We start from the raw sequence: 111,763 nt of genomic DNA, 5'->3' as shown, positions 1-111,763 counted from the left end.
CGGAATGGCTAATTGTCCCGCCGGCATTCAAGACGTCCGCACCCGGTAAATTTCGGCAGCAGACAATACTGATGTCTGCCGCCGCCCCTGACTTGATTGGCCATTCTGCGAGTCGTCGCTTTTGAAATCGCCTTCAGTGCGATGCCCGTCTCGGCGAGCAACTTGAGCTTCTCAAGCTCCTCACGTGTCCAGGGTTCCGATTTTGGAAACCATCATTACCCCTCGGAATGACCCACCGAATTTGGCACGGCCTGATCAAAAGCTTCGAGCGCCACCGGTAGAGCTTGGATCACGATATTACCGACGGCGGGCATCCCTGCGAGAATCGCGCTGATCACCTCTTCTCTGCTCGCGCCGAACGCTTTCGCTTCGGCGACGTGGAAAGCAAGTCCGCTCTCCAAACGAACGGCTGCGAGAATGCCGATATAGACCAAGGCGGCCGTCTTCCGATCGAGCTGCGATGCCGCGCCGAGTTTTTGCACAGCCTCGAGCCACACGCTCTGATGCACCGGCGCTTCCTGGAGGAAGGTCTTGAAAGCGTTGCTGATCAGCATTGTATCGGTCACTCGCACTTGTCGTTCCGGGCCACTCCCGAAATACGCCATCTATAACTGCTGGTGCGGGATTCGCCCAAGAATTGCCGCAACCATCAGCGGCAATTAGCAATCCCCGCGCGGCTGTCGGCCGATATCGGCGGGGGCATGACGCGCGACGTCCTTCTCGCTGAGATTCCACAGGTATTGCGATCGAATCTATATGCCATTGCGGCACTCGCCGGCGCGTCCATCGTCGTCATCGGTGATCAAATTGGTTTTTCCCATGGCGCCTCGGCCCTGGCCGGAGCGGCTTTATGTCTCGGGCTTCGCTCCATGGCGATGAGACATGGTTGGCGGTTGCCGATTGCCACCTCTCCGCGCGAGGGCGCGCGACAATAGATGCTTCTGGAGATGAGAGAGGGTCGTGAACTTGCTGATGCCGAGAACTTAGCGTTTTAAAAAATAATATCGCCTTATAGAAGAATATTTTTGGATGACCTTTGCAATAGAAAGCGCCGCAGATCGACATCACGAGAGCATCGTCTCGTCAAATATCATTTGACGGGACGGATATGACTTACTCACGTCCGATATCGTCTCCCTTGACTTCCCCACGGCGACATTCCACGTAGGTGATATGCGGATCGACGTCCTCACTCTTCACTTCGAGCGGGAGTGCCCCATCACAGGGTACTGACCCCGACCCGGCTGCGTCGCGGCCCGGTCCGGGCAGAGGCTGGCATTCCCGCGTACCGCGGGTTGCGCAGGTCACACAGAGCGGCAACCCATTCAGACATTCCTCTCATGACTGCCTGCAACTCGCTGGTGGCAAACATGATTTGCGCATTGAAACGACCAGTCACCGTGCTTCCGGCCAGCGATTATGTGCGGCTGCAAGAGCTGGCGCATTTGCTCGGCGAGCAAATTCATCCGCTCGCGTCCGCGCTTTTGCGCAAGCTGGACCGCGCCGCGTGGCGTGAGGCGGACGATATGCCGGAGCAAACGGTCCTGCTGGATGGTTTCGTCACCTATCGTGTCGGGAGCACGGGGCAGCCCGAACGCCGACGCTTGATCAATCCCGCAGACGGAATGTGGCCGCCCGCTGAGTTATCGGTGATCACGCCTCTGGGCATCACAGTGCTTGGGCTTTCGGTGGGCGATCGGGCCCCGATGATCGGGGCCGACGTTCGCGCACCGCCATGGGTCGACGTCTTGGCGGTCGACCCTGTGACGACGTCGGGGATCGTCCGAGGGCTGGCCCCCTCGAATGCGCGCACGATCCACTCGTCGTTGGCGGATCAGCCTCGATGGCCTAAGAACGGACGACGCCTCCCAGGCAAAGGAGAATGATGGAACTTTCCCCGCTACTGCTGATCCTCATTCTGCCTTTCGTAGCCAGCCTGGCGGTGGTCCTGTCCCCGGGGGCCTCCCGCGAACCGGTGACCTGGATCACCGGTCTCACCTTGCTGGCCTGCCTCATCATGACCTTGTCGCTCTACCCATCCGTGAGCGGCGGAGATGCCCTCCGGCATCAGATCGACTGGATCCCGTCTCTCGGACTGAACTTCACGCTGAGGATGGATGGCTTCGCCTGGATCTTCGCGGCTCTCGTCAGCGGTATCGGCCTCCTGGTCGTCATGTACGCCCGGTATTACATGTCCGCCGACGATCCGGTCCGGCGCTTCTATCTGTTCTTTCTGGCATTCACGGGCTCGATGCTGGGCGTGGTCCTTTCGGGCAACCTGGTGCTTCTGGTCGTGTTCTGGGAACTGACCAGCATCTTTTCCTTCCTGCTGATCGGCTACTGGCAGCAGAGCCAGGCAGCGCGCGACGGCGCCCGCATGGCCATGACGGTCACGGGCATGGGGGGCCTCGCTCTGCTGGGTGGCGTGCTGATCGTCGGTCATATCGTCGGCAGCTACGACCTCGACGACGTCCTCCGATCGGGCGACCTCATCCGTTCGCACACTCTATATGTCCCGGCGCTCCTGCTGATCCTCCTCGGCACGCTGACGAAAAGCGCGCAGTTTCCCTTTCATTTCTGGCTGCCCAACGCCATGGCGGCGCCGACGCCCGTATCGGCGTTCCTGCATTCGGCCACCATGGTCAAGGCCGGGGTCTTCCTCATGGCGCGGCTGTGGCCGGTGCTCTCCGGTACGCCGGAATGGTTCATGATCCTGGGCATCGCGGGAATGACGTCGTTCGTGCTCGGCGCTTACCTCGCCATGTTCCAGAACGACCTGAAGGGACTTCTCGCCTACTCCACGATCAGCCATCTGGGCCTGATCACGCTGCTGCTCAGCCTCGGCAGCCCGCTCGCCGCCGGCGCGGCCATCTTCCACATGCTCAACCACGCGACGTTCAAGGCATCGCTGTTCATGGCGGCCGGCATCATCGACCACGAGACCGGCACGCGCGATATGAGGCGGATCTCCGGACTGTTCCGGTACATGCCGATCACCGGCACGCTGGCCATGGTGGCCTGCGCCGCCATGGCTGGCGTACCGCTGCTGAACGGCTTCCTGTCGAAGGAGATGTTCTTCGCCGAAGCCGTGGAGACCCACGCCGATTCCTGGCTGGACACCGCCGCCCCCTACGCCGCCGTGCTCGGCAGCGCCCTGGCTGTGACCTATTCCCTACGGCTGATCCATTCGATCTTCCTGGGAGCGCCGCCCGAGAGCTTTCCCCGCGAACCCCACGAGCCGCCGTTCTGGATGCGGTTCCCGGTCATGTTCCTGGTCGTCGCCTGCCTCGTCGTCGGGATCTTCCCGGCCTACACCATCGGCCCGTTCCTGCATGTCGCGGTGTCGTCCGTGCTCGGCGGCGCCGCGCCGGAATACAGCCTGGCTCTGTGGCACGGCTTCAATCTTCCCCTGGCGATGAGCATCGTCGCGCTGGTTGCTGGCGTGCTTTTGTATCGCGTCGCCGGCGCTTACCTCGAACGTTGCGAGCGTCCCCCGCTTTTTGGTCGGATTCAGGGACAGCGCATCTTCGAGCGGGTCATGGTCGCGATTTCGTGGCGATGGGCGCATCTGTTCGAGGGCGCATTCGGCACCAATCGTCTTCAGCCCCAGATGCGCCTGCTGGTGGCGGTGGCTGTCGCCGCAGGGACCGTCCCGCTGCTCGCTTCGGGCCTCTCCTTCGGTCCTTCCGGCAATGGGACGACGGATTTCGCCTTCACCGGCCTTTGGTCCGTCGGCATGATCTGCGCCGTCGCAGCCGCCTATCAGGCCAAGTTCCATCGGCTGGCGGCCCTTGCCCTGCTCGGCGGGACAGGGCTCGTGACCTGCCTGACCTTCGTCTGGCTTTCTGCGCCGGACCTTGCGGCCACCCAGCTCGTCGTCGAGATCGTGACCACGGTGCTCATCCTGCTCGGTCTGCGGTGGCTGCCCAAGCGCTCGCAGGACGTGCCCGAACCGAGGGGCTGGCAACCGCGCCTGCGCCGCTTCCGGGACCTTGCCATCGCCGTCGTCGCAGGCCTGGGCATGACGGCGATCTCCTACGCGGTGATGACGCGGACGCCGCCGGACTCGATCGCGAAATTCTTCGTCGAGAAGGCCTATAGCGAAGGCGGCGGCCTGAATGTCGTCAACGTCATTCTCGTCGATTTCCGCGGCTTCGACACGCTTGGCGAGATCACGGTCCTCGCCGTCGTGGCACTGACCGTCTTCGCGCTGCTCCGGCGTTTCCGCCCCGCACCGGACAGCATCGAGAGGCCCGAGCAGCAGCGCATCCAGCGCTCCAATGACGAGGCTGAGCCGGACACGGAGGTCGGAGCGACCAAGGCGGAATATCTCTACGTGCCGTCCGTCATCATGCAGTGGATGTTCCCGGTCGTGATCGTACTGGCCGCCTATCTCTTCCTGCGCGGTCATGACGCTCCGGGAGGAGGCTTCGCCGCAGGCGTCGCGATGGCGGCGGGCTTCATCCTGCAATACATGGCGGCGGGGACGATTTGGGTCGAGGACAGGCTGCGCATCCTTCCCGTTGCCTGGATCGGCGGCGGTCTCCTGCTTGCGGCGTCCACCGGAGCTGCCTCGATGCTCATGGGCGATTCCTTCCTCACCTCGTATTTCCGGTATCTGGAGCTGCCGATCGTCGGGAAGGTCCCTCTGGCGAGCGCGACCCTGTTCGATCTCGGCGTGTTCGGCGTCGTGGTCGGAGCGACGGTCTTGATGCTGATCGCGATCGCCCACCAATCCATCCGCCGCCTGCGCGCGGCCCGTCTCGAAGAGGAGCGCCAGCGATGGAACTGACGCTTGCGATCGCCATAGGCGTGCTCACCGGATCGGGAGTCTGGCTGGTCCTGCGTCCGCGCACGTATCAGCTCGTCATCGGCCTTTCGCTCCTCTCTTATGCGGTGAACCTTTTCATCTTCAGCATGGGCCGTTTGCGGGTCGCTGCAGCGCCCGTGCTGGGACCCGGCGGTGCAGGCAATCCGGCGGATCTGGCCGACCCGGTTCCGCAGGCGCTCGTGCTCACCGCGATCGTGATCAGCTTTGCGACGACCGCCCTCCTCCTCGTGGTGCTGCTCGTCGCCCGTGGGCTGACCCGCAACGATCACGTCGACGGGCGAGAGCCGAACTGATGGACTGGACGAGACACCTTCTCATCGTCCCGATCCTGCTCCCGTTGATCACGGGGGCGGCTCTCCTGCTGATCGACGAGCTGCGCCACACGCTGAAGGCGTGTCTCAGCATTGCGTCGGGCGTGCTGCTCCTGGTGACCGCGATCGTTCTGATGCGACTGGCGGACGGGGTTGCCGACGGAGGCGGCGCCCTCTCCTCATCCTATGCCCTCGCCAACTGGCCAGCGCCGTTCGCCATCGTGCTCGTGCTCGATCGGCTGTCGGCGCTGATGCTCGCCCTCGTATCCACGCTGGCGGTCGCCGCGCTTGTCTTCTCGACGGCGCGCTGGCACCGGGCCGGCCCGCATTTCCACACGCTCTTCCAGTTCATGCTCATGGGGCTCGCAGGCGCGTTCCTCACGGGCGACCTCTTCAATCTTTTCGTCTTCTTCGAGGTCACGCTGGCGGCGTCCTACGGCCTGCTGCTGCACGGATCGGGCGCGTTCCGGGTGCGAGCCGGCCTCCATTATATCGCGATCAACCTGGCCGCATCGCTTCTCTTCCTCATCGGCGTCAGCCTGATCTATGGGACCGCCGGAACGCTGAACATGGCAGACCTCGCCGTCCGCCTTGCGGGACTGTCCGCAGATGACCGCGCGCTCCTTCACACAGGCGCCGCGATCCTTGGCATCGCGTTCCTGGTCAAGGCCGGCATGTGGCCGCTCTGCTTCTGGCTGCCTTCCGCCTATATGGCGGCGGCCGCCCCCGTTGCCGCGATCTTCGTCGTGCTCACCAAGGTCGGCACCTATGTGCTTCTGCGCCTCTCCCTGCTGCTTTTTGCCCCCGAGGCCGGGGGCACGGCGGGCTTCGGCGGAACGGTGCTGCTCTGGGGCGGGATGGCGACGATCCTCTTCGCGACATCCGGCGTGCTTTCGTCCCAGGCGCTGGGCCGGCTCGCGGGCTTCAGCGTTCTGATCTCCTCGGGGACCCTGCTCGCGGCCGTCGGCATCGGCAACACTGCGGTCGTGTCGGGCGCCTTGTTCTACCTCGTCAGTTCGAGCCTCAGCGTCGCTGCCTTTTTCCTGCTCATCGAGCTGGTCGAGCGGACACGCGAACCGGCGGCAGACGTGCTGTCGGTCACCATGGAGGCGTATGGCGACGAGACGGACGAGAGCGAGGAGCACGAGGATCAGGAGGTCGGCGTGACCGTACCGGGGGCGCTCGCCATCCTCAGCGTCTCGTTTGGATGCGTCGCGCTCCTGCTCGCGGGCTTGCCGCCGCTATCGGGGTTCATCGCCAAGTTCGCGATGCTGACGGGCATGTTGAATCCGGACGGACTCGGCTCTCTCGCCGAGATCCCGGGGCGCATTTGGCTGCTGGTTGCGCTGGTCATCCTGTCGGGCCTTGCGACCCTTGTGGCCATGATGCGCAGCGGTGTCCGGATCTTCTGGGCGCCGCTTGAGGAACTCGTTCCGCGCGTGGTCATGGTCGAGGTCGCGCCAATCGTCGCATTGCTGGCGCTCTGCACGATCCTGGCCGTGTGGGGCGGTCCGATGCTCAGTTACACGGAGGCTGCGGCCCGTTCCCTTCACGCCCCGTCGACCTATATCCAGAGCGTGCTGGGAACGGGTCATCCGCCGGGCGGTGCGCGATGAACCGCCTTCTCCCCTATCCGCTGCTGACCGCGGCGCTGCTGCTGATGTGGCTCCTGCTGACCTCTTTCTCGACCGGGCAATTCCTCGTCGGGGCGGCCGTCGCGATCGGGGCCTCCCTTGCGATGGCGGCGCTCCATCCATCCAAGCCCCGGCTGAGGCGATGGCAGCTTCTTCCGAAGCTTCTGGGCGCCGTCACGCTGGATATCCTGCAGTCGAACATCGCCGTCGCCGGCATCATCATCCGCGGAGATCGTCGCGACCGTGTCGCGGGCTTCGTCGCCATACCGCTCGACCTGCGCGACAAGACGGCGCTGGCCGTGCTGGCATGCATCGTTACCAGCACGCCGGGGACGGCCTGGGTCGAATATGCCCCCGAATCCGGCGTGCTCCTGCTCCATGTCCTCGACCTCGCCGACGAGGCCGAGTGGATCGCCGTGATCAAGAACCGCTATGAGGCGCTGCTTATGGACATTTTCGAATGACGGCCGCGATCCTCCTATGGTCGGTGACGGCCGCCCAGGCCATGCTCGTCGCCGCCATGGGGTGCTACGCCTACAGGGTCATCCGGGGGCCGCGAGCGCAGGACCGGGTCCTCTGCCTGGACGCCATGTACGTTACCGCCATGCTCCTGGTGCTGACGATCGGCATCCGCTCGGGAAGCGCGATCTATTTCGAGGCGGCCCTGATCATCGCGGTACTGGGTTTCGTATCGAGCATCGCGCTCGCCAAATTTCTCATGCGCGGCGAGGTGATCGAATGACCCACGCCGAGAACCTCCCCGCCTGGGCGGCCCTGCTGACGGCCTTTTTGGTCCTTCTCGGTTCCGGGCTGACACTGCTGGGAGCCATCGGAACATTGCGCTTTCGCAGGTTCTTCGAGCGGGTTCATGCACCCACGCTGGGCACGAGCTGGGGAACCGGTGCGATCGGGCTCGCGTCCATTCTCTGCTTCTCGGTGCTGGGTTCCCGGCCCGTGGTGCATGAACTCCTGATCGGCGTCTTCATGATCGTCACGACGCCGGTCACCCTCATGCTGCTCGCCCGCGCGGCCCTCTATCGCGACCGCACGGAGGGAAACGGAGAGGCGCCTCCGCGCTCGCTCCTGCGCCGCACGCACGGTGGATAGGCGCTGCGTCGCAACCTGGAGCCGGCGGCCAGCGCAGCCCTCGATGCAGCGAAACACTTATCGGCGAGAGCCCGGCGCGACGCGAAAGATCGCTGCGGTGGCGTCGTCGCTCACCAGCAAAGCGCCGTCCGGAGCGACTTCTGCATGGTCGCCCCATGCCATACATGCCAGTTCAGCGGGTGTTGCCTCAGCGCTCCTGCAGCTTCGGATTGAGCGCGTCGCTCAGGCCCTCACCGACGAGATTGATGCAGAGCACCGTCAGCAGGATGGCCATGCCGGGGATCGCCGACATCCACCACGCCGTCCGCAGCATGGTGCGGCCGATGCCGATCATATAGCCCCAGGAGACGACGTTCGGGTCCGAGAGCCCAAGGAAGGACAGGCCGGATTCCGTCAGGATGGCCGTCGCCACCAGCAGGGACGAGACGACGATGACCGGTGGCAGGGCGTTGGGCAGGATATGCCGCGCCGCGATGCGGAAATCGGACATCCCCATGGAGCGGCAGGCCTGGACGTATTCCCGGTCGCGATGGGCCATGAATTCGGCCCGTGCCAGCCGCGCGACCGGCGGCCAGGACACGATCGCGATCGCGCTCATCACGCTGATCAGCGAGGGGCGGAAGATCGCGATGATCACCACCGCCAGGACGAAGGAGGGAATCGTCAGGAAGAAATCGGTGAGCCGCATCAGCAGGATGTCGCTCCCCCGGCCGCAATAGCCGGCGGCCGCCCCGACGACGACACCGAGGATCGTCGCGCACAGGCTCGCCGCCACCCCGATCAGCAGCGAGACCCGGCCGCCATGCAGCAGGCCGGCGAGGATATCCCGGCCGGTGACGTCGGTGCCGAGCGGAAAGCGCGCGGAGGGCGTCTGCGCCGGTCGCCCGATCATGTCGAAGGGATCGACCGTGTAGACCATCGGGCCGAATATCGCCGCGAGCACGATCGCCAGCAGCAGGACGAGGCCCACGACCGCGCCCCGGTTGCGACGGAAACGCCGCCAGAAATGCAAGCTCCGCTTCATCGCGCCAGGATCCTCGGGTCGATAAGGCCATAAACGAGGTCGACGAGCAGGTTGCAGAGCACGACCAGGATCGACGAGATGAACAGGATGCCGAGCAGCAGGTTCAGGTCGCGCTGCAGCAGGCCGTCGAACAGCAGGCGCCCGAGGCCCGGCCAGCCGAACACGGTCTCGACCAGGATCGAACCGCCGAGCATATGGCCGATCTGGACACCGCCCAGCGTCACAACCGGCATCAGCGCGTTGCGGGCTGCATGCGTCAGGCTGATGCGTCCCTCCGACAGGCCCTTGGCGCGGGCCGTCGTGATGAAATCGGATGAATAGACCTCGAGCATCGAGGCCCGCATCAGCCGGGCATAGACCGCGGCATAGAAGAGCCCGAGCGTCAGCGCCGGCAGCACGAGGTGGCGGGCGATGTCGAGGGCGCGGGCCAGCGGCCCCATCTGCGCGCCGATCGTCATCATGCCGCCCGAAGGCAGCACGCCCAGCGTCACCGAAAACAGCACGATCAGCATCAGGCCGAGCCAGAACTGCGGCATCGCATAGCACAGCAGCGCCAGCACCGAGACGATCGTGTCGACCCATTTGCGGTGCCGCATCGCCGCGACGACGCCACAGAGCACGCCGACCACGATGGCAATCCCGATCGCCGTCAGCATCAGCAGGAGCGTCGCCGGCATGCGGTCTGCGATCAGGTCCAGCACCGGCCGCTGCTGGACGTTGGAGACACCGAGATCGAAGGTCAGCAGCTTGCCGAGATAGATGAAGAACTGCTGGTAGAGCGGCCGGTCGATGCCGAACGAGCGCCGGAGTTCGTCGACGAACTCCTTCGATGCACCGCCGGACTGCGCGCCGATGATCTCGGCCGCGTCGCCGGGCGCGAGGTGGAGCAGCGCGAAGTTCAGCACCGCGATGCCCAGCACGCTCGGAACCACCTGGAGCAGGCGAACGGACACGAAACCGAGTGACAGGGAGGACATCAGGCCGTTTCCCGGAACGAGGAGGTGATGACGGGGCGCGAGCGCATCGGCGTTCCCATCAGTCCTTGGAGACCCCGTCCCAGGATGAATACATCGAGATGCCGTTGGTGATCAGGCCCTTCACCTTGCGGTTCCAGACATGGGTGTAGGACATCTCCATCAGGAAGATCACCGGCAGCTCGTCGTGCAGGATCTGCTGCAGCTCGTCGAACTGCTTCTTGCGGGCAGCCGGATCAATCTCGCGGGCGGCGAGCCCGAAGAGCTGGTCGACCCGCGCATTCCGGTAGCCCATCGAGTTGGTGAAGGTGGCGCCCTTCCTGATGAAGTCGGAATGGAACGTGCGCTCCACGCCGATCGAGGGATCGGAATAGTTATGCGAGAAGGTGCTGGTGAGATTGAAGCTCCAGTCGGTGTAGACGGCCTTCAGCCAGCCGCCGAGATCGGCGCTCTGGGTCTCGACCGCGATGCCGACCTTGCCGAGCTCCTGGCGGACATATTCGCCGAGCCGGGCCCAGTTCTCGCCATAGGGCAGGAAATGCTGGGTGATCTTGAAGCGGACCCCGTCGGCACCGCGCAGATAGCCGGCCTCGTCGAGAAGCTGGTTGGCCTTGCGCGGGTTGTACTCATAGGGCTTCAGCGCCTTGTTGAAGGCGGAGTTCGTGCTGACGACGGGACCGCGCGCCGGCTTGCCCTGGCCGTACCAGATCACATCGACGATGCGCTCGCGATCAAGCGCGAGGCTGAGCGCTTGCCTGACCTTGAGATCGGCGAGCGGCTTATCGCGCATGTTGACCTCGAGCCAGAGATTGGGACCGAGCGCCTCGGCTCCGGCCTGCGAGGCCTCCAGCGCCGGGATCTTCTCGAGCCGCTGCACCTCCGCCTCGGGCAGGCTGCTCATCGGGGCGAGATCGACCTCGCCGGTCTCGATGGCGATGGCGCGCGCCGCGCCGTCCGGCATGATCCGCTGCACGACCTGGTCGAGACAGGGGAAGCCCTTGCGCCAGTAGCCTGGATTGCGCTCCAGCGTGATGTGGCTGCCCTTGCGCCATTCCTTAAAGCGGAACGGGCCGGTCCCGACCGGGTTCTGCATGATCGGCGCAGCGCGGACCGCAGCCACCGCCTTCACGTCGACGCCGTCGAAGGCGTGCCTTGGCATGATCGGCGCCTCGCCGGGCTGGAAGACGTTCATGAAGAACGGCACCGGCGCCTTGAGCTTGAACACCACGGTCAGGTCATCGGGCGTCTCGACCGCCTCGACGTCGCCGAAATAGACTTTTCCGCGGGAATGATAGGGGCGGATGATGTCCTCGACGCTGAACTTCACATCCTGCGCCGTGAAGGGCTTGCCGTCATGCCAGGTCACGCCCGGCCGCAGCTTGAACGTATAGGTCTTCTTGTCGTCGGAGATCGTCCAGGATTCGGCGAGGCCCGGCTTCGGCGTCAGGGCCGGGCCCTCATAGGTCAGCAGGCTCTCATAGATCTTGGTGGAGATCAGCGCGACCGGAACGGCCGAGGTGGCGATCGTCGACAGCGAGGTCGGCTCGAGCGAATAGACATAGGTCAGCGTCCCGCCGGTCTTGGGACAGCTCTGTGCCAGCGCAGCGGCGCCGCAAAGAGCGAGCGCCAGCGGCGTTGCTGCGAGGATAGCCGGAAGCCTGCTCATACCCATGTCTGGACAATCCCCTTTATGATTGGGCGAACCCTTGCTGGGCCGCCTCCTACAGTTCCGTGCCGCACCACTCCGCGATGAACGCGATCAGGTGTTCGATCGCCGCGAGAAAATCGTCGATCGGAATATGCTCGTCGGGCTTGTGCGCCTGGGCGATGGAGCCCGGCCCGAAGATGATGCTCGGGATTCCGCCCTGGTTCACGAGATGGCGCATGTCGCAACAGAAATGGCCGGGATAGGCCGTGCCGTCTCCCCCCCGGCGCGCCAGCACCTCCCCCATCACACGCGCAACGGGAAGGTCGGCGGGCTGATCCGTGCTGTCGTCATGGTGCAGGAATTCGAGCCTGGCAGGATGGCGGCGCAGCCCCTGGTCAGCGGCGTTGGCGCCTGCGATCGCGTCACGGAAACCATCCATGATATCGGTCACGGCACCGAGCGAGGGCGCGAAATAGGCACCGCCCTTGATCACCACCTCCCCGGCCGTGACCGTCTCGTAATGGCCGCCCGCGATCTTGCCCATGGTCAGTGAAAAGGGCGGCTTGGCGCCGGCCGGCGTGCCCTGGTTGTAGCGGCGCTCGAGCCCGAGCAGCGCCTCGATCACCGGCGGCAGCATGTCGACCGCACCCAGCCCCTCCAGCGTGCCGCCGTTCCAGCGCGCGCCCGGCGAGCGCTGGACCCCGCTCAGCGTGACCTGCCAGTAGAGACCGCCGGGATGGCTGTAGGCGATGGTGTTGCTGGTCGGTTCCAGCACCACGGCCGCATCGGCCGCAGCCCCACGCGTGACGAGGTCGAGCGTGCCGTTGCCGGCATGCTCCTCGTTGACGACGCAGTGGAGCGTGACGTCGCCGTGCAGGCGCGTTCCGGCCTCGCTGAGATAGCGCATCGCCAGCAGCGCGGCCATCAGGCCGCCCTTCATGTCGGAGGTGCCGCGGCCATACATCAGGCCGTCAGTGATCTCCGCGCCGAAGGGATCGCGCGTCCATTGCGCCAAGGGCTCGACGGTGACCGTATCGATATGGGCGTTGAGAATAAGCGAGCGCCCGCCGCCCGTGCCCCGCCAGGTGCCGACGACATTGGGCCTGCCATCATAGTTCAGCACCGGCTGGAGGCCGCTGTCGCGCAGGGCCTCGAAGGTCGGGAGCCCGGCATAGGGCAGGATCAGATCGTGCTGCCAATGCGTCGGATACTGCGCGACATCGGGGAAGGCCTTGAACATCGCCTCGACATCCGGCTCGGCCTGCGTGACGGCAGCCCCGGCGGAAGACAGGATCTCGACCATGCGCCCCTGCGCCGCCCCCTCCTCTCCCGTGAGGCTGCGGATCCGGACGATCTCGGCCAGGGCTGCGACGCTCTGGGCGCGCCGGCTCCTGGCCAGCGCGAGTGCTGCTGCTGCCTGCGAATGTGTTTCTGCGCTGTCCACGATGTTCGCCTCGGGTTGATCCATGAGCCGAACGTCGCAGCGCTAAAACTATTAGACAAATTAGAAGTTTTATATCGATACATAGAGAAATTAATGGGTACGAGTGCAATCACCGATGATCTACACGCAGATCCGGGCCTTCGATGCGGTGGCGCGCGAAGGCAGCTTTTCGCGGGCCGCCGAGGTGCTCGGGCTGACGCAGCCGGCGCTGACGATCCAAGTCAAGGCCCTGGAGGAGCGGCATGGCATCAAGCTGCTGCATCGCGAAGGACGGCGTGTCCGGCTCACCGAGGCGGGCGAGCGGCTCTATTCGCTGTCGCGCCAGCTCGCGAGCCTGGACGAGCTGATCGAGGAAACGCTGGCGGCGTCGCAGGAACTGCAGGATGGCAGCCTGCGGCTGGCTGTGGACGGACCCCATATCGTGATGGGCCTGTTCGCCCGCTTCATGGCGTTGCATCCGCGGGTCAGGCTCTCGGTCTCGACCGGCAACAGCCGGATGGTGCGGCAGGCGCTGCTCGACCGCCATGTCGATATCGGCATCCTGCCCGCCGTCGCGGACCATCCGCATATCCACGCGATGCCGCTCTGGCATCACCGCGGCGTGGTGATCGTCGCCAACAGCCACCGCTGGGCCGGTCGCCAATCGATCTCGCTGTCCGAGCTGGACGGCGAGGCGATGATCGGTCGCGAAGACGGCTCGATGACGCAGAAGCTCGTGGACGCCGCCTTCGCCCGCGCCAAGGCCAAGCCGCGCTATGTCCTCGAACTGGGCAGCCGCGAGGCCTTGTGCGAGGCGGTGGCGGCCGGCCTCGGCCACGGCATCGTCTGGGAGCTCGAAGCCTATGGCTCCGGACGCTTCACCACCCTGCAGCTCAGCGATGGCGAGGTGGCGAGCACGGATTATGTCGCCTGCCTCAAGAGCGAGCGGATGCGGTCCGTCGTCAAAGCCTTCTTCGACGTCACGGCCAAGCTGCCGGACGACCGCAGCGACATCCGCGCGCTGCGGTCGGGATGAAGCCGCCCGGGTGAAGCGGGGACATTTGCGCGTCAGGCGAAGGCGACGTTCTCGCGCTGCGCGCGGAGCCGTGGATCACGCGAGCGCACCTCGACCGGCCGCCCGTCGAGAACCTCGAAGCAGCGGGCGAGCGTATCCTCCGAGAGGCGCCGCATCGCCTCGACCGTGAAGAAGGTCAGGTGCGGGAAGAGAATGACGTCGTCGCGGCCAAAGAGCGGGCTGAGCACATGCCCGGCCTTGGCCAGCGGTTCCGTCGAATAGACGTCGAGCCCGACGCCGCCGAGACGTTCGGCCAGCACGGCCTCGACGAGCGCCGCCTCGTCGATCAGCGCTCCCCTGGAGACGTTGACCAGCACGGAGGAGGGTTTCAGGCAGGCGAGCTCGGCGCGGCCGATCAAGCCGCGCGTCGCCGCGTTCAGCACGCAATGGAGCGAGACGAAGTCGCATTGGCGCAACATCGCATGCAGATCGTCGACCTTCTCGATGCCGGCCTCAGCGAGCTTTGCCCGGTCGACATGGGGATCGTAGCCGAGAACACGGGCCCGAAAGCCCTGCCCCGCCATCCGGGCCATGCTGCGGCCGATCTTGCCGGCACCGACGAGCCCCAGCGTGGCGCCGGAGATATCGCGGCCGATCCAGCGCTGTTCCGGCCAGATCCAGCCCTCAGTCGCCATGGCGCGGCCGATTTCGGGCAGGCGCTTGGCCAGCGCGATCATCAGGGCGAAGGCGCCCTCCGCGACGGTCTCCTCGGCATATTCAGGAACATTGACGACCGGGATGCCACGCGCGCTTGCGGCGGGGATATCGATCGCATCGATGCCGACGCCGTATTTGACGATGCCCTTGAGCCTGGGCGCAGCCGCGATGACGCGAGCCGTGATCGGCGTGTAGCACATCAGGATCAGCTCGGCGTCGGCGACGGCCTCGATCAGCGCGGCCTCCGGGATGCCATCGGGCAAGGTGACGAGCTCGACGCCGCGGGCTCGCAGGCCGGCGTCGATCTCGGGGCATTCCAGTTCACGGTCCGTGCGGACGGCTTTCATAGCGGACCCTTTCGGTCGGGAAGTCAGAGGCGCCTCAGCCGGCCGCGATCGCGGTCTCGACGATGTCGAGCGCGCGGTCCAGGTCGGCTTGCGGGATCACCAGCGGCGGCGAGAGCGTCAGCACGTTGCCCTGGCTGATCTTGAAGCTCAGCCCGGCTTCGAGGCAGCGATAATAGACCCGTTCGGCGAGCGCGTTGTCGGGCGCCATGTCCGCCTTGTCGGCCACGATCTCGACCCCGAACATCAGCCCGCGCCCGCGCACGTCGCCGACATGGGGCGAGCCCTCGCCGAAGGCGCGCAGACGGTCCATCGCCAGACCGCCGAGCTCAGCTGCGCGCTCCGGCAGACCCTCCTCGCGGATGATCGCGATCGTGGTCAGCGCCGCGCGCGTCGTCACCGGGTTCTTCTCATGAGTGTAGTGGCCAATCGCGAAATCGCCGGCGACATCGAGGTCGCGCCGCGCGATCGCCGCGGCGATCGGCAGGATGCCGCCGCCCAGCGCCTTGCCGACGACGAGAATGTCGGGCGTCACCCCGTCATGCTCGCTGGTGAAGAAGCGGCCGGTCTTGCCGAGCCCGGTCGGGATCTCGTCGAAGATCAGGAGCGTGCCGTGGCGGTCGCAAGCCTCGCGCACCAGTTTCCAGAAGCCGGGCGCCGGCGGGTTCGGGGTCGCCCGCATCGGCTCGGCGACGAGGGCCGCGAAATCGCCCTCCCGGCCGAGCACATAGGAGATCATGCTGGCGCAGGCGCGAGCCGAATCCTCCAGGCTGTTATGGCCATAGGCGCAGTGATGGTTCGCCCAGGGCGCGACATGCTCCGCGCCCGGCAGGAGCGGCCCGGCAATGCCGGAGCGGAAGGTCGCCTCGCCGCCGACGCTCGAGGCGCCGAAGCCCGCACCGTGAAACGCATCCCAGAAGGACAAGGTCTTGAAGCGCCCGGTGGCGGCGCGCGCAAGCCTGAGCGCCACCTCGACCGCATCCGAACCGCCCGTCGTGAACAGCACCTTGCCGAGATCGCCCGGGGCAAGGCGGCCCAGCGTCTCGGCCAGCTCGACCGCGGGCTCGCAGGTGAAGCGGCGCGGCGCGAAGCAGAGATCGTCGATCTGCTGCTTGATCGCAGCCTTCAGGCGGGGATGGCCATAGCCGATATGGTGGACGCTGTTGCCATGGAAATCCATGTAGCGGCGCCCGGCCGTGTCCTGGATCCAGATGCCCTCGGCCTTGGCGATCGCCGTGACGCAGGGGCTCGACAGGCTCTGGTGCAGGAAGGCATCGGCGTCGCGCTTCAGCAGGCTCTGCGTCGCCTTGTCATCGAGCCGCGCCGACCAGGCGCCGCGCGCCGCCGAGGTGTTCGACTCGCCTTCGGTATGCACGAGCTTGGCGGAAAGACCTGACATATCTGAAACTCCCGGGCCAAGGCGACGCGCCGGCGTTGCGGCGGGCGTTCCCCTGGCGACTGCTTTCGACTGGCGACTGCTTTCGATGTCGGCATCATCGCCGGCAATAGAGCATCTGAAAAATCGTTATTTTCGATCGACGCATAAATTGAATCGTTGCATTGATGCGTATCGCCTCCCCGGCTCCACCCTGCGCGGATCCCGCCATGCGCTATGTCCAGCTCCGTGCCTTCCATCAGGTCGCGCTCGCCGGCGGCTTCTCACGCGCCGCGAGCGAGCTGAACCTGACGCAGCCGGCGATCTCCGATCAGGTCCGCAAGCTCGAGGAGGAGTATGACGTGCTGCTGTTCAGCCGGCAGCACAGGCAGATCGCCCTGACCGCGATGGGCGAAAGGCTGCTCGCGATCACGCACCGCCTGTTCGATGCCGAGGACCAGGCGCGCGGGCTGCTCTTAGAGTCGCGCGCCCTGCGGCTCGGGACCCTGCGGCTCGCGGCCGATTCCGTCCATCATGTCCTGCATGTGCTGACAGCGTTCCGCGAGATCTATCCGGGCGTGCGGATCACGGTGAGCGCCGGCAACACCGAGACCATCGTGGCGCAGCTGCGAAGCTACGAGGCCGATATCGGCGTCCTCGGCGATATGGCCCCGCACCGTGATTTCGAGATCATTGCGCTGAATGCGGCGCGGATCATCGCCGTCGTCGCAGCCGATCATCCGCTTGCCTCGCGCCGGTCGCTGGCGCTGGCGGAGCTTGCCGGCATGGCGCTCGTGATCCGGGAAAGCGGCTCGCGGACGCGCCGGCTGCTCGAACAGCGCGCGTCCGAGACCGGCGTCAGGCTGACCTACGCCATCGAGGTCGAAGGGCGCGAGGCTGCGCTCGACATCGTGGCGGCGAGTGGCGGCATCGGTTTCGTCTCGGAGGCCGAGCTGCGCGGCGATCGCGGCCTGGTGCGCATCGCCCTCGACGGGCCGCCGATCCTGATGGAGGAATCCCTGATCTGCTTGAGCGAACGCCGGGACAACAAGGCGATCAAGGCCTTTCTGGACGTCGCGCGGGATCTTTCTTGATCAGGCTGGACTAAACCCGCCCCGTTCCGTCTCGCACCGCGCCAGCGCGCACCAAGAGCTGACAGCAACGCAGCCGGTCCAAATCGTTGCTTTGAACGCAGCATTGGAAACCCGGTGGCGACTCTCTGCGAATCCGGCAAACCTGCCTTAACTACGATCCCGCATCCCATACACAAATGGTCGACGTCACTTGAAAGTATATTTGAAGCGGATGTCGCTTCGTGTCAGTATTCCCAGCAGAAATTGCGACACTCGATATCGCTGCCGCCTTCCGCCCTTGCCTATGCGTTCCTTGCCTATGTCTTCTGGTGGGTTCACGAGGGGCGTACCATGTCGGCTCAAGAACGCGGGCTTGCCCGTCTCATGCTTAAGATTCCTGCGTTCCGCAATCGCTTCGCACGAATGCGGGATCTACGGTTTCGCAGCGTCTGCGAGGAGTACGATCTCGTCTGGGAGGTGATCACCCAGTGGTCCCAGGACGGACGTTGCGCGATGTTCAACTTCGACGATTACCGCCGCCTCGCCGCCTCGATCGAGAGCGACGCCATCGCGATGGCCGAGGCCGTTCCGGACCCCGGCACGACCGCCGAGGCGGCCAGTCCGCAGCTAGCGCCATCGGCATCCTCGGAGTCCGACAAGCCGCCCCGCTGACACATTCCTCCCACGGGAGGCAACGCCCACCACCAGGCCGGCGTCTGCGGTGTCCGCTCGCGGTCCCGTCCCCGGCGAAATCCGGGCCCAGGGCGCGCCTGTTGGGATTGTCGGCATGACGACGCAACCCACGGTCCTGCGCGCCAGTCCCTCCCTCCGAATCGTTCGAACGGCTCGCGTACGGGGCGGCAGGTCCAGCCGCATTCGCCTCACAGGACCAGGACACGTCCGCCGAAACTGGAGCGGAACAGGGCGTCATGGGCCTCCTGATCCGGATCAAAGCAGCAGTCCTGGACCAGACGCAGATCGTAATCCGCATCACAGGCCCAGGCGACGCTGGACAGGACCACGCCGGTGGTGCTGATCCCGGCCATGACAAGCGTGCTGACACCGCGCGTGCGAAGGTCCGCGTCGAGTGACGTGCCGTGGAAGACGCTGGCGCGCGGACAGGTATAGACGAGGTCACCCGGCTCGATCGCGAGGCCCGCGACGGGCAGACCGGTACGAAATCGTCCGCTCGGGAGATAGGGCGTGATCTGGCGGTTGGTTCCCGGCGGGGCATGTTCATAGTCTGCGCCCAGCGAAAAATTCGGGAACAGCACCGGCCGGCCCGTGGCGCGCCAGCGCCGGATCAGTGCGTTGCACCGATCCAGCAAGGGCGATGGCTTCTCTCCGAACAGGATCTCGAACACGTCGACCTGATAATGCATGACGACGAGGGCCGCTCTCTCGATGTATTCGCCCCGAATATCGACCGACATCACAATCACCCCAAGTTGAATTTCAAGCGTTGTTTGACACGCGCTGCGGAAACACAGGCCTCGTCCTAGATTTCACTTTCTGATGAGAGACTGTGGCGCCATGCAGTCATTTGCTCCACCGTCGATGTCGCCCCGCCGCAGACGATGACCAGGATGTTCTGGTAATCGGCGAGTTCCGCGACATTCTGGTAGAGCGTGGCGATGCTCGCCCCGCATGCCGGTTCGACGAGGATGCGATGGTCGTCCAGGAACCGCAGGCACGCCTCCACCGCCTGAAGATCCGAGACCACGGCGCAGTCGATGCGATGCTGTGCAAGAAGAGCAAAGGCATGCTCCGAGACCTGGTGCGCACCGAGCGAGGTGGCGATGCTCTCGATCGCTGGCAGAACGATGCGCTCGCCCCGGGCAACCGACTGGGCAAAGGAGGACGCGCCCGTCGTCTCCACCGCAAGAACGGGACAGTTCAGCGTGTGGCGCTGCAAGCCTTCGATGACGCCACTGAGCAATCCGCCGCCGCCGACGGAGAGAACGACGAGGTCGGGCTGCACTCCATCCTCGACCACCTCATCGATGATCGTCGAGTGCCCCCGCCACACCACCGGGTCGTCGAAGGGGTGGATGAACGCATCGCTCTCACCCAGCATCGCAAGCGCGCGCTCGTTTGCCTCCTGCCAGGACGCACCGTGGATCAGGACATCGGCCTTCATGTCCGAGATCAGGCGACAGGCTCTTGGCGATGTCGTCTCGGGGACGACAACCGTGACGGGGATGTCGAGCTCACGCCCGGCATAGGCGACGGCGATCCCGGCATTGCCGCCAGACGAGCTGACGAAGCGTTTCACGCCGCGCCTGGCATGGTCCTGACACGCAAGGCCAATTCCGCGGAGCTTGAAGGACCCCGAGGGCTGAAGGGATTCAAGCTTCAGCCACACCCTTCGCCCGCTCGCCCGGGAGAGAGCAGACGAGTGGTGTGTCGGTGTTCTGACATGGAGGGACATCATGACTTTCCTCTCCACCACCGTGGAGCCGAGACGATCGATCAGTGATCAGCAACGATTTTGCGGACGCTAAACATGCTCGCCGCCGCCATCGTTCAAAGGCGCCGTGGAATGCCGGACCTTGAGTTGCATGCCGACGGATAAGCGCTCCGATGCCGTTTCCGGCTGCTTGTCGGACATTTTCTTCAGCAGAAGCGTGGCTGCGAGCTGGGCTACTTTCGTGCCGTTGCCGCGCACGGCCGTGATCGATGGCGTCATGACTTCCAGGATACTGGCGTCACCGATCGACACGATCGACATGTCGCGCGGCAGCACGAGGCCGCGTTTCGCGCAGAAATGCAGGATACCGGGGATCTCGTCGATATTGGCGATGATCGCCGTGATCGGCCGCTCGCCACGGCATAGGGCCTCAAGCTTGCGGGCTCCGAATGCGCCCACCTCGAAGATACGACCTGCCGGCGGTTCCAGCCCCCGGTCTGCGAACGCCGCATCGAAACCGGCCCGCTGCTCCCGCCCGACCCAGGTGTCGAGATGACCGGCGACGAGCGCGATCTCGCGGTGCCCCAGCGCCAGCAGATGCTCGGTTGCCCTGCGAGCGCCGACACGATGCTCCGTCAGGACAGTATCGAAACCGCCATCGGGGCTGCGCTCCCAGAGCACCATGGGAATGGTGATGGCGGTAAGCCGCCGCGCCGTCTCCGGATCATTGTCGCGATTGACCGCCAGGAGCATGCCGTCGACGACGCGGTTCTGCAGCAGCGACAGGATCTCGGCCTCGCGGCTGTCGTCGAAATGCGTGCTGGCAACGATCAGCGTGTAGCCGGCGCGACGCAGGGTATTTTCCGCGGCGGCGATCATTTCAGCCGCTATGGGCTGGCGGATATCCGTGACGAGGCAGCCGACGGCGTAGCTTTTTCCGAGCCGCATGGAGCGCGCCACGGAATTGGGGTGATAGCCCAGGTCCTGGACGGCCTTGAAAACCTGCTCGCGCAAATGAGGTGCGACATTCTCGTTGCCATTGAGAACCCGTGAAGCGGTGCCGAGCCCGACACCGGCCCGGCTCGCGACGTCCTTGATCGTGATCGGCCTGGGCTCGTCCGCCGACTGCCTCGTCCCCATCTTAGCCACGCCGACCGTCCCTCTCCTGCCCCTGGCCGACATACACGTGCGGCAAGGAGCGCGCGAGCCGAGGGACCAATTCGATGACCGTGATGCCGATCGCCGTCGCGAGATCATGGATCGAGATCTCTTCGGTGCCCTGCCGCCCAAGGACCACGACCTCATCGCCGGGCGCGACGTCGGAGATCCCCGTCACGTCGATGACCGAATGCTGAAAGGTCCGGCGCCCGAGCACGGGGCAGCGCCGGCCGTGGATCAGAACCTCCCCGAGCGGCGGAACATGGTTCAGCCCATCCCAGAAGCCGATCGGCGCGACCGCGGTCCGCATGCCGCGTTCGATGGCGATCGGCGCGCCATATCCGATCCCCAGCACCGTTCCCGGAGGATGCTCCTGGACCTGGATGATCCGGGATTTCACCGCGGTGAGCAGAGGCGAGAGGCCGCCGCTCTCCATCCAGTGCTCGTCAAGCCCGCCGCCATAGATCAGGCGCCCGGGGTCGACCGCATTGAAGAGCATGTCGGGATAGGCCAGCACCACCCGGCTAGACGCCAGCATGAGGATGAGATCGTCGTGGCCGGCTGCCGCAGCATCGGCTGCCGCCTGCCGGAAGAGCTCTGCCTGGCGCCTGCTGACGCCCGGATCATCCGGAGTGCTGAGATGCGAGTACAGGCCGCGCACCCCGACATGATCGGCAGCACGAAGGCGCTGCAGCACGCCGGGCCATTGCTCGGGGCGCAGACCGTAGCGGCCAAGCCCGCAATCAACCTCGACAAAGACCTCGATCCGCTCGCCAGCCGTCAGCACCGCGTCCATATCGGCCATGCTCTGGACCGTGACCGTGGCGCCGAGCCTGGCGGCGGCCGGCAGATCGCCCGGCGTGGTCGACGCGAACAACAGGACGGGAAGCGTCGTGCCGGTGCTGCGGATCGAAACGACTTCGTCAGGGCTGCCGGCACAAAAGCCGTCGACGCCGGCCCGTTCCGCGGCCTTCGCGACCGCGGCGGCGCCAAAGCCGAAGCCGTCGCCCTTGCAGACGAAGTAGATGCGAACATCCCGTCCGACCAGACTGCGCGTTGCCGCGACATTCCGGCTCAATGCACCGAAATCGAGCTCCGCCCAGCTTGGGCGCAGGAGTCGGGCGAGATCGTACCGGCGGCAATCGGTCCGGTTGTGGCCCGGATCGATTGCCGAGAGTGCGACTTGCGCCGTCATGCCGGCTCTCCCTCATATTCCGGGCTCAGCGCCGCCCGGCCCTGATCCCCGTCCATGAAGAGACGGAGCTGCGCTTCCGCCAGTTTCGGCAAATCGGACGCCAGGCCATCGCGACGAATGTCCGTTGCGACCCGGTCTGCGCGACCGTTCGCTCCAGTGACGACACCATAGACGTCGCGGGCGAACTCCCTGGTGAAGCGGCCGTCGCGGACATCGGCTGCGACATGGTCCGGGTCACGTTCGAGCGGATCGCCATTGCCTGCCCCGCCAGGCGCGACATGGGTGAAGAGATCGCCCTTGCTGAGAGCGAGCGTCCGCATCGGCATCACCGGGAGCAGTTCAGTCGTGCCGTTCCGATCGATGATATTGAGCGATGGCGAGCCCGGACATCCGCCGAAGAGGCCCGGCGGCAGATGCGCGCGCCGGTCCGAGCGGATCGTCAGTTGCGCGTCATCCCCGAGGATACGGTAAGAGCGCGTGATCGCCATGCCGCCACGGCGGCGGCCGGCACCGCCCGAATTGGCGACGAGACCATAGCTCTCGATCCGCAAGGGATAGCGTGCCTCGATCAGTTCGATCGGCATGTTCGAGAGGTTCGCGCCGGGGTTGGCGATCCCGTCGACCCCGTCCTTCGTGGCCCGGCCGCCCCAGCTTCCGAGAATGCCATCGGTGATCAGCCAGGTCTTCCCCTCGTGGATGCCGCTGAGCGACACGGCGGAGGGCCCGCCTTCGCCGGCGGCAGGCATCCGGTCCGGCACGATCTGGGCAAACGCGTTGAACAGCACATCGAGCATGCGATAGGCCATGACGCCGCGGGCTGCGCAGGCCGCCGGCGGACGCGGGTTGACGATAGTGCCGAGCGGAGCCACGACCCGAACCGGCCGCGTATAGCCTTCGCAGTTTGGAACCGCCGCCTGGACGGCGCAGCGCAAGGCGGCATAGGCGACCGAATAGGTGATCGCCACAGGTCCGTTGATGGCGCCCGGAACCTCCCCGCTGGTCCCCGTCCAGTCGATCTCAAGCTCGTCGCCTGCAACCGTGATCGTCACCTTGAAGCGGATCGGCCCGCCGCCCTCGCCGAGGCCGTCGATGAAATCCTCGGCCTCATAGACGCCGTCAGGCATCGCGCGGATCTCGTCGCGGACGAGCCTTTCCGCGTAGGCGTGCAGTTCCGCCAGCATGCCGCGCATGGCCGGCGCGCCGTATTTTTCGAGCACCTTGCCGAAGCCGCGTTCGGCAGCGGCGCAGGCGGCGATCTGGGCCCGAAGATCGCCCAGAACCTGTTCCGGAACGCGGGAATTGACCTCCAGGAAAGCCAGGAGGTTCTCGTCCATCCGGTCTTCGTGCATCACCTTGATAAGCGGGATCCGCAATCCTTCCTGGAAGATCTCGGTGGCATGCAGGGCCATGCTGCCCGGCGCCATGCCGCCGAGATCAGTGTGGTGGACGAGGCTCGCTACGAAGCCTTCGACATGGCCGGCGTGGAACACCGGCTTGACCAGATAGACGTCCGGCAAATGCATGCCGCCGGCACCGTAGGGGTCGTTGGTGATGTAGCCGTCGCCCGGCTGCATCGTCCCGCCGAAGCGTTTCAGGATGTTGACCATCACGCTCGGGAACGAGCCGAGATGCACCGGATTGGTGAGGCCCTGGGCGATGATCAGGCCGTTTCGATCGCAGAGCGCCGTCGAGTAGTCCATCGAGTCCCGGACGATCGGCGAATAGGCGCTGCGCAGGATGACCAGCGCCATCTCGTCGGCGATGGACGCGAGCGCGTTCTTGACGATCTCCAGGGTCACCGGATCGGAGCGCGACAATTCGGGGCCAGAATGGGGGGCACTATGAGGGGCGAGCATGACGTCACCTTTCCGAGGCTGTGAGTACGAGATTGCCCAATTCGTCGAGACCCGCCGTCCAGCCAGGAGGAACCACGCAGGTGGCGTCGTATTCCTCGACGATCAGCGGGCTTTCCCGGTCGCCGGCCGCGAGGTCGAGACGCGTGATGATCGGCGTCTCCAGGTGCCCCCAGTCCGGTCCGAACCAGCAGGTCCGCATCGACGGAGAGCCCGCCACCCCCGTTCGCGCGTCCGGGGCTGACGGCCGATAGGCGTCGGTCCTGTCGCTGCGGGAACGGCCGGTCACGCGGATATTGACGATCTCGAGCGGATCGCTCGTCGATGCATGGCCGTAGGTCTGCTTGTGCTCGCGGTGGAAGGCCGCGCCCATGGCGGCGATGTCGATGGGGTCGCCCGGACGGTCGGTCAGCCCGATCGTCAGCTCATAGGCCTGCCCGGCGTAACGCAGGTCGGCCAGCCGCTCGATTTCGATATCCGCTCTGGTGAAGCCGTCGGCCTCCAGGCCGGCGAACATGCTGGTCTCGAGCTTGCGGTAGGCCGTATCGAGCCTGTCGGAGTCGATCGCATCGAGCGCGCAGAAATAGGTCTGCATCAGGTCGTGCTCGGTCGTCGAGTAGAGCAGACCGAGCGCGCTGAAGACGCCAGGATGGGACGGGACGACGACACGCTTCATGTCGAGGAGGCGCGCGATCTCGGCTGCCACCGCCGGACCGTTGCCGCCGAAGGCGAACAGGGTGAAGTCGCGCGGATCGCGGCCGCGATAGGTCGAGACGGCCTTGACGGCTCGCATCATCGTCGAGGCCGCGATGGCGTAGACGCCATGGGCGGCCGTCTCGAGATCAAGCCCCGTGGGGGCGCAGACCTGCTCGCTGATCGCACGCCGCGAGCGCTCCGCATCGAGGCGCACGGCGCCGCCGGCGATGTATTCCGGATTGATGTAGCCGAGCACGACGAGCGCGTCGGTCAGCGTCGGGCGGGTTCCGCCTGTGCCGTAGCAGGCCGGGCCCGGGACGGCGCCGGCACTGTCGGGACCGACCTGGATCAGGCCGCCGGCATCGACCCGGATGATGCTGCCGCCGCCGGCGCCGATCTCGGAGACGTCGATGAACGGCAGCTTCACCGCGTGCCCGCCGCCCTTGATCAGCTTGCTCGAGATGTTGATCCCGGCCCCGACCTCGTACTCCGTCGTGCGTGCCGGCTGGCCCTGCTCGATGATCGCGGCCTTGGCGGTCGTGCCGCCCATGTCGATCGTGATGATATCGTTTGAGCGTCCCGCCGCTCCGATGCGGGCGGCAGCGATGACGCCGGCCGCGGGACCGGACTCGATGATGCAGGCCGGCTTCTCGCTCGCGGACAAGGCACTCATCACGCCTCCGCTCGACTGCATGACCTGCAGCGGTGCGTGAATGCCGGCATCGCGCAGCCGCGTCGACAGGGCACGCAGATAGGAGCGCACGACGGGCCCGAGATAGGCGTTGACCACCACCGTGCTCGTCCGCTCGTATTCGCGGATCTCCGGCAGGACATCGCTGGAGCAGCTGACGAAGACCTCGGGGCCGAGCATCCCGGCGAGAATCTCGCAGGCCCGCCGCTCGTGCTGCGGATTGGCATAGGCGTGCAGGAAACTGACCGCGACTGCTCGCGTGTCGCTCGCCGCTATGCTGCGCGCCGCCTCGACGACGCTGTCCTCGTCCAGGGGCAGGACGATGTCGCCATGGGCTCCCATGCGCTCGGCAATCTCGTAGCGCCGATGGCGCGGCACCAGCGGTGTCGGCTTTTCATAATTCAGATTGTAGAGCTCGGGCATGCGCAGCCGGCCGAGCTCGAGGACGTCGCGGAATCCGCGCGTCGTCAGCAGCGCGGTCGTGGCGCCCTTGCCCTCCAGGATCGCGTTGGTTGCCACGGTCGTGGCGTGCACGACCTCCTCGATCTCGGTCGGCTTGCCGCCGATGCGAGCCAGCAACGCAAGCACGCCCTCGACGATGCCGCGGCTGTAGTCGTCGGGCGTCGACGGTCGTTTGAACGAATGGACCGTCTGACCGTTCTCCAGGAAGGTGATATCCGTGAAGGTGCCACCGATATCGGCACCCACTCGAAACGAGCGCGCTGTCATAGGTTGGTCTCCGCTAGGTTTTGGACCGAGATGGGCGCTGCGTGACAACGGACGAGCCGATCGCCGAGGTGAACCTCGGGTGGCTCGCTTTGCGCACAGATCGGAATCCGGTTGCTGCAACGGGGTTCGAAGGGGCAGCCGCCATGGCGGGCCGCTTCGGGCAGTGGCGGTTCGGCCGGGCGATTGCGCCCGGCGAGCCCGCGCGGGATGGCGGCGACCAGGCGCTGCGTATAGGGATGCGCTGGCGCCGCCAGAATCTCTGCGGCAGGACCCATTTCGACGATACGGCCGGCATGCATCACCAGCACGCGGTCGCAGAACGCCCCGACGAGCCCGAGATCGTGGCTGATGATCACCAGCGTCAGGTGCTTGTCGCGATGCAGCTGCTGAAGCAGCGCAATGATCTCGTTCTGCACGGAGACGTCGAGAGCCGATGTCGGCTCGTCGGCGATCAGCACCTCCGGCTTCCTGGCCAGGGCGCGGGCGATCCCGATCCGCTGCTTCTGGCCGCCCGATAGCTGATGCGGCAGCCGACCGAGCAGCTCCGGCCCGAGGCTGACCTGCGCCAGCAGGGCATCGAGCGCTCCCGGCGCGAGCGGCCCGCCGAAGGCTTCGCTCAGGCTGCGCGCGACGGTCTTGCGCGGGTTCAAGGCCGTGTGTGCGCCCTGGAAGACGAACTGCACGCGGTTTCGGAAACGCTGCCAGTCCGCGGCCGCAAAGCTCGCAAGATCGCGTCCTTCGAACGAGACCTGACCGCTGCTCGGACGGTCGAGCCCGACGAGAAGCCGCGCGAGCGTCGACTTGCCGCTGCCGCTTTCGCCGACGATGCCGAGCACGTCGCCGGCCTGGACCTCGAAGCTCGCCCCGAGCAGAGCCGACGTCGTCCTCCGGTCGAGCAGGCGCGCCAGCGCCGAACGCGCCAGGGGGTAGCGCCGGCTTGCGCCTGCGGCGGCAAGGAGCGGCGGCGGGACTGTTTCGGCTTGGCTCATCTCAGACGCTCCGCCAGCAGGCGCTGACATGGCCGCCCTCACCCCGCAGGCTCGGCCGCAAGCTGCAGTCCGTGTCAGCCAGAGGGCAGCGCGGCAGGAAATCGCAGGCGCCTTCGCCGGGGTTCCCGGTCAGGCGGCCGGGCTCAGCGGCGCGCAGCGGGCGGCCTGGCCTTGGCACGGAGTCCAGCAGGAGACGCGTGTAGGGGTGACGTGGCGACGTGAAGATCGCCTCCGTGCTGCCGGTTTCGACGATCCGGCCGCGATACATCACCGCGATCTGGTCGCAGAACTCCGCGACGAGATCGAGATTATGCGAGATGAACAGCAGGGTGATCCCGAATGTCGCGCTGATGTCGCGCAGCAGCGCAACCACCTGGGCCTGAACGGTGACGTCGAGCGCCGTCGTCGGCTCGTCTGCGATCAGCAGGCGCGGCCGGCAGGCGATCGCCATCGCGATCAGCACACGCTGGCGCATGCCGCCGCTGAGCTCATGGGGATATTGGCCGCTCCGGCGGTGCGGATCGTCGATACCGACCTTGCCGAGGAGCTGTTCGGCCTCCGACCGGGCCGCCCCGGGGCCCGGATCGTCATGGCTGCGAATGGCGTCGACGAGCTGCCGGCCGATCGTGAAGGCGGGATTGAGGGCGGTCATCGGATCCTGGAAGATCATGGCCACCTTGCGGCCACGCAGGTCGCGACACGCGCTCTCGGGAATAGCCGTGATGTCCTGCCCTTCGAGGCTCATCGCGCCCCCCACGACCCGGCCCGAGCGCCCAAGCAGGTGCATGATCGCCAGCGCGGTGACGCTCTTGCCCGAGCCCGACTCGCCGACGATCGCGAGTTTTTCGCCGGCCCGCACCTGGAGGGTGACGCCGTGAACCACCGTCCGGGCCGCGGCGCCCTGACCAAAAGCGATGGACAGGTCATTCAGGGACAGCACGGGCGCGCTCATAGTGCCGGTCCCCCATCACGCCGCCGGGGATCGAGCACCGTCCGGAGGGCGTCGCCGACGAGGTTGAAGCCGATCACGGTCAGGAAGATCGCCAGGCCCGGCCAGGTCGCGACCCACCATTCGTCGGAGAAGGCGAGCGAGCGCGCATCGGCCAGCATTCCACCCCAGCTCGGGGTCGGTGGCTGCACGCCAAGCCCGATGAAGCTGAGCGAGGCTTCGATGATGATGCCGATGCCGATCAGGACGCTCGCCTGGACGAAGATCGGCGAGAGGATGTTGGGCAGGATATCGCTGGCCATGATGGACCAGGACCCCGCGCCTTGCAGGCGCCGCGCTGCTACGTAATCCGCCCTGGCCTCGGCCAGGGCCAGGCCGTGGGCGACGCGCGCCAGCCCGGGGATGAACAGCAAGCCGACGAGGAGAATGATCTTGGCTTCGTTGGGGAGCACGAGCGGCCCCAGCTGCACCGACTCGGTGCCGAAGATTCCGACGATCGCGATCGCCCAGACGAGCAGCGGGATCGCCGCGAAGATATCCATCAGGCCGAGCAGGACGGTCTCGACGAGCGTGCCGCTGTAGTAGCCGGAGAGGATACCGACCAAGAGCCCGCCGGAGAGGCCGATCGCGACGGTCAGCACGCCGATCATCAGGGATCCGCGCGCACCCCAGACGAGCCGGGCGAGGATGTCGCGGCCGACCTCGTCGGTGCCCAGCAGGAATGACGGCCCCGGAGGCTCCAGCCGATGCTCCATCATCAGATCGAGGGGATCGTGCAGAGGGAGCCAGGGAGCGAGAAGCGCAGCCAGGACGACGAAGCCGACGATGACCAACCCGGCCAGGCCGATGCGCGTCTGAGCGAGGCGGCACATCGTGCCGGTGAGCCCGGACAGCCGGGGCACGGCGCGGATGCCGGCGGCCGATGCCATTGGCGCAGGTGCTGTCGAACGCGCGGCGTCAAGCATGTCTCAGCCTCGGATTGATCAGCCGCTGGACAAGATCAGCAGCGAGATTTGAGAGGATGAACATCACCGTGACGACCAGGACGGTAGCCTGGATCATCGGATAGTCGCGTTGCGTGATGGCGGTCAGCAGGGCCCGCGAAAGACCCGGTATGTTGAAGACCAGCTCGATGATGATCGCCCAGCCGAACATGTAGCCGAACGACATCCCGGCGACGCTGACGAAGGGTGGAAGCGCGTTCTTCACCACGTAGCGCGCGACCAGACTGCGTCTCAAGCCGAGAGCATGCGCGGTGCGGACGTAGTCCTGACCCAGGATCTCGATGACGGAAGCGCGCATCAGGCGGCTAAGCGCACCGATATAGTAGAGCGCGATCGACAAGGCCGGCAGCACCAGGGAGGCGAGATGGGCGTGCCAGCCTTCCGAGAGCGGCGTGATCCCGATCGGCGGCACCCAGCCCAGCCTGACGGCAAAGACACGGATCAGGATCAGGGCGAGCCAGAATCCCGGGACCGACACCGCCATCAGGGATAGTACCCTGATCAGGTGGTCCGGCCAGCGGTCTTCCGTCAGCCCGGCGACCAGGCCGAGCGGAATCGCGCCGGCCAGCGTCAGGAGAAAGGTCGCGACCACCAGTTCGACTGTGACCGGCAGGCTCTCGCGCAGCTCGAGATCGATCGAACGGCCGGTGATGTAGGAGGTGCCGAAGCCCGAGCGGGGAAGCTGCGCAACCCATGCTGCGTATTGGGCGGGCAAAGCGCGGTCGAGACCGCGATCGCGCTCGAACTCATGGATCTGCTCGACGGTGGCGTCCGTGCCGAGCACGATCCGCGCCGGCGAGAGCGGGGTCAGCCGCGTGAGCGCGAAGAGGAGCGCGCTGACCACGACGAGCACGGCAAGACTGCTGAGAATGCGACTGGCAAACCACATGGTTTCTCGCCTCAGCGGAGATCGGCCACGGCCGCGTCGGTCAGGCGCAGCGTGATCCCGGTATTCGGCTCGAAGCCCTGCACATTGCTGCGCCAGAGGTTGAAGCTGTGGACGGCTCCGATCCAGGTCGACGGCGAGTCCGCCGCCAGGATCGCCTGCATATCGGCCAGGATCGGTCCCAGAGACTTTTCGTCGTCGACACGGAAGCTCTCGGTCAGAAGCGTATTGAGCCGCTCGTTGCTGTAGCCGGAGCTGCGCGTCATCACCTGGTTCGGTGTATAGATGCCCTGAATGATGAAGGTGGGATCGGAGGGACCGATGACCGCCATGAGCGCGGAGGTCTGGTTGCCGCCAAAAACCTGCTCGATGAGTTGGCCGGTCTCGAGCGGCTGGAGTTTGACCTTGATTCCGAGCCGGGCCAGCGATGCCTGGATGAAGAGGGCCGCGTCCGCGACGTCCAGCAGATAACCCTGCGACGAATAGAGCAACTCGAATTCGGCCCCGGACGCATAACGGGATTTGGCGAGATGAGCCTTCGCTCTTTCCAGGTTGAAGGCCAGGTCTTCAGCCGCCTTGGCATTGTACCACCAGGCCGAGGCGGGAGCGGGCACTGCCGAGGGCTCGACCAGACCGTTGAAGATCTTCTCGGCGATGGTCTTGCGATCGGTCGCCAGCGAAACCGCCTTGCGGAAATCGGGGTCGTCGAACGGTGGCTTTCGGGTGTTGTGGATCATCAGCATCATGCTGCCGAGCGCCGGACGGCTCGCCCCGGTGATGCCCTGCGCCTTGGCCTGCCGCAGTCGCAGATAGTCGCGGACCGGCGGCGCCCCGATGATGTGGACCGATTTCGACATCAGCGACGCGATGCGGGCCGCCTCCTCGGAGACGATCCGCACGCGCAACCGGTCCCAGCCCGGGAGATCCTTGCGCCAGTAATTCGGGTTGCGGCGGAACTCGACGACATCGTTGGACCGCGCGGAGACGAAGATGCCGGGCCCGGTTCCCAGGCCCTCAGGCCTCTGCTGGAAGATCTCGTTGCCGTATTTCTCGCGGCTCCCGGCCGGAAAGATACCCATGTATTTGGTCATGTAGTCGAGGAAGGGCCGGAACGGCGCCTTCATCTTGAAGCGCACCTTGTGGCGCGCCAGGATCTCGACGGATTCGATATTCGTCCAGACCGAGCGCCGCAGCGCCTTGTTAGCCGGGTCGAGAATATAGTCGTAGCTGTACTTCACGTCCTCGGCCGTGAAGGGCTGTCCGTTCTGAAACGCGACGTCGTCCCGCAGCTCGAAGATGTATTCGGTCCGGTCTTCAGAGATCGCGGGCAGCGACTTTGCAAGCAGTGGCCGCCGCCGCCCCTCCCCGTCGATCTCGATCAGGTTCTCGAAGATGAGCTGATTGACCACCATGGCATCGTGGTTGCCCTGGTTGATCGGATCGAAGGTCGACGGGTTCGAAGGGATAGCCACGACCAGGGATCGCTCATCCGCCGCCTGCGCCGGGAATGGCAGCCCCAGCCCGCCAACGGCTGCCGCCCCGCCCCGGAGGAAAGCACGGCGATCGAGAGAGTCATAAATCATGGCAATTCCCTCGTGGAAACGTTTCCATCTTTGGTGGAAACGTTTCACCAAGAATCCTCCTTGTCAAGTGGCCTGCCTCGCGGGTCCGCACATGTGCTCGAACGGCCCATGCCCGCCACGGGCGGGAGCAGCCAATCCCGATCGCGGCACGACCAGAGCAAAAATCGACGGAGCGACAGCTCCGGAACGGTTCAGGCGAACCGAGCCAGCCCTTTCAAGAGAGCCACCCTTGAGAGTGCGGCTCGGCTGGAGTTTGCGCCTTGACCTTTGCGACAGATCACAACAGATGGGCGTGTGAATGTTTTCATGACGTAACGTTTCGAACATTCGGTAGTTCAGGCGTTGCCGGTTCCGGATGGATAGGCAGATTTGACGTCATGATCCTTGGCCGGGACGAGCCCTCCCCTGCACGATCCCGGCACGGGGCGCAGCCGTCGCGAGTGCCGGCATGACGACGCTCTCCATGATCCTGCGCGTCGGCCCCCTCCTTGCCATCATCCTGATCGACAGCATCGGCTACACGATCGTCGTGCCGGTCCTTGCCGCGGCGCTCATCGGCGATCAGCCCCTGATGATGGCGGCAGCGCCTGCCGGCCTGCGCTATCTCGTCTATGGCGTCGCGCTCGGCCTCTACGAACTCGTCATGCTCTATGCCGCGCCGGTGCTCGGAGAGATCTCAGACCGCATCGGGCGAAAGCGGATCCTGATCCTTTGCATGCTCGGCATGGCCTTGAGCTTTGCGCTGATCGGCGGCGCCATCGCCTATAATCTCGTCGCCTTGCTGCTGATCGGCCGCTTCATCGGAGGGACCACGGCAGGCAGCCAGGCCGTCGCACAGGCCGCTGCCGTGGATGCGAGCAGCAGCCAGACGCGCGCGCTCACGCTCAGCCTCTGCCTGTTCGCGTCGTCGCTCGGCTTCATCGTCGGCCCGCTGATCGGCGGCGCGTTCTCGCATGATGCCGCTGCTGTCCTGAGCGATTTCATCCTTCCGATGGCCCTGACCGCCGGTGGCGCCCTGATCGGCCTCGTCCTGATCGCGACGACATTCCAGGAGGCACGCGAACCTCCCGCGCAGGCCGACCCGACGCCGATCAATCTGCTGATGGGAGTGGCGGGGTTTCGCGCGGCGCTGCGCGATCCTGCCATCCGCCATCTGATGCTGGTGTTCGGCCTGATGCAGACCGCCTGGGGAACCTATTTCCTGTTCCTGCCCAGCCTGGTGCTGAACCGGTTCGGCGAGGATGCGGGCACCATCTCATTGCTCATGGCCACGCTCGGCATCGGCTTTTGCATCGCCTACGGCCTCTGTCTGCCCGTGCTCGAGAAGCGGTTCGACCCGCGCGCCATCGCGACATGGTCCTTATGGAGCACCGCCGGGCTGATCGCGGCCTCGCTCGCCGTCCCCCGCCTCGACCTGCTCTGGATCATCGCCTTTCCCACGGCAATCACCGTATCGGTCGCCTATGGTGCGATCATCACCCTGTTTTCCCGGTCCGTCAGCGATGATCGCCAGGGCTGGGTCCTCGGGATCGCGATCGCGATCAATGCGCTCGTCTGGGGCCTGTCTTCGATTCTCAACGGCGCCCTGAGCGCGATCAGCTATCTCGCGCCGTTCGGGCTGTGCCTCGCCACGCTGGCTGCCAGCGCGTTCCTGATGTCATCGCCAAAGGCATCGCCTGCCGCTACGCGCCAGATTTGACGGGGATTTCCATGTTCCACCGCATTTTCGAGGATACGGCGCGGCGCCTGCCCACGGCACTGGCGATCAAGGCCGGTGAACGGCGGCTGAGCTATGCCGAGCTCGACGCCTGGGCCCACGAGATCGCCACAGCCATCCGTCAGCTCCTGCCCGCCGGCGAGAGCACATCCGAGGCAAGGCTGATCGGCCTGTGCATGCCACGCGGCATCGCGGCTGTCGCGGGCATCCTCGGCATTCTCAAGGCGGGATGCGCCTGGGTGCCGCTTGATCCGTCCTATCCCGAGGACCGCCTGCGCTTCATGCTGGAGGACGCAGCCGCGCCCGTGGTGCTGACGCTGGACGCGACACATGATGCGGCCTTCCTCCGCGAATCCGGCTGCGCGCTCCTGAATCTCGACAGGCCCCTGCCGGCAGCGGGCAGCGTGCCGGCGGCACCGCCCGATGATCCCGAGCGCACGGCCTACGTCGTCTACACCTCTGGTTCGACCGGCCGACCCAAGGGCATTCTCGGCTCGCATGCCGCGATGCTCAGCCGCTTTGAATGGATGTGGCAGGAATTCCCGTTCGAGAGCGGCGAAATCTGCTGCAGCAAGACCGCGCTCAATTTCGTCGACTCGATCTGGGAAATGCTCGGCGGCCTGCTGAAGGGCATTCCCAGCGTCGTCGCCGATGATGCGACAGCGCGCGATCCGTTCCAGCTGCTGCAGCTTCTCGCCGATGAGCGCATCACGCGCCTCATCCTGGTGCCATCCCTGCTGGCGGCCCTGATCGAGGCTGCCCGCGCCACCGGCACTCGCCTGCCCCATCTGCGCTATCTGACATCGTCAGGCGAACTGCTTCCGAGCGACCTTGCCCGCCAGGTCACGGAACTCGGCGAGAGCGTCACGCTGATCAATCTCTACGGCTCCTCGGAGGTGGCGGCCGACGCCACCTGCTGCACCGTCACCCCCGCTGCATTGACGGGCAAGATCGTCTCGATCGGCAAGCCGATCGGGCGGATGCGCGTCCATGTCGTCGACGACCATCTCCAGCCCGTCGGTCCCGGCGTCGCGGGCGAACTCTGCGTCTCAGGCCCAGGGCTTGCGAAAGGCTATCTCGGACGCCCGGACCTGACCGGCCAGGCCTTCATTCCCAATCCATTCGCAGAGCCCGGCGAGCGCGAGCATGCGCGGCTGTTCCGGTCCGGAGACATGGTCTCGACCCGGCCCGATGGCGAACTCGACTATATCGGCCGCAAGGATTTCCAGATCAAGATCAGGGGCTTCCGCATCGAGCCCGGCGAGATCGAGACGACGCTCGCAGCCCATCCGAAGATCCGTGCCTGCGCCGTCAGCGCCGCGGAAACGGCGGGAKGACGGCAACTCGTCGCCTTCTGCGTCTTGCCGGCCGCCGACAGCTTCGACAGCACCCTGTCCAGCGAGTTGCGCCGATTTCTGCTGACGCGCCTGCCCGACTACATGGTGCCTTCGCGCTTCATCCAGATCGGGGCGCTGCCGCGGCTTCCCAACGGCAAGCTCGATCGCAACGCCCTGACGGTGACCGACGAGGTCCCCGCCGTGGCGGAAGCCGACGCAGCCTCGACCGAGATGGAGCGCCGCCTTCTGGCGATCTGGAGGGCGGTGCTCGGGCAGTCCCGCGTCGGCATGGACGACAATTTCTTCGAGATCGGCGGCGATTCCATCCAGGCTTTTCGCGTTGCGGCGCGTGCGAGAGCCGATTCCGTCGTTCTGACGCCGGCCGATATCCACGACTATCCGACGATCCGCGCTCTCGCCGCCCTGCTCGAGGGCAGGACGAGCGTTGCCAGCGCATGGACGACGCCCGGCGCGGTCTCGCCGCTCAGTCCGATGCAGAGCTATTATTTCACCTGGGCCAGGCCGAACCCCGACATGTTCAATGTCGGCTTCATCACCCGTCTTGGCGCCATGCTCGACCCGCCCCTGCTGCAGGGCGCACTGCATGACGTCGTCGCCCATCACGATGCGCTGCGCCTGCGCTTCACGAAGGGCACGGAGGGCCACTATGCGCAGCACTATATCGCGCTTCCGGAGGCCCAGCGCGTCCCGGTGCACGTGCTTGCATTGCCCGCAGCGCCCCTTGAGACGCAGCTCGGCTTCATCGGCAGCGAGATCGAGCGGCTGCACGCGACGCTCGACATTGCAAACGGCCCCGTGATGACGGTCGCCCTGTTCGCCGATCCAGCCGGCAGCAACCACCATCTCTTCCTGACGATGCATGAGCTCGTCACGGACGCCCTGTCCCTGCAGGTCACGCTCGAGGATCTGCGCACCGCCTATGATGCCCTCGAAGCCGGCAAGCCCGTCGTGCTCCCGGCCAAGACCACGCCCTATCACCAATGGGTGGAGCAGGTGATTGCCTATGCGCGAAGCCCGCAGGCCGAGGCGCAGCTCGATTACTGGATCGGCGAGGCGAGCGGCGCCCTGCCCTTCCCGGAGGATGCGCAGGTCGAGGGAGCATTGCAGCGCGACATCGACAGCCATGGCTTCGAGGTTCTCGATGCAGCCGCGATGGCAGGCCTGCGCGAGCGGCTGGGCGGCGCGGCTCAATCGACCATGATCCACGCCATCGTCGCCAGTCTCGCCGTCACGGCCAACCGGTTGTCGGGCCAGCGCAACCTGATCTTTCACAAGGTCGCCCATGGCCGGGAGAGCTGCATCCGCGCTGCCGATCCCTCGCGCACGGTCGGCTGGTTCATCACCCACACGCCGATCACCGCCCGCCTGCCCGATGGCGAGCTCGACAGCGAGCCGGCGCTCGCTGCAGCGCTCGAGGCGGTCGCGGCGCAGTACCGCGCCATCCCCGACAATGGCATCGGACACAGCGCGCTGCGCTACTATTCAAGCGATCCGCGGGCCAAGATCCTGGCGCGCGAGGACAAGGTGCGCACGTTGTTCCAGTATATCGGCAATGTCTGGGAGGATAATTACGACGGCGTGCGCTTCCTCCCACCCGACCCGTCGCTGATGGACGTTCCCGATACGGTCGCGGCAGGCAACCTCGCGGACTACCATCTGCACGTCTATGCCTATGTGATGGATGACTGCTTCCGCATGAAGTTCTTCTATACGCGCCCGAATTACCGGAGCGAGACCATCCTTGCGATGGCGGAGATCTTTACCGGGTCGATAAAAGCCATGCTGGTGCCGGGATGGCGCGCCAACTGACGCTGGCGAGCGACACCGCGGACGGGCACCTCCTGCTCGCCCGGACACAGCTGCCCGAATTGATGGATGCGCTGCCAAAGGGCGCGCAGGGCAGCGTGCACCTGCTCAGACTGGCGCAGATCGCTCGTCGCGATTGGGCCTTGCTGATGGGATTGCTGGACGCGGCGGAAAGGCAGCGCGCGGCACGTTTCCGGTTCGAGGGCGACCGGGATGCCTATATCGCGGCCCATGGCCTGCTGCGGCTCGCCATCGCGTCCCGGCTGGGAGCCAACCCTGCAGAGCTGCGCCTCAGCCACCAGCCAGGTAAGAAACCCGCCCTGATCTCAGAAGATCGGTCCGATGCTGCCGTTCCGGCGATCGATTTCTCGCTGTCGCACACACGCAGCTGCGTTGGCTGCATCGTTGCCGAGGGGATCAGCGTCGGCATCGATATCGAACCGACGCGCGATCCGCCCGCCCAGGGTGAAGGCCCGCTCTCGCCCCAAGAGATCGCGTGGCTGCGCACAAGGCCGCCCCGGTCTGCCGCAGCCGAGTTCACCAAGCTCTGGTGCCGCAAGGAGGCGCTGCTGAAGTCGCTCGGGTCGCGCGAGCCGATGAGCATGAGCAGGTTTTCCGCCATTCCGGGGCAAGCCATCGCGCTTCCAGCGGGAAGCGGTTTTCCCGCCCAGGACATCAGCGTCACATCGCACCTGACAGATGACGGCATCCATATCGCGATCGCAGTGCGATCCGCCGTCCGCTAATCTGAGGCCGATCAGCGATGCCCGGATGCGTGGGGCTTTCCGCAACGGGGAACAGGGCGAGACGATCCGGATGGCGGCCGAATAGGCGTGCGCCCCGGGGCCTCATGCCCTCGGTTGATCCTTCGGAAGGGACAAGAAACGGCCGCGCCTCGGGGCGCATCCCGCAAGCGCAACCGCGGCGCGAGTGGCCTTCAGCCGCTTTTCCGACCAGCGGCGAAGTGTCCGACGCGCCAGCCGAGCTTGTCCTCGATACGCCGTGCCGCCGTCTTCACCGCCTCGACGAAAGTCAATTGCTCCTCGTTGACGCGGAACTCGGGCAAGACGATCGAAACAGTGATTGGGCAGGCGCCGGCCTCGTCCAGCACCGGCGCGGCGATACAGGCGACCGCATAGTCGGACTCGCCCGCCTGGATCGACAGGCCTGCGGCGAGCGCGTCGCGCGATTGGGCGAGCAGGACGGTGGGGTCGGTGACGGCGCGCCCGGTCGGCGATGCCTTGGCGCTCTTGCGGAAAAGGGCTGCCCGCTCCGCCTCGTCCAGGCCGGCGACCAGCAGGCGGCCAGAGGCGGTCCAGTTCAGCGGCACGCGCGTGCCGACGCGCGAGGTGATGACGAAGTGCCCCGGGCCCTCGGCCATCGCCTCGACCACCATCATGCCGCCGTCGCGGCCGCAGATCTGGACGGTCTCGCCGACTTCGCGCGCCAGCACATGCATCTCGTGCGTCGCCACGGTGATGACCTGGAGATCGCGCGCATAGGCGAGGCCATAGTGGTAGAGCCGGGGACCCAGCCAGACGCCGCCTTCGCCGGTGCGCGTCAGCAGGCTCTTGTCGAGCAGGTCCTCGACGATGGCATAGATGGTCGATAGCGGCGCGCCGATCGCACGGGCGACCTCATAGGCGGTCTGGGCTCGCCCCTCCTGCTGGAGATGGTCGAGGATCTGCACGGCGCGGTCGATGCCGCTGACGCGCGAACGCCGCGGCCCGGTGCGCCCTGGCTCGTCTTCGCTCGACTGCGTCGTCGTGGCTTTCGTCATGTCCGGGCTTTCGATACCTGCCGCGCGCTGTTTCCACGGCGGTGCCCCACTGCAGTTTCGGGTGGGCCTTGCAAACCGCGCGACCTTACCGGCACCTTCGTCAACGCCAGGACAGGCCGTGGCTGTGCCGGACCAGCCGGCGCGGGCGCGGCACGTAGCGGCTGGCCGCGATCGCTTCCGCGCCGATCACCGCGTAGCGCGGCTCGAACAGCCGCGTCAGCTGCGAGACGTCGCCGTTCGAATCGGTCGCCTCGAGATCGCCATCGACCAACTCAAAGATCGTGAAATCGGCCCTCTCGCCGATCGTGAGCCGGTCCGTCATCGCCAGCTTGATCACCGAGGCCGGGGCGTGGGTCACCGCCTCGACGATGGCGTCGAAGGGCATGCCGACCGAGAGCAGCTTCGACATCGTCGTCGCGAGGTCCCAGACCGGGAAGTTCATGCAGCGGTTGTGCAGGTCCGTCGAGATCGAGAACGGCATCAGCCCGCGCTTGATCGCGGCCTCGGCCACCTTGAAGGAGAAGGAGGCGCCGCCATGACCGATGTCGAGGCGGACACCCCGCGCGGCGCAGCGCTCGGCGAGGGTGAAGAGGTCCTCGTCCTCCATCAGGCTCGATCCCGCCTTGCCGTTGAAGCAGTGCGTGACGACGTCGCCCGGCCCCAGCGCCTCCAGCACCTCCTCGTAGAGGGCTGGCGGCTCGCCGACATGGACCATCATCGGCAGTTTCAGGATCTTGGCGATCTTCTTGCCGAGCTTGACCGGCGTCACGCCCCAGGAGCCGGTGATGACATGGCTCGCCCGGACCTTGATGCCGACGATATGCTCGCTATTCTCCGCATAGCATTCGAGGATGCGGTCGAGGTCGATGTCCTTGATGTCGCGCAGTTCCGACACGCGGTTGCAGGCGACGAGCCCGATCGAGCCGAGATTGAGGAAGGCCTTGATCCGCTCGCGCGCCGGCTCGATGACGTATTCGCGGAAACCGTGGAAATTCGCCTCGCCGGCCGAGCCCGCATCGACCATGGTCGTAACGCCGCGCGCGGCCCCGCAGTCGCTAGGCCTGAGCGAGATGTCGGTGCCGCCGTGCCAGACATGGACGTGCAGGTCGACCCAGCCCGGCGAGACGAAGGCGCCCTTGCCGTCGACGCGCAGCGCGTCGGGCGGTGCTGGCAACGCCGGGCCAATCGCGGTGATGTTGCCGTCGCCGCCGACGAGGATGTCGATCGCCGCAGCGGGGATCGCCGGGCCAAAGGCGACCGGCCTCACATTCGCGATGAGGAGAGGTTGTTGCGTCACGAACGTCATCTCAGAGATCCTTCCGCAGCCGCGGATCGAGCAGGTCGCGCAGGCCGTCGCCGACCATCTGCAGGGACAGCACGGCGAGCACGATGGCGAGGCCGGGGAAATAGGTCATCCAATCCGCCTGGCCGATATATTGCCGGCCGGAAGCGATCATCGTGCCCCAGGTCGGGACATCGGGGCTGACGCCGAGCCCGAGGAAGGAAAGTCCGGCCTCGGCCAGCATGGCGCTGGCGAAGATGAAGGTGGCCTGCACCGTGATCGGCGAGACGATGTTCGGCAGGACATGCCGCGTCATGATCCGGAAGGTCGTGTTGCCGCAGGCTCGGGCCGCCTCGACATAGGGCAACTCGCGGATCACCAGGGTCGCAGCGCGGACGATGCGCGCCAGCCGTGGCGCATAGACGATCGCGAGCGCCACGATCACCGTCACAAGCGATGGACCGAGCGCCGCGACCAGCGCGATCGCCAGGAGGATGTCGGGGAACGCCATCATCGCGTCGATCAAGCGGGCGGTCGGCGTGTCGAGCCGCTTGAAGAACCCGGCCAGCAGCCCGAGCGTCACGCCGATCAGCGACGACAGGACGACGACGGCGGCGCCGACCGAGAGCGACAGGCGGCCGGCATAGAGCATCCGCGAGAAGAGGTCCCGGCCGAATTCGTCCGTACCGAACCAGTAGGTCGCGGACGGTGGCTTCAGACGGTTGACGATCGAGAGCCGGCCGGGCGCATAGGGCGCGATCAGCGGCGCCAGCGCCGCGAGCAGCACGAAGACGAGGAGGATCGCGAGGCCGATCGCCACTGTGCGGCGTTTCATCAGCTGTCGCAGGAAGGTCCGGCCGCGGCGCGGCGCCAGCGCATCGGGTGTGAGGTCGACCATCAGTAGCGCACCCTTGGATCGACCAGCAGATAGAGCATGTCGATCGCGAAATTGATCAGGACATACAGGCCGGCGATCACGAGCAGCGCGCCCTGGATCACCGGATAGTCGCGTCGCAGCACGGCCGAGACCACGAGGTTGCCGACGCCCGGCAGGCCGAACACCGTCTCGGTCACGACCGCGCCCGAGATCAGCACGGCGGCTGTCAGCCCGAGCACGGTGAGGATCGGGATCAGCGCGTTCTTGAGCGCATGGGTAAGGATGACGGCCTGCTCGCCCAGCCCCTTGGCCCGCGCCGTGCGGATATAGTCGTCACCGAGCACGTCGAGCATCGAGGCGCGGGTGAAGCGCATGATCAGCGCCGAGGAGACGAGCCCGAGCGCAACCGCCGGCAGGATCAGGTGCCGGATCCGTTCGATAAGGCTCGTATCGGGCCCGCCATAGCCGGAAACCGGAAGGATCTGCAGGCGCACGGCGAAGATCTGCATCAGGATCAGCCCGAGCCAGAAGCCGGGGATGCTCGCGCCGAGCATGGCGAGCGTCGTCGCCGCCTGGTCGAGGAAGGAGCCGCGCCGATAGGCGGCGTAGATGCCGACGGGCAGCGCGATGACGCTCGCGATGGCCAGCGACAGCAATGTCAGGAAGAAGGTCGGCTCGGCCCGCTCCAGCAGCGCGGAGGTCACCGGCATGTTCAGGAAGATCGACTGGCCGAGATCGCCGCGCAACAACTGCCCGACATAGAGCACGTATTGCGAGAGGATCGAGCGATCGAGCCCGAGCCTGGTGCGTAGATCTGCGACGTCCTGCGCCGTCGCATCGGGGCCGAGCATCACCGCGGCGGGATCGCCCGGCGTGACGCGCACGATCACGAAGACGATCGTGACGACGAGCAGCATGACCGCGACCATGCCGGAGATGCGTTGAAGGATGTAGCCGACCATGGCCCGACCGCCTCGTTGCTCGTCGACCGGCCGTGATCACACGGCCGGTCGACGAAGGGGGATCACTTTTTCAGGGTGACGTTCCAGAAATAGGGCCAGGGCGCCGGCACGACGCCGTCGAGCTTCGCGGATTTCGCGGAAAGCGCGTTGAAGTCGCCGATCTTGATGAAGGGCACCTCGTCATAGATCGTCTTCTGCACATTCGCCCACAGCACGGCCCGCTTGGCGGGGTCGGCTTCGGAGGTGAAGGCGTCGACGGCGGCCTTGCGGGCAGGCGTGTCCCACCAGCCGGGCGAGCTGGTCGACAGCGAGCCGATCAGCGCCGGTTCCGGCAGGAAGGGGCTGTGGGTGATGTAGATCTCCCACAAGGCCTTGTCGGTCCGCCGCTGGGTCAGGGTCGCCCAGTCGACGACCTGCATGTCGACGGTGAAGCCGGCGAGCTTCAGATACTCGGTCGCGACCTGCGCCATCTTGTAGTGGAACTCGTACTGGCGGCTGGTCAGGATGCGGATCGGCTCGCCCTTGTACCCGGCCGCCTTGGCGGCGGCCCTCGCCTTGTCGGCATCGCCGACATTGTAGTTCCCGGCGACGCCCGCATCGGTGTGCCAGACATAATCCGACGGATAGATGTCGCCGTCGAGCGCGTAGAACTCCGTGCTGCCGAACGCCGCGGCCAGCATGTCCTCCATGTTCAGCGCCATGCGGATCGCCTTGCGGACCGCGACGTTCTTCGCCGCGCCCTCGGCGGTGTTGAAGATGAAGACGGGATAGCCGAAGGGCTTCAGCAGGACGGGCTGCGAGGCCGCCCCCTTCAACCGGTCGATGGATTCCACGGGAATTGAATCGACATAGGAGTATTGGCCGGAAACGGCCGACTCGACGCGGGTATTCGCATCCGGAACCGGCACGAAGCGGACCTCGTCCAGCAGGGCGCGCCGCGCGCCGCCGTAGCCGTCGCCCTGGCCGTCGCGCGGCTTGTAGCCGGCGAAGCGGACGAGCTGGATGTACTGATCGGCCTTGCGCTCCTTCAGCATGTAGGGGCCCGTTCCGATGAACTCCTTCATCGGTTCGCTCTGCTTATTCGCCGGGATGATGATCGCGGCTGAGTTGTTGAAGGCGAGCAGCGAGGTCAACGGTGCATAAGGCTGCTTCAGCGTGATCACGAGCGAGGCCGGGCCGGCGGCCTCGACGCTCTCGATGAAGCCCGCCGCCTGCTTTCCGCGCGAGGCCAGCTTCATCCAGCGCTTCAGCGAGGCGACGGCATCATCGGGGGTCAGCTCGGAGCCGTCATGGAATTTGACGCCCGGCCGCAGCGCGATGGTGTAGCGCTTGCCGTCGTCGCTGATCGCGGGCAGCGCATCCGCGAGTAGCGGCGTCACCTTCCAGCTCTTGTCGAATGTGTAGAGGGTCTCGAAGACATGCTGGGTGATCGTGCCGACCAGATCGGCGGTCGAGACCATCGGGTCCAGGGTCGGCGGCTCGCCGACGGTCGCCACCGTGGCGATGCCCCCGGTCTCTTGTGCGAGGGCGAGCGACGGTCCGGTGAGCAGGCTGCAGGCGAGGAGGCATCCGAGCAGGCGTTTCATGGTCCCTCACATTCTTTTATTATGTAATACTATGTCTTATAACAGAATATCGACCCGCGATGAATGTCAACGCATGGCGTGCGTCGATGCTCAGCCGGGCCATTTCACCGAGGCGGCGGCGTGCCGGTTTCGGCGTTCCGCCAGCGGATCGCGTTGCTGCGCCGCACCGCTTCGCGTTCGGCGACGATGCGGCACCGGCACGGAAGACGGCCGGCTGGTCGGCCTGGGGGGAAGACGAACTGGAGCTCGGGTACGCCATCTCGCCGGAGCATCAGGGCTGCGGCTATGCCGTCGAAGTGGCGTCAGCGCTCTTGTCTGAGGCTCGTCGGCATCGGCTCCCACGGCAGTTGGTGGGGTTCGCACTGGAGAACAACGCGGCATCCAGACATGTTCTGGAGCGGATCGGCATGACCTTCGAAGGCGAGCGTGTCATCGGGGGCCTGCTGCACGCCTTCTATCGCGCAGCCGACTGAGGACAGACCCGAACCGGCGGCCGGGCGCCCGGCCCCCTCCTCCCGGATAGCGAAGCTTGCCCCCCGGACGCCTCCGCTCCTGCATGCCGCGAGAGCGGTGCAGCGCGTTGCTCAGCGCGCCCGCGGGTCGAGGGCGTCGCGCAGGCCATCGCCGAGCAGGTTGAACGACAGCACGGTTGCGAAGATGGCGATGCCGGGCCAGAGCGCCATCCAGGGCGCATTGCTCAGGAAGCGCTGCGCCGAATTCAGCATCGAGCCCCAGGAGGGCGCCGGCGGCTGCAGGCCGAGGCCGAGGAAGGACATGCTCGCTTCCGCAATGATCGCGGCTGCGATCGTCAGTGTCGCCTGGACCATGAGCTGCGGCAGGATGTTCGGCAGGATGTGGCGCACCGCGATGCGCCATTGCGGATTGCCGACCGCGCTTGCCGCTTCGACATAGTCCTCAGCCTTGATCGAGAGCACCTGGCCGCGCGTCAGGCGGATGAAGAGCGGCATGGCGGTGATGCCGATCGCCAGCATCGCATTGGTCAGGCTGGGCCCGAGGAAGGCCGCGAGCGCGATCGCGAGGATGAGGAACGGGCAGGCCAGCATCGCATCGGTGAAGCGGCTGATCAGGCCGTCGACCAGGCCGCCGAGAAAGCCGGCTGCGAGCCCGAGCGGCACGCCGATCGCCATGGCGATGCCGACCGAGGTCAGGCCTGCCAGCAGCGAGGCCCTGGCGCCCCAGATGATGCGCGAAAGCATGTCGCGGCCGGCCTCATCAGTGCCGAACCAGTGCGCGGCGGAGGGTGCCTTGCGCACCGCGGTCCAGCTCTGCGCCGCCGGGTCGTAGGGCGCCAGAAGCGGCGCGAAGACGGCGACGAAGACCATGAGCAGCACGACGGCGAGACCGACCAGCGCGCTCTTGCGCTTCGACAGGCGCCGCCACACGCGGCCGCGGAAGAAGTTCGCGACGGGATTGGCCGAAGGCTTGGGTTCCGAGATCGTCAGCACAGGTCAGCTTCTCAGTCTTGGGTTGACGAGGATGTATCCGATGTCGGCCAGCAGGTTGAGGACGATGTAGAAGAGCGAGGTCACGAGCACGACGCCCTGCACCACGGGATAATCGCGGGTGAAGACGGCATCGACGATCAGCTTGCCGAAGCCCGGGATCGTGAAGATCTGCTCGGTCAGGACCGCGCCGGAAAGCAGCGCGCCGAACTCAAGCGCACCAAGCGTGATGATCGGCGTCAGCGCATTGCGCATCGCATGCTTGAACACGACGACCCACTCACTGAGGCCCTTGGCGCGCGCGGTGCGAACGTAATCGCTTTCGAGCGCCTGGAGCATCGCGCTGCGGGTATGGCGCATGATGACGCCGGCGATCGCGGTGCCGAGCACGCAAGCCGGCATGATCGTCGTCGAGAGGTTCATCTTCAGATCCTCCCAGGGGCTGACGAAGCCCGAGGCCGGCAGCCAGCCGAGATGGACCGAGAAGAACATGATCAGCATGATGCCGAGCCAGAAATTCGGCACCGAGATGCCGGCAAGCGACGCGACATTGGTGGTGTAGTCGATGGCGCTGTTGGGGCGCAGAGCCGAAATGACGCCCGCCGTGATGCCGACCACGAGCGCGATCAGGATGCCCATGACCGCGAGCTGCAGCGTCACCGGCAGCTTGAGCAGGATCAGCTCGAGGACGGGGCGGTTATGGCGCATGGATTCGCCGAGATCGCCGGTCACCACGCCCTTCAGCCAGTAGAGATACTGGACGATCAGGGGCTGATCGAGGTGATACTGGGCGCGGATCGCGGCCAGCGTAGCCTCATCGGGATTTTCGCCGGCGAGCACGAGCGCCGGGTCGCCCGGCAGGAGATGCTGCAGCGAGAAGATGATCATCGACAGAAGGATGACCGTCGGGACGAGTTGCAGAAGGCGGCGTCCAAGAAGCGAAGACATGGGTCAGCCCTCCGTCACGGTCTGGGCCGGCCGCGCAGCCATGGCTTCAAAGGCCGCGAACAGCTTTTCGAGCTTCGGGTTGCGTGGTTCACGCGCAATCTCGGCTGCATCCTGTGCCGGCAGTTCGCGCCAGAAGGCGCAGGCATTGGCATGGCCGCCCGCTTCGACCTCGAGCACCATGCTCACGCTCTTGCAGGCCGGTCGCGCATGCGGGCAGCGTGTATGCAGCCGGCATCCTTCGGGCGGGGACAGCGGGCTCGGCAGATCGCCATGGAGTCTCGCCGCGCGCGAGCGCTGGTGGCTCGGCGGCGCCGCGACCGGAATGGCCGAGAGCAGCGCCCGCGTATAGGGGTGGCGCGGCGCGGCGAAGATCTCGTCGGAGGTGCCCATCTCGACGACCTTGCCGAGATACATCACGGCGACGCGATCGGCGATGTGCTTCACGACACCGAGGTCGTGCGAGATGAAGACGAAGGCAATACCGAGCCGCTTCTGTAGGTTCTTCAACAGGTTGAGGACCTGCGCCTGGATCGAGACGTCGAGGGCCGACACCGCCTCGTCGCAGATGATCGCCTTCGGCTCGGAGGCGAGCGCCCGGGCGATGACCACGCGCTGGCGCTGGCCGCCGGAGAATTCATGCGGATAGCGGTCCGCCTGTTCCGGGCGCAGGCCGACCATGTCGAGAAGCTCCGCGACGCGCCTGGCGCGCTGCCCGGCCGGCACGATGTCGTGCAGCATCAGCGGCTCGGCGATCGTCTGGGCGATCGTCATGCGCGGGTTGAGCGAGGCATAGGGGTCCTGGAAGATCAGCTGCACATGCCGGCGCTGTGCGCGCACGGCCGCGTGGCTGGCGTGGGTGACGTCCTGCCCGTCGATGAAGACCTCGCCGGAGCTGGGCTCGATCAGGCGCATCAGCAGGCGGCCGAGCGTCGACTTGCCGCAACCGGATTCGCCGACGATGGCGAGCGTTTCGCCGGGCATCAGCGACAGGGTCACGTCATCGACCGCGCCGACGGACGCGAGCGGGCGGCCAAACAGCGAGCGCTTGACGACGAAGCTCTTGCCGAGGCCGCGGGCTTCGAGGATCGGCTTGGCCGCGGGGGAGCTGGAGGCGCTCTGGATCATGGGACGAGGTCCTGCATGGGCGCACGCCAGCAGCGGCTGAAATGGCCGGCCGTGACCTCGATGAGGTCCGGCATCTCGGCGCAGCGCGCGACGCGGAAGGGGCAGCGCGCCTGGAAGCGGCAGCCCGAGGGCGGATTGGCCATATCGGGCACGGTGCCGGTGATGGCGACCAGCTGCTCGCGCTTTTCGTCGAGACGCGGTAGCGAGCCGAGCAGGCCGACCGTGTAGGGGTGCTGCGGGAAGGTGAAGAGATCCTCGACCGAGCACTGCTCGACGACCTGGCCGGCATACATGACGATGACGTCGTCGCAGGATTCCGCGACCACGCCGAGATCATGGGTGATGAGGATGATGGCGGTGCCGGTCTTCTGCTGCAGCTCGCGCATCAGCTCGAGCACCTGCGCCTGGATCGTGACGTCGAGCGCAGTCGTCGGCTCGTCGGCGATCAGCAGCTCGGGATCGCAGGCGAGCGCCATGGCGATCATCACGCGCTGACGCATGCCGCCCGAGAGATTGTGCGGATATTGATGGTAGCGGGTCTCGGGCGACGGAATGCGCACCAGCTTCAGCATGGCGATGGCGCGTTCTGTCGCCTCCTTCTTCGAGATCGGGCGGTGGCGCAGGATGACTTCGTTGATCTGCTCGCCGACCGTATAGGACGGGTTGAGCGAGGTCATCGGCTCCTGGAAGATCATCGCCAGCCGGTTGCCGCGCAGGCTGCGCATGCCTGATTTGCTCTCGTCGAGCAGCTCGCGGCCATCGAAATTGACGCGGCCGGAAATGCGCGCGCTGTGCTCGGGCAGAAGCCGCATCACGGCGAGCGAGGTCACGCTCTTGCCGCTGCCGGATTCGCCGACGATCGCCAGCGTGCGCCCCTTCCGGACCGAGAAGCTGACGCCGTCGACCGCAGTCACGGTGCGCGTGTCGCCTTCGAAGGCGACACGCAGGTTGTTGACGTCGAGGACGGACGCGGATGCGTCATCAGCCCGAACGGATCGGAGTGGGGTGCTCATCGCGTCCTTGGTACCGGTTCAGTTCTTGGTTCCTGGGTGCCGGCTCAGTTCTTGCGGCTGACGTCAGCCAGGCGGATGATGCCATCCGGAGCGGGCTTGAGGCCGGTGATCTTGGAGCTGTGCGCGAAGATCCACTGCGAGTGGTAGAGATAGACGATCGGCAGGTCCTTGAGCAGGATCGCGACCGCCTTGGCGTATTCGGCCTGGCGCGCGGCGGGGTCCCCGAGCGAGCGGGCCTTGGCGAGGATCGCGTCGAGCGCCTCGTTGCAATACTTGGCGTCGTTCGTCGCGGCGCCGCAGGAGAGCATCGGGGTGACGTTCAGGTCGGGATCGACGCGGCCGCTCCAGCCGACGAGATGCGACTGGAACTTGCCCTGACGGGCGACGTCGAGCAGCGTCATCAGTTCGGTCGGCTTGATCGAGACCTTGATGCCGATGTCCTGGACCATCGCCTGGATGAGCTGGGCGACCTGCTGGCGCTCGGCATCGGTGGGAACGAGCAGTTCCAGATTGACCGACTTCACACCGGCCTCGGCCATCTTCTTCTTGGCGGCGTCGAGGTCACGGGCCGGAACCGGGAAGCTCTTGTCGTAGAACGGGCTCGACGGCGGGAACGGCTGGTTGCCGATGCTGGCCTGGCCGTCGAAGACGACATTGCTGATGGCCTGACGATCGATCGCGAGGCTGAAGGCTTCGCGGATCGCGGCCTTCTTGCCGGCATCGAGATTGGCGCCATCGCCACCGATGCTGAAGGTGATGCCGTAATAGCCAAGGCCGACGACGGGATCGACGGCGAGCGCCTTGTCGGCCTTGACGGCGTCCACGTCGGTCGCTGCCAGACGCTCGATCAGGTCGAGCTGGCCCGAGCGCAGGTTCAGCAGGCGGACGTTGGAATCCGGCATGCCGCGATAGATCAGGCGATCGAACTTGTACTTCGCCGCATCGTAATATTGCGGGAATTTCTCGAGGACGATGCGGTCCTGGACCACGCGCTCGAGGAATTTGTAGGGACCGGAGCAGACCGGCGCATCGGTGAACTTGTCGCCGAGCTTTGCACCAGCCGCCGGGCTGATGATCATGCCGGCGCGGTCGCTGAGCGCGGCGAGCAGCGGAACCGAAGGCTCCTTGAGGCTGATCTTGACGGTGGTCGGATCGACGGCTTCGACGCTCTTGATCGCGCTGATCTCAGCCTTGCGCCGCGAGATCCCCGAGGTGAGCGCGCGCTCCAGATTGTACTTGATCGCCGCGGCGTCGACCTTGGTCCCGTCGTGGAAGACGGCATCGCTGCGCAGCGTCAGGGTCAGCACGGTGCTGTCTGCGCTCCATTCCCAGCTGGCCGCCAGCATCGGGATGATTTTGCCGTTCTGGTCGATGTCGACGATCTTGTCGCAGAGCGACTGCAGCACGTGGCGGCCGACGAAGCTCCAGTTGGACACGGGGTCGAGCGTATCAGGATCGTCCTGCAGGCCGATCTTGAGAACGGTCTGGGCGGCGGCGGGCGCCACCGTCACGGCCATGGCGCCGAGCGTCAGGCTGGCTGCGAGTGCAAGATAAGTCGGTTTCATCGATAGTCCCCTCTCCTGTTCCGGAATGCTTGTCTCATTGGGGTCAGCGGGTCGGGATCAGCGGGCGACCGCATAACCCTGGACGCCGCGCGGGTTGGCGCCGGCCTTCACCAGCTGCACATCGCCATCCATCTCGCGGGCGACCGCCGAGAGGCGTCCTTCGGACCAGGCGTCGCCGACGGTGATCTTGTGGCCCCGCGCCGCCAGATCGTCGCGGACCGCCTGCGGGAAGCGGTCTTCGAGCGTGACCGCGCCGAAGCTGATCTCGCGCGGCCAGAAGGAGCTCGCTAGATGGTCGGTATGGAAGGACGGGGCGTCGATCGCTTCCTGCAGGTTCATGCCCTTGTGGAGATGGCGCAGCAGCATGATCAGCTGCCATTGATCCTGCTGGTCGCCGCCCGGCGTGCCGAAGGCCATGTAGGGCTGGCCGTCACGATAGACGGTCGACGGCGTCAGCGTCGTGCGCGGCCGCTTCGACGGCGCGAGCGTGGAGTTCAGGCCCTCTTCGAGCCAGAACATCTGCGCGCGGGTCGTCAGGCTGAAGCCGAGACCGGGAATGACCGGGCTCGACTGGAACCAGCCGCCGGACGGCGTCGCCGACACCATATTGCCCCAGCGGTCGACGGCGCTGACCTGCACGGTGTCGCCGCGCTGGGCGCCTTCGCGGGTCAGTGCCGGTTCGCCCTGCCTGTCATTCGGCAATTTGGCTTCGCGGGCGACCGTCGGCTCGCCGCCGCCAAGGCCGGGCTGTGCAATGGTGCCAACCGTGCGCAGCGGCGGCAGATTGGGATTGCGCCCCTCAGGGGTGCCGGGGAGGACGTCCATCGACGCCTTACCCGTGATCAGCGCGCGGCGGATATCGGCATAGCCGGAGGAGAGCAGCGCCTTGATCGGTACATCGGAGCTGTCGCCGTACCAGGAATCGCGGTCGGCCATCGCGAGCTTGGCCGTCTCGACGACGAGATGCACGAAATCGGCGCTTGTCGGATCGAGATCGGCGATATCCGTGCCCTTGAGGATCTGCAGCATCTGCAGCAGGACCGGTCCCTGCGACCACGGCCCACATTTGAAGACCTCGCAGTCGCCATAGGTCACGGAGACCGGCTTTTCGATCTGCGGCTGATAGTCAGCCATGTCCTGGGCGGTGATCAGGCCCTTGTGGCGGCGGCCCGAGACGTCCCAGACCTCTTGCGTGGCGCAGAATTCCTCGATCCGCTCGGCGACCGGGCCGCGATACCAGAAGTCGAGCGCCGCATTGATGCGTGCCTCGCGATTCCCGGCCGATTTCGCGTGGTCGAGGATCTGCTGGTAGAGCGCCGCGATCTGCGGATTGCGGAAGAGCTTGCCGGACTGAGGGGCCACGCCGCCCGGCAGGTAAATCTCCGCGGAGCTCGGCCAATGGGTCTCGAAGAGCTCGCGCATCGAGGCGATCGTCCGGGCGATGCGTGGCACCAGCGGGTGGCCGGTCCTGGCGTAATAGATCGCGGGCGCCAGCACGTCTTCGAGCTCGGCCGTGCCGTAGTCGCGCAGCAGCGTCAGCCAGGCGCCGAATGCGCCGGGAATGCAGGCGGCGAGCAGGCCGGTGCCCGGAATGATATCGAGGCCGAGATCCTTGAAATGCTTGATGGTCGCCTTCGCAGGGGACGGCCCCTGCCCGCAGATGACGATCGGCTGATCGGCTCCGGCCGGGGTCACGATGATCGGCACCTCGCCGGCGGGGCCGTTGAGATGGGGCTCGACGATCTGCAGGACGAAACCGGTGGCGACCGCGGCGTCAAAGGCGGTGTGGCCCCTTTCCAGGATGGACATGCCGACGGTCGAGGCAAGCCAATGCGTCGAGGAAACGGCTCCGAATGTGCCCCTGAGTTCCGGTCGCGTCGTAAAAGTCATGGCAATTCCTCATTTCCAGCCATCCGCGACCGCCTTGAGGAAGGCTGTCGACAAGGCCGGAGATCCACGCGGGGATGTTAGACAAGCCTCAGGATTTTGTGCCGCTGCTCATGCGGGAGCGGCTCGTTTTGTATATTTTTTGTCTACATTGCAATAGGATTGTGTACTCATCGGGATCGGCCGAGATGGTCAACTCAGGGGATGGCGAGCTTGGGAATTGAAGATCGCGCGATGCTGGACGTGCCGGCCGCCACCAAGAAAAGTCGCAGTGATTTCATCGCCGAACAGCTCGAAGAGGCTGTGATCAACGGCGAATTTCCGGCGGGCTCCCGGCTCGATGAAGCCTCCATCGCCCTGCAGTTCGGCGTCTCCCGCACGCCCGTCCGGGAAGCACTGCATATCCTGTGCGGCCGCGGGCTGGCCGAGCGCGAGCCCTATAAGGGCGTGGTCGTGACGCAGATTTCCACGGAGCGCATCGACGAGATGTTCGAGGCGATGGCCGAGCTCGAGGCGACCTGCGGCCGGCTCTCCTCACACCGGATGACGATGCGGGAGCGGGCCGAACTCGAAAGCCTGCACCGCCAGATGAATGCGCTGGCCGACGATGGCGACCTCGATGGCTACACCGAGCTCAACACGCAGTTTCACAGCCTGCTCTTCCAGGGCAGCCATAACAGCGACCTGATCGCGGTTGCCCAGACGCTACGGCTGAAGCTCGCGCCCTTCCGCAAATTCCAGCTCAAGGACAAGGGACGCATCAAGCGCTCCTGCCGCGAGCATCAGCAGATCGTCGACGCGATCCTGGATCAGGACGCCAAGACTGCGGAAAACGCGCTGCGCCGCCATCTCGTCTCGGCGGCCCAGGAAGTCCTGATCAAACGGCAGCGTCAGGAAGACGAGGCCGTCGCCAAGAATGCGCTCTGACGCGCTCTGAAAGGTACGTTCCAAATGACTGATAGCATTGAGAAAGAGGCGATCTGTGCGGTGATCGCCACGATGCAGGCGGCCTGGAACCGCGGCGATTTCGCGGGCTATATGGCTGGCTTCGCCAATCCCGATGTGATCTTCGTCTCGCGCGGCCGCATCCAGAAGGACTGGCAGGGAACGCTCGACCATTACATCGCCGATTATGGCGGCGGGCCGGGTTCGCAGGGCGAGCTCGCCTTTTCGAACATCCGCATCGAGATGCTGGGGCCCGATGCCGCCCAGTTGATCAGCGACTACAAGCTGGTGCGCGCGGCGGGTAACCAGACCGGCGTCAACACCCGCCTGATGCGCAAGCGCGACAATGGATGGGTCATCGCCCTCAACCACGTCTCGCAGATCGAAAGCAACACGCAGGCGGGAAAGGCCCCTGGGAACTAACCCGGATGCGGCCGACCGTCGGAGCCGAGCACGGGTCGCGGCGTGAACAGCGCCGCGCCGCCCAGCCGAGTGTCACGCAGCCAGTACGGTAACAGGCGTTCCGGGGGCGACGCGTGCGTAGAGATGCACGATATCCTGATTGATCATCCGGATGCAGCCCGACGAGACGTTGGTGCCAACACTGTAGGGCTCCAGAGTGCCGTGAATTCGGTAGCCAAGATCCCGACCTTCCCCGAAAAGATACAGGGTACGCGCGCCCAGCGGACTATTGGGGCCACCGCGCACGCCAAGGCCCCTCGGCGTCTTCTCGAGCTGGGCCTTGATGGCTGGCTCACGCTCAATCATTTCGCGGGGCGGAACCCAATCGGGCCAGTCCCGCTTCATGTTGACCCGCGCCAAGCCGGACCAGGCGAAGCCCTCACGTCCAACACCGACGCCGTAGCGGGTCGCAACGCGGGGCGTTTCGACGAAATAGAGATGGTAAGAGGCCGGATCGGCGATGATCGAGCCCGGGGCCTCCTCTCGCGTAAGCTCGACGGTCTGGCGCAGATAGGCCGGATCAACCTTTCGATAATCCACCGTCCGGACCGCAAACCGCTCACCTGGATAATCCGTATAGACTTCGGCGTAGTTCGGCCGCGCCAATGTACGCGTCGGGCTCGCTCTGGCTGGGGAAACAGCCGGCAGGCCGACGCTGCTTCTCGTGCCGCATCCCGCGAGCCCGGCAGCGGCAAAGGTCAAGGCAGACATGGTAAAGCAACGGCGGGTCGGCATGGATGTCTCTCAGGCAAGGCTTTGGAGAAACATGGACTTAGATCGTTAGGGCGACGTTAAGCCGACTCAGGAGGGCGAAGCCGCTGTGGAGCGAGGAGGCGGAAGCTGAAGAACCAAGCCTCCAGCCAGCTTGCCGCCCAAGGCATCGCACGCTATTCCCGGTTGAATACAGCGCCTCGATGCCGATCCGGCATCCCGGCATTGCACGTCCGACGCTTCATCGGCTTGCGGGAGGATAGTCATGAGATCGCGCGTCCCGGCTCTTCTCCTCGCCTTGTTGCTTGCGCCGCTGATGGCGACGTCCGGCCATGCCGAGCGGATCGTCACGGACCAGCTAGGGCGGACGGTGACGCTGCCCGACACTGTCTCGCGGGCCGTCGTGCTCCAGCACCAGACGCTCAATCTCGTCGTCCAGATGAACGCGACCGGCAAGCTCGCCGGCATCCTCGACCAGTGGAAGCAGCAGCTCGGCGCGAACTATGTCCGCCTTGCTCCCGAGCTCGCAAAATTGCCGATGCCGGGCGGCCTGACCAAGCTCAATATCGAGGCCCTGCTGCAGCTGAAGCCCGACGCGGTCTTCGTCACCAACTACGCGCCGGCGGAGATGATCGGCCAGATCGAGAAGGCCGGCATTCCCGTCATCGCGATCTCGCTGCTGAGCGCACCGCCGGGCGAGGCGACCAAGGTCAGCCCCGTCGTCGCCGATGAGCAGGCGGCCTATGAGAGCGGTTTCGCCGAGGGCGTCAGGCTGGTCGGTACCGTGCTCGACCGCAAGGACGAGGCCGAGGCGCTGGTCGCCTATGCCCAGGCCAAGCGCAAGCTGGTCGCACAGCGGCTCGCTTCGGTCGCGCCGGGGCAGCGCGTCAGCGCCTATATGGCCAATCCCGACCTCAACACCTATGGCTCGGGCAAATATACCGGCATCATGATGAACCGTGCCGGCGCGGCCAATGTCGCCGCCGCCTTGCAGGGCTTCAAGCAGGTGACGATGGAGGATGTCCTGAAATGGAATCCCGCCGTCATCTTCGTGCAGGAGCGCTATCCTGAGGTGGTCGAGGAGATCCGGCGCGCCCCGGCCTGGCAGCCGATCGAGGCGGTCAAGGCGGGCCGCATCTACCTGATGCCGGAATATGCCAAGGCCTGGGGCTATCCCATGCCCGAGGCGATGGCGCTGGGCGAGCTCTGGATGGCCAAGAAGCTCTATCCCGACCGCTTCGCCGATATCGACATGCAGGCCGAGGCGGACGCCTATTACAGGCGCTTCTACCGCACCGGCTACGATTCTTTCCATTGACGGCGGGGGCCGACCGCCGCGTGGCGCGCACAAGACGTCGCGCCGCCCCCGGCCTTGTTCTGGCGCTTCTTGCAGGCGCGCTCGTGCTCGTCCTGCTGGTCTCGCTCGGCATCGGCCGCTACGGCATTTCACCGGCCCGTGTCGGGCAGATCCTGCTCGCATTCGACGGCACGGATGCGATCGAGCGCCATGTCGTGCTGACGGTCAGGCTGCCGCGCGTCCTGACCGCGCTTGCGGCCGGGGCGGGGCTGGCCCTGTGCGGGGCGGCGCTGCAAGGGGTGTTCCGCAACCCGCTGGTCGGCCCGCATATCATCGGCGTCTCGACCGGGGCGGCCTTCGGCGGCACGCTCGCGATCCTGCTGAGCGGGCCGCGCGGGCTCCTGCTGCTGCTCGCCTTTCTCTTCGGCATGCTGGCCCTGCTGATGGTCTACGCGCTGAACGCGCTGGTGGCGCGGCGCAACATGCTGGTCCTGGTGCTGGCGGGCGTCGTCGTCAGCGGCTTCTTCGGCGCCCTGGTGAGCCTGGTGCAATATCTCGCCGACGCCGAGGAGAAGCTGCCGCGCATCGTGTTCTGGCTGCTCGGCTCCTTCGCCACCGCCGATTACGACAAGCTCGCGCTGATGCTGGGGCTGCTTGCGCCGGGCGCCGTCCTGCTCCTGCTGCTGCGCTGGCGCATCAACATCCTGTCGCTGGGCGAGGAGGAGGCACGGGCGCTCGGCGTCCGGACCGAGCCGACGCGCTGGCTCGTGCTGACGCTGATCGGGCTGATCGTCTCGGCCCAGGTCGCGGTCAGCGGCGTGATCGGCTGGATCGGCCTCGTCATCCCGCATCTGGCGCGGATGCTGGTCGGCCCCGACCATCGCGCCCTCATGCCGGCGGCGATGCTTGCCGGCGGTCTGTTCATGGTGCTGGTCGACGATGTCGCGCGCAGCTTGAGCCAGAGCGAGATCCCGCTCGGCATCCTGACGGCGCTGATCGGCGCGCCTGTCTTCGCCCTCGTCTTCCTGCGCGCCACCGGCTCGGAGCGCGGCCATGGCTGAACCCCGCATCCGGGCCGAGCAGGCCGGCCATTCCTATGACGGCCGGCGCTGGCAGTTCCGCGCGCTCGACCTGACGGTTTCTGCGGGCGAGATCGTCGCGGTGCTCGGCCCCAACGGGCGCGGAAAATCCACGCTGCTGCGCGCCATCGCCGGGCTGATCGCGCCCAATGCCGGCCGCATCGCGGTCGGGGACGCCGTCGGCTTCGTGCCGCAGGCCTTCATGCCGGCCTTTTCCTACAGCGCGTTCGAGATCGTGCTGATGGGGCGAACGCGGCATGCCCCGCTGCTGCGGGCACCCGGCCGACGCGACCGCGAGATCGCGGCCGCCTGCCTCGCCGAACTCGGCATCGCGGCGCTGGCGGAACGCGCCTTCACGTCGCTCTCCGGCGGTGAGCGGCAGCTCGTCCTGATCGCCCAGGCGCTCGCCGGCGAAACACCGATCCTGCTGCTCGACGAGCCCGCCGCCGCGCTCGACCTGCACCATCAGGACGAGGTCATGGCGCTGATCCGCACCATCTGCGACGACCGGCAGCTCGCAGTGCTGTTCACGACGCATCATCCCGACCACGCCCTCGCCATCGCCGACCGGGTGCTGCTGATKGGCGACGACGAACGGCATCTGATCGGCCCCACGGCCGAGACGATGACGGAGGCCCATCTCGCGGAACTCTACAAGGTGCCGGTGCGCCTTCTGCGCTTTACAGCCGAGGGCCGGGAACTGACTGCCTTCGCCCCGGTTTTCCGCAGTCAGGTCTTGCGCAGCCGGGTCTTGTGCGACCAGGTCTTGCGCGACCAAGTCTTGCACGGCGGCAAGCCGGTTCCGGGAGACCGCCATGCCAAGTGAGGTCGCCGCCGCCGATCCCGTCAGGCTCTATGCCGCGGGCAGCCTGCGCCGCGCTTTCGGGGAGATTCTGCCGCTGTTCGAGCAGGCCCACGCGATCCGTGTGGAGGCGCTCTTCGGCCCGGCCGGACTGCTGCGCCAGCGCATCGAAGCCGGCGCGGCGCCCGATGTCTTCGCGTCCGCCAATCTGGACCATCCCCGCCGATTGTTCGAAGCTGGCCTGTTCGACGAGCCGATCTGCTTTGCCCGCAATCCGTTCTGTGCGGTCGTCCGCCGTAATTTCGGCATCCAATCCGCCGGGCTGATCGACGCCATGCTCAATCCGGCGCTCATGCTCGCGACCTCGACGCCGGGCGCCGACCCATCGGGCGATTATGCCGAGATGGTCTTCGCGCGGATCGACCGGCTGCGGCCGGGCGCCGGCGCGCTGCTTGCCGCCAAGGCTCGCCGGCTGCTCGGCGGCGGCTTTGCGTCAGAGGTTCCGGCGGGGCGCGCGCCGGCCGCATGGCTGATCGAGACGGGACAGGCCGATATCGTCCTCGGCTACCAATCCGGCACATGGGGGCTTGATCCCTCCGGCCCCTGCGCGCCCGTCGATCTGCCCCAGGGCTGCGCGGTGACGGCGTCCTATGGTCTGGCCGTCGCGCGCGGGACCGGGCAGCGCGGGTATGGGCTTGCTGCCTTCCTGACAGGCGGTGAGGCCGGGGCGCTGCTCTATCGCAATGGCTTCATCGCCCCCAACCACGTTTCGCAGAGCCAGACCATCCATACCGGTGCGAAGGCACCGGCTCGCGAGTGAAAGGATGAGCCGGAGCATGTCTCACGGCACCACCCTGCCCTGTCGCCATTGATACGCCGCGGCGCCCGCGACAGGTCGCGGTCAGGGTCGGGCAAGGGCCAGCCTCGCACGAGCGGAAAGCGTTTTTTCACGCGCTGAAAGCCGGCCCCTATCAGACCCAATGGCAGCGGCGGATGCGCCTGCCAAAGCTGTCGCGATGCACACGGCAGAGCTGGCGCCGATGGCGGCGGTGATGTCTGCGATGCTGCGGCGGGCGGTGATGCCGGCGATCCCAATCCGAACCACGCTGTTGGGCCCAATCCAATGGCGTTCCGTCCGGAAGCGTCAGATCAGACAGATCTGCGTTTGGCGCCTCGGGCGCCTGGAGCCGTGGGGCGGCCTGCGCGCCCTGGGGCCGCAAAGCGAGGGCCAGGCCAAGACTCATGCCCAGAAATCCGGTGAGGAATGCCCGGCGTTCCGCCTCCTGATGCGAGCCAGTGGCCTCACACAGTGCCATTGAGCTCGAGGCGGCCTGATCTGCCGCCTCCTCGGGAACGCGTGGGGAACACGTGGCCGCCCGATTTGTTCGGCACTGAGGCTCACGAAGACGATGCGGTCAAACCATAAGAGCCTTGTTCACGTTGATGGCGCAGCGATCTCAACCGTGCTCATGGCGTGTCGGTATGTGTCCAGTTGCAGCGTCATGTCCACGCGGTCCATGCCCGGCGCAAAGCCGTCCGGTACGCGGGTGGTTTCGACGAAGCTATAATGCGCGAAGAACCCGCAACTATACTGGGTGGTCTCGATGATCACCGTCTCGAACACCGGTTCCGCGGCGATCTGCGCCAAGCGTTCGCTCAGCAGGCGCTCGCCCAGCCGTCGACCGTGCAGGTCGCCCCGCACCATGCCCCAGCATAGGAAGGCGACCGAGGGGTCTTCGCCCCCGCCGGCATAGCCGCCGCAGCCCAGCGCCTCGCCGTCCATCGACTCCAGCATGAAATAGGGCCCCGGCATGTCGTCGAGAAAGGTGAGGAAATCGGGCCTCTCGGCCGCTGCGAAGTAGCGGGGCACATTGCTCTCGAACAGCGCCAGCCCGAGTTCACGGTCCTCCATCCGCCACGGGCGCAGGCGCAACCTGGCGCCCGGTGCGTTCGGGTTCAATTGGGCGTGACGGATCCTGGACATGAGCAAACCTCAACCGTGAAGACAGGCCTCGCCGCGCACTGACACCCGTGGACGGCGAAATCGTACAGGGCCAGTCGATAATGGCGCGTGTTTGTCGGCCGCATCGCTCAACTCATCCTGCCCCACAGCTATTGCTGGCCTCCCGAAAACGGGGCCCCGAGAATCGCGCATCCGGCCGGCCGAGGGATTGATGGTGGCGATGATGCCGGTGTCGCCGATCTCGGCAGACAGGAGCGACCGAGGTGGCGTAGCGTGGTCCGCCTCTGCCAGGGTCGAACGCCCCCCAGGCTCGAAACCCCGCCCGCCGCCCCCCTCGTTGACCGGCGCTCGGAATAATGGCCATGGTCGCCGTGAGCTAGGAGCCCCTGCCCATGTCTTCCCTGCCCAAGCCTTGCCTGCCCAAGTCTTCCGTGACCAGGCCTTCCCCGCCATGACCCAGCACGTCCTCCTCGCCGGCAGCACCGGACTGGTCGGCAGCCTTGTCCGGGCCCGGCTCGCCGCACGTCCCGACATCGATCTCGTCAGCCTCGTGCGCCGTGGAGCGTCCGCGTCCGGGCATGAGGTCGATTTCGAGCAGCTCTACGAAACGCCCGAGGCGTTCCTGAAGCCACTTGCGCCCGACGGCATCGACGTCGCGATATCCTGTCTCGGCACGACCATCCGCACGGCGGGGTCGCAGCCGGCCATGTTCCGCGTCGACCATGATTATGTGCTCGCCGTCGCCCGGGCTGCGCGAGCGCTTGGGGCCCGGCAGTTCATCCTGGTGACCGCCGTGGGCGCCGGCGGCCCCGGCTTCTACCTGCAGACCAAGGGCGCCATCGAGCGGGCGGTCACCGATCTCGGCTTTGCGCGGGTCGACCTGATCCGGCCCGGTTTCCTTCTCGGCGGGCGCGCGGAGCGGCGCGTCTGGGAGGCGATCGGCCAGCGCATCTTCGCGGCGCTCACCCCGATCATGCTCGGCCCGCTGTCCCGCTACGGGGCCATCCCTGCGGAAACGGTGGCGGACGCGATCGTCACGCTCATCGGCAATGCCGCGCCCGGCCGGCACCTGCACGAGAACGCCGAGATGCGTCGGCTTTCCCAGGCGACGCGAGTCAGCGGATAGAGGCGGGCCACGCCGCCCCGTGAACGCCATCCGGGTCGCCCCGCGGCAGTGTCAGCATCTGCCGCAATGTCGGAGATGGCTGCCAGGCTGACACGCCATCGTCATGCCTGTGGGATCTCTGCCGATCCACTCCACAGGTCGAAGCCCGCTGACCCCATGCAATTCAGTTTCGTTGAGCCCAGCGATCCATCGGCGCCGCCACTGATCCTGCTCCACGGCTCCGGGGGCAACGAAACGGACATGCTTCCCGTCGCGGCAGCTGCAGCTCCGAGCGCGGCTGCATTCTCGCTGCGCGGGGCGGTCGCATGGGAGGGCGGCCATGCATTCTTCAGGCGCCTGCCCGATCGAAGCATCGACGAAGACAGCATCCGGGCCGAAGCGCCGGCTCTCGGAGCCTTCATGGCAGAGATCGTCGCAAGGCATCCTGGCCGGAGCAAACCGATCCTGGTCGGGTTCTCTAACGGCGCGATCATGACTGCCGCCCTGGTGATGCTCTTTCCCGATCTGGTCAGGGGAGCCGCGCTGCTGCGCCCGCTTTCGCCGTTCGCGACGCCAGGGGAAACACGATTGCCGGCCACGCCGGTGCTCGTCGTCGATGCGACCCATGATGCTCGCAGGCGGGCGGAAGACGGTATCGAGATGGCGGCGCAACTGCGTCGCGCAGGGGCGATTGTCGATCACCAGAGCCTGAATTCCAGCCACGCCCTGACCGGTGATGATCTCGCACTGCTGCGCGGCTGGTTGGCGAAGGTCGTTTGACGTCCGCTAAGGGGCCGAAAGTCCCCGTTGGCCTCCGTGGCCGGAGACGCCGGCCGATCGGCTCCAGACACTGCCCCCTTGAGGTCCTGGCCAAGACCCTGTCCGGTTCGAGCGCAGAAACCGCCGGCACTGGCTGCCCGCTAGCGCCCTCCCCAGCCGACCTGATTACCAAGAACTGGCGCACGCTCGTTCGCGCCGGAGAGAAGATCCGTTCCGACGAGGACGGGCGCCGCTCGGAGATCGACGCGGCAGTGCTGGCCGGCTGCTTGCAAGCGCGAAACGTCTGGAGTGAGTGATTGCTGACGCTGTCGAGAAGCACTAGCCTCTTGCGACGTCGTCCAGCGTTCGTGGAAATGAAGTGCCAGCAGTCACCATCACCGCGGCGATGGCCCACCGGTTGAGCCACTTCGTCGGTTGAATCCCTCGTAGACGCACGCCGATCGCGCGTCGAAGCGCGACGCCGAGCAGAAGGAGCCCTCCCATGCTTGAGCTCTTGTTCTGCTCGCTTCTGACGATCCTGCCCGACTACCTGTTTCGCCGCTACGGTCAGGGCCGTCGGATCGGCAAGGAGATCACGCTCTTCTCGGTCTGGTTCGAACTGCGCTGGGGCATCACGGCTTGCGCGATGCTGACCGTCGGGTTGATCACGGTGGTCTTCTACAATCATCCCTCGACCACGAACGCGACCCTGTTCTTCAGGGCCGTGCCGATCATGCCGGAGAACAGGGGAAAGGTCGCCGAGGTCTTTGTCGGGCTCAGTGGCAGGGTCGAAAAGGGCGCGCCGATCTTCCGTCTCGACAGCAGCGCGCAGGAAGCGGCAGCCGAGACCGCCCGCCGCAGGATTGCCGAGACCGAGGCAGCGCTTGTTGTCGCCCGGTCCGACCTCGCCTCGAGTGAATCCAAGATCCAGGAGGCGAGGAGCGACCTCCAGCAGGCACAGGACGAACTGCGGACCAAGCAGGAATTGATGCGACGGAACGCGAATGTCGTCGCGCAGCGTGAGATCGAGAGGCTGGAGGTCCGCGTCGCCGGGCGAGAAGCCGCTGTGAACTCGGCAGCCGCGGCGCGCGATACCGCGCAGATCCGGATCTCGACGCAGCTTCCGGCAGAGAGGGATAGTGCCCAGGCGGACCTGGCTTTGGCCCAGATCGATATCGACAAGACGGTGATCCGGGCCGGCTTCACCGGCCGTGTCGAACAATTTGCGCTTCGTGCCGGCGATCTCGTCAACCCGAACATGCGCGCGGGCGGCGTCCTGATCCCCGAGGAGGCCGGGCGCTCCTCCCTGCAGGCCGGCTTCTCCCAGATCGAGGCGCAGATCATGAAGGTCGGCATGGTTGCCGAGGCCACCTGCGTCTCAAAGCCCTGGGTCATCATTCCGATGGTGGTGACCGGGCTGCAGGATTTTATCGCAGCTGGGCAGTTTCGCGGCGGCGAGCAGCTGATCGATGTTCAGCAAATTGCCAAGCCCGGCACGATCCTGACATTTCTCGAGCCGCTCTATCCCGATGGGCTCGACGGCGTGACGCCGGGCAGCAGCTGTATCGTCAATGCCTATTCGAGCAACCATGATCGCATCGAGGCGAAGGACACCGGCTCAGTCAAAAGGGTCGCTCTGCATGCGGTCGACGCGGTCGGGCTCGTTCATGCCATGATCCTGAGGATCCAGGCGCTGCTGCTACCGATTCAGACACTGGTTTTCTCCGGACACTGATCCGGCAGCGCAAACCGCCGATCGGCGCCCTTACGGTTTCCGTCGAGCGGACATCAGAAACTCTCCGCGCCCGACAGGTGGAAACGCCGCGGCGCTGCATGGATCCGGTTTCCGCGCGTGAGGGCCGCTGAGTGATACTCGCGCCTGTACCTGTTGGGCGCGCATTGGAGCTCTACCCGAAAGCTGACATTCCTGATCGTGGGGGTGACTGCTGCTCCCGACCCAACAGAGACGTTTGCGGCGAGGCCGGTGACGGACGAAGTTTGGCTAGGCCCGACCCTCAGAATGTCCCTTCCTGGGGCATCGAAGCGCCAATGGATCCGTTCGCTACTGCCCCAAGGTACAGTAGCACGCAGCCCTGCTATCCCGGTAAATCGGCGCGGCCGCCATTTTGAATAAATTCTTAAGGTGCCCGCGGAGGCCCATGGGCACGAGGTGCGGCCACAAGCATCATCCTGGAGGGTCGGACATGAAGATTGGTCGACGCGAATGGCTTGGTCTCTCTGCGAGTATCGCCATGCTGACCGGGGCGAGTCTCCCTGCGATAGCGCAGCAACCTCAGCCCCAGCAGCAACAGCGGCCTAACATACTCGTGATCATGGGCGACGACGTAGGCTGGTTCAATGTCGGGGCCTACCACCGGGGTATCATGTCCGGGAAGACGCCCAACCTCGACAGGCTGGCGGCGCAGGGAATGATGTTCACGGATTACTATGCCGAAGCCAGTTGTACCGCCGGCAGGGCAAGTTTCATCACCGGCGAAATCCCCTTGCGCACGGGTTTGACCACCGTTGGACAAGCGGGTGCGGATGTCGGCATGCCGGCCCAGGCAGCGACGATCGCCAGCGCTCTGAAAACTCAGGGATATGCCACCGGCCAGTTCGGAAAGAACCATCTGGGCGACCTGAACAAGTTCCTGCCGACATTGCACGGCTTCGACGAGTTCTTCGGCTACCTCTACCACCTCGACGCGATGTCCGATCCGTTCTGGTATTCGTTCCCGGACGAGCAGTCCTATCGCGACAAGGTCGGCCCCCGCAACTTGGTGCATACCTTTGCCACAACCGTGGACGACGCGACCGAGATGCCGCGCTGGGGCAAGGTCGGCAAGCAGAGGATCGTGGACGAGGGACCTCTGGCGCCCTACCCCAACATGGCCAACGTGCCAAACATGCACGACATCACGCCGAAGGCTAAATACGACATGACGACCTTCGACGAAATACTGGTCAAGTCGTCATGTGACTTCATGGACAAGGCCAAGGCTGACAAGAAGCCGTACTTTGTCTGGCACAACACGACGCGCATGCATGTCTGGACCTTCCTGTCGCCGAAATATCAGTCGCTGATGAACAGCAATACCAATTACGGCCTTGAAGAGGCGGGCATGGCGCAGCTCGATGACGGCGTCGGCGCCCTTTTGAAATGCGTGGAGGATTCAGGCCAGGCGGACAACACGATCGTCATCTTCACCACCGACAACGGTGCCGAAGTCTTCACTTGGCCCGATGGCGGGATGACCCCGTTCAAGGGGACCAAGGGAACGGTCATGGAAGGCGGCTTCCGGGCGCCCGCGATCATTCGCTGGCCGGGCAAGGTCAAGTCTGGCACGGTCGAAAACGGGATCTTTTCGGCGCTGGACTGGTTCCCGACGCTCCTGGCTGCGGCCGGCAATAGCGACATCACCGGCCAGCTCCTGAAGGGCGTGGCGTTGGGCGAGAGGACCTACAAGAACCATCTCGACGGCTACAACCAGATCGATCTGCTCCAAGGCAACGGTCCGTCCGCACGGCATGAGTTCTTCTATTTCGGCGGTCCGCAACTCGGCGCCGTTCGGATCGACAACTTCAAGTACCAGTTCTTCCAGCAGCCGCAGGGTTGGCCCGGCGCGAAGGTCACCACCGACATGCCGACCATGGTCAATATCCGCCAGGACCCGTTCGAACGAACCCCGTCGATCGGCGGGCAGAGCCTCAATGACCTGGGTGGCGGCTATATGAACGACTTCTACGCCCGGGAGTTCTGGCGGTTCGTCTCCGTTCAGGACGAAGTCGCCAAACTGGCTCGTACTGCGATTGACTACCCACCGATGCAGGACCCGGCCTCGTTCAATCTGGAAGCCGTAAAACGGCAAATCGATCAGGCGATCAAGAACAAGCCCGGGAACTAAAGCATCGGCCCGAAAGTGGATTGCGGTTTTCGGGGCAAAGCCGACGCAAAGACAAAGGGTTAGATCATCGGACCCGATACGATATCCGGTCCGATGATCCAAGGAAACGCGAAGCAAGTGGCGGGCAGCTCCGAGCGAGCCGCCCGTCTTTTTTGCGGTCGCGGCCGGTAGCCACCGGTGCTGGGCGGATCGCCCGCGCAGATCGGGGATGCCGTGGAGATTGCCCTCGAACATCATCTCGGCCTGGAGATTTGCATCGAAGCCATGCGGCAGACGGGCGAAGCCATGATCGCGCTTCAAGCAGACCAGCCTCGGCGGCCTGGAGTGAACCGGCCGAAGGGCCGAGCCTGATGCCGCGTCAAGTGCTTATCGTGAGGTGCCGGAGGTCCAAGGCAGGGCTGGCTCCAACGAAGGGCTTGCGTCATTTTCCATGCAGTAGCCGGTGCGCCCTCGCGGGGCACGTTCACGCTCAACCAGGATCTGATCGATGCTAGTGGATGACTTCCGTTCGGATACGGTCACACGCCCCGATGAGCGGATGCGGGCTGCCATGGCTACGGCCGAGGTTGGCGACGCCGTCTATGACGACTGCCCGACCACCAGTCGCCTGGAAGCGATGGTCGCCGAGCGATTGGGAAAGGAAGCCGCCCTTTTCTTCCCCACCGGCACGCAAGCGAACCTCGCCGGGCTGATGGCCCATTGCGGCCGCGGCGATGAATATCTCGTTGGCCAGATGGCTCACACCTATCGGCTCGAGGGCGGCGGCGCCGCAGTCCTCGGCTCGATCCAGCCGCAGCCCTTGCCCAACGAGGCTGATGGGACGATCGCGCTGGACGCCATTGCGAACGCGATCAAGCCGGACGACTTTCACTTCGCGGTCACGCGGCTGCTGGCGCTGGAAAACACCTTCAACGGCCTGGTCCTGCCCGACGCCTACCTGCAGGCCGCAACGCACCTCGCCCGCTCGCGCGGGCTTGCGACGCATCTGGACGGCGCCCGACTGATGAATGCCGCGGCGGCGAGCGGTCGGGACGCGGCCTGGATCGCAGCGCAGTTCGACACCCTGTCCCTGTGTCTCTCCAAAGGGCTGGGCGCGCCGGTCGGCTCCGTCCTCGTCGGCCCCAGAGACTTCATCGAAAAGTCCCGCCGGATCAGGAAAATGCTGGGCGGCGGCATGCGTCAGACCGGCGTGCTCGCCGCGGCCGCGATCTACGCCCTGGAGCACAATGTCACGCGGCTTACTGACGATCATCGGCGCGCCGCAGCTCTTGCGACCGTGCTGGCGCGTTTTCCCGAGCTTGGCGCGGGACCGTCACGCACGAACATGGTGTTCATGACCCCCAAGGGACTCGACACCAGCGCTTTCGTCGCCTTTCTGCGCGGTCGCGGCATCGCCGTCGGCGGGCGCTACGGAACGCTGCGTTGGGTGACCCATCTCGATGTGGATGACGCGTCCGTCGCGCGGGTTGCCGAGGCCTGCGAGGTCTTCTTCGACAGGCAAAGCGCGCCTGCCGGCTTGAGAGCTCAGGCCTGAGGGTCAGGCGCCGGTCGCAGGATTGCGGGCGGCGTCAAGCTGACCTGCCACGCAGGGTCGCGATCGACGCTGTCGTCAGCGAACGAGACGAGCCGCATTCCAGGACCATTCGCCCAAAAAGAGACCCGCCATGGCGGCGGGTCCAGATTGGGAGGGTGTGCGACCTTACCGTGAGCGCCTGCCGGTCCGTCTGTGACCGAAGTCACAGAGCCGGCGATTGCCGGGTTGCTTGACCTGCTCGATGCTGATGCGGACGGGTTGCACTTCCTTGCCATGCCGGTGAAGCAGATGCTGCGCATCATCCCTTATGACGCGCCGCTGGGTGTTTGGGTTGGGGCTCTGATCTGCTCTTGCGTGTACTTTCGCGAAGCGGCTGCGCTTTACGTTCTGGCCCTGCGAGAACGGACTTCAAGCTGGATTGGAAGCGACGGCCAAGGTCAGAGCCACCGCGGACGAGACCCCGGCGAGATAGTGGGTGCATGCTCGCGATCCAGGCAAGGCCGGTGCGAAAGGGACAGCCGGCCTAGCTCTTGTTGGCCAGCCTGTCCTCGAGGCGGTCGAGCAACTCGCCCTGAGCGGCCAGGATGCGCAACCGCGCCTCGGGAAGGGGAAACCAGGCCGCCCGGTCGATTTCGGGGAAGCGCTGGATCAGGCCACTGCCGCGCGGCCACTCGATCTCGACAAGGCTGCTGCAACGAACATCCCCCGGTGTCAGGTCGCCCCGCAGCGCGAAGGCCTCGACCACCTTCCCCGCCCTTTGCCGAATGCGCCCAAGCGGCACGAGGGCGCCTGTCGGCGGGATTCCGAGTTCCTCCTCGAATTCGCGCTGCGCCGTTTCGGCCGGGCTCTCGCCCTGCCCCAGCTCGCCTTTCGGTATCGACCACGCCCCATTATCCTTGTGCCGCCAGAACGGCCCGCCGGGATGGACGAGAAGGACTTCGACCTCCGCGCCCGTGAGGCGATACATCAGAATGCCGGCGCTTTGGGAGGACATGAGCCGCGACACCAAAGAAGGTCAGTCGGCGGCCACATTCGTGTTCTGTCAAGGACGGGCGACGCACCCCGTCGACATTCCGATCCACAGAAGGCGCCGGCGCAGAGGCCGGGGCGGCGCCAGCCATCCTTGGCCCGGTCAAGGACAGCCCCGGGCCTCACCCCTGCGCTTGTGTCGCCGAAACCGGATCGGACGTGCGCAGCGCCGCCGGACTTGACCAGAATCAATGCGCGAATACCGCAACTGCCGCTTCATCATCGCTGCGCGGCCAACGCGACGCATCAGGAGGTCGAGATGAGCGACAGCGCCTTATCTTCCAAGCCCGCTGCCTCCTTCCAGCCCGCTGCAGCGTTGCGGCCCGCCCCGGGCAACGTCTTCAGGGATATCGCCGTTCATCTCGACGGCATGCCGGAAGACGAGCTGCGCCTGGCCCATGCCGAAGCGCTCGCGACGCGCTGTGACGCGCGACTGACCGGCCTCTACACCAACCTTCTCCCCGACCCGGCACTCTATGCCGGTGAGTTCGGGATCACGGCGATCGGACAATTGACCGAGGCGATGATCGAGGACGGCAACAGCGTCGAGCGGCGCCTCAGGGAGCGCCTGGCTCGTCTCGGGCCGACGCATGAGCTGAGGCGCATCGACGCCTTCCCCGGGATGCTGGCACAGGCCGTGGCGACGGAGGCGCGATGGAACGACCTCTTCGTCGCCACCTGCCCCCGCGAAGACGGGCTGACGCGCTGGAACGCGCTGATCGAAAGCGTGATGTTCGATGGCGGGCGCGGTCTCTACCTGCTGCCCCCTGGAACGATGCCGAGACAGGCGATCCACACGATCCTGATCGGTTGGGTTGACAGCCGGCAGAGCGCCCGCGCCATCGCCGAAGCCATACCTTTGCTCGGCGAGGCGACGCAGGTCCATATCGTCACGGTCAGCGAAGAAGCCCACGGGCGGATGGGCGGGGCGGAGGCGCTTGCCGATGTCACCGCCCATCTCGCCCGACACGGCGTCGGTGCCACGGCAAGCGTCCTGCGCAATGACATATCGCCAGCCGAAAGCCTACTGGCCGAGGCGGGCAGGATTTCGGCCGACCTCATCGTTGCCGGCGCCTATGGCCACTCGCGCTTCAGGGAGTGGATTCTGGGCGGCGTCACACAGGACCTGCTCGCCGCCTCCCCCGTGCCGCTGCTTCTCGCGCATTAGCCCGGAAGTTGCCCGGGACGCCGCCGACCCGACGGGCGGGCCGAACCGGCGATCGGGATGACGGCGAGCGCGGAGCGCTCGCCGTGGGTAAGAGGCTGTTATGGCCGAGCTCGGACATGGCGCAGCGACACGAGAGGCGGACGCGATCATCAGCGCCCGCGGGGTCGTGGTCGCCTTCGACAGCAAGATCGTGCTGAACCATCTCGATCTCGAGATCATGAGCGGCGAGATTCTCGGAGTGATCGGCGCCTCCGGGTCAGGCAAATCGGTCCTGGCCCGCACCATTCTTGGGCTCCTCCCCAAGAAGGAGGGGGTCATCGAGATTTTCGGGAGGGATGTCGATGCCCTTTCGGAGGGCGAACGTCGCATGCTGCAACAACGCTGCGGCGTCATGTTCCAGCAGGGCGCCCTGTTCTCATCATTGACGATCGCAGACAATATCCAGCTGCCGATGCGGGAAACCCTGCATCTCTCGCCAGGTCTTGCCGACGAGATGACCATGCTGAAGCTCGAGATGGTGGGCCTGCCACGCGATGCAGCGAAGAAGCATCCGGCGCAGCTATCAGGCGGCATGACCAAGCGGGCAGCTCTGGCGCGCGCTCTCGCCCTCGACCCCGAGATCCTGTTTCTCGACGAGCCGACTTCGGGCCTCGATCCCATCGCCGCTGATGCCTTCGATCAATTGCTGCTGGCCCTGAAGGCCAGCTTGAACCTGACGGTGATGATGATCACGCACGACCTGAGCAGCCTTCATGCGACCTGCGACAGGATTGCGGCAATCGCACGGGGCAAAGTCATCGCGATCGGAACGCTGCAGGATCTGCTGGCCCACGATGACCCATGGCTCAGGGACTATTTCGCGGGCGAGCGCGGCAGGACCATCTTTGCGGATGAGACGATCGGACCCAATGCATCCTTCGACCGCGATCACCAGGGGCCGATGGCGCTGGGCGCCCGCTGAACGACATAGGCGCCGCCGTGCACGGGTGGCAAGCGTGTTCGCCGCGGAGCACCGCCCCGACCTTGCGCTTCGGCCTTCAAGACGCGAAGTGCCGGAGCGGGATTTTGCCTGCTGACACTGGCCGGCCGCCGTGATGGCCACGGGGCAGCAGCATGGGCAGATCGTCTTCAGGTCTTTCCAATGGTCTTTCTCAAGATCACAAGGTTGGGATCCTCCGGATGGTCGCCCATCTCAAAGCCTTGCTCCCGTTCAATATCAATCGCTTCGCGGTTTTGGCGGCTCTCGAGCGACTCGACGACCTTGACCCCCTTCGCCTCGGCAAATCTGCAGATATGGCCGAGCAGCTCCCACCCGACACCGCGGTGCTTGTCCTCCCTGCGGATCGAGATCGCGACCTCCCCCTTTTGGAGAGCGGCATCGCAAGCCAGCATAGCCGTGGCGATGATCGATTTTCCGTCGTCCGCAAGCGCCACGAAGCTCTCGGTCTGGCGATGATCGATTTGCGTCATCGCAACGAGCCGATCATGGCTCACCTCCCGGATCGTGCTGAGAAAGCGGAAGCGCAAATCCTCAGGCGTCACATGCCTGAAGAACTCCGCCAGTCCCGCCTCATCATCGGGCCGCGCGGGCCGGACATGAAACCTGAAGCCCGTTCGCGTGGTCAGTACCCGGTTCGATTCATCCATCGCCATGCGATTGTCCTCCCAATTGCCACGCCCCCGCCCCCTATTTCTACAGCCTGCTGCTGTTGTTACCCGTTCGCGGGACGGCGTTCCTTGTTCTGGCTCAATTATGCCGAACGCGCCTGCTCGCCAGGAAACAATGGGCCCTGATCCTTGAGCCACCGCTCGCCCCCCCCGCTCCGCTCGGTCGTACCTGTCGTTGTCGGCTATCCCTGGCGACTGCTCTTGCCCTCACGCCGAGGCTTGCACGGACACGCGATTGAGAGCCTCGGCCGTCGACATGATCGTGCGCAACATTCCCGACGGTTTCCAATTGTCACCGATGTCATCGACCGGGTGCTGAAGTGCGGGGGGAACGCCGTCTCTGCCAAGCAGGCGATCTGCGACAAGCTGATCGAGCCCGCATGCTCGCTCCGCGAGTGCGGGATCACCATTCCGGTAGCGAGCGCCTGACGCCGGCCCGCGAAGGAGTGAGAGCGGGTACGCGCTCCCTCCGGCCCGCCCGAGAACCGCGGACAGCTGCATGAGGACGAGAGCCAGGTCCTTCGCGCCCGAGGCGCCTGCCAGCATGCGGTGGCATCGGCGCGTCCTTCCAACCGGGCCGCGGATGACAGGGACCTGCGCAGCATCGCCCGGCGGGACCGCGATCTGGCCCCGGGGGCGGCTTCGCAGCCGCCGGCCGTTGCAGGTCAGATGTCGTATTTCATCACGATCTCACCGTCGATGACATCGCCAGTGATGCGAAATCCAACGCCTTCATAAAGCCTGCGCGCCTGCTTGTTCTCCGGTTTCACACCTAGAATGACGCATGGGCAGTCCGGCAACTCTGCAAGGGTATTGAGGATCTGCGTGAGAGCAGCCCGCCCGTAACCCTTGCCCTGAAAGCGCTCGTCGACCATGAGGCGATAGATCCAGTATTTTCCATCGTCCTCATCCAAAGCGTACATGGCAAAACCAACCGGTTCACCCGCCGCTCGAATAATGAGCGGCACGCAGGCAGGATTGTCTTCTGCCTCTTCGAGTGAATCACTATTGCTGGCTACGAACGACGCCTGGTTGGCGTGCACGCGCAATGAAAGAACACAGTCGTGTTCCTCAACGCAAAGCTTCTCTACGGCGACAGAACGCATTTCGGCAGCGAAATGCTGCCTTTCTTCTTTCAACATGGCATATTCCTGCGATGCACTTAGATTCGCACCCATCTTGAGATGGTGGATATGGGTGGCCAACGATGCGCCAGAGCGCAGATGTGGTGTTGGCGACACGATCCCGGCGATGCTCGCCGCGGCAGGAATTAGCGCTTGAAGCGAATCCCGACACCAGCGAGCGCTGATTTAGCAAACAGTCTAACCATCGCGCGCCTCCCTGATAATCGCTGAACAGGCTGCCGCGTACACGGCTCTTCGATCTCTGACAACTGGATCACTGACAATTGTCGACGACGCTGCCAGGGGACGCTCGCAGAGCACTTTTATTCAGATCCGTCGCGAGCTTCGGGCGTCCTGTCTGCAGGCGGGGAGCCTGGCACGCCTCGGGCCCGGTCACTTGCTCAGCCCTTGGAGGCCTTTGCGACCGTCTGCCGGATCGTCGCGACGTGGTGCCCGGCCGCATCGGTCCCTGCCGCATAGCCTGCCGTCTGCGCTCGCAGTGACGTCCAGGCGCAGGGTCCGGGAGCCCCGGCACGATGGCGATGGATTTCGCCATGGCAGTCCCCTGTCTCGATCCTGTTCACTTGACCTGGACCCTCTCCTGCCGGCTGAAGCCCGCAGCCGGCCAGATCGCCTGCGCCACGGCTTGCGAGCCGATCGCGGTCAGAGCGGCAGCAGTGACGACGCCGGTGTCTTCCCCGGCGGCAATTCTCGTCCAGTCGCTCGCAGCACCCCGCCGCGCGAGCTGGGCCATGACGACCTCCGGCGTGGCATCCGATACGTCGCCGCGCCGCGCCGCGACACGCTCGACCAGCATCTGGGCCGGAGCATCAAGCCAGAGCCCCCGAAACGGCACACCGACATGTCGCGCCGTCTCCTCGATCCGCTCCCGTTCGACCCGACGGTCGAAGACGGCGTCGGCGATCGCGGCATGGCCCTGCACAATCATGCTCCCGGCAAGCTCCGCCATCGCGCGATAGGTCCGGGTGGAGACGTCATCGGCATAGGCGCTGGAGGGCAACCGCGTCTCGGGCGCGACGCCGTACATGTGTTTCCGGATGCGGTCGCTCGCAGCGATGCGGGCGCCCGGAACGGGCCCGAGGCTCGATGCGAGCCTGGCGGCGAGCGTCGATTTCCCCGAGCCCGAATAGCCGCCGATCGCGACGAGGATGGCCGGCCTTGGCTTCAGGAGGTCGCGGCAAAGCTGGAGATAGGCCTGGGCTTCGGACATCCTCGCGGCGGCCGCCTTGCCGCTGTCGATCGCGGTGACATGAGCCCGAACGGCCGCTCTCACCGCCATCAGGAAGGGCAGCAGGCGCAGGCCGGTTTCATCGCCAATCGTGTCGAGATAGCGATTGAACAGGACATTGGCGAGGCTTTCGAGCTTGCGGTGCCAGAGATCCATCAGAACGAAGGCGAGGTCGTAGAGGATATCCGCCGTGGCGAGATCCTCGTCGAACTCCAGACAATCGAAGAGCAGCGGCTTTCCGTCGATCAGGCAGATATTGCGCAGGTGCAGATCGCCATGCCCACGCCGGACCTTGCCATCGCCCGCCCTCTGGTCGAGCAATCCGGCATGGCGCGCCAACGCCTCGCGGCAGGCTGCGGTGACCGCCTCGACCTCGCGGCAAGGCAGGATGTCCGCGCTGGCGAAGGCACGCTCGTTGACCGCGAGCACGCGCTCCATCCGCCTGGCGCCCTCGGCATCCGTCGAGACGGGCGCCGAGCGGTGGAACCGGGCGATGTCGCCGCCGAGATCGGCCGAGATGGCCGCGGTGAGCCCTCCTCTCTCGGCCATGCGGTCGAACAGGAAGCTGTCGTCGAAGCGTTTCATCTCCACGACCGCGTCGACCAGTTCTCCCTGGCCGTTCAAGGCCAGGCTTCCGTCAGGCTCGCGGGTGACGCGATGAACCATGCGATACAGATCCGGCGCCGTCCGGCGGTTCAGCACCAGCTCATGCTCGCACATCGCCAGCCGCAATTGCGGCGTCGACAGATCGATATAGGGCAGTTTGACGGAGCGCTTCAGCTTGAGGGCCCGCGAGCCGATCAGCAGAACGAACGAGATATGGGTGGAAACCATCTCCGCCGCCTCGCAGCCGAAGGCATTCGGCGACGTCAGAAAGGAGATCGTCTCGTGCTGACCGGGGGTCTGCATGGTTGAGGCTCCGAACCCTGGACGCCATCATCCTCCTGTTTCGCAGCACAGCATTGATTTCCATCAAGTTTTCCTGCCCGCCGCGCGCGCAGTCTCGGGCGATCCTTGGAATGGCGCCGAACGGACCTGCGGGCGCCGACCTCGGCCGGCCCCAGCCCTGTCGGCGTTCGACTTGATCCGGATCAAGGACAGCTGATGGTTTTGCGCCATTCTGCGGACCGAAGCTCATATCGCGCAGAACCGCCGCCATGACCGAAGGAAGCGTGTCCCGCTGGAATGCCAGGTTGAGGTCCTTCTGGCGGGCCCTTCGCAGGGATCCTGCAACCCAGGTCGCAGCCGAGCTGGACCGGAAGCCCACCATCGCGTTCTGGCTGCATCTTCGGGGCTTCGTCAGCCTTGTTCGCGAAATCATCTCGCGCTGACGCGAACGCCGCCGGCGACCATTCCGTGATCGATCCTCTCGGAAAGAAGGCGTGACCGGCCAAGGACTTGAGTCCGCTTCTTCGGCTACAGCGCCAGGATCGTCCCTGTCCGGCAGTTCCGCACCCTGTCAACGCGGGCGCCGTCCCAGTGGAAGTCGTAATGGTCGCCCTGCACCGGGATCGGGATCAGGTCGGGCCAGAAGATCGCGATGCACTCTGCGCCGGGGCAGCGCACGCTCAGGTACAAAAACCCGTTCGATCCCGCCGCCCGCATCTGCCGCGCGAGGGCTTGGGAGGCGGAATAGTCGTCCGCGTCGTGCAACTCGCTCCGGGCCCGGACATCATGCAGGTCGAGATCGACCTGGTTGATCAGCACGCGGAACTGTGAGGTCCAGCCGCTCTCCTCCCGGCTCGCCGCCATCGCCCGGCCATGGTGATGCGCGACCTCGCGGATCGCGACTTCATCGCTCTGGCCGGCGGAATAGACGCCCCAGGTGCCGTCGGTGAACCGGCCTGGCCGATCCGTGCTGATATGGACGAAGGGCGCCATCAGGTAGCTCGCCCCATGTCCAGCGACACGTCGCGCCGGCGGAACGAGATCGAGCCGGCCGATCTGCTCCCAGATCCGTGGATTGGTCTTCGACTCGATCGAGGCCAGCGCCTCCCAGTCGCTCGGGTCGGCGATGTCCTCGAACAGGTCGATCGGCGGATAGATCGAGCGGATGATCCGGTAGGCCCTGAGCCAGTGGACGCGGATGACGGGCGCGGCCTCGCTCACCAACCACCACGCTCGGCATCGAGATAGGAGCGCACCCGGGCCAGCGAGAAGATGTCGCCCTGCGCCATGATCTCGACCGGGGCCCGGCCGCCAAAGGCGTCGTTCGGCTTGCCGACCCAGGCATAGCCGCGCTCAGGGTCGGTGAAGAGCGTGCGCAGGCCCTTGTGGATGCCCATCAGCAGGGACAGGCGGGTGGCCAGGTCCCGGTCGATCCGGCCATGGTCCCCTGCCTTCCAACGGGCATAGGTCCGGGCGGAAAGCCCGCCCAGGATCTCGCGCGCGACGGCGTCGGTCAGGCCCCATTTTTCGAAGAGCCTGATCACCGCCCGGGCGGCCGCGGCGGCCTCCTCGACCGTAATCTCCGGCACCGCCGGGGTCGCAACAGTCCGGGGGATCTCTACAAGCATGGCGCACCTCACTTCGGCATGAAATAAGGATACTTATGCCAAATGGCAATATCCGCCCCGCTTCGGCCGCTGATGCTGCCTCAGAGCTGAAGACGACAGGTACCGGTCGGCCGCGCTAGCCCTTCTGCCGGAGCCTGCGCGGCGATTCCCCGAAGCTCGCCTTGAAGTCGCGCGAGAGATGGGCGCTGTCGGCAAAGCCCGCGCCCATGGCGATGTCGGTGAGCGAGCGCTTGCTGTTCAGGATCAGCCAGCGCGCATAGTCCAGCCGCAGCTTGCGCTGGAACGCCGCGGGACTCTGGCCCAGCGACATGCCGAACAGGCGCTCGAGCTGGCGCGGGCTGACGCCGACATAGCGCGCAACCGCGGCGATCGGCGGGGGATTGTCGAGGCGCTGTTCGATGAATTGCGCGGCCTGCTGAACCCGGACGTCGAGATGGGAGCCGATCTGCGCGTAGAAATGCGGCTGCGGCATCTCGGCCGGCCGCATGTCCTGCAGCATCATGTGGCGCATCGCCTGCTGGGCCTTGTCCCGGCCGCAATGGCGCGCGACGAGATAGAGGCCGAGATCGATCGCGGCCGTCGAGCCGGCGCAGGTGATCAGGTCGCCCTCGTCGATGAAAAGCCGTTCCACCCCTGCCGAAACCCTGGGAAAGCGCTGCTTGAAGGCATCCAGCACGTTCCAGTGCACGCAGACCCGGCGCGGACCGACCAGCCCTGCCCTGGCGATCGCAAAGGTGCCGGTGCAGATGCCCAGCAGGCGCGCGCCCGACGCCGCCGCCCGCCTGAGATAGTCGAGCAGGCTCTCGGGCAAGGCGTCGTTGAGATAGTCGTTGCCGCCGCAGACGGCGACATAGTCGAACCCGGCCGGATCGAGCAGGGCCGCATTCGGTGCAACCGAGACACCGCAGCTCGAGCGTCGCGGCTCTCCGTCGAGGCTCATCACGGTCCAGCTCGCATGCAGCTGGCGACTGCGGCCGCCATGGTCCGCCGCCAGCCGCAGCACATCGATCAGGCCGGAGAAAGCGGCGAGCGTGAACTGGTCGAGCAGGACGAAGCCGATCCGCAGCCGCGAAACGGGGATGGGCGCGGATTGCGGCCGCTCGCTGGCCGATGGCGGAAACTGCGCTGTGTTCATGTCGTGATTATTCAAATTTCTGGCCGGCGAATTCTAGTGCCTTTCGTGCGCCGCGCCCACCATGATCGTAGAAGCGCGAAGACGCTCAGGCAGAGGAGAACGACGATGAACAGACCCGCCCGGCTGGCGAGCGCCATGCTCGCGACCACCCTGCTGACCGCGCCGGCGCTGGCCCAGCAACCCGCTTCTATCACGGTCGCCTGGTATGGCGGCAACTGGGGCGACGCCTTCCGCGCCTGCGTCGCCGAACCCTTCACCAAGGCGACCGGCATCGCCGTGAAGCCGGAGATCGGCACCTCGACCGTCACCCTGTCGAAGCTGCAGCAACAGAAGGCGGCTCCCACCATCGACGTCGCCTGGATGGATGGCGGCATCAGCGAGCTGGCGCTCGCCGCGGAGGTAACCGACACCCTCGACGCGGCAGCGATCCCCAATCTCGCCAACACGCTGCCCGAGGCCATCTACAAGAGCGGTTCGACCACCTATGCAGTCGGCACCGGCTATTACTCGCTCGGGCTCACCTACAACACCCAGAAGGTCAAGGCCGCCCCGACATCGTGGAACGACCTCTGGAAGCCGGAATTCGAGGATGCCGTCACCATCCCCTCCCCCGCGAATTCGGCGGGCGTGCCCTTCGTCATGTTCCTCTCGAAGATCTGGGGTGGCACTCCCGGCGACCTCGCCCCGACCTTCAAGAAGATCAAGGAGCTCAAGGCCGCCCTGTTCTTCGATTCCTCGGGCGCCGCGACCAATGCCTACCAGAGCGGCGAAGCGATCATCGGCGCGCATTTCAACGTCGGCGCCTGGGACCTTGCCGACAAGGGCCTGCCGATCGGCTTCGTCGTGCCCAAGGAAGGCGCCTGGGCAACCGATGCCCGGCTCCATCTGGTGAAGGGCACGCCGAAGAAGGACGCGGCTGCGAAATTCATCAACCAGGCGCTGACGCCCGAAGCCTCCGGCTGCCTCGCCGAGAAGCTCTATCTCGGCCCGTCCGTGAAGAACGTCGTCGTCAAGCCCGAGACCGCGCGCAAGCTGCCCTGGGGCGAGACCGGCTCGGTCAAGACCCTGCAGCTCTTCGACTGGACGGAGATCAACGCGCTGCGTTCAGGCGTCGTCGACGCCTGGAACCGCGAGATCGCGCGCAAGTGAACGACCTGCGCGCGAACGACCGGGCACGAGCACCACGAGCCGCAGCATGAGCACCCCCATCCTTGCCATCGACGGCCTGTCCAAGCATTTCGGCGGGCACGCGGCCCTGACGGAGATCGACCTCTCTGTCGAGCAGGGCGAGTTCATCGCGCTGCTCGGCCCGTCGGGTTGCGGCAAGACCACGCTGCTGCGCTGCATCGCCGGCTTCCTGACGCCGGAGGCCGGCACGGTCAGGCTCGCCGGCGAGGATGTGACACGGCTGCCGCCCTATCGCCGCCCGCTCAACACGGTGTTCCAGAACTACGCGCTCTTCCCGCATATGAGCGTCCTGGAAAATGTCGCCTATGGGCCGCGCCGGCAGGGCACGTCGAAGGGCGAGGCAACCCAGCGCAGCACCGAGGCGCTGGAGCTCGTCGGCCTCGCCGGCTTCGGCGAGCGCCTGCCGGCCCAGCTCTCCGGCGGCCAGCAGCAGCGCGTGGCGCTGGCGCGCGCCATCGTCAACCGGCCTCAGCTGCTGCTGCTCGACGAGCCGCTGAGCGCGCTCGACCTGAAGCTGCGCAAGAAGGTCCAGGGCGAGCTCAAGCAGATCCAGCACCGGCTCGGCATCGCCTTCCTGTTCGTGACGCATGACCAGGACGAGGCGATGAGCATGGCCGACCGGATCGTGCTGATGAACCGCGGCCGCATCGAGCAGATCGGCCGCGGCCAGGACATCTATGCCCGGCCGGCGAGCCGCTTCGCCGCCGACTTCATCGGCGATGCCAACCTGCTCCAGGTCGAGCGGCGCGGCGACGGCAGCCTGTCCCTTCTGGACGGCGCGATCATCCGTCCCGCCTGCGACGCTCCGCAAGGCGCGCTAACCGGCGTGCTGCGGCCCGAGGATATCCTCATTGCGCCGGAGCCCGTCGCCGATCGCCTCTCCCTGCCGGCCGTGCTCTCCGAGATCACCCATGTCGGCAGCCATGCCCTCGTCACGGTCTTGGTCGGCGGCACCGTCCTGACGGCCAGGCTCGCGCCGTCGGCGCTGGCGGGCCTCGCGCCGGGCCAGCCGGTCTTCGCCACGATCCGCCCCGGCGATCTCAGCCTCGTGCCGGTGGACGCGTGATGAGCGGGAGGCTGCGCACGGTCGTGCTGCTTTGCGCCCTGCCGGCGGCGTTCTTCGTCGCCTTCTTCCTGGCGCCGATGGCGGTCGTCCTGATCGCGAGCCTGACCACGCCGGATGGTCACCTGACCTTCGCGCATTACCTGCACATCCTCGCCGACAGCTATCACTGGGACGTGCTGTGGGTGACCTTCCGGATCGGCGCGCTGACCACGCTCGTCTCAGTCGTGATCGGCTATCCGCTCGCCTGGTACCTCGTGCGCGTGGTGCGCTGGCGGCCCTGGCGCCGGTTCTGCGTCATCCTGCTCATCGTGCCGCTGTTCACCAGCAACATCGTACGCTCCTTCGGCTGGATGGTGCTGCTCGGCCGCAACGGCCTCGTCAATGACGGCCTGATCGGGCTGGGCCTGATCGAGCGGCCGATGCGCTTCCTCGGCACCGAGCTCGGCATCCTGATCGGCCTCGTCTACATCCTGCTGCCCTTCATCGTGCTGGCGGTCGGCAACGCGCTCGCCAAGGTCGATCCGGCGCTCGAACACGCCTCCGCCGATCTCGGCGCGACGCCGGCCGGCACCTTCTGGAAGATCACCTTCCCGCTCAGCCTGCCCGGGCTGATGGCCGGCGCGGTCATGGTCTTCATGCTGGCGGTCAGCGCTTATGTCACGCCGGCGCTGCTCAGCGGCGGGCGGATCACCGTCTTCTCCATGCTGATCTTCCAGCAATACAGCTCGGTCTTCGACTTCAACTATGGCGGCGCGCTCAGCATCACCATGCTGGTGCTGACGCTGGTGCTCGTCACGCTCGCCGGGCGCCTCAGCGAGCCGAGGAGAGCCTGAAATGGTCACGCACCTCGTCAGGATCATCTCCCTTGCGGCACTCGCCTATCTCGCCCTGCCGCTCGTCGTGCTGGTCGGCGCCTCGCTGACCACGACCAGCTTCCTCGCCTTCCCGCCGCAGGGGCTCACCCTCGCCTGGTACGGCAAGATGCTGGGCGACCCGTCCTACGTCTCGGCCTTCATGACCAGCACGCTGCTCGCGATCGCCGCGACCATCGTCGCGGTCGTGCTGGCGGTGCCCGCCGCGATCGCGATCGCTCGCTATCGCTTTCCCGGCCGCCGCCTGCTGTCGGAAATCCTGATGTCGCCGCTGATCCTGCCGCATGTCGTGCTCGGCGCGGCGCTGCTGCAATATGGCAGCGCGATCGGCCTGGTGCGCAGCTTCACGGCCCTGCTCGTCGGGCATGTCGTGATCATCATGCCCTTCGTCCTGCGCGCCGTGCTGCCGCAGCTCAGCGACGAGCAGCGCAGCCTGGAGGAGGCGTCGGCCGATCTCGGGGCTAGGCCGCTGACGACCTTCTTCCTGGTGACGCTGCCGCAGATCCGCAGCGGGCTCGTCAGCGGCGCGATCTTCGCTTTCATCGCCTCCTTCATCAATGTCGAGCTCAGCATCTTCAACACCACGGCCGAGCTGACCACGATCCCGGTCAAGCTGTTCAACTACGTCCAGTACACGATCGACCCGATGATCGCGGCGGTCTCCGGCCTGACGATCATCGTCGCCGCGATCGTGATCGTGCTGCTCGACCTCACCATCGGCCTCGACGTGCTCTCCGAGCGCCGCTGATCCCGTCCACCCCGTTTAGTCCCAAGGAGCCCGCACATGCGCCAGCAGAATATCTTCGACGTCGTCTACACCCATACCGAGGGCGAGCCCCTCTGCATCATCCATAGCGGGATTCCCTATCCCGCCGGCTCGAACATCCTGGAGAAGCGCCGCTTCCTCGAGGAGAACTACGACTGGCTGCGCTGCGCGCTGATGCGCGAGCCGCGCGGGCACAAGGACATGTTCGGCGTGTTCCTGACGCCGCCGTCGAGCCCGGACTACGATGCCGGCCTGATCTATATCGACGGCACGCAGTACTCCCATATGTGCGGCCACGGCACGATCGCGGTCGGCATGGCGATGGTCGCGCTCGGGCTCGTCCGGCGCGGCGCCAATGGCGTCACGACGATCCGCTTCGAGACCACCGCCGGCCTGGTGACGGCCGAGGTCGCCAATGACGGGCCGGACGTGCTGTGGACCCGATTTGAGAACGTGCCGGCCTATGTCGCGGCGCAGGACGTGCCCTTCGACCTGCCGGGCATCGGCCAGCTCAAGGCCGACATCGTCTGGGGCGGCAATTATTTCGGCATCATCGACCTGCGCGGCACCTCGCTGCGGATCTCGCCGGAGAACGGCTCGGAGCTCTCCCGGCTCGGCATTATCGCCCGCGAGCAGCTGCGCCAGAAGGTTGCCATCCAGCACCCGGCGTCGAGCCACATCAACAATTTCAACTTCGTGACCTTCTGGCACGAGCCGACGATCGAGGGCGCTTTCTACAAGAACGTCCACGTCTTCTCCGCCGGCCAGCTCGACCGCTCGCCGGGCGGCACCGGCACGAGCGCGATGATGGCGATGTATGAGGCGCGCGGCCTGCTCGCGTTGCACCAGCCGATCCGCTCGGAAGGGCTGCTCGGGTCGGGAACCTTCGAAGGCTGCCTGATCGGCGAGGCGAACCTGAACGGCACGCGCGCCGTGTGCCCGACCGTGAAGGGCACCGCCGGGTTGCTCGGCACCGCACGCTGGACGATCAACCGCGACGATCCGGTCGACGCCGGCTTCCTCGTCGCCTGACCGGCATCGCGCCGGGACAGCCAGGCCAGGCCGTCCCGGCGCGACCGGCTTCATGGCTCCGCAAGGCCCCGGCCCGCGCCAGAGCCGCGCGCCCCTCGCCCGGCCCGAATGCGCAAAATGCCGGGCGAATGAGCCGAGGCGCCGCTGACCCGAGCGGTGCCGTGACCTGCACGTTTTTGTCGAAGCCACCGCGACGTAACGCTGCGAGACAGCGTGGACGGTAGCGGGCTTGGTGCATGGCAAGCCCCGTGCAACAAAGGCCAGAGCTTGCCAGCCGGGCCATGTCCCGGCAATCTTAGCTCAGGAAGACGCTCAGCGGGTGTATGCCCGAGTATTCTCTCGTCGGGCAGCAAGACATGGGAAGTCCAAAATCATGATCATGGACGGTGGCAATGCCGATGCCGGCAAGATGGACGAGATCGCTCTGATCGGGCGTCGCACGGGACTTATCAACCGCCGGTCGTTTCTGGTCGGTTCTGCCGCCGGCGTCGGCGCGCTCGGACTCGCCGGCTGCACGACCGACGGCATGAGCCTCGCCGAGGCGGCCAAGATCTACGGGCCGGTGCCCGAAGAGAAATTCCCGATCCCGGCTGTCGATGTCAGCAAGGTCGATCCGAAATATTATCGCCGGACCGTTCGCTACGAGACCAAGGAAGCGCCCGGTACGATTATCGTCGACCCCGGCAATTACTACGTTTACCGCGTCGAGGACGACGGATCGGCCACCCGCTATGGCGCCAATGTCGGCCGCGACGGGTTCCGGTGGAGCGGGGACGCCTATATCGGGCGCAAGGCGGAATGGGCGACCTGGACACCGCCCAAGGAGATGATCAAGCGCCAGCCCGAGGCGGCCAAATACGCCCGCGGCATGCCCGGCGGCCTCGAAAACCCGCTCGGCGCCCGCACGCTCTATCTCTATCAGAACGGCGCCTACACGCTCTACACGATCTACGCCTCCAGCGACCCCGAATCGATCGGGAACGGCATCACAAGCGGCTGTGTCGGCCTGCTCAGCCAGGACATGATGCACCTGTACTCGCGTACGCCGGTCAAGACGAAGGTCGTCGTCCTGCCGGCATAGCAACGGTCAGTCCCCGGTCCAGGCGCCGCCCGGCCCCGAGAACAGCGACGGCGCGCATTGGTGGAACTTACCTTCGCTGAAGGCTTCCACTGCCAGAAGAACTGAGCCCGTCGGCTCGCCGCCGCCTGTGAATGCATACGCCAGGTGCGGGCTCCAATCCGGAAGGAGGCGAGCATCGCACCAGGTTGCAGCCAGAGCGCCAGTTCTCCCACATTCGCGCCATCTGTCGCGGCGATGGCGCCGGACTCGGCCGCAGCAAATGGGTGCCGAGCCCATCGGGCCGCTCGGCGCCACACATGTCCCGTCGCTCGCATGTCTCCAATCCGACAGAGGCCGCCGTTGAAACTCGCCAGAGATCGGCCCTGACGGCGCACCACGTTCACCTTGGAACACCCGCGATCGCTGCCGCCTGCATTCAGCCGATTTCATCCTCCGTTCGCCCCTCGCCGAGCACGGCTCTGCGCCTCCCGGCAAGCCCTCGCGCCGGGGATCAATCGTCTCCGTCGATCATTACGTCGCCATGGTCGGCCTCGCGTCGTCAGCGTGCGAAGCCCAGCCAAGTCGCTGATCGTTCTTTCCACCACCTTCCTCCTCTCGATGGCGCTGGCCGCGATGGGGCTCGAGACCGATATCGCCAAGCTCAGGGCCAAATGCCTGCGCCCTCTCCTGCTCGGCCTTGCGGCCTTTCCTTTCATCGCGTCATTCAGTCTGATGCGGATGAAGCTCACGATGTGAAGGATCGCGATGACGCTCGAACAGCTCAGGATCTTCGTCGCGGTCGCCGAGCGCGAACATGTCACAAAAGCCGCGACCGAGCTGAACCTGACCCAGTCGGCGACGAGCGCCGCGGTCGCGGCCCTGGAAGCGCGCCATGCGGTCAAACTGTTCGATCGCATCGGCCGGCGCATCACGCTGACCGATGCCGGCCGGCTCTTCCTGGCCGAGGCGCGCGCCGTGCTCTCCCGCGCCGCCTCGGCCGAGGCCGTGCTGGCCGATCTCGCCGGGCTGAAGCGCGGCCGGCTCGCCTTCGCCGCGAGCCAGACCGTCGCCAATTACTGGCTGCCGCCGCTGCTGCACGCCTTTAGGGCGCGCCATCCCGGCATCGAAACGCCGCTGACGATCGGCAACACGCAAACTGTCGCTCAGGCCGTCCATGACGGGCTCGCCGATCTCGGCATCGTCGAGGGGGAGATCGACGACCCGCATCTGGCGATCTCGCCGGTGGCCGAAGACGAGATGGTGCTGGTCGTCGCCCGCGGGCATCGCTGGGCCGGCGCAGCCGCGCTCGCAAGCGCGGCCTTCGCCGAGGCGCCCTGGGTCCTGCGCGAGCCGGGCTCGGGCACGCGCCGGCTGTTCGAAGACCTGCTGGCACGCGACGGCCGGAGCCTCGCGGAACTCGACATCGCGCTTGAATTGCCCTCGAACGAAGCCGTCAGGGCGGCGGTGGAGGCCGGTGCCGGGGCGACCGTGGTCTCGCGCCTGGTGGTCGCGGCGGCGCTGCGGGCCGGGTCACTGGTTGCGGTCGCAGCGACCGTGCCGCGACGCCGCTTCTACGCCCTACAGCACAAGGAGCGCTATGTCGGCCGGGCCGCGCAGGCCTTTCTGTCGCTCCTGCGCGAGCAGGCCGGCGCGGCCGAACCTGGCAGCGGGCGCATCTGATCCCAGACCGCTCCCGGCCCGAACCGCTGCCGGCCCGGCGGCTCCATCCGAAGCGTCAGCGCTGGCGTGGCTGATTGTTGTCGACGACCTGCTGGTAGGCGACGAGGTCGAGGAACGCCTCGGCCTCGGCGACCTTGCCGTCCTTCATCCGGAACACCAGGCGAACTGGTTGCGATAGGGATGTCCGCCAGTCGTCGTGGCCGTCGCGTCGAAGCGGACGATCACCCGGTCGCCGACGGCCCAGATGTGCCGGACCTGGGGAACGAGCGGGGTCGCGAGGCGGCTGACCAGCGGCACGGAGGCCCGCTCAATGAAATCCGTCATGCCGCGATAGGTGCCCGCGACGGAACCGGAGCCCGGAATCGTCCAGACGATGTCGGGGGCCAGCAGCTGCTGGAAGACATTGTCCCCGGCGGCCCAGCGCTGGAACGCGTCGCGCACGATGGTCTCGTTGCGTGCGGTGTCGGCCTGGGCCGGCGCGGCGATGGCCGGCGCGATGGCCAGGGCGACGATGGCCGCAAGCCCGATGCGCCGGGCGGCGGTCGCAGGTCGATTGAATGGGGCAGCAGAGTTCATTGAACGTCTCCTTCGCTTCAGGGTGGTTGGGAAAGCGGCCCGGGCGACCACCGCGCGGGGCCGCCACTGCCGGAAATCCGGCTTACGGGGCCGTCGCGGAGGACGGCCGGACACGCCGGCGAAGAACCATGCCGGCATGGTGGAGGGTGTCGTTGTCGACGAAGTCGCCGTCGGCGGTGAAGCCGGTATCGTCCCAGTATTCGATGTGTCGGCCTGTCACTTCGTATCGCCCGCGATAGGCGCCCTCGCGGTTGCCGCGCGCCTCGACATAGCGGCCGTCCGGCAGGAGTTCGTGGCGGATCCGGTTGTCGTCGGTGACCCACATGTCGACAAAGGGATGAGTGGCCTGCGTCATGGGTTTCTCCGCGAAGGCAGCACCTGCAAGCGCCGCCACGACACCCGTCGCGACGGTAATGACCCCGGCCCGCATCAGTGCGGCGCCCTGGTCGAGCGGACGACGATCTCGTTGACGTCCACGTCCTCGGGCTGCTCCAGCGCGTAGCGGACGGCCCGACCGATGGCGTCAGGCTGGAGCGCAATGCTCCGGTAGGTCTTCATGGCTTCGGCCGCCGCGCGATCGGTGATCGTACCGGCGAGCTCGCTCTCGACGACGCCGGGATGGATGCAGGTGACCCTGATGTCGCTGCGCTCCTGGCGCAGGCCGTCCGAGATCGCCCGGACGGCATATTTCGTGGCGCAGTAGACGGCCGCCGTCGGCGAGACGCTGAGCGCACCGATCGAGGCGATGTTGACGATGTGGCCGGAGCCCCGGGACGTCATCTCCGGCAGGACCGCGGCGATTCCGTAGAGGACGCCCTTGATGTTGACGTCGACCATGCGGTCCCACTCGTCGACCTTCAGGGAGGCCATCGGCGAGAGCGGCATCACGCCGGCATTGTTGACGATGACGTCGATCCGCCCGAACTGCTGACGGGCTGCGTCGGCGAAGCGCAGGACGTCGTCCTGCCGCGTCACATCCAGGCGGCGATAGTCGACCTTCGCGCCGCCCTGCCGAAGCTCTTCGGCGAGGGCATCGAGTCGCTCGACCCTGCGTGCGCCCAGCATCAGACGGGCTCCGGCGGCGGCGAGCTCGCGGGCGATGCCGACGCCAATGCCGCTTGATGCCCCGGTCACCAGAACGGTCTTGTCCATAGCCATGGTCCAACTCCTCTCGCTTGGTCCGCTGCGTGATGCGGAACCCGTGATCGAGGAGATAGGCGCCCGGCGCTGTCGCCGGTATCTAGCCAGGAGGCGACGCTATGGTTAGACTTTCTAACCAATGGCGACCGACCTCAACGCGCTCGCGACCTTCGTCCTGGTCGCCGAGGAACGAAGCTTCCGGGCAGCCGCGGACCGGCTAGGCGTGACGCGCTCGGCCGTCAGCCAGACGATCAGGCGGCTCGAGGACGCAATGGGCATTGCCCTCGTCCACCGCACCACCCGCAGCGTCGGCCTCACCGAAGCCGGCGAGCGTCTCCATGCCGACATCGCCCCGTCGCTGGCCGATATCCGCGCGGCGACCGAGGCTGCTCATCAACTCGGCTCCGGACCGCGCGGCCAGTTGCGGCTGGCGGTCTCCTCGATCGCAGAGAGTTTCCTGTCAGGCCCGCTTCTCACCAGTTTCGGGGTGGCATGCCCGGACGTGCAGCTGGACGTCCTGGTGACGGATGACGAGATCGACATCGTCGCCTACGGCTATGACGCGGGCGTGCGGCTCGGCGAGGTCATCGAGCAGGACATGATCGCCGTTCCCGTCTCCGCCCCGCAACGGCAACTCGCCGTCGGCGCTCCCGGCTACCTGGCGCGCCGGGGGACGCCGATCCATCCGCGCGAGCTCGCGGCGCATCGCTGCATCGGCTGGCGCCCGGCGCCACGAGCGGCTCCCTACCGGTGGGAGTTCACGGAGGCGGGCCAGGATTTCGCGGTTGACGTGAAGCCGGAGGCCACCACCAACGATATGGCGCTGATGATCCGCATGGCGGTCGCGGGCGGCGGCATCACCATCGGGCTGGAGGAAACATTTCGACCGTCCATCCAGCGCGGGGAGCTCGTTCCAGTGCTCGAAGAATTTTGCCCGTTCTTCCCGGGGTTCTTCCTGTATTATCCGAGCCGCCAGAACATGGCGCCGAAGCTGCGCGCCTTCGTCGATCACATCCGCAAGAGCCGGAAGCGCTCGGTCGGCTCGGCGAACGCGTCGCGCATGCCAAGGTCGGCATAGGCGCCCGCCACCGCCCTCGAACGCCCCCTATCGCGGCCGAGGACTGGCGCGTGACATGCGCGTTCGCTGGGCTGGGAAGAGCGGACCAGCGCAACGACGGTCCCGCTTCACGCCCTTCTGCAGGCGCATGGCTGGTATCAGCCGCGTCCTCGCTGTCGATCAAGCGCACCCTGCAATTGCCCGACGCGGATGGCCAATGCCTCCTTGGTCAGATTGATCCCTTCGGGTGCTCCATCAATCGACAAGAGCACGCCGCGCTCAGCCATTTCGAGCTGCTCCTGCGCAAGTTCCAGGTGCTTCTGCATGATCTGCGTGACGCGGTCCTTGGCCTCCTGGTCCGTATCCATAGGGCCCTCGCTTCTTCGCTCCTGATCAGGCGACGATCTCACAACCGGGGCGACGCGCCAAATAGTCTGCGGCTTCGCCATCCCGGTCCAAGCCAAGGGGACAGCGTGGCGCCGTGAGGAGGCCGTGGCCCATGTCCGGCCCGGTCCCCGGGGTGTCAGGCGGAATAATCGGCGGCCATCGTCTCGTCGGCCGCGATCGAATGGGCCTTCAACGCCCGGAAGAGCAAGGTCAGCACGACGGCGATGACGAGGTTCAGGACCAGCGTGTAGACGGCGGTGTAGCCCGGGAAGACATGCCCGCCAAAGCTGAGCGGAAAGGTCGGCGTCAGATTGGACGCGAAGGCCATCAGCGTGCCGGCGACGATCCCGGCCAGCCAGCCGATCAGCAGCGCCCAGCCGTTGAACCAACGCGTATAGACGCCGAGCATCACCGCCGGCAGCGTCTGGATGATCCAGATGCCGCCGAGCAGCTGCAGCTGGATGGCATATTGCGTCGGCACGAACAGGATGAAGACGAGCGCACCCAGCTTGACGACCAGCGAAACCCATTTCGCCATCTGGGCCTCCTGCCGGTCGGTCGGGTTCCGGTTGATGAACTCCCGGTGGATGTTGCGGGTATAGAGATTGGCGGCCGCGATCGACATGATCGCCGCCGGAACCAGGGCGCCGATGCCGATGGCGGCGAAGGCGATGCCGACGAACCAGGCCGGGAAACTGTGCAGGAACAGGGCCGGCACCGCGAAATTATTGCCGAACTCGGCAAAGCCCGCCGCATATTCCGGCATGCTGCGGACGCCGGCGGCGATCGCGAAGAAGCCGAACAGCGCGAGAATGCCGAGCAGGAAGGAATAGGCCGGCAGCATGGCGGCGTTGCGCCGGATGGCCTTGCCGCCATTGGCGCTGAGAATGCCGGTGATGGAATGCGGATAGAGGAACAGCGCCAGCGCCGATCCGAGCGCCAGCGTCGCGTAGGTGCTGTAGGCCCCGGTCGAGCCGGGGGGCGGCGTTTCGAGCAGGACCTTCGTGTCCGGCACCGCGGCGAAGATCTTGGCAAAGCCGCCGAGCTGGATCGGGATGATGATGATCGCGGCAAAGGCGGTGACATAGATCAGGATGTCCTTGACGATCGCGATCGAGGCCGGCGCGCGCAGGCCGCTCGAATAGGTGAAAGCCGCCAGGACCAGGAAAGCGAAGATCAGCGGCAGGTCGGCGGCAAGGCCGGTCCCGGAAATGCCGAGCGCGCCGATGACCACCTGGATGCCGACGAGCTGCAGCGCGATATAGGGCATGGTCGCGAGGATGCCCGTGATGGTCACGGCGAGCGCCAGCCAGCGATTGCCGAAGCGGCCGCGGACGAAATCGGCGGCGGTGATGTAGCCGTGCCTGTGGCAGACATGCCAGAGCCTGGGAAAGACCAGGAACAGGATCGGGTAGATCACGATCGTGTAGGGCACGGCGAAGAACGCCACCGCCCCGGCGCCGAAGGCGAGAGCCGGCACGGCGATGAAGGTATAGGCGGTGTAGAGGTCGCCGCCGACCAGGAACCAGGTGATCCAAGTGCCGAATCTGCGGCCGCCGAGGCCCCATTCGTGCAGCTGGTCGAGATCTGCCTTGCGCCAGTTGGCGGCGGCGAAGCCGAGCCACGTGATGAAGCCGAACAACGCCACGAACACCGTGGTGGCGGTCCAGTTCACGTCATGCATGACACGCTCCTGTCGGAGCTCGTCGTCGTCAGGCACAGGGTCTGGTCGGGCGAGCTAGTCCTTGGTCCCGAAGTAGACGGTGGCGGTGAAGGCGGCTCCGATCAGCACCCAGAGCATCTGGTACCAATAGAAGAACGGAATGCCTGCCCAGACCGGGTCGAGCCGGTTGTAGAACGGCGGCCAGAGTACCGCGATGAACTGGACGATGAAGAGCAGGTACCACCAGCTCCATCCGCCCCGACGTTCCCCGGAGCCGTTCATTCCGAACCCTCCCGACATCGTGCCTTTGGGCCAGATTAGACAGTATGCTCCTCTCGGGCATTGTCTGGCAATGTCTCTCCGAATACCTGCGACAACGAGAACAGATGCTTGCGGGCTTTGGAAACGAACAGCATCCGGGTCACGGCCTCTTGCTTGGGCATCGCCCCCGGAGGCTGGTATAAACGGGTCCTGCGCAAGCGACGGGTCGCGGAATACGGCCGCCAAGGACAGGTCCGTCGACGAACAGCATGTCCATGCGGGCCGAAACGGCAAGATCGAGGTCCCCGATGACGCGACATCAACCGGCCAAGCCGCAGCTTCTGTCCCGTGCCGAGCGCTACGCCGCCGGCAAGGCCCTGCGCGGCAAGGTTCCGCGCGAGAGCCATGCCGACTGGGCGCCCCGCTCCAGCAGCGACGCTGTCGCCATTCTCGCCGGGACCGATGACAGCCGCATTCCGGAGCTTCTGCCGATCCGCTACGAGCGCATGATGCTGAGCCCGTTCGCCTTTCTGCGCGGTGCGGCGGCCGTGATGGCGGAAGATCTGGCCGGCCTGCCATCGGCCGGTCTGCCCGTTCAGGCCTGCGGCGACTGTCATCTCATGAATTTCGGCGCCTTCACCACGCCGGAAGAGAACGTCCTGTTCGACATCAACGATTTCGACGAAACGCTGCCGGGCATCGACTTCGCCGTCGATCTCAAGCGCCTGGCCGCCAGTGTCGCTGTGGCAGCGCTCGACGCCGGATTTTCCAGGAGGACCGCCCGGCTCACCGTTGCAGCGACGGTGAGCGCCTATCGCCGCCGGCTGCGCAGGCTGGCCAAGCTCACTCCGCTGGAGGCCTGGCATGCGCGCACCGAACTCGGAGAGGAACTGGAGCGGATCGACGACCCGACGCTGCGCAAGCATGTGCAAGGCCTGCTCACCAAGGCGTCGCGCAATCCGCAGCAGGACAGCAACTTTCCCCGCCTGCATACCGGGGCGGACGGCTCCTGGGGCATCGAGGACCGGCCGCCGCTGATCTACCATCTGCCTGAGGAACGCGACAGCACGCGCTCGCTGCAGGCCCACAAGGTCTTCCATCACTATCGCGAGACCCTGCCGCCCGAGCGCCGCGTGCTGGTGACGCGCTACGGCCTGCGGGACCTCGCCTTCAAGGTCGTCGGCGTCGGCAGCGTCGGCACGTTCTGCGTCGTAGGCCTGTTCATGACGGCCGATGACGAGCCGTTGTTCCTGCAGGTCAAGGAAGCCCAGACCTCGGTCCTCGCCCGGCTGACGAAGAGCAAGAACCCGGGGCCACCGCATCAGGGACAGCGGGTGGTGGAAGGCCAGCGCATGCTGCAGGCGGCCAGCGACGTCTTCCTGGGCTGGGCGGATGACAGCGCCAGCGGGCGGCATTTCTACGTTCGGCAACTCAAGAACCGCCGCCTCGGATCGATCGCCGAAGTGGTGGAGGGCCAGGCCCTGACGGCCTATGCCGAACTCTGCGGCCGCACGCTTGCACGCGCGCATGTCCGCTCGGGCGATGCGGCGACGATCGCCGGTTACATGGGGGCGTCGGGGATCTTCGACGACGCCTTGACCAGTTTCGCGATGGCCTATGCCGCGCAGACCGCACTGGACCACGAGGCGCTCGTTGCAGCCAAGGGGCCCGTCAAGACAGCGCAGGAGCGAGCCAAAGCAGCATGAAGGGCCGCGCGGCCGGGAGCTTCGCTCCCGGCATGCCCTGACCTGACATGCCACATGGTGGCGGAATAGCTTGCCTCCACGATCTGGCGCCGGCCCGCCCGCCTGATCTCGTCGCGCATCCACGGAGCCCGTGCAGGTCATTGCCGGATCGACGACCGGCGCTCGATCACCCGTCCCAGCCATCCATGCCATCGCGGTCATGGCTCTTGCCTGCACCCGGGGCATTGCATCCTGACCACCTCATCTTGCCTCGGCGGGCCACCGACTGTGCAGGTCGTCGATGATGATGGAATGGGAATGGCGCGGACCATGCTCTGCAAGATGAGGATGTCCCGGTGGAAGCTCGCGATGGTCATGCGCAAGGGCATCCGCACTGCCAGCCGGCCAAAGCTGCGATGCGAAGAGCACTGCCGCCAGCGTCGCCAGCGCGAACAGGCCTGCCAGTGTCGCCAGTGGCACTATCGCGCCGAGCCAGCCCGCCAGCGGATAGGTCACCAGCCAGCAGGCATGCGAGAGCGCGAACTGCGCGGCGAACACCGCCGGACGATCCTCGGCGTGAGCTGAGCGTCGCAGCAACCGGCCTGACGGTGTCTGTGTCGCGGAGCAACCGATGCCGAGCAGCGCCCAGGTGACCAGGAGCGCGGCCCAGCCCGTACCCGTCGCCGCCGGAGCGAGTGCCCAGCCGCTGGCCCAGAGGAGTGCAGCGAAGCCGCCAAGGACGGCAGCCAGAAAGGTCGCCGCCGTCAGCATCACCGTTCGATCTGCGACCCGTTCCAGCACACGCGGCAGCGTCAGCGCCGACAGCATGGACCCGCCGCCGAAACAGGCCAGCGCGAGCGCAACCGCGTTGTCGTCAAGGCCGAGCCGCCCCTTCACGATCACCACGGTATTCACGATGACGAGGGCGCCCCCCATCGCCACCGCCATGTTGAGCGCGAGCAGTCCGCGCAGCCTCGGCGTCGCGAGATAGATCCTGATCCCTCGCGTTGTCCTGTCGTAGATCCCGCCCTCGCGTTTCCTGGCTGGAGAGGCCGGTAATGTAAGGGAAAGGACGAGTGCTGCCGAGACGAGGAAGCCGATGACCGTGCCACCGAAAAGCCAGTGAAAGTTGATGACCGTGAGCAAGGCGGCCGCGAGCATCGGGCTGACGATGCTCTCGAGGTCATAGGCCAGGCGCGAGAGCGAGAGGGCTTTGGTGTAGTCGTCCTCGTCCGGCAGCACGTCGGGAATCGTAGCCTGGAAGGTCGGCGTGAAGGCGGCTGAGGCCGACTGAAGCAGGAACACGGCCAGATAGACCTGCCAGATCTCGGTGATGAAGGGCAGCGTGAGCGCGATGGCCGCGCGCACCAGATCCATGGCGATCAGGAAGGCGCGGCGCGGCAGCTGTGCCGCAAACGTACCGACAATGGGCGCGACGGTGACATAGGCGATCATCTTGATCGCGAGCGCCGTACCGAGGACGCCGCCGGCCCTCTCGCCGGCGAGTGCGAAGGCGAGCAGGCCGAGCGCGACCGTGAGGAGACCGGTGCCGACCAGCGCGATGATCTGCGCAGCAAACAGGCGACCGTAGACGCGATTGGACAGGACCTTGAGCATTGTGAGCCTCAGAGGAACTTCGTGATCTGCTTGAATTCGTCGATCGGCTGGCGACGCTCGGTCGGCAGGTCGCCAAGGACCTCGTCGAGGCAGTGATCGAGATGATCCTGCACCAGCGTCCGCTTTGCCTGCGTGATGGCGCTCTCGACGGCCTGGAGCTGCGTCGCGATGTCGAGGCAGGAGCGTCCGGCCTCGATCATCTCGATGACCTTGGCAAGGTGACCACCAGCGCGCTTCAGCCGCTTGATGATCGCGGGATGGGTTTCATGGATGTGGGGTTCAGACATCTTTTGCCTATATCCCCCTAGGGGGGATAAGGAAAGGCGTCCTCCATTTCGACGCGAGGTGTCGGAGTTTCGTCAAGAGTAGACCGCAGATTGCCTCTTCTCACGGCGCTTATCGGTCGTTTGCGGCGAAACCAGCCTCGCATCTCCCGCTTGAAGCACTGCCAATCCGATATCCCGAAGGGGTCAGATCGGCCTTGGACGCGAGCGCAAACGCAAGACCTATCCCGGCCGACGGTGCAGGATCTTATCGATCGCCCTCCCCTGGGCGAGTTCATCGATGAGCTTGTCCAGGTAGCGGATCTCCCGCATCACCGGCTCGGCGATCTCTTCGACGCGGACGCCGCAGACCTTCCCCCTGATGTCGGCTCGCGCAGGATTGAGCGCGGGCGCCTGGGCGAAGAAGGTCTCGTAGTCCGTGTCCTTCGCCAGCTGACAGGCGAGTGCCTCCTGGCCGTAGCCGGTCAGCCAGTGGATGATCTGGTCGACCTCCGCCTTCGTGCGGCCCTTCCTCTCCGCCTTGGCGACCAGAAGCGGATAGACCTTGGCGAAGCTCATTGTGTAAATGCGGTGCTGGGTCATCACGTCCACTACCCCAGGTCGGCGCCGGCGCTGGTGGCGTCCGAATGCTAGCCCAAGCGCCAACAGAGCAAACCTGACGCCATCGTTCAAGGTTCGGGGCGGCCAGAGCCGCCTCCAGCTCGCAGGCGTCCTGTCTGCGCAAGGATCAGCTTCGTCTGCAGGCACGCCCTACCGAAGGAACCGCATTCCGACGCCTTGCGGGAGCGGCTCTGGCCGCCCCGAACCTTGAACGATGGCGTCAGGTTTGCTCTCTTGACGCCTGGGCGCCCCTGGTGGCCGGCGGCAAAGGAACTGCGAACCCTCGGCGGCACCGTCTGAGCCATCCCTTCACCCTGACCAGCCCCCCCAAGCTCGGGAGAACTTGCATGCGCGCTTTTGGCGTCGGCCTCATCGGCACCGGCTATATGGGCAAATGCCACGCTTTGGCCTGGAATGCCGTTGCTCCGGTCTTCGGCGATGTCGCCCGCCCAAGGCTCGCCATGCTGTGCGAGGTGGACGATGCGCTGGCTGCAAGACGGGCGCGCGAGCTCGGCTTCGCCGGGTCCACCGCCGACTGGCGCGCGCTCGTCACCCATCCCGAGGTCGACATCGTCTCGATCACCGCGCCCAACGCCGTCCATGCCGAGATGGCGATTGCGGCGCTAGAGGCCGGCAAGCATGTCTGGTGCGAGAAGCCGATGGCAACGAGCCTCGCCGATGCGCAAGCGATGCTGGCTGCCGCCCGGGCGGCCGGAAAGGTCGCGGCACTGGGCTACAACTACATCCAGAACCCGGCCATCCGGCTGGCGGCGCGACTGATCGGCGAAGGCGCCATCGGGCCGGTCAACCATGTCCGCATCGAGATGGACGAGGATTTCATGGCCGATGCCGAAGCGCCTTTCTCCTGGAAGAGCGCGGCACAATCGGGCCATGGCGCGCTCGACGATTTCGGCGTCCACGCCTTCTCGCTGCTCAAGGTGCTGGTCGGCGAGGTGGCGCAGGTCATGGCCGACATGGCCAGGCCCTATCCGACGCGTCCGCAGCAGGAGGGCGGCGCGCGGCCGGTCGAGACGTACGACATCGCGACCCTCTTGCTGCGCTTCGCTTCGGGCGCGTCCGGGCTCGTCGCGCTCAATCGCTGCGCCTGGGGCCGCAAGGGCCGGATTTTCGTGCAGGTCTTCGGGGCGAAGGGAACGATCAGCTTCGACCAGGAAAAGATGAACGAGATCGAGCTCTACACCACTGAGGGACGCAGCGATCTGCAGGGCTTTCGCCGCATCCTGACGGCGCCGGTGCACGAGCCCTATGACCGCTTCATCCCTGCGCCCGGTCACGGACTCGGCTTCAACGAGCTCAAGATCATCGAGTGCCGCGAGCTCATGCGGACCATCGCCGGCGAGCCGGCTCATCTCATCGATTTCGAAACCGGCTTGCGCATCGAGCGCACGGTCGATGCCGCCGCCAGGAGCTTCCGTGAGGGAGGCTGGAGGACGGTGTAGCTCCCCGGCCTCGGCGCCGCAATCGGCCGTCGGGTTTGCGGTGGGTCCAAGCCGCGATTTGACATGCAGGTATTTACCTGCATAAATTGCCCTCGCAGATGAGTGAGGACGATGGACGCTGACGACGTGTTCAAGGCGCTGGGGGACCCGACGCGCAGAAAGCTGCTGGACCTGCTCTTTGAAAGGAACGGGCAGACGCTCGGCCAGCTCTGCGAGAACCTGGACATGGCCCGGCAATCCGCGACGCAGCATCTCGGCATCCTGGAGGCGGCCAATTTGGTGAGCACGGTCAGGCGCGGCCGGGAAAAGCTGCATTTCATCAATCCTGTGCCGATCCACGAGGTCTACGAACGGTGGGTCCGCAAGTTCGAACGTCACAGGCTCAGCCTGCTCCACGACCTGAAGAAAGACATCGAAGGAAACGAAGAATGACCACGGAAACGACCAGCTTTGTCTATGTGACCTATATTGTCGCGACGCCGGAGAAGGTTTTCGAAGCCATCACCAAACCCGAGATCGCACGGCGCTATTGGGGCCATGAGAACGTCTCCGACTGGCAGGCCGGATCGGGCTGGCAGCATATCCGCGCCAATGACGCGCGGACCGTCGAGCTGGTCGGCAAGGTCGTCGAGGTCTCGCCGCCGTCACGCCTCGTCATCACCTGGGCGAGCCCCGCGCAGGCCGCCGATCCGGCGAGCCATAGCCGGGTCACCTTCGAGATCGACGATTATGACGGAATGACCCGGCTGACCGTCAGCCATGACGAGCTCCAGGCCGGCAGCAGCATGGCGAAGGGGATCAGCCAGGGGTGGCCGGTGGTTCTTTCCAGCCTGAAATCCTTCCTGGAAACCGGCCGGGGGCTCGACGTCTTCGGCAAGAAGAAAGCGGCCTGAGCCCTCAGAGCATCGGCCCGAAAAGTGGATTGCGATTTTCGGAAGAGGCGATGAAAACACAAAGAGTCAGAGCATCGGCCCGAAGGGCGGAATCTGGTTCTCGGAAAGATCCGATGCTCGAACAAGGAGCTGGATCGCCCATCCCCGCGTCCGAACGGACGCGCGGCGATCCAGTGCCCATCGGCAACCTGGCAGCAGGAGAACGACGATGACCAGGCACTTTGCCGGCGGATGCGCCTGTGGCGCGATCCGTTACGAGACAAGCAGCGAACCCATCGTCGAGATCCACTGCCAGTGCAGGGATTGCCAGAAGCGAAGCGGCACGGGGCACAGTTCCTATCTGACCTTCGCCGGGCGCGCCGATGTGGCCATCGCAGGCGAAGCGAAGAGCTGGCGGGTGGCGGGCGACAGCGGGAACGACAAGATCCACGCCTTCTGTCCCACCTGCGGAACGCCCGTTTACCTGACATTCCAGGCCATGCCGGAGCTGATCGCGGTGCATGCGGCAAGCCTTGACGACCCCGGCCAGTTCAATCCGCACATGGTCGCCTATGGCATTCGCGGCCATGGCTGGGACAGGATCGACCCCGCGCTACGGGTCTTCGAGCGCATGCCGCCGGGGTGACCGGCGGCGGAAGCGGAGCTTCGATGGACAGCCGGCGCCACCTTGTGAGGCGCATGGCGGCCGCCCAGCTGGACATATTACTGCCCGGACAGCGCCGCGGTCTCGGCAGCACAATCCGGCATCGGGTTCAAGCGCTTCACCTTCGCTGCCTTCACTTCCGCCTTCGCCGCCCTGAGGTCGGCAAGGAAGGCCGGATTGGTCTGCAGCCGCGCAACGGTCGCCGCCCCCATGATGCGCCCGGCATCGACATCGCTCTGCCAGTGGGCGTCGCAGATGACGCGGCTCTGCCCGAATTCGATGCCGCGCTTGAGCAATTCATTCGAGCGCTCGGGATTGATCTGCGCGAAGACCAGGGCCCATCCCCAGCCCGCGGCGGTGTGGCCGGACGGATACGAGCCGTCGGTCCTCAGAATCGCCTCCTGATCCGCCCTGCAGGTCGATTCATTGTGAACGACGAAGGGCCGGACGCGGTTGTATTTGTTCTTCACGCCATAAGTGGAGAGGCCGAAATCGGACAGCATCTTCTGCGTCATCGCGTAGAGGCGCGGGGTCTGCTTCTGGTCGATCCTGACACCCATCGCGCAGGAGAAATTGTCGGCCGCCTGCGGAAAGGCGAGATCGGCATCGGTAGAGGCGAGCTTCCAGCGACTGGTGTTCCGCAGCGGGAGCGTCGCCTTGCGCGCTTCTTCGTCCCTGGCCAAGGCAGCCGAGTCCTTCTCGGGCGGCGGCCCCAGCAGGACCAGGCTGTCGGGCAGTTCGGATGGCTTGAGATAGCCCGGCGCGATCTTGAAATGCGGATCGGTGACCTTGGACTGGGTTTCACCCGCTTGCGCAAAGGCCTGCCCGCAGAGCGCGATGAGCGCAACCATCGAAACACCTGCGGCCCGAACCGCGCTCGCCGTCATAGACATATCCATTCCTTTCGCCATCGTCGAACTCATAGGCAGACCGGTCAGAACCGGTATGTTGCCGCAATCGCGGGACCGTGCTGCGTCACATCGTAGGAAAAACCGCCCCTGCGATAATCGACATGGAGCGCCCTGTAACCGGCCTTCAACGTCAGGCTCTCGCTCCAGGCGTAATTGACGCTGCCCAAGCCCTGCCAGGTCAGGTGCGAGCCGACGCCGAAGCCCCCGACATCGCCTGCAACCGTCACGCTCCATGGGCCACCGAGCTTGATTCCGAGCCGGGCGCCGAGGATGGGGTCGGCCCAGATCTCGGAGTCGCGGTGGTCGATCCGGAGATTGGCCGGGCCCGGCAGGACCTCCAGCTTATTGTTCAGGTTCCAGAACCGGACGCCGCCGCCCAGGTCCAGCGAAACGGCCGCGTCCTCATAGACGCGATAAAGGGCGGAGCCCTGCACGATCGTGCTCTGCGAGCGCAGCTTCAGCGCGGAGAAGAAGGGCCCGGGCAGGTTGCCGCCGGTCGTCACCTGCGAAAACTGGCCATCGACCAGGAAGCCCCAGCGGTCGATACGCATCTCTGCGGAGGCCATCATCGCGCCGTTCAATTCCTTCAGCACGTCGCGGAAGCGCAGGTGGATATCCGCGGCCGGCAGCGGCGGGAAGGTTGCGCTCTTTCCGTCGATCGCCGTCGCCCAGAGATAGCTCGTGATGGAGAAGCTTGGCCCTGAAGCAATGACAGGGGCTGGCGGCCGGGCTGGCTGCGGGAGATCGGACGCCCAGGCGGGCATGTATAATGCTGCCGACGTCAACGCGATGATGAGAGAGCGCACCGTTTCCCCTGACATTGATCTCTGGTCTCGTGGCCTGTCCGTGGCCTGTGTCGACCCGCCGCACGGGCGGAGCGACGGCGTTGCCGACCCTTCGTGCAGGCGGACCGTCCGCGGAAGCCGACGCCTCCGTGCCGCCGATCATGTCCCGACCGGCAGGCGAACTCCGTTCCCAGCATTTCGTGCATGGGCAGATCGCAGTCTTGCCATTTCGCGCCAATCGCGACCGGCTATTCTGCGCGTCGTTGGCGAATCCTGGGGTAGCCCTGCCCCAGGAAACGCGGCGCCCCGATGATCACGGCGAGATCCGATGGCTGATATCCCTTTGACGCGCGGCCAGTTCCTTCTGCCCTTCGTCGGAATTCTCGACGAGATGGGGGCGCCGACACATTCGCTCCTGGAGAAGTTCCGGCTTCCCTCGTCCCTGGAGGAGAAGAGCGACTTCTACCTGCCGCTCCTGCCGGTGCTGCGCTTCGCGGCAACCGCCGGGAGAACCCAGGGCATCGAGGATTTCGGCTTCCTCGCGACCCAGCGGCTGCATTTCCTGCATTTGAGAGAAAGGACCCGGGCGCTGATCGCGCACGCCCCGACACTGCTCGTTGCGCTCAGGCACGCCTGCCGCTGGGCGTCACGGGAGGATACGATCCTGAGCATGTGGATCGAACACCATGACGATCATGCGCGCGTCTGCAGCAGGCTCGCCGGGACAGATGGGCTGCTCAATCTGGAATACGCACAATGGATCCAGAATATTTTCCCGGTCTACATCATCCGGCAGTTTGCAGGGCCCGACTGGATGCCGGGAACGATCGCCTTCGAGACGAGGTACACGCCGGGTCCTGCGACGCGGGCCGCCTGGCCCAATGTGCAGTTCCTGTCAGGCCAGCACGCTGCCTGGATCAGCCTGCCGGTCTCCCACCTTGGTCTTTCCAACCGTTCGACCGACTCATTTGCCCCCCCGCACGATCACGCGGATGGTCCCTCCGCCTTTGACATCGTCGAACTGCTCAAGCTGATGTTGCCGGCCTATCTGGATGAGCGAACCCCGGCTCTGGCCGAGGTCGCGGAGATGGCAGGCGTCAGCGCCCGCAGCTTTCAGCGCAAGCTCGCCCATGTCGGCCTGACCTATTCGGACATCCTCGACACGGTCAGATATGAGAATGCGGCCAGGCTTTTGCGCGACACGGATTCCAGGATCATCGATGTCGCATTTTCGACCGGCTACACGGACCCGGCGCATTTCAGCCGCGCCTTCCGCCGCATTGCCGGCGTAACGCCGCGTCAGTTCCGTGAGCAATCGCGGCTGGGATGAGCGCGTTTCGAGGAGCCGATGGCGCGCCTTCGGCAATGCAGCATGGTTGCGATCCGGCCTGGATCGTCGCACCATCGCACCCGTCCTCACCGTCCGGATCGCATCTTGGCCCGCATCGACCTCCGCAACTCCTCGCGCTACTGGCACGACCCGCGGGTTCCGGGCCTGAGCTGCCTCGTTGCCGATTTCACCAGCCATGATTATGCGCCCCATAGCCATGACGGCTTCGTCGTCGCCGTCACCGAAGCCGGCGGCGCCGAATTCAAGAGCCGCGGACGCAGCGACGAGGCCAGGACCTCGAGCCTCTTGGTGTTCAACCCCGACGAGCCCCATTCCGGGCGGATGGGCTGGAGCCGGCGCTGGCTCTATCGCGGGTTCTACCTGACGCCACCGGCGATCGAGACGCTGAAGACCGCGCTGGGCCTGGATGAGACCGCCTATTTCAGCCGCAACACCGTCCACGACCCCGATCTGATCGAGGCTTTCCTCGGCCTGCACCGCATCCTCGACCAGGGCGACGATCCGCTTGAGGAGCGCGAGCTGCTGCTGCGCAGCTTCGGTGCCCTGATCCGGCGCCATGCCGCGGGCGAACCCCGGCTGGTGCTGCCGGCGCGGGACCGCGCCAAAGCCGCCCGCATCCGCGAGTTCATGCGGGAGCGTCATGCCGAGGACCTCACGCTGGAGCAGTTGGGGCTGGAGGTCGGTCTGACGCCGTTCCAGCTCATCGCCCTGTTCAAGCGCAGCACGGGGTTGACCCCGCATGCCTATCTCACGCAACTGCGCCTCAAGGCGGCGATCAGGGCGCTCGGGCGCGGCGCCACGATCGCCGCTGCTGCGCTCGACGCCGGATTCTACGACCAGAGCGCGCTGACGCGGCATTTCAAGCGCAGCTACGGCATTACGCCGCTGCAATGGGTGCGCGCCGCGTCCGGCTGAAGCATCGGCAGGAAACGTGGATTGCGGTCTTCGGCAGAGCCGCCGCACACGGGCGATCTGATCGCGCTCTCAATTTTCGCCAATAGACACGCGCCGCGCCGCGCCACTCTCGCCTGCAGGCAAGCCCCTCGTCGGGGCTGCCCGCAAGGTGAGTTTCATGTCCCGCTATTACTGCCTCGATCATCCCGATGTCCTGACGCTGGCGACGGAGGTCGTAGAGACACGGCCAGGCCGGGTCGCGCTTTCAGAGAGCCCGTTCTATCCCGGCGGCGGCGGCCAATTGCCCGATCGCGGCACGCTCGCCTGGACTGGCGGCGAAGTCGCGATCGCGGGTTTCGAAAACGAGGGCGGCCGGCTCTGGCACATGCTGGCGGAACCGCTCGAACTGCCGGCGGCGCCCGTGGAAGCGAGGGTCGACGGGCCGTTCCGGCAGCTGATGCGGGCGCTGCACACCGATCTGCATATCGTGAATGCCGTCGTCTTCCAGGATTTCAATGGCGCGCTCGTCACCGGGGTGCAGATGAACGAGGACGGCACGGCGCGCATCGATTTCGACTTGCCCGAGGCGGATAACGAGCGCCTGCGCGCCATCGAAGGCACGGTCAACGATCTGATCCGGCGGGATTTTCCGGTGCGGCAAAGCCATGTCGCGGAAGCCGCGGCCTTCGCGGAGCCCGGCCTGATCCGCTCGCGCTCTGTCGCCCCGCCGCCGACGGCGGACGGGCAGGTCCGCATCGTCGAGATCGTCGGGCTCGACCGGCAGGCCTGCGGCGGCACGCATCTCGCGTCGACCGGGGCCTCGCCGCCGATCAGCATCCTGAAGATCGACAACAAGGGCCGGCATAACCGCCGGCTGCGCATCGGCCTCGCCGGCGTCGCGTAAGGCGCTCGCGATGTATCTCTTCCAGCGTCTGTGGTCGCAGCCCTTGCTGCTCCTGCCCCTGCCGCCGCTGTTCTGGGCCGGCAATCTCGTGCTCGGCCGGGCGCTCGCAGGATCCTTTCCGCCTGTCTCGCTGGCGGTCGGCCGCTGGCTCGTAGCGCTCGCCTGCCTGCTGCCCTTCGTTCTCGGCACGCTTCGTGCGCAGCGGCAGGCGCTCATCCGCGCGCGTGGCCTCGTCTTCGCCTGCGGCGCCTTCGGCATCGCCGGCTACAATGCGCTGGGCTATCTCGCCCTGCAAAGTGCACCGGCCGCGAGCGTCGCCTTCCTGAACTCGACCCTGCCGCTGATGGTGCCGCTCGCCGCCTTCATGCTCGGCGTCGAGCGTGTCTCGGCCCGCACGCTGGCCGGCATCGCCATCTCCTTCGTCGGCGTGAGCTGGTTCGTCGCGCGCGGTGCGCCTTCGACGCTGTCGGGCTTGAGCCTCACCGGCGGCGAGCCGCTGGTTCTAATCGCGGTCGCCAATTACGCGGTCTATTCGGTGCTGCTGCGCCGCCGCCCGGCCGATCTCGACCCGCTCCTCTTCCTAGCCGCGACGATGGCGGCGGGGCTCCTGGTGCTGCTGCCGTTCTGGATCTGGGAGCTCGCCCAGGGCGCGACGATCCCGATATCGCCCGGCCCGATCGCGGCGGTGCTCTATATCGGCGTCTTCGCCTCGCTGCTCGCCTTCATCATCTGGAATCGCTGCGTCGGTGCGCTGGGGCCGAGCGTGACGGGCGCCTCCTTCCATCTCGTCGCCCTGTTCACCGCCGCCCTCGCCTTCCTGCTGCTCGGCGAGCCCGTGCAGCCGTTCCATCTCGTTGGCGCGGCCTTGATCCTCGGCGGCTTCGGCCTCGCCGCCGCTGGCGGCCGCCCGTCCGTATCCCGACGCCCCGGAGAAGCCAGATCATGACCGTGTTTGCGCAGGAGGATTTCGCCGATCACGAGCAGGTGGCGTGAACGGCGATGACTGCGACGATCGCCCTGCTCGCGGAACTGGTCGGTTTCGACACGACATCGAGCCGCTCGAACCTGGCGCTCGTCGAGCGCGTCGCCGACCGCCTCGACGGCATCGGCGCCCGTGTCCGGTTGAGCCATGACGAGGGTCGCGGCAAGGCCAATATCCTCGCGAGCTTCGGCCCCCGCGCGCCGGGCGGCGTCGTCCTCTCCGGGCATACCGACACGGTTCCCGTCGACGACCAGAGCTGGTCCTCCGACCCCTTCCGGCTGAGCGAGCGCGACGGCAAGCTCCATGGCCGCGGCGCCGCCGACATGAAGGGTTTCATCGCGGCCTGCCTTGCTGCGGCGGAGAGTTTCGCGGCCGCCGATCTCGCCCGCCCGATCCATATCGCGCTGTCCTATGACGAGGAGGTCGGCTGTCTCGGCGTGCCCGGCCTGATCGCCGATCTGCTCGCCCATGAGGAGAGGCCGGAGCTCGGCATCATCGGCGAGCCGACCCTGATGCGGCTCGGCGACCGCCATCGCGGCTTTCTCGGGTTCCGCACGCGTTTCGAAGGCAAGGCGGCGCATTCGAGCGATCCGAGCGCGGGGGCGAGCGCGATCTATCCCGCGGTCGATTTCGCCGGCTTCCTCAGGGCGGTCGGGCACCGCGCCGGGGCGATCGACCGCACGACCGTCAATCTCGGCCGGATCGAGGGCGGCTCGGCGATCAACATCGTGCCCTCCGCCTGCGAGCTGCTCTGGGAATTCCGGCCGGTCACGCCTGAGGATGCCGAGGAGACCGAACGGCTGGTCGCCGCCTATCTCGCCCGCGCAACGCCGCCCGACATCCGCCAGTCGACGCGAAGGCATGTCCATGTTCCGCCTCTGGCGAGCGCCGGCGCCGAACCGGCTCTCGCTGTCGTCGCCGCACTCGGCGGCATCGGCCCGCCCTTCGCGATGCCCTTCGGCACGGAGGCCGGTTTCTTCCAGGCCGCCGGCATCTCCGCGGTGGTGTGCGGGCCGGGCTCGATCGCCCAGGCGCACCAGCCCGACGAATGGATCGCGCCCGCGCAGCTCGGGGCCGCCGACGCCTTCCTGGCCCGGCTCGCGGGCTGGGCCGGCCGCCGTCACTCCTGAAGGGCCGCGCCCACGATGCCGGTTTCGCCGGCGCAGGCGACCGGAGCCGGCGCACTATTCGATCACGCGATCGGCGCGTTCGATCAGAGCTGGCTTGACCTCGATGCCGAGCGCCCTCGCCGTCTTCAGATTGAGCACGAATTCGAACACGGTCGGGCGCTCGATCGGCAGTTCCGCCGGCTTCGTTCCCTTCAGGATGCGGTCCACGTAATAGGCGACCCGCCGATAGGATTCAGCGAGCTTCGGTCCGTATGTGTACAAGGCGCCGGCCTCCGCAAAATCGGCCCAGGCCGAGACGACGGGAATGCGGTGTGCGTTCGCGACATCGACGATCTGCCGGCGGTTCGTGAAGGTGATCGGATCGGGAAAGACCACGATCGCCTGCGGCGGGTCGGCGGCCAGGCCGGCATAGGCCAGACGGAGCGCATCGGGACCCGGGGTGGAAAAATATTGGATCGCAATGCCGAGCTTCTCAGCCATCTCGATCGAATTGCTTCGCTCCAGCTCCTCTCCGGCATGCGTCGGACTTGCGATGATCGCGACACGATTGATCTGCGGCATCACTTCCCGCAGCATTTCCAAGCGTTTGCCGTTCAGCTCGACCGACATCAAGGTGATTCCGGTCATCTTGCGTGCGGGCCTGGCAAGGCTCTCGGCGAGCCCGGCCAGAACAGGGTCGGCGCTGAACACATAGATCACCGGGACGACGGCGCTGACCTTCTGAAGCAGGCTCGTCGCCGGACCATGGGTGACGATCACATTCACCGGCATGGCGGCCGGTTCGTCCGCCAAGGCCACGACCCGGTCACTGTCGCCATCGGCATAGCGCGCCGTCATCGTGAGATTGCGGCCCTCGACATAGCCCAGGGCGGCAAGCCCGGCACGCAATGCGTCGAGAAACGGGCTGACTTCGGCGACCCGTCCCATGGTGAGCCAGCCGAGATGGACGGCCTTGGGCTGCTGCGCACGCGATCCGAGCGGCCAGGTCAGCCCTGCGCCAGCGAGCAAGAGGACGAAATCCCGTCGCGTCATCGGCCAACCCTCCGGTGGCAGGGGGGCCATCTTGCCCGATGCGCGCCGAAATGTCGTCAGATGTCGCCGCTTCGCCCGCGGGGCGGGATGGCGTTCGCCTCCGCCCGCGAAATGAGCCAATCATGCCCTGTCCATGGATCGGCCGCGCCTGTACCGGTTCGGCGGCAACGCGTTTGGAGTCGAGGATGCGCGGTATAGGAGCTTCAAGCCGTCTCGGACTGCTGACGCTGACATTTGCCGCGGCGCCAGGACTGGCGCCGGCCTCCGCTCAATCCATCCCCGAGCGGGCGAATTTCGACCCGATCGCCGTGGTCGATGGCATCAGGATCAGCCGGACCGAGTGCGCGGCGCTGGAAGCCAAGAATACCGCGATCTGGCTCGAAACTCAGGCGACATGCCTGCGATATTATGCGGCCGGGCTGAAACCTGGCTCCGGCACGATCCCCATCGCCGCGATCTGGCTGAACGGCGACGTACTGGGACCGAAGGGGGCGAATGCGGACAAGCGGCAAAGCGGCTTCGGCCCGACGGAGATGGTCGCGCTGCAGCAGAGGCTTTCGGCCCGCTTCGGCATCCCCTCGATCTTCCTGGGGCGGCCCGGAACCTATGGAAGCGCCGGCAAGCACTACACGATGCGCGGTCGCCCCATCGAAGCGCAGCTCATCTCGGCTGCGCTCGACGGTCTCAAGGCGCGGTATCACATCCAGTCATGGGCGCTCGGCGGGCATAGCGGTGGCGGCACGCTCGTCGCGGAGATGCTGGCGCAGCGCGACGATCTGCGCTGTGCGGTGATCTCCTCCGGCGCAGCCGCCTATCGCGCCTATCTGGAAGCACGCGGCCTCGTGAGGCCGGGGCAGAGATCGGAGCGTTTCGACCCCTCGGCTGCGCTCGACAAGGTGCCGACCGATCCCGCACGGCGCGTCTTCGTGATCGGCGATCCGCGCGAGACGAATGTGCCGTTCTCCTCCCAGAAGCTCTATTTCGAAGGCCTTGCGCGCCGCGGCCATGCGGCCTGGCTGATCCCGCTGGAGCGCGCCACGGATGCCCGCCACCATGATCTCGTCGATTTCGGCGAGACGGCGAACGCGCTCTGCGCGGCAGGCGCGGGCACCGACCGGATCGTCGGCACGCTCACCTCCATGCCGGCACAGGGACCTCGCTTGTCAAACTGAGCTGTTGCAAGTGCCAAGCGGTGGCTCAGATGGCGCGAGATTCCCGTTGGCCGCCTTGGTCGGGAGTTGACAGGTCGGCGCCAGACCCTGCCCTCGCCCTCAGATTGAGATTCATCCCTGTCCTCTATCGCATTGGAAAGACGAGGTTTCCAGAAGAGGGCAGGCGGTACCCGGAGATCGGCGACGCGCGATGCTGGAGCTCTTTCCCGAACGGGATGGCGAGCGGGCTACTCCAGATCGGGACACCGGTCGCGCGCGCTCCAGAAATCCTCCGTCGCCCCCAAAGCCACTCTGCCGAAGGACGCGTATTGCGACGCGAACGGCGGATGCTGCGCCTCGCCACCATGCGAGCTGGCCGAGATTGGGGCCGGGGCGTACCGGGCCCGGGCGCCCTCCCCGGCGATCCGGCCCCGGGCTGGCGAGCCTCGCAAAGTAGCTCCCGGATATGGCCGAGACTAATCTGGAAATTCTCCAGTCTATATCTGCCCATTTTCCAGACCGTCGGCACTCAGAGCGAACCACGACTCAGCGATCATCAATTCACCTATCGTCATCGCGGCATGCAATTGGGGCGTGCCCTCGGATAACGGCATATCGCGCCGCATCCGGCGGCCTATCCTCTTGCGTAAGACTTTTCGTCATCTCCAATATTGACGCTCGCGTTAGCCAAGCAAGCTTAGCGCTGCCCCAGCGTCTCTGCCGCGGAATCGACGCACCACCTCGACGCGAAACGATGTTGCACGACATTGGACGCTCGCATAACAATCGACCTGTCGAACAATGCTTTCGGCCCAGGATCCAGCGGATCGCTGGCCTTTACAGGGATGCACAATAACTCGGAGGAGACATCGATGACTCGACGTATTCGCTTCGTGTTGCCTTATACGTTACTGGCTTCATTCGCCCTATCCGGGGCGGCGACGGCCCAAAGCCCCGGCGGAACGCCCGGGCTCACCAGCACCACGGTGATGTCCGGACGCGAGCTGACCTGGGACATGGCCTTCCTGCCCGACGGCACGATGTTCTTCACCGAGAAATGCGGTGGGCTCTCGGTCCGGCTCCCCTCCGGCAAGATCAACGCCCTGCTCGGCATCAAGGATTCCAAGAACTACCCCGAGACCGCGTCCGACCTCTTCTGCAGCGGCCAGGCCGGCATGAGCGGCGTCGCGATCGACCCCGACTTCAACAACAACCGCTTCATCTACGTGTCCTCGGCGTCGAACATCACCGCGCCGGGAACCAATCGGGTGCTGCGGCTCGTGGTCAGCCCCGATCTGACCAAGGTCTCGAACCGGCAGGATATCGTCACCGACATCGCCTACAAGGCGGCGCCGAGCAACCATCCCTTCGGCGATGCCGGCGCGCATAATGGCGGGCGCCTGCGCTTTGGCCCCGCGGACGGCTTCCTCTACGTGACGACGGGCGACACCCATAATGGCGAGGTGCCGCAGGGCCCGACCCGCATTGGGGGCAAAGTGCTGCGCATCGACCGGGACGGCAAGGCCGCGCCCGGCAACAACCCGCCACAGGGCTTCGATACGCGCGTCTTCACCTACGGCCACCGCAACCCGCAGGGCATCTGCTTCCGGCCCGGCACCAACCAGCCCTACACGGCGGAGAACGGCCCCTGGCATAGCGACGAGGTGACGGCGCTGACCGCCGGCGGCAACGCGGGCTGGGATCCGCGCCCGAACATCGCCGGGCGCGCCGACTGCCCCGACAATTATTGCGGATACTCGCCGAACCAGATGGGCGCAGTGGATCCGAAGGAGCGCTCGGCCTTCATGCCGATGACCGACACCAAGACCTATCCCAACGCGATGAAGCCGGCCTGGAACAACGACACGCTTTCGCAGGGCATGTCGTCATGCGTATTCCTGAACGGCCCGCAATGGAAGGACTGGAACGGCCGGATGGTCGTGACCTTCATGGGCATCGGCATCCACGGAACGCCGGTCGGCAACCGCCTCGACGTGCTCAACATCACGCCCGATGGCGCGTCCGCCACGCGCAGCACGGTGTCCCTGCCGATGCCGGCCGGACGCTTCCGCTCCGTCGTGCAGGCGCCTGACGGCAGCATGTACGTGGCCACCGACCAGGGCGACGTCTACCAGCTCAAGCCCAACTGAGCCTGATGGGCAGCCGCGCCTGCCGCAGCGGCGGCGCGGCCGACCTTCCGTCTGCGGGCCCAGCCTGGCCGCGCCCGCAGACCTGACGCGATCAGCATTCGCAACCGCTTCGGACAGCGACCAGCACGAGACGATACGGACAGATGGAGCTTGGGCTTCTCGCCTGGCGGCGGACAAGTGCCGGCTCCGGCAGCGCTCGCGTTTCAGCGCATGTCCCGCAGATCATCGCGTGCCTGGCCGCCCCGACCGGAGAGCCGATGATGATCCTTGCGTTGGTGCTGTCCGCTTCGTTTCGACCACTGTTCCGCGATACCGACCGATCCGGATCGCGCATGATGGGAAGCCTGGTCCATGGTTGACTTTCGCCACCTCGCCGCAGCCGCTTTCGTCGCGCTTCTGGCATCCTCGCCCGCTTTCGCAAGCCCCGAACTGGCCAGGAGCAAGAACTGCGTCGCCTGCCATTCCATCGAACGCAAGATGATCGGTCCAGCCTACAAGGCCGTGGCCGAGCGTTATGCCAAGGACGAAGCCGCGCTCAAGACCTTGAGCGAGAAGATCATGAAGGGCGGGGGCGGCAATTGGGGTCAGATGCCGATGCCGCCTCAACCTGGCGTCTCGCCCGAGGAGGCCGAAGGTCTGGTGAAGTGGATTCTGTCCCAGCAATAGGGACCGTCATCGGCGGCAGCGGCGGCCTCCGGCACCGGTGCCGCCAGATACTGGAGCCGCTCAGCGGGTCACCCCCCGTCGGTTAGGACGACTTCTGCTTCCGGCCCATCTCTGACAATCTCGGCGGAGTGTCGCGACGTCGACAGCCGGCCTGCTGCGCGACCGACAGCGGAGAGGAATGGAAGTGATGAAGCGCATCTTCGTAGCCACGGCCCTTGCGGCAAGCTTCGCCTGGCCCGGCCTGCTTGCCGCCCAGGATCTCCCGCGGTCGATTGTGGATCTCGGCTTGACCGACATTCAGACCCGCCCGAAGCCGCACATCGCCTATGGCAGATATGTCTACGGCACCCTGCCCGGCGGCGCTCGCATCAAGGTCGAACTGGAGCAGAACGGGGAAATCGATGAAATCGAAGCGCGGGGGCGCGGCCTCTTTCCCATTGACCAGATCCGCTCGCTGGTTCCGGCCCCGGTGCTGCAAAACCCGTCCTGGCCGGCCGGTGCTACGCTCGAAAGGATTGAGTTCGAGCGAGGCGGACGCATCAAGATCGAAGGCCGCCTTGCCGATGGGATCAAGTTCGATGCCGAGTTTGCAGCCGATGGACAGCTGATCGATTTCGATAGGGACGGCTGAAGACGCGGCCAGCGCGCGCGAGTGGCCTCCTGCCAAAGGTCGATGCTACCAAGATGCAGGGATCGCCGCGCAGCCACACGCCGTCCGTGTCGCGAAGCATTTGCGACGTGAGACGCGCCAGCTTCTGTCATTCCGAGGCTATGCGGCCACCGTCCGTATCTGGGAAAGCTGCCCAAACAAAATGGGGCTCGGTTCCCTTTCGGACCGTCGGAAGCCTGAGGAGGGCTGATTGAAAGGCAGGGGGTTCTACGTATGGCTTACCGCCTTCGTCGTGGTCGTGGGCGTTCTGGTTTGGAGCCTCAGCCCCGGCCCTTCAGAACATCCATCGATCGGAGGGGGCGGTTATGACCTCTCCGGCCCAGTTTACACCTTGGTGCTTCTGGCATTCACGGGCCTCTGGACGCTTGCAACACTGCTGACCGGCCTGAACCACAGCGAGGCAGGGACCCGTCGTCGCGCGTTCATCCTGGCGGTCATCGGCCTCATCACCTTCTCGCTGTCGATCATGATCTGGGGCAACAACCTGAGTTAGCGGGCACGCGGGCGTGACACTGGAAACAGGCTATTCGCGAGGCGCAGGTCGATCGTCGATCCCACCGGCGTGCCTATCTCGAGTCGAGCAAATTGCGCCCCACGTCTGCGGGAAGCGAAGTGCGCCCCGATCCAGTCTGAGGCGCATCGCTCGACATGACCGATCGCTATCGTTGCATGTGATGCCCAAACGGTTGCAACTATAGCAGTTCGCGAACCTTCGCGCGGGCTGCTTCGCAGCAGCTCAACAACGGGCAGAGGTCTCGCGAGGATGAAGACCCTCATTGATTCCACCAATGCGCTGATCGGTGGAATGGCGGCGATACGCCGCCAATTCGGCGTGCCGGAGCAGTTTCCGCCCGCGGTTCTTGCAGCGGCGGAAACTGCTGCCCATCGCGCGCCGACCGCGCATGTCGACCGCACGGACCGGCCTTTCGTCACGCTCGACCCCGCGACATCGACGGATCTCGACCAGGCCTTCACGATCGAGCGCAGCGGCAACGACCTTTTGCTGCATTACGCCATCGCCGATGTCGCTTGGTTCGTCGACGATGGCGACGCGGTCGACCGGGAAGCGTGGCAGCGCGGCACGACGCTCTATCTGCCGGACGGCAAGGTCGGGCTGTATCCGCCGGTTCTCGCCGAGGGCGCCGCGAGCCTCCTGCCCACCGGACCTCGGCCGGCGGTGATCTTCACCACCCGGATCGACACCGATGGCAACGTCCATCTCGACAATGCAGAGCGGGCTGTCATCCGCAGCACCGCCAAGCTCGCCTATGACAGGGTCGGCGCGTCTGATCTGCCGCCCGATTTCGATGAACTGGCCCGCCGCATCGAGGCTGCCGAGAGCCGGCGCGGCGCAGCGCGCGTGGACCCACCTGAACAGGAGGTCGATGCTCTCGGCGACGGCCGCTACCAATTGATCTTCCGCCCGCGCCTACGCGCCGAGGAGCAGAACGCCACCCTGTCCCTGGCCAGCAATATCGCGATCGCGGCTGCACTCCTGACAGCCCGGACCGGCCTGTTCAGGGTCATGCAGGAACCGGATCAGAAGGCCGTCCAGCGCCTGCGCCAGACCGCGCGCGCCCTGGGCCTGTCATGGCCGGAGATGGAGACGCTCGTCCAGTTCGAGAAGACGCTGAATCCCGCCGACAGCAGCCACGCGGCCTTCATGCTGGCGGTGCGGAGGGCTAGCGGCGGCGCGAGCTATGTTCCCTATCGCGAAGGCATCGTGCCGTGGCATGCGCCGATGGCGGCGACCTATGCGCATGCCACGGCACCGCTGCGCCGTCTCGCCGATCGCTATGTGGTGCGCGCCGCCCTGGCGGTGGCGAACGGCCAGCCGGTTCCGCCAGCGGTATCGGCCGCATTCGAACAACTGCCTGCGGTGATGGCGCGGGCCGATGCGCGCGACGGTCAAGTGGACCGGGACGTCATCGATCTGGCCGAAGCTCTTATGCTCCAGGGCAGCGAAGGAACCGCGTTCGAGGCGGTCGTGACCGACGCGGATGAGCACGGCCTGCGCATCCAGCTCTGCGAGCTGCCGGTGGTCGCGCGGGTTCGCGGGCAGGACAGCAAGCCGGGCGATAGGATCCGGGTCAGGCTGACATCTGCCGACCCCCTGCAGAACATGATCACCTTCGAACGAGCAGGTTGAGGGCGATGACGCTCCGAGAACCCGTCCTACAGCCGGTGCGGATCGCAGAGCTGCGGGGTACTGCGGAACGGTGCGCGACTACATGTCCGAGCGAAACTCCCGGGGTGTGCGGCCGGTCGCCTTCTGGAAGGCGCGCGCGAAATTGGCGGGAGAGGAATAGCCCATCTCCGCCGCAACACGGGTGATCGAGCCGTTCATGTGCCGAAGCAATTCGGTCGCGCGCTGGAGCCGTGCCGCGTTTGCCAGGCTGCGGAAATCGGTGCCGGCCCGGTTCAGCTCGCGCTGCAACGTCCGGACGCTGGTCCCCATCGGTCGCGCAGCCCGATCGATCGAGACGCTGCCGGTGAGAACCTGGGCCCGGACCTGTGCCATGACGACGTCGAGCAGATCGTGTGGCGCTCCGCCGGGCCGGTCTCGCGCCACGTCCTCGATGGTGACAATGGGCCATGACCCGCGGTTCGGAGCAGCCGACAAGAGATGGCGTTCGATGACGATCGTCACGGCAGGCGCGTTGAACAGGACCGGGCAGTGGAAGAGATCTTCGAACAGGCCGGTTTGGCGCGGCCTCTCGATATTGAGCTCGATGCGCAGCGGCCGCCAGTCGAACGGCAAATAGGCCCTGATGACGCTGAGCAGAACGCCGGCCGCCGCACCGGCGATCATCTCGTAGCCAGCGTGGCCGGCGAGCGCAAAGACATAGCTGTAGCGCGCCTCGTCGCCGGTGATCGCGAGCGACATCCGGTCGTGGGTGCTGTGATAGCCAAGGGCCGCAATCGCCCGCTCGATGGAGTGGCCGAGCGTCTCGGCTCCCAGGATATAGCGCCCGAAACAGCCATAGTTGCCGGCGTTCATCATCGGGGCGATCAGGAACCCGAGATTGGGCTCGCCGGCGACTCTCGCGGCGGCATTCACGAAGCCGAGCACTGCGGCATGCGGGATGAAGCAATTGCGGCCCTCGGTCAGCTCGATATCGAAGCCTGCCGCACGGTTCGCCCGCAGAAGCGCCCTCTCCCCGAGTTCATGCCGCAGGAACGCTGGCAGGCCGTGCAGGATATGGCTGGAGATGACGGGGATTTCAGACACGCGCTGGACACTCCGGAATACCGTAAAGTTGGCGCAAAATGAGTGGTCTCGAAATCCGATTGCTGTTTTGTCGCACAGTATAAGTGCCGCGGGCAAACGGGAAACCGGTTTTGGCCGTCGGCAGCTTTATTGTCGATGAAGGAATTTCCGGCCGTGAGCGCGAGGACGTTGTTCAGCTTAGCCAGACTGACACTCTTCGCGACCTTGTCGTGTTCGGGAGGAGCGCTGGCGGAGGCTTCGACGAACAGCACGGCCGATCTGGCCAAGGCGGCGCAGAACCCCGTTGCCGACATGATCAGCCTGCCCTTCCAGAACAACTTCAACTTCAATGTCGGGCCGCATAGGCAGCTGCAGAATGTCCTCAACATCCAGCCCGTGATCCCGATCACGCTGAACAAGGACTGGAACCTGATCACGCGCTGGATCACGCCGGTGATCTCGCAACCGGCCCTGACGGTGAATGGTGACCGCGAGTTCGGCCTCGGCGACATCAACCCGAGCTTCTTCTTCTCGCCGAAGCAGCCGACGCACGGCAT

The 111,763-nt window shown here is 65.9% G+C and carries 104 protein-coding genes and 3 pseudogenes (1 of these 107 cut by a window edge); 56 read left to right on the top strand and 51 right to left on the bottom strand.

The window, feature by feature from the left end:
- Window positions 1-12 carry the 3' portion of an NAD/NADP octopine/nopaline dehydrogenase family protein gene (locus tag AC1DGP_RS25520; RefSeq protein WP_476770425.1) on the top strand. 1,056 nt of this gene lie to the left of the window's left edge, so only the last 12 of its 1,068 coding nucleotides appear in the window; its start codon lies off the left edge, out of view; its stop codon occupies window positions 10-12.
- A 203-nt stretch (window positions 13-215) separates the two neighbouring features.
- On the opposite strand, the gene AC1DGP_RS25515 is transcribed toward AC1DGP_RS25520, so the two are convergent.
- Window positions 216-554 (bottom strand): carboxymuconolactone decarboxylase family protein, encoded by a 339-nt coding sequence (locus tag AC1DGP_RS25515; protein WP_441507394.1) that lies wholly within the window; start codon window positions 552-554, stop codon window positions 216-218.
- A gap of 147 nt (window positions 555-701) precedes the next feature.
- Here AC1DGP_RS25515 and AC1DGP_RS25510 point away from each other — a divergent pair, with 147 nt between their 5' ends.
- The 8 genes from AC1DGP_RS25510 to mnhG all read left to right on the top strand — a co-directional run bounded on the left by AC1DGP_RS25510 (window position 702) and on the right by mnhG (window position 7,883).
- Window positions 702-935: a TRIC cation channel family protein gene (locus AC1DGP_RS25510; RefSeq protein WP_476770424.1), complete on the top strand. Its 234-nt coding sequence runs from the start codon at window positions 702-704 to the stop codon at window positions 933-935.
- A 405-nt stretch (window positions 936-1,340) separates the two neighbouring features.
- Window positions 1,341-1,886 (top strand): GreA/GreB family elongation factor, encoded by a 546-nt coding sequence (locus tag AC1DGP_RS25505; RefSeq protein ID WP_476770423.1) that lies wholly within the window; start codon window positions 1,341-1,343, stop codon window positions 1,884-1,886.
- A complete protein-coding gene (locus tag AC1DGP_RS25500) occupies window positions 1,886-4,792 on the top strand; it encodes a monovalent cation/H+ antiporter subunit A (protein WP_476832649.1) in 2,907 nt (968 codons plus the stop codon). Before AC1DGP_RS25505 ends, AC1DGP_RS25500 begins: the two co-directional genes overlap by 1 nt.
- A complete protein-coding gene (locus AC1DGP_RS25495; RefSeq protein ID WP_441491350.1) occupies window positions 4,783-5,124 on the top strand; it encodes a Na+/H+ antiporter subunit C in 342 nt (113 codons plus the stop codon). Before AC1DGP_RS25500 ends, AC1DGP_RS25495 begins: the two co-directional genes overlap by 10 nt.
- Window positions 5,124-6,758 carry a monovalent cation/H+ antiporter subunit D gene (locus AC1DGP_RS25490; protein ID WP_476770926.1) on the top strand — a complete coding sequence of 545 codons (1,635 nt, stop codon included), beginning with the start codon at window positions 5,124-5,126 and terminating at the stop codon, window positions 6,756-6,758. Before AC1DGP_RS25495 ends, AC1DGP_RS25490 begins: the two co-directional genes overlap by 1 nt.
- Window positions 6,755-7,240: a Na+/H+ antiporter subunit E gene (locus AC1DGP_RS25485; RefSeq protein ID WP_476770927.1), complete on the top strand. Its 486-nt coding sequence runs from the start codon at window positions 6,755-6,757 to the stop codon at window positions 7,238-7,240. Before AC1DGP_RS25490 ends, AC1DGP_RS25485 begins: the two co-directional genes overlap by 4 nt.
- The gene (locus tag AC1DGP_RS25480; protein WP_113517826.1) at window positions 7,237-7,518 is read left to right on the top strand and encodes a K+/H+ antiporter subunit F; all 282 of its coding nucleotides are present in this window, start codon (window positions 7,237-7,239) and stop codon (window positions 7,516-7,518) included. The genes AC1DGP_RS25485 and AC1DGP_RS25480 overlap by 4 nt, the downstream gene beginning before the upstream one ends.
- Window positions 7,515-7,883, top strand: coding sequence for a monovalent cation/H(+) antiporter subunit G (mnhG, locus tag AC1DGP_RS25475; RefSeq protein WP_476770928.1), 369 nt, complete (start codon window positions 7,515-7,517; stop codon window positions 7,881-7,883). Before AC1DGP_RS25480 ends, mnhG begins: the two co-directional genes overlap by 4 nt.
- Before the next feature lie 187 nt (window positions 7,884-8,070).
- On the opposite strand, the gene AC1DGP_RS25470 is transcribed toward mnhG, so the two are convergent.
- From AC1DGP_RS25470 to AC1DGP_RS25455, 4 genes are read right to left on the bottom strand one after another with little or no spacing between them, the layout of a single operon-like run.
- The gene (locus AC1DGP_RS25470; protein ID WP_441491345.1) at window positions 8,071-8,907 is read right to left on the bottom strand and encodes an ABC transporter permease; all 837 of its coding nucleotides are present in this window, start codon (window positions 8,905-8,907) and stop codon (window positions 8,071-8,073) included.
- Window positions 8,904-9,884 (bottom strand): ABC transporter permease, encoded by a 981-nt coding sequence (locus tag AC1DGP_RS25465; protein ID WP_441491344.1) that lies wholly within the window; start codon window positions 9,882-9,884, stop codon window positions 8,904-8,906. Before AC1DGP_RS25465 ends, AC1DGP_RS25470 begins: the two co-directional genes overlap by 4 nt.
- A gap of 58 nt (window positions 9,885-9,942) precedes the next feature.
- Window positions 9,943-11,553 carry an ABC transporter substrate-binding protein gene (locus AC1DGP_RS25460; RefSeq protein WP_476832642.1) on the bottom strand — a complete coding sequence of 537 codons (1,611 nt, stop codon included), beginning with the start codon at window positions 11,551-11,553 and terminating at the stop codon, window positions 9,943-9,945.
- Between the two features lie 49 nt (window positions 11,554-11,602).
- Entirely contained in the window at window positions 11,603-12,973 is a 1,371-nt protein-coding gene (locus tag AC1DGP_RS25455) for a M20/M25/M40 family metallo-hydrolase (protein WP_476832641.1), read from the bottom strand.
- Window positions 12,974-13,088: 115 nt separating this feature from the next.
- Between AC1DGP_RS25455 and AC1DGP_RS25450 the strand changes: the two genes are divergently transcribed.
- A complete protein-coding gene (locus AC1DGP_RS25450; RefSeq protein ID WP_441491341.1) occupies window positions 13,089-13,988 on the top strand; it encodes a LysR substrate-binding domain-containing protein in 900 nt (299 codons plus the stop codon).
- A gap of 32 nt (window positions 13,989-14,020) precedes the next feature.
- On the opposite strand, the gene AC1DGP_RS25445 is transcribed toward AC1DGP_RS25450, so the two are convergent.
- Both AC1DGP_RS25445 and pbfA read right to left on the bottom strand, forming a co-directional pair.
- The gene (locus AC1DGP_RS25445; protein ID WP_441507387.1) at window positions 14,021-15,031 is read right to left on the bottom strand and encodes a 2-hydroxyacid dehydrogenase; all 1,011 of its coding nucleotides are present in this window, start codon (window positions 15,029-15,031) and stop codon (window positions 14,021-14,023) included.
- Between the two features lie 34 nt (window positions 15,032-15,065).
- Window positions 15,066-16,427 (bottom strand): (R)-1-hydroxy-2-aminoethylphosphonate ammonia-lyase, encoded by a 1,362-nt coding sequence (gene pbfA / locus AC1DGP_RS25440; RefSeq protein WP_441507386.1) that lies wholly within the window; start codon window positions 16,425-16,427, stop codon window positions 15,066-15,068.
- Window positions 16,428-16,633: 206 nt separating this feature from the next.
- On the opposite strand from pbfA, the gene AC1DGP_RS25435 reads away from it, so the two are divergent.
- Both AC1DGP_RS25435 and AC1DGP_RS25430 read left to right on the top strand, forming a co-directional pair.
- Window positions 16,634-17,497, top strand: a complete 864-nt coding sequence (locus tag AC1DGP_RS25435; RefSeq protein ID WP_441507385.1) for a LysR substrate-binding domain-containing protein — start codon at window positions 16,634-16,636, stop codon at window positions 17,495-17,497.
- A gap of 363 nt (window positions 17,498-17,860) precedes the next feature.
- Window positions 17,861-18,148 carry a hypothetical protein gene (locus AC1DGP_RS25430; RefSeq protein ID WP_441507384.1) on the top strand — a complete coding sequence of 96 codons (288 nt, stop codon included), beginning with the start codon at window positions 17,861-17,863 and terminating at the stop codon, window positions 18,146-18,148.
- 209 nt (window positions 18,149-18,357) lie between these two features.
- Here AC1DGP_RS25430 and AC1DGP_RS25425 read toward each other — a convergent pair whose 3' ends face one another.
- From AC1DGP_RS25425 to AC1DGP_RS25375, 11 genes are all read right to left on the bottom strand, one after another.
- A complete protein-coding gene (locus tag AC1DGP_RS25425) occupies window positions 18,358-18,909 on the bottom strand; it encodes a cysteine hydrolase family protein (protein ID WP_441507383.1) in 552 nt (183 codons plus the stop codon).
- A 65-nt stretch (window positions 18,910-18,974) separates the two neighbouring features.
- Window positions 18,975-19,907 (bottom strand): pyridoxal-phosphate dependent enzyme, encoded by a 933-nt coding sequence (locus tag AC1DGP_RS25420; protein WP_441507404.1) that lies wholly within the window; start codon window positions 19,905-19,907, stop codon window positions 18,975-18,977.
- 69 nt (window positions 19,908-19,976) lie between these two features.
- Window positions 19,977-21,026 carry a LacI family DNA-binding transcriptional regulator gene (locus AC1DGP_RS25415; RefSeq protein WP_441507403.1) on the bottom strand — a complete coding sequence of 350 codons (1,050 nt, stop codon included), beginning with the start codon at window positions 21,024-21,026 and terminating at the stop codon, window positions 19,977-19,979.
- 1 nt (window position 21,027) lies between these two features.
- The gene (gene alr, locus AC1DGP_RS25410) at window positions 21,028-22,239 is read right to left on the bottom strand and encodes an alanine racemase (protein WP_441507382.1); all 1,212 of its coding nucleotides are present in this window, start codon (window positions 22,237-22,239) and stop codon (window positions 21,028-21,030) included.
- Window positions 22,236-24,095, bottom strand: coding sequence for a hydantoinase B/oxoprolinase family protein (locus AC1DGP_RS25405; protein ID WP_441507381.1), 1,860 nt, complete (start codon window positions 24,093-24,095; stop codon window positions 22,236-22,238). Before AC1DGP_RS25405 ends, alr begins: the two co-directional genes overlap by 4 nt.
- A gap of 4 nt (window positions 24,096-24,099) precedes the next feature.
- Window positions 24,100-26,208, bottom strand: a complete 2,109-nt coding sequence (locus AC1DGP_RS25400; protein WP_441507380.1) for a hydantoinase/oxoprolinase family protein — start codon at window positions 26,206-26,208, stop codon at window positions 24,100-24,102.
- Complete coding sequence (locus tag AC1DGP_RS25395; protein ID WP_441507379.1) at window positions 26,205-27,197, bottom strand: ABC transporter ATP-binding protein; 993 nt, start codon at window positions 27,195-27,197, stop codon at window positions 26,205-26,207. The genes AC1DGP_RS25400 and AC1DGP_RS25395 overlap by 4 nt, the downstream gene beginning before the upstream one ends.
- Before the next feature lies 1 nt (window position 27,198).
- Window positions 27,199-28,149, bottom strand: a complete 951-nt coding sequence (locus AC1DGP_RS25390) for an ABC transporter ATP-binding protein (protein WP_441507378.1) — start codon at window positions 28,147-28,149, stop codon at window positions 27,199-27,201.
- Window positions 28,146-29,111: an ABC transporter permease gene (locus tag AC1DGP_RS25385; protein WP_441507377.1), complete on the bottom strand. Its 966-nt coding sequence runs from the start codon at window positions 29,109-29,111 to the stop codon at window positions 28,146-28,148. Before AC1DGP_RS25385 ends, AC1DGP_RS25390 begins: the two co-directional genes overlap by 4 nt.
- Window positions 29,104-30,039 carry an ABC transporter permease gene (locus AC1DGP_RS25380; protein ID WP_441507376.1) on the bottom strand — a complete coding sequence of 312 codons (936 nt, stop codon included), beginning with the start codon at window positions 30,037-30,039 and terminating at the stop codon, window positions 29,104-29,106. Before AC1DGP_RS25380 ends, AC1DGP_RS25385 begins: the two co-directional genes overlap by 8 nt.
- An 11-nt stretch (window positions 30,040-30,050) precedes the next feature.
- Window positions 30,051-31,619, bottom strand: a complete 1,569-nt coding sequence (locus AC1DGP_RS25375) for an ABC transporter substrate-binding protein (RefSeq protein ID WP_476775954.1) — start codon at window positions 31,617-31,619, stop codon at window positions 30,051-30,053.
- A gap of 448 nt (window positions 31,620-32,067) precedes the next feature.
- Between AC1DGP_RS25375 and AC1DGP_RS25370 the strand changes: the two genes are divergently transcribed.
- From AC1DGP_RS25370 to AC1DGP_RS25360, 3 genes are read left to right on the top strand one after another with little or no spacing between them, the layout of a single operon-like run.
- Window positions 32,068-33,318: an MFS transporter gene (locus AC1DGP_RS25370; protein ID WP_441507374.1), complete on the top strand. Its 1,251-nt coding sequence runs from the start codon at window positions 32,068-32,070 to the stop codon at window positions 33,316-33,318.
- Between the two features lie 11 nt (window positions 33,319-33,329).
- Entirely contained in the window at window positions 33,330-36,503 is a 3,174-nt protein-coding gene (locus tag AC1DGP_RS25365) for an amino acid adenylation domain-containing protein (RefSeq protein WP_476832640.1), read from the top strand.
- Entirely contained in the window at window positions 36,488-37,246 is a 759-nt protein-coding gene (locus AC1DGP_RS25360; protein ID WP_441507372.1) for a 4'-phosphopantetheinyl transferase family protein, read from the top strand. Before AC1DGP_RS25365 ends, AC1DGP_RS25360 begins: the two co-directional genes overlap by 16 nt.
- 191 nt (window positions 37,247-37,437) lie before the next feature.
- On the opposite strand, the gene AC1DGP_RS25355 is transcribed toward AC1DGP_RS25360, so the two are convergent.
- The 5 genes from AC1DGP_RS25355 to AC1DGP_RS25335 form a co-directional block, all read right to left on the bottom strand.
- On the bottom strand, window positions 37,438-38,280 hold the full coding sequence (locus AC1DGP_RS25355; protein WP_441507371.1) for an IclR family transcriptional regulator: 843 nt from the start codon (window positions 38,278-38,280) through the stop codon (window positions 37,438-37,440).
- 100 nt (window positions 38,281-38,380) lie between these two features.
- The gene (locus tag AC1DGP_RS25350; RefSeq protein WP_441507370.1) at window positions 38,381-39,586 is read right to left on the bottom strand and encodes an amidohydrolase/deacetylase family metallohydrolase; all 1,206 of its coding nucleotides are present in this window, start codon (window positions 39,584-39,586) and stop codon (window positions 38,381-38,383) included.
- A gap of 1 nt (window position 39,587) precedes the next feature.
- Entirely contained in the window at window positions 39,588-40,460 is an 873-nt protein-coding gene (locus tag AC1DGP_RS25345; protein WP_441507369.1) for an ABC transporter permease, read from the bottom strand.
- Window positions 40,460-41,401 (bottom strand): ABC transporter permease, encoded by a 942-nt coding sequence (locus AC1DGP_RS25340; protein ID WP_441491320.1) that lies wholly within the window; start codon window positions 41,399-41,401, stop codon window positions 40,460-40,462. The genes AC1DGP_RS25345 and AC1DGP_RS25340 overlap by 1 nt, the downstream gene beginning before the upstream one ends.
- Before the next feature lie 62 nt (window positions 41,402-41,463).
- Entirely contained in the window at window positions 41,464-42,987 is a 1,524-nt protein-coding gene (locus AC1DGP_RS25335; RefSeq protein WP_441507368.1) for an ABC transporter substrate-binding protein, read from the bottom strand.
- Window positions 42,988-43,046: 59 nt separating this feature from the next.
- Here AC1DGP_RS25335 and AC1DGP_RS25330 point away from each other — a divergent pair, with 59 nt between their 5' ends.
- Window positions 43,047-43,460 (top strand): GNAT family N-acetyltransferase, encoded by a 414-nt coding sequence (locus tag AC1DGP_RS25330; RefSeq protein ID WP_441507367.1) that lies wholly within the window; start codon window positions 43,047-43,049, stop codon window positions 43,458-43,460.
- Window positions 43,461-43,571: 111 nt separating this feature from the next.
- Here AC1DGP_RS25330 and AC1DGP_RS25325 read toward each other — a convergent pair whose 3' ends face one another.
- Genes AC1DGP_RS25325 through AC1DGP_RS25300 form a run of 6 tightly spaced genes read right to left on the bottom strand, consistent with a single transcriptional unit; the run spans window position 43,572 to window position 50,991 of the window.
- Complete coding sequence (locus tag AC1DGP_RS25325; RefSeq protein WP_113511875.1) at window positions 43,572-44,453, bottom strand: ABC transporter permease; 882 nt, start codon at window positions 44,451-44,453, stop codon at window positions 43,572-43,574.
- A 3-nt stretch (window positions 44,454-44,456) separates the two neighbouring features.
- Window positions 44,457-45,398 carry an ABC transporter permease gene (locus tag AC1DGP_RS25320; protein WP_441479972.1) on the bottom strand — a complete coding sequence of 314 codons (942 nt, stop codon included), beginning with the start codon at window positions 45,396-45,398 and terminating at the stop codon, window positions 44,457-44,459.
- A 3-nt stretch (window positions 45,399-45,401) separates the two neighbouring features.
- On the bottom strand, window positions 45,402-46,523 hold the full coding sequence (locus tag AC1DGP_RS25315; protein WP_441507366.1) for an ABC transporter ATP-binding protein: 1,122 nt from the start codon (window positions 46,521-46,523) through the stop codon (window positions 45,402-45,404).
- A complete protein-coding gene (locus tag AC1DGP_RS25310) occupies window positions 46,520-47,536 on the bottom strand; it encodes an ABC transporter ATP-binding protein (RefSeq protein WP_441507365.1) in 1,017 nt (338 codons plus the stop codon). The genes AC1DGP_RS25315 and AC1DGP_RS25310 overlap by 4 nt, the downstream gene beginning before the upstream one ends.
- Before the next feature lie 44 nt (window positions 47,537-47,580).
- Window positions 47,581-49,101, bottom strand: a complete 1,521-nt coding sequence (locus AC1DGP_RS25305) for an ABC transporter substrate-binding protein (protein WP_441507364.1) — start codon at window positions 49,099-49,101, stop codon at window positions 47,581-47,583.
- Between the two features lie 57 nt (window positions 49,102-49,158).
- Window positions 49,159-50,991 (bottom strand): gamma-glutamyltransferase family protein, encoded by a 1,833-nt coding sequence (locus AC1DGP_RS25300; RefSeq protein ID WP_441507363.1) that lies wholly within the window; start codon window positions 50,989-50,991, stop codon window positions 49,159-49,161.
- Window positions 50,992-51,201: 210 nt separating this feature from the next.
- On the opposite strand from AC1DGP_RS25300, the gene AC1DGP_RS25295 reads away from it, so the two are divergent.
- Together AC1DGP_RS25295 and AC1DGP_RS25290 are read left to right on the top strand one after the other, a co-directional pair.
- Window positions 51,202-51,915, top strand: coding sequence for a GntR family transcriptional regulator (locus tag AC1DGP_RS25295; protein WP_441507362.1), 714 nt, complete (start codon window positions 51,202-51,204; stop codon window positions 51,913-51,915).
- A 24-nt stretch (window positions 51,916-51,939) separates the two neighbouring features.
- On the top strand, window positions 51,940-52,356 hold the full coding sequence (locus tag AC1DGP_RS25290) for a nuclear transport factor 2 family protein (RefSeq protein WP_441507361.1): 417 nt from the start codon (window positions 51,940-51,942) through the stop codon (window positions 52,354-52,356).
- A gap of 72 nt (window positions 52,357-52,428) precedes the next feature.
- On the opposite strand, the gene AC1DGP_RS25285 is transcribed toward AC1DGP_RS25290, so the two are convergent.
- The gene (locus tag AC1DGP_RS25285; protein ID WP_441507360.1) at window positions 52,429-53,130 is read right to left on the bottom strand and encodes a L,D-transpeptidase; all 702 of its coding nucleotides are present in this window, start codon (window positions 53,128-53,130) and stop codon (window positions 52,429-52,431) included.
- Window positions 53,131-53,371: 241 nt separating this feature from the next.
- Here AC1DGP_RS25285 and AC1DGP_RS25280 point away from each other — a divergent pair, with 241 nt between their 5' ends.
- Genes AC1DGP_RS25280 through AC1DGP_RS25265 form a run of 4 tightly spaced genes read left to right on the top strand, consistent with a single transcriptional unit; the run spans window position 53,372 to window position 57,104 of the window.
- Complete coding sequence (locus tag AC1DGP_RS25280) at window positions 53,372-54,424, top strand: ABC transporter substrate-binding protein (RefSeq protein WP_441507359.1); 1,053 nt, start codon at window positions 53,372-53,374, stop codon at window positions 54,422-54,424.
- Window positions 54,425-54,444: 20 nt separating this feature from the next.
- Window positions 54,445-55,464, top strand: coding sequence for a FecCD family ABC transporter permease (locus AC1DGP_RS25275; protein ID WP_441507358.1), 1,020 nt, complete (start codon window positions 54,445-54,447; stop codon window positions 55,462-55,464).
- A complete protein-coding gene (locus tag AC1DGP_RS25270; protein ID WP_476832639.1) occupies window positions 55,457-56,308 on the top strand; it encodes an ABC transporter ATP-binding protein in 852 nt (283 codons plus the stop codon). The genes AC1DGP_RS25275 and AC1DGP_RS25270 overlap by 8 nt, the downstream gene beginning before the upstream one ends.
- Window positions 56,298-57,104 carry a substrate-binding domain-containing protein gene (locus AC1DGP_RS25265; RefSeq protein WP_441507356.1) on the top strand — a complete coding sequence of 269 codons (807 nt, stop codon included), beginning with the start codon at window positions 56,298-56,300 and terminating at the stop codon, window positions 57,102-57,104. The genes AC1DGP_RS25270 and AC1DGP_RS25265 overlap by 11 nt, the downstream gene beginning before the upstream one ends.
- Window positions 57,105-57,719: 615 nt before the next feature.
- Here AC1DGP_RS25265 and AC1DGP_RS25260 read toward each other — a convergent pair.
- Complete coding sequence (locus tag AC1DGP_RS25260) at window positions 57,720-58,268, bottom strand: GNAT family N-acetyltransferase (RefSeq protein ID WP_441507355.1); 549 nt, start codon at window positions 58,266-58,268, stop codon at window positions 57,720-57,722.
- 430 nt (window positions 58,269-58,698) lie between these two features.
- Here AC1DGP_RS25260 and AC1DGP_RS25255 point away from each other — a divergent pair, with 430 nt between their 5' ends.
- From AC1DGP_RS25255 to ltaE, 6 genes and pseudogenes are all read left to right on the top strand, one after another.
- Window positions 58,699-59,373, top strand: a complete 675-nt coding sequence (locus AC1DGP_RS25255) for an NAD(P)H-binding protein (RefSeq protein ID WP_441507354.1) — start codon at window positions 58,699-58,701, stop codon at window positions 59,371-59,373.
- Window positions 59,374-59,439: 66 nt separating this feature from the next.
- Window positions 59,440-60,132, top strand: a complete 693-nt coding sequence (locus AC1DGP_RS25250) for an alpha/beta hydrolase (protein ID WP_441507353.1) — start codon at window positions 59,440-59,442, stop codon at window positions 60,130-60,132.
- A gap of 481 nt (window positions 60,133-60,613) precedes the next feature.
- Window positions 60,614-61,846 (top strand): HlyD family secretion protein, encoded by a 1,233-nt coding sequence (locus tag AC1DGP_RS25245; protein ID WP_441507352.1) that lies wholly within the window; start codon window positions 60,614-60,616, stop codon window positions 61,844-61,846.
- A 517-nt stretch (window positions 61,847-62,363) separates the two neighbouring features.
- Window positions 62,364-64,016 (top strand): arylsulfatase, encoded by a 1,653-nt coding sequence (locus tag AC1DGP_RS25240; RefSeq protein ID WP_441507351.1) that lies wholly within the window; start codon window positions 62,364-62,366, stop codon window positions 64,014-64,016.
- Window positions 64,017-64,193: 177 nt separating this feature from the next.
- Window positions 64,194-64,344 (top strand): annotated as a pseudogene (locus tag AC1DGP_RS25235) (L-serine ammonia-lyase); the annotation flags it as partial.
- Between the two features lie 159 nt (window positions 64,345-64,503).
- On the top strand, window positions 64,504-65,550 hold the full coding sequence (gene ltaE, locus AC1DGP_RS25230; RefSeq protein WP_441507350.1) for a low-specificity L-threonine aldolase: 1,047 nt from the start codon (window positions 64,504-64,506) through the stop codon (window positions 65,548-65,550).
- 523 nt (window positions 65,551-66,073) lie between these two features.
- Here ltaE and AC1DGP_RS25225 read toward each other — a convergent pair.
- Window positions 66,074-66,544, bottom strand: a complete 471-nt coding sequence (locus tag AC1DGP_RS25225; RefSeq protein WP_441507349.1) for an NUDIX hydrolase — start codon at window positions 66,542-66,544, stop codon at window positions 66,074-66,076.
- Between the two features lie 294 nt (window positions 66,545-66,838).
- Here AC1DGP_RS25225 and AC1DGP_RS25220 point away from each other — a divergent pair, with 294 nt between their 5' ends.
- Window positions 66,839-67,747 carry a universal stress protein gene (locus AC1DGP_RS25220; RefSeq protein WP_441507348.1) on the top strand — a complete coding sequence of 303 codons (909 nt, stop codon included), beginning with the start codon at window positions 66,839-66,841 and terminating at the stop codon, window positions 67,745-67,747.
- A gap of 100 nt (window positions 67,748-67,847) precedes the next feature.
- A complete protein-coding gene (locus tag AC1DGP_RS25215; RefSeq protein WP_441507347.1) occupies window positions 67,848-68,708 on the top strand; it encodes an ABC transporter ATP-binding protein in 861 nt (286 codons plus the stop codon).
- Window positions 68,709-68,875: 167 nt separating this feature from the next.
- On the opposite strand, the gene AC1DGP_RS25210 is transcribed toward AC1DGP_RS25215, so the two are convergent.
- From AC1DGP_RS25210 to AC1DGP_RS25185, 6 genes are all read right to left on the bottom strand, one after another.
- Window positions 68,876-69,553 carry a GNAT family N-acetyltransferase gene (locus AC1DGP_RS25210; protein WP_441507346.1) on the bottom strand — a complete coding sequence of 226 codons (678 nt, stop codon included), beginning with the start codon at window positions 69,551-69,553 and terminating at the stop codon, window positions 68,876-68,878.
- Window positions 69,554-70,080: 527 nt separating this feature from the next.
- Window positions 70,081-70,557: a GNAT family N-acetyltransferase gene (locus AC1DGP_RS25205; RefSeq protein ID WP_476832638.1), complete on the bottom strand. Its 477-nt coding sequence runs from the start codon at window positions 70,555-70,557 to the stop codon at window positions 70,081-70,083.
- A gap of 562 nt (window positions 70,558-71,119) precedes the next feature.
- Entirely contained in the window at window positions 71,120-72,697 is a 1,578-nt protein-coding gene (locus AC1DGP_RS25200; RefSeq protein WP_441507344.1) for a bifunctional aminoglycoside phosphotransferase/ATP-binding protein, read from the bottom strand.
- Between the two features lie 507 nt (window positions 72,698-73,204).
- Window positions 73,205-73,900, bottom strand: a complete 696-nt coding sequence (locus AC1DGP_RS25195) for an RES family NAD+ phosphorylase (protein WP_441507343.1) — start codon at window positions 73,898-73,900, stop codon at window positions 73,205-73,207.
- Window positions 73,894-74,304: an MbcA/ParS/Xre antitoxin family protein gene (locus AC1DGP_RS25190; protein WP_441507342.1), complete on the bottom strand. Its 411-nt coding sequence runs from the start codon at window positions 74,302-74,304 to the stop codon at window positions 73,894-73,896. Before AC1DGP_RS25190 ends, AC1DGP_RS25195 begins: the two co-directional genes overlap by 7 nt.
- Before the next feature lie 115 nt (window positions 74,305-74,419).
- Entirely contained in the window at window positions 74,420-75,439 is a 1,020-nt protein-coding gene (locus tag AC1DGP_RS25185) for a GlxA family transcriptional regulator (protein ID WP_441507341.1), read from the bottom strand.
- Between the two features lie 105 nt (window positions 75,440-75,544).
- On the opposite strand from AC1DGP_RS25185, the gene AC1DGP_RS25180 reads away from it, so the two are divergent.
- From AC1DGP_RS25180 to AC1DGP_RS25145, 8 genes and pseudogenes are all read left to right on the top strand, one after another.
- Window positions 75,545-76,588, top strand: a complete 1,044-nt coding sequence (locus AC1DGP_RS25180; protein WP_441507340.1) for an ABC transporter substrate-binding protein — start codon at window positions 75,545-75,547, stop codon at window positions 76,586-76,588.
- Between the two features lie 46 nt (window positions 76,589-76,634).
- Window positions 76,635-77,693, top strand: a complete 1,059-nt coding sequence (locus AC1DGP_RS25175; protein ID WP_441507339.1) for an ABC transporter ATP-binding protein — start codon at window positions 76,635-76,637, stop codon at window positions 77,691-77,693.
- On the top strand, window positions 77,693-78,526 hold the full coding sequence (locus AC1DGP_RS25170) for an ABC transporter permease (RefSeq protein ID WP_476832637.1): 834 nt from the start codon (window positions 77,693-77,695) through the stop codon (window positions 78,524-78,526). The genes AC1DGP_RS25175 and AC1DGP_RS25170 overlap by 1 nt, the downstream gene beginning before the upstream one ends.
- A 1-nt stretch (window position 78,527) precedes the next feature.
- Entirely contained in the window at window positions 78,528-79,313 is a 786-nt protein-coding gene (locus AC1DGP_RS25165; RefSeq protein ID WP_441507337.1) for an ABC transporter permease, read from the top strand.
- A 36-nt stretch (window positions 79,314-79,349) separates the two neighbouring features.
- A complete protein-coding gene (locus AC1DGP_RS25160; protein WP_441507336.1) occupies window positions 79,350-80,363 on the top strand; it encodes a proline racemase family protein in 1,014 nt (337 codons plus the stop codon).
- Between the two features lie 373 nt (window positions 80,364-80,736).
- The gene (locus AC1DGP_RS25155; RefSeq protein WP_441507335.1) at window positions 80,737-81,444 is read left to right on the top strand and encodes a L,D-transpeptidase family protein; all 708 of its coding nucleotides are present in this window, start codon (window positions 80,737-80,739) and stop codon (window positions 81,442-81,444) included.
- 555 nt (window positions 81,445-81,999) lie between these two features.
- Window positions 82,000-82,179, top strand: a pseudogene (locus AC1DGP_RS25150) (YeiH family putative sulfate export transporter); the annotation flags it as partial.
- A 9-nt stretch (window positions 82,180-82,188) separates the two neighbouring features.
- The gene (locus AC1DGP_RS25145) at window positions 82,189-83,103 is read left to right on the top strand and encodes a LysR family transcriptional regulator (RefSeq protein WP_441507334.1); all 915 of its coding nucleotides are present in this window, start codon (window positions 82,189-82,191) and stop codon (window positions 83,101-83,103) included.
- A gap of 144 nt (window positions 83,104-83,247) precedes the next feature.
- Here the strand turns inward: AC1DGP_RS25145 and AC1DGP_RS25140 are convergent, their stop codons facing one another.
- The 3 genes from AC1DGP_RS25140 to AC1DGP_RS25130 form a co-directional block, all read right to left on the bottom strand.
- Window positions 83,248-83,679, bottom strand: coding sequence for a nuclear transport factor 2 family protein (locus AC1DGP_RS25140; RefSeq protein WP_441507333.1), 432 nt, complete (start codon window positions 83,677-83,679; stop codon window positions 83,248-83,250).
- Window positions 83,680-83,761: 82 nt separating this feature from the next.
- Window positions 83,762-84,109, bottom strand: a complete 348-nt coding sequence (locus AC1DGP_RS25135) for an Atu4866 domain-containing protein (RefSeq protein ID WP_441507332.1) — start codon at window positions 84,107-84,109, stop codon at window positions 83,762-83,764.
- Complete coding sequence (locus AC1DGP_RS25130; protein ID WP_441507331.1) at window positions 84,109-84,837, bottom strand: SDR family oxidoreductase; 729 nt, start codon at window positions 84,835-84,837, stop codon at window positions 84,109-84,111. Before AC1DGP_RS25130 ends, AC1DGP_RS25135 begins: the two co-directional genes overlap by 1 nt.
- 121 nt (window positions 84,838-84,958) lie before the next feature.
- Between AC1DGP_RS25130 and AC1DGP_RS25125 the strand changes: the two genes are divergently transcribed.
- The gene (locus tag AC1DGP_RS25125) at window positions 84,959-85,897 is read left to right on the top strand and encodes a LysR family transcriptional regulator (protein ID WP_441507330.1); all 939 of its coding nucleotides are present in this window, start codon (window positions 84,959-84,961) and stop codon (window positions 85,895-85,897) included.
- A gap of 137 nt (window positions 85,898-86,034) precedes the next feature.
- On the opposite strand, the gene AC1DGP_RS25120 is transcribed toward AC1DGP_RS25125, so the two are convergent.
- The 3 genes from AC1DGP_RS25120 to AC1DGP_RS25110 all read right to left on the bottom strand — a co-directional run bounded on the left by AC1DGP_RS25120 (window position 86,035) and on the right by AC1DGP_RS25110 (window position 88,208).
- The gene (locus AC1DGP_RS25120; protein ID WP_441507329.1) at window positions 86,035-86,244 is read right to left on the bottom strand and encodes a hypothetical protein; all 210 of its coding nucleotides are present in this window, start codon (window positions 86,242-86,244) and stop codon (window positions 86,035-86,037) included.
- A gap of 155 nt (window positions 86,245-86,399) precedes the next feature.
- Entirely contained in the window at window positions 86,400-87,947 is a 1,548-nt protein-coding gene (mctP, locus tag AC1DGP_RS25115) for a monocarboxylate uptake permease MctP (RefSeq protein WP_441507328.1), read from the bottom strand.
- 54 nt (window positions 87,948-88,001) lie between these two features.
- On the bottom strand, window positions 88,002-88,208 hold the full coding sequence (locus tag AC1DGP_RS25110; RefSeq protein ID WP_441507327.1) for a DUF3311 domain-containing protein: 207 nt from the start codon (window positions 88,206-88,208) through the stop codon (window positions 88,002-88,004).
- Between the two features lie 287 nt (window positions 88,209-88,495).
- Here AC1DGP_RS25110 and AC1DGP_RS25105 point away from each other — a divergent pair, with 287 nt between their 5' ends.
- Window positions 88,496-89,893, top strand: a complete 1,398-nt coding sequence (locus AC1DGP_RS25105) for a DUF2252 domain-containing protein (RefSeq protein ID WP_441507326.1) — start codon at window positions 88,496-88,498, stop codon at window positions 89,891-89,893.
- 240 nt (window positions 89,894-90,133) lie between these two features.
- Here the strand turns inward: AC1DGP_RS25105 and AC1DGP_RS25100 are convergent, their stop codons facing one another.
- The 3 genes from AC1DGP_RS25100 to AC1DGP_RS25090 form a co-directional block, all read right to left on the bottom strand.
- Window positions 90,134-91,489 carry an MFS transporter gene (locus tag AC1DGP_RS25100; RefSeq protein ID WP_441507325.1) on the bottom strand — a complete coding sequence of 452 codons (1,356 nt, stop codon included), beginning with the start codon at window positions 91,487-91,489 and terminating at the stop codon, window positions 90,134-90,136.
- An 8-nt stretch (window positions 91,490-91,497) separates the two neighbouring features.
- Window positions 91,498-91,776 carry a metal-sensing transcriptional repressor gene (locus tag AC1DGP_RS25095; protein ID WP_441507324.1) on the bottom strand — a complete coding sequence of 93 codons (279 nt, stop codon included), beginning with the start codon at window positions 91,774-91,776 and terminating at the stop codon, window positions 91,498-91,500.
- Window positions 91,777-91,995: 219 nt separating this feature from the next.
- Window positions 91,996-92,355: a DUF2200 domain-containing protein gene (locus tag AC1DGP_RS25090; RefSeq protein ID WP_441507323.1), complete on the bottom strand. Its 360-nt coding sequence runs from the start codon at window positions 92,353-92,355 to the stop codon at window positions 91,996-91,998.
- Between the two features lie 365 nt (window positions 92,356-92,720).
- Between AC1DGP_RS25090 and AC1DGP_RS25085 the strand changes: the two genes are divergently transcribed.
- The 4 genes from AC1DGP_RS25085 to AC1DGP_RS25070 all read left to right on the top strand — a co-directional run bounded on the left by AC1DGP_RS25085 (window position 92,721) and on the right by AC1DGP_RS25070 (window position 95,351).
- Window positions 92,721-93,833 (top strand): Gfo/Idh/MocA family protein, encoded by a 1,113-nt coding sequence (locus AC1DGP_RS25085; protein WP_441507322.1) that lies wholly within the window; start codon window positions 92,721-92,723, stop codon window positions 93,831-93,833.
- A 111-nt stretch (window positions 93,834-93,944) separates the two neighbouring features.
- Window positions 93,945-94,265: an ArsR/SmtB family transcription factor gene (locus tag AC1DGP_RS25080; RefSeq protein ID WP_441507321.1), complete on the top strand. Its 321-nt coding sequence runs from the start codon at window positions 93,945-93,947 to the stop codon at window positions 94,263-94,265.
- Entirely contained in the window at window positions 94,262-94,726 is a 465-nt protein-coding gene (locus AC1DGP_RS25075; protein WP_441507320.1) for an SRPBCC family protein, read from the top strand. Before AC1DGP_RS25080 ends, AC1DGP_RS25075 begins: the two co-directional genes overlap by 4 nt.
- A gap of 208 nt (window positions 94,727-94,934) precedes the next feature.
- Window positions 94,935-95,351: a GFA family protein gene (locus AC1DGP_RS25070; RefSeq protein ID WP_441507319.1), complete on the top strand. Its 417-nt coding sequence runs from the start codon at window positions 94,935-94,937 to the stop codon at window positions 95,349-95,351.
- Between the two features lie 77 nt (window positions 95,352-95,428).
- On the opposite strand, the gene AC1DGP_RS25065 is transcribed toward AC1DGP_RS25070, so the two are convergent.
- Both AC1DGP_RS25065 and AC1DGP_RS25060 read right to left on the bottom strand, forming a co-directional pair.
- Window positions 95,429-96,256, bottom strand: a complete 828-nt coding sequence (locus tag AC1DGP_RS25065; protein WP_476768640.1) for an acid phosphatase — start codon at window positions 96,254-96,256, stop codon at window positions 95,429-95,431.
- 47 nt (window positions 96,257-96,303) lie between these two features.
- Window positions 96,304-97,044 (bottom strand): porin family protein, encoded by a 741-nt coding sequence (locus AC1DGP_RS25060; RefSeq protein ID WP_441507317.1) that lies wholly within the window; start codon window positions 97,042-97,044, stop codon window positions 96,304-96,306.
- A gap of 349 nt (window positions 97,045-97,393) precedes the next feature.
- Between AC1DGP_RS25060 and AC1DGP_RS25055 the strand changes: the two genes are divergently transcribed.
- The 5 genes from AC1DGP_RS25055 to argE all read left to right on the top strand — a co-directional run bounded on the left by AC1DGP_RS25055 (window position 97,394) and on the right by argE (window position 102,326).
- On the top strand, window positions 97,394-98,395 hold the full coding sequence (locus AC1DGP_RS25055) for a helix-turn-helix transcriptional regulator (RefSeq protein WP_441491263.1): 1,002 nt from the start codon (window positions 97,394-97,396) through the stop codon (window positions 98,393-98,395).
- Window positions 98,396-98,500: 105 nt separating this feature from the next.
- Complete coding sequence (locus AC1DGP_RS25050) at window positions 98,501-99,331, top strand: AraC family transcriptional regulator (RefSeq protein WP_441507316.1); 831 nt, start codon at window positions 98,501-98,503, stop codon at window positions 99,329-99,331.
- 157 nt (window positions 99,332-99,488) lie between these two features.
- Window positions 99,489-100,214: an alanyl-tRNA editing protein gene (locus AC1DGP_RS25045; RefSeq protein ID WP_476768642.1), complete on the top strand. Its 726-nt coding sequence runs from the start codon at window positions 99,489-99,491 to the stop codon at window positions 100,212-100,214.
- A 10-nt stretch (window positions 100,215-100,224) separates the two neighbouring features.
- The gene (locus tag AC1DGP_RS25040; RefSeq protein ID WP_441507314.1) at window positions 100,225-101,160 is read left to right on the top strand and encodes a DMT family transporter; all 936 of its coding nucleotides are present in this window, start codon (window positions 100,225-100,227) and stop codon (window positions 101,158-101,160) included.
- Window positions 101,161-101,213: 53 nt separating this feature from the next.
- Window positions 101,214-102,326 (top strand): acetylornithine deacetylase, encoded by a 1,113-nt coding sequence (gene argE, locus AC1DGP_RS25035; RefSeq protein ID WP_441507313.1) that lies wholly within the window; start codon window positions 101,214-101,216, stop codon window positions 102,324-102,326.
- A gap of 54 nt (window positions 102,327-102,380) precedes the next feature.
- Here the strand turns inward: argE and AC1DGP_RS25030 are convergent, their stop codons facing one another.
- A complete protein-coding gene (locus AC1DGP_RS25030; protein WP_441507312.1) occupies window positions 102,381-103,358 on the bottom strand; it encodes an ABC transporter substrate-binding protein in 978 nt (325 codons plus the stop codon).
- A gap of 185 nt (window positions 103,359-103,543) precedes the next feature.
- Between AC1DGP_RS25030 and AC1DGP_RS25025 the strand changes: the two genes are divergently transcribed.
- The 6 genes from AC1DGP_RS25025 to AC1DGP_RS25000 all read left to right on the top strand — a co-directional run bounded on the left by AC1DGP_RS25025 (window position 103,544) and on the right by AC1DGP_RS25000 (window position 110,144).
- On the top strand, window positions 103,544-104,530 hold the full coding sequence (locus AC1DGP_RS25025) for an alpha/beta hydrolase family protein (protein WP_441507311.1): 987 nt from the start codon (window positions 103,544-103,546) through the stop codon (window positions 104,528-104,530).
- Window positions 104,531-105,381: 851 nt separating this feature from the next.
- Window positions 105,382-106,659 (top strand): PQQ-dependent sugar dehydrogenase, encoded by a 1,278-nt coding sequence (locus AC1DGP_RS25020; RefSeq protein WP_441507310.1) that lies wholly within the window; start codon window positions 105,382-105,384, stop codon window positions 106,657-106,659.
- A 351-nt stretch (window positions 106,660-107,010) separates the two neighbouring features.
- Complete coding sequence (locus AC1DGP_RS25015; protein ID WP_441507309.1) at window positions 107,011-107,325, top strand: c-type cytochrome; 315 nt, start codon at window positions 107,011-107,013, stop codon at window positions 107,323-107,325.
- Window positions 107,326-107,512: 187 nt separating this feature from the next.
- Window positions 107,513-107,956, top strand: a complete 444-nt coding sequence (locus tag AC1DGP_RS25010) for a hypothetical protein (RefSeq protein ID WP_441507308.1) — start codon at window positions 107,513-107,515, stop codon at window positions 107,954-107,956.
- Between the two features lie 229 nt (window positions 107,957-108,185).
- Entirely contained in the window at window positions 108,186-108,488 is a 303-nt protein-coding gene (locus AC1DGP_RS25005; protein WP_441507307.1) for a hypothetical protein, read from the top strand.
- Window positions 108,489-108,758: 270 nt separating this feature from the next.
- Window positions 108,759-110,144, top strand: coding sequence for an RNB domain-containing ribonuclease (locus AC1DGP_RS25000; protein WP_441507306.1), 1,386 nt, complete (start codon window positions 108,759-108,761; stop codon window positions 110,142-110,144).
- A gap of 78 nt (window positions 110,145-110,222) precedes the next feature.
- Here AC1DGP_RS25000 and AC1DGP_RS24995 read toward each other — a convergent pair whose 3' ends face one another.
- Window positions 110,223-111,227 carry a helix-turn-helix transcriptional regulator gene (locus AC1DGP_RS24995; RefSeq protein WP_441507305.1) on the bottom strand — a complete coding sequence of 335 codons (1,005 nt, stop codon included), beginning with the start codon at window positions 111,225-111,227 and terminating at the stop codon, window positions 110,223-110,225.
- A gap of 153 nt (window positions 111,228-111,380) precedes the next feature.
- On the opposite strand from AC1DGP_RS24995, the pseudogene AC1DGP_RS24990 reads away from it, so the two are divergent.
- Window positions 111,381-111,763 (top strand): annotated as a pseudogene (locus tag AC1DGP_RS24990) (transporter); the annotation flags it as partial.

Source organism: Allobosea sp. 05T433 (genome assembly GCF_056396065.1).
This window is presented reverse-complemented; position numbering and strand designations above follow the sequence as displayed.

What these genes read in the sequence shown, in the direction of transcription:
- AC1DGP_RS25515 (WP_441507394.1), bottom strand. Translation starts at nt 554, where the DNA reads ATGCTGATCAGCAACGCTTTCAAGACCTTCCTCCAGGAAGCGCCGGTG.
- AC1DGP_RS25510 (WP_476770424.1), top strand. Translation starts at nt 702, where the DNA reads ATGACGCGCGACGTCCTTCTCGCTGAGATTCCACAGGTATTGCGATCG.
- AC1DGP_RS25505 (WP_476770423.1), top strand. Translation starts at nt 1,341, where the DNA reads ATGACTGCCTGCAACTCGCTGGTGGCAAACATGATTTGCGCATTGAAA.
- AC1DGP_RS25500 (WP_476832649.1), top strand. Translation starts at nt 1,886, where the DNA reads ATGGAACTTTCCCCGCTACTGCTGATCCTCATTCTGCCTTTCGTAGCC.
- AC1DGP_RS25495 (WP_441491350.1), top strand. Translation starts at nt 4,783, where the DNA reads ATGGAACTGACGCTTGCGATCGCCATAGGCGTGCTCACCGGATCGGGA.
- AC1DGP_RS25490 (WP_476770926.1), top strand. Translation starts at nt 5,124, where the DNA reads ATGGACTGGACGAGACACCTTCTCATCGTCCCGATCCTGCTCCCGTTG.
- AC1DGP_RS25485 (WP_476770927.1), top strand. Translation starts at nt 6,755, where the DNA reads ATGAACCGCCTTCTCCCCTATCCGCTGCTGACCGCGGCGCTGCTGCTG.
- AC1DGP_RS25480 (WP_113517826.1), top strand. Translation starts at nt 7,237, where the DNA reads ATGACGGCCGCGATCCTCCTATGGTCGGTGACGGCCGCCCAGGCCATG.
- mnhG (WP_476770928.1), top strand. Translation starts at nt 7,515, where the DNA reads ATGACCCACGCCGAGAACCTCCCCGCCTGGGCGGCCCTGCTGACGGCC.
- AC1DGP_RS25470 (WP_441491345.1), bottom strand. Translation starts at nt 8,907, where the DNA reads ATGAAGCGGAGCTTGCATTTCTGGCGGCGTTTCCGTCGCAACCGGGGC.
- AC1DGP_RS25465 (WP_441491344.1), bottom strand. Translation starts at nt 9,884, where the DNA reads ATGTCCTCCCTGTCACTCGGTTTCGTGTCCGTTCGCCTGCTCCAGGTG.
- AC1DGP_RS25460 (WP_476832642.1), bottom strand. Translation starts at nt 11,553, where the DNA reads ATGGGTATGAGCAGGCTTCCGGCTATCCTCGCAGCAACGCCGCTGGCG.
- AC1DGP_RS25450 (WP_441491341.1), top strand. Translation starts at nt 13,089, where the DNA reads ATGATCTACACGCAGATCCGGGCCTTCGATGCGGTGGCGCGCGAAGGC.
- AC1DGP_RS25445 (WP_441507387.1), bottom strand. Translation starts at nt 15,031, where the DNA reads ATGAAAGCCGTCCGCACGGACCGTGAACTGGAATGCCCCGAGATCGAC.
- pbfA (WP_441507386.1), bottom strand. Translation starts at nt 16,427, where the DNA reads ATGTCAGGTCTTTCCGCCAAGCTCGTGCATACCGAAGGCGAGTCGAAC.
- AC1DGP_RS25435 (WP_441507385.1), top strand. Translation starts at nt 16,634, where the DNA reads ATGCGCTATGTCCAGCTCCGTGCCTTCCATCAGGTCGCGCTCGCCGGC.
- AC1DGP_RS25430 (WP_441507384.1), top strand. Translation starts at nt 17,861, where the DNA reads ATGCTTAAGATTCCTGCGTTCCGCAATCGCTTCGCACGAATGCGGGAT.
- AC1DGP_RS25425 (WP_441507383.1), bottom strand. Translation starts at nt 18,909, where the DNA reads ATGTCGGTCGATATTCGGGGCGAATACATCGAGAGAGCGGCCCTCGTC.
- AC1DGP_RS25420 (WP_441507404.1), bottom strand. Translation starts at nt 19,907, where the DNA reads ATGTCCCTCCATGTCAGAACACCGACACACCACTCGTCTGCTCTCTCC.
- AC1DGP_RS25415 (WP_441507403.1), bottom strand. Translation starts at nt 21,026, where the DNA reads ATGGGGACGAGGCAGTCGGCGGACGAGCCCAGGCCGATCACGATCAAG.
- alr (WP_441507382.1), bottom strand. Translation starts at nt 22,239, where the DNA reads ATGACGGCGCAAGTCGCACTCTCGGCAATCGATCCGGGCCACAACCGG.
- AC1DGP_RS25405 (WP_441507381.1), bottom strand. Translation starts at nt 24,095, where the DNA reads ATGCTCGCCCCTCATAGTGCCCCCCATTCTGGCCCCGAATTGTCGCGC.
- AC1DGP_RS25400 (WP_441507380.1), bottom strand. Translation starts at nt 26,208, where the DNA reads ATGACAGCGCGCTCGTTTCGAGTGGGTGCCGATATCGGTGGCACCTTC.
- AC1DGP_RS25395 (WP_441507379.1), bottom strand. Translation starts at nt 27,197, where the DNA reads ATGAGCCAAGCCGAAACAGTCCCGCCGCCGCTCCTTGCCGCCGCAGGC.
- AC1DGP_RS25390 (WP_441507378.1), bottom strand. Translation starts at nt 28,149, where the DNA reads ATGAGCGCGCCCGTGCTGTCCCTGAATGACCTGTCCATCGCTTTTGGT.
- AC1DGP_RS25385 (WP_441507377.1), bottom strand. Translation starts at nt 29,111, where the DNA reads ATGCTTGACGCCGCGCGTTCGACAGCACCTGCGCCAATGGCATCGGCC.
- AC1DGP_RS25380 (WP_441507376.1), bottom strand. Translation starts at nt 30,039, where the DNA reads ATGTGGTTTGCCAGTCGCATTCTCAGCAGTCTTGCCGTGCTCGTCGTG.
- AC1DGP_RS25375 (WP_476775954.1), bottom strand. Translation starts at nt 31,619, where the DNA reads ATGATTTATGACTCTCTCGATCGCCGTGCTTTCCTCCGGGGCGGGGCG.
- AC1DGP_RS25370 (WP_441507374.1), top strand. Translation starts at nt 32,068, where the DNA reads ATGACGACGCTCTCCATGATCCTGCGCGTCGGCCCCCTCCTTGCCATC.
- AC1DGP_RS25360 (WP_441507372.1), top strand. Translation starts at nt 36,488, where the DNA reads ATGGCGCGCCAACTGACGCTGGCGAGCGACACCGCGGACGGGCACCTC.
- AC1DGP_RS25355 (WP_441507371.1), bottom strand. Translation starts at nt 38,280, where the DNA reads ATGACGAAAGCCACGACGACGCAGTCGAGCGAAGACGAGCCAGGGCGC.
- AC1DGP_RS25350 (WP_441507370.1), bottom strand. Translation starts at nt 39,586, where the DNA reads ATGACGTTCGTGACGCAACAACCTCTCCTCATCGCGAATGTGAGGCCG.
- AC1DGP_RS25345 (WP_441507369.1), bottom strand. Translation starts at nt 40,460, where the DNA reads ATGGTCGACCTCACACCCGATGCGCTGGCGCCGCGCCGCGGCCGGACC.
- AC1DGP_RS25340 (WP_441491320.1), bottom strand. Translation starts at nt 41,401, where the DNA reads ATGGTCGGCTACATCCTTCAACGCATCTCCGGCATGGTCGCGGTCATG.
- AC1DGP_RS25335 (WP_441507368.1), bottom strand. Translation starts at nt 42,987, where the DNA reads ATGAAACGCCTGCTCGGATGCCTCCTCGCCTGCAGCCTGCTCACCGGA.
- AC1DGP_RS25330 (WP_441507367.1), top strand. Translation starts at nt 43,047, where the DNA reads ATGAATGTCAACGCATGGCGTGCGTCGATGCTCAGCCGGGCCATTTCA.
- AC1DGP_RS25320 (WP_441479972.1), bottom strand. Translation starts at nt 45,398, where the DNA reads ATGTCTTCGCTTCTTGGACGCCGCCTTCTGCAACTCGTCCCGACGGTC.
- AC1DGP_RS25315 (WP_441507366.1), bottom strand. Translation starts at nt 46,523, where the DNA reads ATGATCCAGAGCGCCTCCAGCTCCCCCGCGGCCAAGCCGATCCTCGAA.
- AC1DGP_RS25310 (WP_441507365.1), bottom strand. Translation starts at nt 47,536, where the DNA reads ATGAGCACCCCACTCCGATCCGTTCGGGCTGATGACGCATCCGCGTCC.
- AC1DGP_RS25305 (WP_441507364.1), bottom strand. Translation starts at nt 49,101, where the DNA reads ATGAAACCGACTTATCTTGCACTCGCAGCCAGCCTGACGCTCGGCGCC.
- AC1DGP_RS25300 (WP_441507363.1), bottom strand. Translation starts at nt 50,991, where the DNA reads ATGACTTTTACGACGCGACCGGAACTCAGGGGCACATTCGGAGCCGTT.
- AC1DGP_RS25290 (WP_441507361.1), top strand. Translation starts at nt 51,940, where the DNA reads ATGACTGATAGCATTGAGAAAGAGGCGATCTGTGCGGTGATCGCCACG.
- AC1DGP_RS25285 (WP_441507360.1), bottom strand. Translation starts at nt 53,130, where the DNA reads ATGCCGACCCGCCGTTGCTTTACCATGTCTGCCTTGACCTTTGCCGCT.
- AC1DGP_RS25280 (WP_441507359.1), top strand. Translation starts at nt 53,372, where the DNA reads ATGAGATCGCGCGTCCCGGCTCTTCTCCTCGCCTTGTTGCTTGCGCCG.
- AC1DGP_RS25265 (WP_441507356.1), top strand. Translation starts at nt 56,298, where the DNA reads ATGCCAAGTGAGGTCGCCGCCGCCGATCCCGTCAGGCTCTATGCCGCG.
- AC1DGP_RS25260 (WP_441507355.1), bottom strand. Translation starts at nt 58,268, where the DNA reads ATGTCCAGGATCCGTCACGCCCAATTGAACCCGAACGCACCGGGCGCC.
- AC1DGP_RS25255 (WP_441507354.1), top strand. Translation starts at nt 58,699, where the DNA reads ATGACCCAGCACGTCCTCCTCGCCGGCAGCACCGGACTGGTCGGCAGC.
- AC1DGP_RS25250 (WP_441507353.1), top strand. Translation starts at nt 59,440, where the DNA reads ATGTCGGAGATGGCTGCCAGGCTGACACGCCATCGTCATGCCTGTGGG.
- AC1DGP_RS25245 (WP_441507352.1), top strand. Translation starts at nt 60,614, where the DNA reads ATGCTTGAGCTCTTGTTCTGCTCGCTTCTGACGATCCTGCCCGACTAC.
- AC1DGP_RS25240 (WP_441507351.1), top strand. Translation starts at nt 62,364, where the DNA reads ATGCTGACCGGGGCGAGTCTCCCTGCGATAGCGCAGCAACCTCAGCCC.
- ltaE (WP_441507350.1), top strand. Translation starts at nt 64,504, where the DNA reads ATGCTAGTGGATGACTTCCGTTCGGATACGGTCACACGCCCCGATGAG.
- AC1DGP_RS25225 (WP_441507349.1), bottom strand. Translation starts at nt 66,544, where the DNA reads ATGTCCTCCCAAAGCGCCGGCATTCTGATGTATCGCCTCACGGGCGCG.
- AC1DGP_RS25220 (WP_441507348.1), top strand. Translation starts at nt 66,839, where the DNA reads ATGAGCGACAGCGCCTTATCTTCCAAGCCCGCTGCCTCCTTCCAGCCC.
- AC1DGP_RS25215 (WP_441507347.1), top strand. Translation starts at nt 67,848, where the DNA reads ATGGCCGAGCTCGGACATGGCGCAGCGACACGAGAGGCGGACGCGATC.
- AC1DGP_RS25205 (WP_476832638.1), bottom strand. Translation starts at nt 70,557, where the DNA reads ATGTTGAAAGAAGAAAGGCAGCATTTCGCTGCCGAAATGCGTTCTGTC.
- AC1DGP_RS25200 (WP_441507344.1), bottom strand. Translation starts at nt 72,697, where the DNA reads ATGCAGACCCCCGGTCAGCACGAGACGATCTCCTTTCTGACGTCGCCG.
- AC1DGP_RS25190 (WP_441507342.1), bottom strand. Translation starts at nt 74,304, where the DNA reads ATGCTTGTAGAGATCCCCCGGACTGTTGCGACCCCGGCGGTGCCGGAG.
- AC1DGP_RS25185 (WP_441507341.1), bottom strand. Translation starts at nt 75,439, where the DNA reads ATGAACACAGCGCAGTTTCCGCCATCGGCCAGCGAGCGGCCGCAATCC.
- AC1DGP_RS25180 (WP_441507340.1), top strand. Translation starts at nt 75,545, where the DNA reads ATGAACAGACCCGCCCGGCTGGCGAGCGCCATGCTCGCGACCACCCTG.
- AC1DGP_RS25175 (WP_441507339.1), top strand. Translation starts at nt 76,635, where the DNA reads ATGAGCACCCCCATCCTTGCCATCGACGGCCTGTCCAAGCATTTCGGC.
- AC1DGP_RS25170 (WP_476832637.1), top strand. Translation starts at nt 77,693, where the DNA reads ATGAGCGGGAGGCTGCGCACGGTCGTGCTGCTTTGCGCCCTGCCGGCG.
- AC1DGP_RS25165 (WP_441507337.1), top strand. Translation starts at nt 78,528, where the DNA reads ATGGTCACGCACCTCGTCAGGATCATCTCCCTTGCGGCACTCGCCTAT.
- AC1DGP_RS25160 (WP_441507336.1), top strand. Translation starts at nt 79,350, where the DNA reads ATGCGCCAGCAGAATATCTTCGACGTCGTCTACACCCATACCGAGGGC.
- AC1DGP_RS25155 (WP_441507335.1), top strand. Translation starts at nt 80,737, where the DNA reads ATGATCATGGACGGTGGCAATGCCGATGCCGGCAAGATGGACGAGATC.
- AC1DGP_RS25145 (WP_441507334.1), top strand. Translation starts at nt 82,189, where the DNA reads ATGACGCTCGAACAGCTCAGGATCTTCGTCGCGGTCGCCGAGCGCGAA.
- AC1DGP_RS25140 (WP_441507333.1), bottom strand. Translation starts at nt 83,679, where the DNA reads ATGAACTCTGCTGCCCCATTCAATCGACCTGCGACCGCCGCCCGGCGC.
- AC1DGP_RS25135 (WP_441507332.1), bottom strand. Translation starts at nt 84,109, where the DNA reads ATGCGGGCCGGGGTCATTACCGTCGCGACGGGTGTCGTGGCGGCGCTT.
- AC1DGP_RS25130 (WP_441507331.1), bottom strand. Translation starts at nt 84,837, where the DNA reads ATGGCTATGGACAAGACCGTTCTGGTGACCGGGGCATCAAGCGGCATT.
- AC1DGP_RS25125 (WP_441507330.1), top strand. Translation starts at nt 84,959, where the DNA reads ATGGCGACCGACCTCAACGCGCTCGCGACCTTCGTCCTGGTCGCCGAG.
- AC1DGP_RS25120 (WP_441507329.1), bottom strand. Translation starts at nt 86,244, where the DNA reads ATGGATACGGACCAGGAGGCCAAGGACCGCGTCACGCAGATCATGCAG.
- mctP (WP_441507328.1), bottom strand. Translation starts at nt 87,947, where the DNA reads ATGCATGACGTGAACTGGACCGCCACCACGGTGTTCGTGGCGTTGTTC.
- AC1DGP_RS25110 (WP_441507327.1), bottom strand. Translation starts at nt 88,208, where the DNA reads ATGAACGGCTCCGGGGAACGTCGGGGCGGATGGAGCTGGTGGTACCTG.
- AC1DGP_RS25105 (WP_441507326.1), top strand. Translation starts at nt 88,496, where the DNA reads ATGACGCGACATCAACCGGCCAAGCCGCAGCTTCTGTCCCGTGCCGAG.
- AC1DGP_RS25100 (WP_441507325.1), bottom strand. Translation starts at nt 91,489, where the DNA reads ATGCTCAAGGTCCTGTCCAATCGCGTCTACGGTCGCCTGTTTGCTGCG.
- AC1DGP_RS25095 (WP_441507324.1), bottom strand. Translation starts at nt 91,776, where the DNA reads ATGTCTGAACCCCACATCCATGAAACCCATCCCGCGATCATCAAGCGG.
- AC1DGP_RS25090 (WP_441507323.1), bottom strand. Translation starts at nt 92,355, where the DNA reads ATGACCCAGCACCGCATTTACACAATGAGCTTCGCCAAGGTCTATCCG.
- AC1DGP_RS25085 (WP_441507322.1), top strand. Translation starts at nt 92,721, where the DNA reads ATGCGCGCTTTTGGCGTCGGCCTCATCGGCACCGGCTATATGGGCAAA.
- AC1DGP_RS25080 (WP_441507321.1), top strand. Translation starts at nt 93,945, where the DNA reads ATGGACGCTGACGACGTGTTCAAGGCGCTGGGGGACCCGACGCGCAGA.
- AC1DGP_RS25075 (WP_441507320.1), top strand. Translation starts at nt 94,262, where the DNA reads ATGACCACGGAAACGACCAGCTTTGTCTATGTGACCTATATTGTCGCG.
- AC1DGP_RS25070 (WP_441507319.1), top strand. Translation starts at nt 94,935, where the DNA reads ATGACCAGGCACTTTGCCGGCGGATGCGCCTGTGGCGCGATCCGTTAC.
- AC1DGP_RS25065 (WP_476768640.1), bottom strand. Translation starts at nt 96,256, where the DNA reads ATGACGGCGAGCGCGGTTCGGGCCGCAGGTGTTTCGATGGTTGCGCTC.
- AC1DGP_RS25060 (WP_441507317.1), bottom strand. Translation starts at nt 97,044, where the DNA reads ATGCCCGCCTGGGCGTCCGATCTCCCGCAGCCAGCCCGGCCGCCAGCC.
- AC1DGP_RS25055 (WP_441491263.1), top strand. Translation starts at nt 97,394, where the DNA reads ATGGCTGATATCCCTTTGACGCGCGGCCAGTTCCTTCTGCCCTTCGTC.
- AC1DGP_RS25045 (WP_476768642.1), top strand. Translation starts at nt 99,489, where the DNA reads ATGTCCCGCTATTACTGCCTCGATCATCCCGATGTCCTGACGCTGGCG.
- AC1DGP_RS25040 (WP_441507314.1), top strand. Translation starts at nt 100,225, where the DNA reads ATGTATCTCTTCCAGCGTCTGTGGTCGCAGCCCTTGCTGCTCCTGCCC.
- argE (WP_441507313.1), top strand. Translation starts at nt 101,214, where the DNA reads ATGACTGCGACGATCGCCCTGCTCGCGGAACTGGTCGGTTTCGACACG.
- AC1DGP_RS25030 (WP_441507312.1), bottom strand. Translation starts at nt 103,358, where the DNA reads ATGACGCGACGGGATTTCGTCCTCTTGCTCGCTGGCGCAGGGCTGACC.
- AC1DGP_RS25025 (WP_441507311.1), top strand. Translation starts at nt 103,544, where the DNA reads ATGCGCGGTATAGGAGCTTCAAGCCGTCTCGGACTGCTGACGCTGACA.
- AC1DGP_RS25020 (WP_441507310.1), top strand. Translation starts at nt 105,382, where the DNA reads ATGACTCGACGTATTCGCTTCGTGTTGCCTTATACGTTACTGGCTTCA.
- AC1DGP_RS25015 (WP_441507309.1), top strand. Translation starts at nt 107,011, where the DNA reads ATGGTTGACTTTCGCCACCTCGCCGCAGCCGCTTTCGTCGCGCTTCTG.
- AC1DGP_RS25010 (WP_441507308.1), top strand. Translation starts at nt 107,513, where the DNA reads ATGAAGCGCATCTTCGTAGCCACGGCCCTTGCGGCAAGCTTCGCCTGG.
- AC1DGP_RS25000 (WP_441507306.1), top strand. Translation starts at nt 108,759, where the DNA reads ATGAAGACCCTCATTGATTCCACCAATGCGCTGATCGGTGGAATGGCG.